63 protein-coding genes (2 of these 63 cut by a window edge) are annotated in these 115,343 nt (G+C 50.7%); 37 read left to right on the forward strand and 26 right to left on the reverse strand.

Annotated features, from left to right (window positions below):
• The 11 genes from EL628_RS27010 to EL628_RS27060 all read right to left on the reverse strand — a co-directional run.
• Positions 1 to 101 carry the 5' portion of a LysR family transcriptional regulator gene (locus EL628_RS27010; RefSeq protein ID WP_161975802.1) on the reverse strand. 817 nt of this gene lie to the left of the window's left edge, so the window shows 101 of its 918 coding nt (coding positions 1-101); it begins with the start codon at positions 99 to 101; the stop codon falls past the left edge of the window.
• 192 nt (positions 102 to 293) lie between these two features.
• A complete protein-coding gene (locus EL628_RS27015; protein WP_218029009.1) occupies positions 294 to 1,079 on the reverse strand; it encodes an ABC transporter permease in 786 nt (261 codons plus the stop codon).
• Positions 1,076 to 2,071: an ABC transporter ATP-binding protein gene (locus tag EL628_RS27020; RefSeq protein WP_126583083.1), complete on the reverse strand. Its 996-nt coding sequence runs from the start codon at positions 2,069 to 2,071 to the stop codon at positions 1,076 to 1,078. The genes EL628_RS27015 and EL628_RS27020 overlap by 4 nt, the downstream gene beginning before the upstream one ends.
• Positions 2,072 to 2,248: 177 nt before the next feature.
• Positions 2,249 to 4,564, reverse strand: a complete 2,316-nt coding sequence (locus EL628_RS27025) for an MMPL family transporter (RefSeq protein ID WP_126583084.1) — start codon at positions 4,562 to 4,564, stop codon at positions 2,249 to 2,251.
• 70 nt (positions 4,565 to 4,634) lie between these two features.
• Positions 4,635 to 6,380, reverse strand: a complete 1,746-nt coding sequence (locus EL628_RS27030) for a condensation domain-containing protein (protein WP_126583085.1) — start codon at positions 6,378 to 6,380, stop codon at positions 4,635 to 4,637.
• Positions 6,381 to 6,403: 23 nt separating this feature from the next.
• A complete protein-coding gene (locus EL628_RS27035) occupies positions 6,404 to 7,474 on the reverse strand; it encodes an HAD-IIIC family phosphatase (protein ID WP_126583086.1) in 1,071 nt (356 codons plus the stop codon).
• Positions 7,475 to 7,508: 34 nt separating this feature from the next.
• On the reverse strand, positions 7,509 to 8,651 hold the full coding sequence (locus tag EL628_RS27040) for an acyl-CoA dehydrogenase family protein (RefSeq protein ID WP_126583087.1): 1,143 nt from the start codon (positions 8,649 to 8,651) through the stop codon (positions 7,509 to 7,511).
• Positions 8,652 to 8,696: 45 nt separating this feature from the next.
• Entirely contained in the window at positions 8,697 to 8,942 is a 246-nt protein-coding gene (locus tag EL628_RS27045) for an acyl carrier protein (protein WP_126583088.1), read from the reverse strand.
• A 75-nt stretch (positions 8,943 to 9,017) separates the two neighbouring features.
• Positions 9,018 to 9,872, reverse strand: coding sequence for a 3-hydroxyacyl-CoA dehydrogenase family protein (locus EL628_RS27050; protein WP_126583089.1), 855 nt, complete (start codon positions 9,870 to 9,872; stop codon positions 9,018 to 9,020).
• A gap of 40 nt (positions 9,873 to 9,912) precedes the next feature.
• Complete coding sequence (locus EL628_RS27055; RefSeq protein WP_126583090.1) at positions 9,913 to 10,608, reverse strand: response regulator transcription factor; 696 nt, start codon at positions 10,606 to 10,608, stop codon at positions 9,913 to 9,915.
• A gap of 144 nt (positions 10,609 to 10,752) precedes the next feature.
• Positions 10,753 to 11,865: a D-alanine--D-alanine ligase family protein gene (locus EL628_RS27060; RefSeq protein ID WP_126583091.1), complete on the reverse strand. Its 1,113-nt coding sequence runs from the start codon at positions 11,863 to 11,865 to the stop codon at positions 10,753 to 10,755.
• 398 nt (positions 11,866 to 12,263) lie between these two features.
• Between EL628_RS27060 and EL628_RS27065 the strand changes: the two genes are divergently transcribed.
• From EL628_RS27065 to EL628_RS27085, 5 genes are all read left to right on the forward strand, one after another.
• A complete protein-coding gene (locus tag EL628_RS27065; RefSeq protein ID WP_126583092.1) occupies positions 12,264 to 13,070 on the forward strand; it encodes a helix-turn-helix transcriptional regulator in 807 nt (268 codons plus the stop codon).
• Between the two features lie 247 nt (positions 13,071 to 13,317).
• A complete protein-coding gene (locus EL628_RS27070) occupies positions 13,318 to 19,953 on the forward strand; it encodes a non-ribosomal peptide synthetase (protein WP_161975803.1) in 6,636 nt (2,211 codons plus the stop codon).
• Positions 19,946 to 30,565, forward strand: coding sequence for a non-ribosomal peptide synthetase (locus EL628_RS27075; protein ID WP_161975804.1), 10,620 nt, complete (start codon positions 19,946 to 19,948; stop codon positions 30,563 to 30,565). Before EL628_RS27070 ends, EL628_RS27075 begins: the two co-directional genes overlap by 8 nt.
• A gap of 109 nt (positions 30,566 to 30,674) precedes the next feature.
• On the forward strand, positions 30,675 to 31,421 hold the full coding sequence (locus EL628_RS27080; protein ID WP_126583095.1) for a thioesterase II family protein: 747 nt from the start codon (positions 30,675 to 30,677) through the stop codon (positions 31,419 to 31,421).
• Between the two features lie 91 nt (positions 31,422 to 31,512).
• Entirely contained in the window at positions 31,513 to 32,271 is a 759-nt protein-coding gene (locus tag EL628_RS27085; RefSeq protein WP_126583096.1) for a 4'-phosphopantetheinyl transferase family protein, read from the forward strand.
• 170 nt (positions 32,272 to 32,441) lie between these two features.
• Here EL628_RS27085 and EL628_RS27090 read toward each other — a convergent pair whose 3' ends face one another.
• The 4 genes from EL628_RS27090 to EL628_RS27105 form a co-directional block, all read right to left on the reverse strand.
• The gene (locus EL628_RS27090) at positions 32,442 to 34,202 is read right to left on the reverse strand and encodes an ABC transporter ATP-binding protein (RefSeq protein WP_126583097.1); all 1,761 of its coding nucleotides are present in this window, start codon (positions 34,200 to 34,202) and stop codon (positions 32,442 to 32,444) included.
• Complete coding sequence (locus EL628_RS27095; protein ID WP_126583098.1) at positions 34,199 to 35,944, reverse strand: ABC transporter ATP-binding protein; 1,746 nt, start codon at positions 35,942 to 35,944, stop codon at positions 34,199 to 34,201. The genes EL628_RS27090 and EL628_RS27095 overlap by 4 nt, the downstream gene beginning before the upstream one ends.
• A 405-nt stretch (positions 35,945 to 36,349) precedes the next feature.
• Positions 36,350 to 36,799: a hypothetical protein gene (locus EL628_RS27100; RefSeq protein WP_126583099.1), complete on the reverse strand. Its 450-nt coding sequence runs from the start codon at positions 36,797 to 36,799 to the stop codon at positions 36,350 to 36,352.
• 191 nt (positions 36,800 to 36,990) lie between these two features.
• Positions 36,991 to 37,956 (reverse strand): toll/interleukin-1 receptor domain-containing protein, encoded by a 966-nt coding sequence (locus tag EL628_RS27105; protein ID WP_161975805.1) that lies wholly within the window; start codon positions 37,954 to 37,956, stop codon positions 36,991 to 36,993.
• A gap of 237 nt (positions 37,957 to 38,193) precedes the next feature.
• Here EL628_RS27105 and EL628_RS31180 point away from each other — a divergent pair, with 237 nt between their 5' ends.
• On the forward strand, positions 38,194 to 38,349 hold the full coding sequence (locus EL628_RS31180; RefSeq protein WP_371859709.1) for a hypothetical protein: 156 nt from the start codon (positions 38,194 to 38,196) through the stop codon (positions 38,347 to 38,349).
• 29 nt (positions 38,350 to 38,378) lie between these two features.
• Here the strand turns inward: EL628_RS31180 and EL628_RS31185 are convergent, their stop codons facing one another.
• On the reverse strand, positions 38,379 to 38,606 hold the full coding sequence (locus EL628_RS31185; protein WP_126583102.1) for a laccase domain-containing protein: 228 nt from the start codon (positions 38,604 to 38,606) through the stop codon (positions 38,379 to 38,381).
• A 410-nt stretch (positions 38,607 to 39,016) separates the two neighbouring features.
• Between EL628_RS31185 and EL628_RS27120 the strand changes: the two genes are divergently transcribed.
• From EL628_RS27120 to EL628_RS27145, 6 genes are all read left to right on the forward strand, one after another.
• The gene (locus EL628_RS27120; RefSeq protein WP_126583103.1) at positions 39,017 to 39,550 is read left to right on the forward strand and encodes a hypothetical protein; all 534 of its coding nucleotides are present in this window, start codon (positions 39,017 to 39,019) and stop codon (positions 39,548 to 39,550) included.
• A 29-nt stretch (positions 39,551 to 39,579) separates the two neighbouring features.
• Positions 39,580 to 40,236: an HAD family hydrolase gene (locus EL628_RS27125; protein WP_161975806.1), complete on the forward strand. Its 657-nt coding sequence runs from the start codon at positions 39,580 to 39,582 to the stop codon at positions 40,234 to 40,236.
• A 108-nt stretch (positions 40,237 to 40,344) separates the two neighbouring features.
• Positions 40,345 to 40,773: a hypothetical protein gene (locus tag EL628_RS27130; protein WP_126583105.1), complete on the forward strand. Its 429-nt coding sequence runs from the start codon at positions 40,345 to 40,347 to the stop codon at positions 40,771 to 40,773.
• A 31-nt stretch (positions 40,774 to 40,804) separates the two neighbouring features.
• Positions 40,805 to 42,046: an MFS transporter gene (locus EL628_RS27135; protein WP_126583106.1), complete on the forward strand. Its 1,242-nt coding sequence runs from the start codon at positions 40,805 to 40,807 to the stop codon at positions 42,044 to 42,046.
• A 505-nt stretch (positions 42,047 to 42,551) separates the two neighbouring features.
• Positions 42,552 to 43,091 carry a cysteine hydrolase family protein gene (locus tag EL628_RS27140; protein ID WP_126583107.1) on the forward strand — a complete coding sequence of 180 codons (540 nt, stop codon included), beginning with the start codon at positions 42,552 to 42,554 and terminating at the stop codon, positions 43,089 to 43,091.
• A gap of 171 nt (positions 43,092 to 43,262) precedes the next feature.
• Positions 43,263 to 43,637 (forward strand): iron chaperone, encoded by a 375-nt coding sequence (locus EL628_RS27145; protein WP_126583108.1) that lies wholly within the window; start codon positions 43,263 to 43,265, stop codon positions 43,635 to 43,637.
• A gap of 141 nt (positions 43,638 to 43,778) precedes the next feature.
• Here EL628_RS27145 and EL628_RS27150 read toward each other — a convergent pair whose 3' ends face one another.
• Positions 43,779 to 44,426 carry a hypothetical protein gene (locus EL628_RS27150; protein WP_126583109.1) on the reverse strand — a complete coding sequence of 216 codons (648 nt, stop codon included), beginning with the start codon at positions 44,424 to 44,426 and terminating at the stop codon, positions 43,779 to 43,781.
• A 325-nt stretch (positions 44,427 to 44,751) separates the two neighbouring features.
• On the opposite strand from EL628_RS27150, the gene EL628_RS27155 reads away from it, so the two are divergent.
• Entirely contained in the window at positions 44,752 to 45,123 is a 372-nt protein-coding gene (locus EL628_RS27155) for a VOC family protein (RefSeq protein WP_126583110.1), read from the forward strand.
• Between the two features lie 142 nt (positions 45,124 to 45,265).
• Positions 45,266 to 45,787, forward strand: a complete 522-nt coding sequence (locus tag EL628_RS27160) for a DinB family protein (protein WP_126583111.1) — start codon at positions 45,266 to 45,268, stop codon at positions 45,785 to 45,787.
• A 154-nt stretch (positions 45,788 to 45,941) separates the two neighbouring features.
• On the opposite strand, the gene EL628_RS27165 is transcribed toward EL628_RS27160, so the two are convergent.
• Entirely contained in the window at positions 45,942 to 46,427 is a 486-nt protein-coding gene (locus tag EL628_RS27165) for a DUF6194 family protein (protein WP_126583112.1), read from the reverse strand.
• Positions 46,428 to 46,706: 279 nt separating this feature from the next.
• On the opposite strand from EL628_RS27165, the gene EL628_RS27170 reads away from it, so the two are divergent.
• The gene (locus EL628_RS27170; RefSeq protein WP_126583113.1) at positions 46,707 to 47,453 is read left to right on the forward strand and encodes a MerR family transcriptional regulator; all 747 of its coding nucleotides are present in this window, start codon (positions 46,707 to 46,709) and stop codon (positions 47,451 to 47,453) included.
• A 193-nt stretch (positions 47,454 to 47,646) separates the two neighbouring features.
• On the opposite strand, the gene EL628_RS27175 is transcribed toward EL628_RS27170, so the two are convergent.
• Together EL628_RS27175 and cutA are read right to left on the reverse strand one after the other, a co-directional pair.
• The gene (locus EL628_RS27175) at positions 47,647 to 48,198 is read right to left on the reverse strand and encodes an NUDIX domain-containing protein (RefSeq protein WP_161975807.1); all 552 of its coding nucleotides are present in this window, start codon (positions 48,196 to 48,198) and stop codon (positions 47,647 to 47,649) included.
• Positions 48,199 to 48,284: 86 nt separating this feature from the next.
• Positions 48,285 to 48,611 (reverse strand): divalent-cation tolerance protein CutA, encoded by a 327-nt coding sequence (cutA, locus tag EL628_RS27180; protein WP_126583115.1) that lies wholly within the window; start codon positions 48,609 to 48,611, stop codon positions 48,285 to 48,287.
• Positions 48,612 to 49,142: 531 nt separating this feature from the next.
• Between cutA and EL628_RS27185 the strand changes: the two genes are divergently transcribed.
• The 3 genes from EL628_RS27185 (at position 49,143) to EL628_RS27195 (ending at position 51,132) form a co-directional block, all read left to right on the forward strand.
• Positions 49,143 to 49,733: a lytic transglycosylase domain-containing protein gene (locus EL628_RS27185; protein ID WP_126583116.1), complete on the forward strand. Its 591-nt coding sequence runs from the start codon at positions 49,143 to 49,145 to the stop codon at positions 49,731 to 49,733.
• A gap of 199 nt (positions 49,734 to 49,932) precedes the next feature.
• Positions 49,933 to 50,565, forward strand: a complete 633-nt coding sequence (locus tag EL628_RS27190; RefSeq protein ID WP_161975808.1) for a class I SAM-dependent methyltransferase — start codon at positions 49,933 to 49,935, stop codon at positions 50,563 to 50,565.
• A gap of 228 nt (positions 50,566 to 50,793) precedes the next feature.
• Positions 50,794 to 51,132 carry an MbtH domain protein gene (locus EL628_RS27195; RefSeq protein WP_126583118.1) on the forward strand — a complete coding sequence of 113 codons (339 nt, stop codon included), beginning with the start codon at positions 50,794 to 50,796 and terminating at the stop codon, positions 51,130 to 51,132.
• Between the two features lie 103 nt (positions 51,133 to 51,235).
• On the opposite strand, the gene EL628_RS27200 is transcribed toward EL628_RS27195, so the two are convergent.
• The 4 genes from EL628_RS27200 to EL628_RS27215 all read right to left on the reverse strand — a co-directional run bounded on the left by EL628_RS27200 (position 51,236) and on the right by EL628_RS27215 (position 54,776).
• Positions 51,236 to 51,484: a hypothetical protein gene (locus EL628_RS27200; protein ID WP_218029010.1), complete on the reverse strand. Its 249-nt coding sequence runs from the start codon at positions 51,482 to 51,484 to the stop codon at positions 51,236 to 51,238.
• Positions 51,485 to 51,559: 75 nt separating this feature from the next.
• Positions 51,560 to 52,633 carry an aminopeptidase gene (locus tag EL628_RS27205; RefSeq protein WP_126583120.1) on the reverse strand — a complete coding sequence of 358 codons (1,074 nt, stop codon included), beginning with the start codon at positions 52,631 to 52,633 and terminating at the stop codon, positions 51,560 to 51,562.
• 63 nt (positions 52,634 to 52,696) lie between these two features.
• Entirely contained in the window at positions 52,697 to 53,983 is a 1,287-nt protein-coding gene (locus tag EL628_RS27210) for an MFS transporter (RefSeq protein WP_126583121.1), read from the reverse strand.
• Between the two features lie 148 nt (positions 53,984 to 54,131).
• Positions 54,132 to 54,776 (reverse strand): response regulator transcription factor, encoded by a 645-nt coding sequence (locus tag EL628_RS27215; RefSeq protein ID WP_126583122.1) that lies wholly within the window; start codon positions 54,774 to 54,776, stop codon positions 54,132 to 54,134.
• Between the two features lie 320 nt (positions 54,777 to 55,096).
• Between EL628_RS27215 and EL628_RS27220 the strand changes: the two genes are divergently transcribed.
• From EL628_RS27220 to EL628_RS27270, 11 genes are all read left to right on the forward strand, one after another.
• The gene (locus tag EL628_RS27220; RefSeq protein ID WP_126583123.1) at positions 55,097 to 56,674 is read left to right on the forward strand and encodes a helix-turn-helix domain-containing protein; all 1,578 of its coding nucleotides are present in this window, start codon (positions 55,097 to 55,099) and stop codon (positions 56,672 to 56,674) included.
• A gap of 222 nt (positions 56,675 to 56,896) precedes the next feature.
• Positions 56,897 to 65,911, forward strand: a complete 9,015-nt coding sequence (locus EL628_RS27225; protein ID WP_126583124.1) for a non-ribosomal peptide synthetase — start codon at positions 56,897 to 56,899, stop codon at positions 65,909 to 65,911.
• 30 nt (positions 65,912 to 65,941) lie between these two features.
• Positions 65,942 to 77,131 (forward strand): non-ribosomal peptide synthetase, encoded by an 11,190-nt coding sequence (locus tag EL628_RS27230; RefSeq protein WP_126583125.1) that lies wholly within the window; start codon positions 65,942 to 65,944, stop codon positions 77,129 to 77,131.
• Positions 77,115 to 81,836 (forward strand): type I polyketide synthase, encoded by a 4,722-nt coding sequence (locus EL628_RS27235; protein ID WP_161975809.1) that lies wholly within the window; start codon positions 77,115 to 77,117, stop codon positions 81,834 to 81,836. Before EL628_RS27230 ends, EL628_RS27235 begins: the two co-directional genes overlap by 17 nt.
• Complete coding sequence (locus tag EL628_RS27240) at positions 81,833 to 89,599, forward strand: non-ribosomal peptide synthetase/type I polyketide synthase (RefSeq protein ID WP_126583127.1); 7,767 nt, start codon at positions 81,833 to 81,835, stop codon at positions 89,597 to 89,599. The genes EL628_RS27235 and EL628_RS27240 overlap by 4 nt, the downstream gene beginning before the upstream one ends.
• Positions 89,600 to 89,632: 33 nt before the next feature.
• Complete coding sequence (locus tag EL628_RS27245) at positions 89,633 to 94,234, forward strand: non-ribosomal peptide synthetase (RefSeq protein ID WP_126583128.1); 4,602 nt, start codon at positions 89,633 to 89,635, stop codon at positions 94,232 to 94,234.
• A gap of 19 nt (positions 94,235 to 94,253) precedes the next feature.
• On the forward strand, positions 94,254 to 97,295 hold the full coding sequence (locus EL628_RS27250; protein ID WP_126583129.1) for a type I polyketide synthase: 3,042 nt from the start codon (positions 94,254 to 94,256) through the stop codon (positions 97,293 to 97,295).
• A 46-nt stretch (positions 97,296 to 97,341) separates the two neighbouring features.
• The gene (locus EL628_RS27255) at positions 97,342 to 103,425 is read left to right on the forward strand and encodes a non-ribosomal peptide synthetase (protein WP_161975810.1); all 6,084 of its coding nucleotides are present in this window, start codon (positions 97,342 to 97,344) and stop codon (positions 103,423 to 103,425) included.
• Positions 103,412 to 104,452: a class I SAM-dependent methyltransferase gene (locus EL628_RS27260; protein WP_126583131.1), complete on the forward strand. Its 1,041-nt coding sequence runs from the start codon at positions 103,412 to 103,414 to the stop codon at positions 104,450 to 104,452. The genes EL628_RS27255 and EL628_RS27260 overlap by 14 nt, the downstream gene beginning before the upstream one ends.
• Before the next feature lie 511 nt (positions 104,453 to 104,963).
• The gene (locus tag EL628_RS27265; protein ID WP_126583132.1) at positions 104,964 to 105,590 is read left to right on the forward strand and encodes a transposase; all 627 of its coding nucleotides are present in this window, start codon (positions 104,964 to 104,966) and stop codon (positions 105,588 to 105,590) included.
• Positions 105,591 to 106,027: 437 nt separating this feature from the next.
• The gene (locus EL628_RS27270; RefSeq protein ID WP_126583133.1) at positions 106,028 to 107,356 is read left to right on the forward strand and encodes a transposase; all 1,329 of its coding nucleotides are present in this window, start codon (positions 106,028 to 106,030) and stop codon (positions 107,354 to 107,356) included.
• Between the two features lie 1,553 nt (positions 107,357 to 108,909).
• Here the strand turns inward: EL628_RS27270 and EL628_RS27275 are convergent.
• Both EL628_RS27275 and EL628_RS27280 read right to left on the reverse strand, forming a co-directional pair.
• Positions 108,910 to 109,275, reverse strand: a complete 366-nt coding sequence (locus EL628_RS27275) for a hypothetical protein (RefSeq protein WP_126583134.1) — start codon at positions 109,273 to 109,275, stop codon at positions 108,910 to 108,912.
• Complete coding sequence (locus tag EL628_RS27280) at positions 109,244 to 109,507, reverse strand: hypothetical protein (protein ID WP_126583135.1); 264 nt, start codon at positions 109,505 to 109,507, stop codon at positions 109,244 to 109,246. The genes EL628_RS27275 and EL628_RS27280 overlap by 32 nt, the downstream gene beginning before the upstream one ends.
• 154 nt (positions 109,508 to 109,661) lie before the next feature.
• Here EL628_RS27280 and EL628_RS27285 point away from each other — a divergent pair, with 154 nt between their 5' ends.
• The 8 genes from EL628_RS27285 to EL628_RS27310 form a co-directional block, all read left to right on the forward strand.
• Positions 109,662 to 110,012, forward strand: a complete 351-nt coding sequence (locus EL628_RS27285) for a helix-turn-helix domain-containing protein (protein WP_126583136.1) — start codon at positions 109,662 to 109,664, stop codon at positions 110,010 to 110,012.
• Positions 109,993 to 110,166 carry a hypothetical protein gene (locus EL628_RS30030; protein ID WP_161975811.1) on the forward strand — a complete coding sequence of 58 codons (174 nt, stop codon included), beginning with the start codon at positions 109,993 to 109,995 and terminating at the stop codon, positions 110,164 to 110,166. Before EL628_RS27285 ends, EL628_RS30030 begins: the two co-directional genes overlap by 20 nt.
• Positions 110,167 to 110,303: 137 nt before the next feature.
• Positions 110,304 to 110,465, forward strand: a complete 162-nt coding sequence (locus tag EL628_RS30035) for a hypothetical protein (RefSeq protein ID WP_161975812.1) — start codon at positions 110,304 to 110,306, stop codon at positions 110,463 to 110,465.
• A gap of 150 nt (positions 110,466 to 110,615) precedes the next feature.
• Positions 110,616 to 110,882 carry an acyl carrier protein gene (locus EL628_RS27290; protein WP_126583137.1) on the forward strand — a complete coding sequence of 89 codons (267 nt, stop codon included), beginning with the start codon at positions 110,616 to 110,618 and terminating at the stop codon, positions 110,880 to 110,882.
• A gap of 23 nt (positions 110,883 to 110,905) precedes the next feature.
• A complete protein-coding gene (locus EL628_RS27295) occupies positions 110,906 to 111,748 on the forward strand; it encodes a cupin-like domain-containing protein (RefSeq protein ID WP_126583138.1) in 843 nt (280 codons plus the stop codon).
• 74 nt (positions 111,749 to 111,822) lie between these two features.
• A complete protein-coding gene (locus EL628_RS27300; protein ID WP_126583139.1) occupies positions 111,823 to 113,022 on the forward strand; it encodes a cytochrome P450 in 1,200 nt (399 codons plus the stop codon).
• Positions 113,023 to 113,110: 88 nt separating this feature from the next.
• Entirely contained in the window at positions 113,111 to 114,115 is a 1,005-nt protein-coding gene (locus EL628_RS27305) for a hypothetical protein (protein ID WP_126583140.1), read from the forward strand.
• 129 nt (positions 114,116 to 114,244) lie between these two features.
• On the forward strand, positions 114,245 to 115,343 hold the 5' portion of the coding sequence (locus tag EL628_RS27310) for a condensation domain-containing protein (protein WP_126583141.1). Its footprint extends 356 nt past the window's final position; the window shows 1,099 of its 1,455 coding nt (coding positions 1-1,099); it begins with the start codon at positions 114,245 to 114,247; its stop codon lies off the right edge, out of view.

Genomic DNA, 115,343 nt, shown 5'->3' on the forward strand with positions numbered 1-115,343 from the left:
CGACTAAGAGCAGATTGGGCGACCAGACAGATATCGGCTGCTTTCCGAAAATTCTGTGTCTGGGCTGCTGCCAGAAAATAGGTGAGTTGTTGAAATTCCATACCAAATTGCATCTTTCAGTGATCTCATTTGAGCATCAATTATAGCATAATGAATGGCAACAGAGGAGAAAAGGAGGTACTCAGCTTGCCAAAACATATGCCAGAGAGAGGCGAGAGCAGAGATGTTGGTATCCTCTGCTCTCGCCTCTCTCTGGCATATGCCTTATACAGGCTCAGGGATGATCAATACCACTAGTATTGTCCTAGTGTTCCCTGACGCTTGGCAATTTTCTCACACCATTTAAAGATAATCAGGCCAGCGATGAGATACAGGCTTGAATGGATCACAAGCCAGAGGAGACTTCCACTCTGCCAGGCAGCTACCAGCGAATATTGCTGAATCACGACCTGGCGCAATACAATGATTCCCTGCGTGATCGGCAAGGTCTTCGCAATCGCGGCCAGCCAGACGGGAAAACGATCTACGGGCAAAAGGGAGCCTGTTAAGAAGAGCAGCATGTTCTGAATCAGATCGGCCAGAGAATCTATCTGCTTAAAGATGAGCCCTGCCCCACTTAGAATCAGAGTAAAGCCAAAGAGTCCGGACAATGTCAGCAGAAACACGGGAAGGAACTCCCAGCGTAGCGGAAAACGGATCCCTAACAACAGCATCAACAACCCCGTCACGAGAAAGACAATGATGGTCGTTGAAATCAACAACGCTAACATTCGCCCTAATAAGAGCAGAGATGCCGGAACCGGGCTCATATAGGTCTGTTCGAGGGTTCCTGCCTGTGCCTCCCCAACCAGATCGGCACTGGTACTCATGATGACGATACGGGCATAAAACCAGACAATATAGCCAATTAAGACTGGCGCAAGCTGGTGCGCATCAAAACTTCCCCCACCGAGAAAAAAGCTTGCCCCCAGGAAGATAAAGCCAACCGTCACCAGTTGGACAATCAGATTAAAACGATAATCCCAGGTCACTAATAAGCGTTTATAGGTTTCATTGTAGATCGCTAATACGGTATTCATGAAGAGGCTCCTTGCAGTTGAACAAGCGGTGTTTTCCGCTCTTCTACTAATTGAATAAACACTTCTTCCAGATCAGGTTCTATCTTCTCTACTGTAAGCAATGGCACATGCGCATGCTGCAAGAGCGCTAACAGTTCATATACATCTTCCTGGTTGGCGATCGCACCTTTGATGAGCGTTTCATCAGCATCAACGGCCAGTTCCAGCGTTTGAAATCGCCCAAGATCCTGTGCCCCCAGGGCCCCTCTGACACGCACTTGATAATATTCTTGTCGAAAGACATACAGGAGTTCGGAGAGTGGCTGATCTGCCAGCAACAAACCTTTGCGCATAATGGCAACGCGATCACACAGATCCTGGGCCATGTCCAGTTGATGGGTTGTTAATATGACCGTCTTTCCCTCTTCACGGGCGAGGCGCAACACCCATTCTTTGACGGTTCGCGAGGCCTGGGTATCCAGTCCCAATGTCGGTTCGTCAAGCAGAATAATGGGGGGATCGGCAATGACAGCACAGGCAATGGCAACTTTCTGTTGCATTCCTCTTGAGAAGAGACGAATCGGGTCATTGCGACGATCCCAGAGCTCTAAGTCACGCAACAACTCCTCGGCTCTGATCCGCAATGCCTGGCCCCATTTCTGTTTGATCTGCCCGAAGTACATCAGATTCTGCCAGGGCGTTAGCCGCCAGTAGACGTTACGGGTCCCCTCAAGGACCGCCCCTATCTGTCTCATGGCCTGTGGGTGCTGACGCGTCACATTATAGCCATTCACCGAGACCTGCCCGGCAGACGGGGTAATTAAGCCACAAATCATTTTAATGGTGGTTGTTTTTCCTGCCCCATTCGCACCTAAAAATCCCAGGATCTGCCCGGCTGGGACACTTAGACTCAGGTCTTGTACGGCATGGACGGTCTGTCCTTTGGCTATACGATAGCTTTTATACAGGTGGGTTATCTCAATGGCTGCTGAAGGATGTGTCTGCACTGCCATGATAAATCTCCTCTTCCCATCGGGAACTCATCACTCATTGCCCCTATGGGCTCTTGAAACGGACCAATTCCAGTGATCTTGATCCGCACGTCTGAGCAGGGGAAAGAGGCAAGGCAATCCATCCTACGTAGATGAAGATACCTCGAAGATTGAGATGCCTCTTTCCTGCCCTCTGCTTTACAGCGTCTGAATCTGTTTCTCTTCGCTATCCTGCAAAAAGAGTTCGGACGGTACTGGTCTCTGTTCGAGGGTACTCTGCTCACTTTCACGTAGACCAATGACAGACCAGAGCGCACGCAGTGGACGCGGAGCCCACCAGTTGGCCGAACCCAACAGGCTCATCATTGCCGGGACAAGCAGGCTACGGATTAAAGTTGCATCCATGAGCACTGCCAGAGCCACCCCGACGCCAATCTCCTGAATAAAGATGATCTTGGAGGTGGCAAAGGCTCCAATGACAACTGCCAGCAGGATGGCCGCGCTGGTGATTAAGCCACCAGTACGCTGTAGGCCTAAGGCCACAGCCTCACGGTTGCTATGCGTCAGGTCAAACTGCTCGCGAATACGGCTGAGCAGAAAGACCTCATAATCCATTGAGAGACCAAAGGCGAGCGCAAAGATGAGAATGGTCTGGGTGCTATCGAGGCTTCCAATTGATTGAAAGTGCAGCAGTTTTTGCAGGTTGCCATCCTGGAAACCCCAGACCAGAACGCCAAAGGTAGCCGAGAGCGACAGGGTGTTCAGAATAATGGCTTTAATTGGCATGATGATGGAGCCCGTTAAGAGGAAGAGCAGAATGAGAATCGCAATCGCCATCACGCTCAAAGCCCATGGAATCGTTGCCTCAATATTCTTAAACAGGTCCGCCTCAACCGCATTTGTCCCACCAATCAGACGGGTGATGCCAGATGGCACTGCCACATCGCGAATTGTTCCAACCAGTGCATGGGCTTGATCGGAATGGCCCACCGCATCTGTGGTGACAATGACTTCCGTGACGTTGCCATTCGCCAGTTGTTTCGCCACCTTCGCCAATTCAGGGCTGCTCTCAGGATGAGCATAAAGCTGCTGGTAATCTTTGAGGGTTAAGCGTGGATCAACTGAGGTCAGGCTGAGCACGCTCGTCACATGGGGCGTCGCCTGAAGCCGCGCAACATAGGTCTGGAGCAGGGCCAGATTATCAGCTGAGAGGACATCGCCCGATGTGGTGATCGCAATGTCCATCTCTGCAACGCCCTGACCAACAAAATTCTTTTTCAGATGCTCCTGGACAACACGAGCTGATCTGCCTTCAGGTAACGACCGCTCGTCTGGCGAAGAGAACGTTGCATGCAGAAAAGGTGTTCCCAGGAAGAGGACAAAGGCGACAATCACCAGAGTGACGGGAATGGAGAAACGCATGACAAATTTTGCTAAGGTATACCAGGCACCATGATCCTGAACGACGCTTTTCGGTCTGCGCCGGAGCACTTTATTTAATGAGAGAGCGTTAATACGCAGACCAAAGATTGCTAGCAGGGCCGGTAAGACCAGCAATGAGGCCAGCATGGCTACTAATGCTGACGAGATGGCGGCTAAACCAATGCTACGTAACAATACTTCAGGGAAGATCAGGAGACAGATCAGGCTTGTGCCAACGGTTAAGCCAGAGAAGAGGACTGTACGCCCGGCGCTTGCCAGTGTGAGATGCAAGGCGATTCGAACGTCGTTCTCGTTGAGCAGCAGCTCTTCACGAAAACGAGTAACAATAAAGAGGGAGTAGTCAATCGCCAGGCCCAGTCCCATAAAGGCAACGACATCCACAGCAAAGCTCGAGATCTCCATAAAGTTCGAGAGGAGACGCAGGATGGCAAACGAACCAATAATCGCAAAGATGCCAATGATGAGTGGCAATAGCGCCGCTATGACGCCTCCAAAGATCAAAAAGAGCAACAAGGCAATAATTGGCAGCGTTACCAGCTCTGCATACTGGAGGTCAGCTCCGGTCTGATCATTGAATTGAATATCGGAGACGATTGTGCCACCAGTATTAACGGTCAGGGTTGGCGAGGTGAAAAGAGGAGCAATATTTTTATAATTCCCCATCTTTCCGGCACCATCGCTCGAGAGGTTGACGAGCATCAAGATCTCATGCTGGTCGCGCGAGAGCATTCCTGCGCTCTTATCTGTATAGTACGATGTGACTGAGTCAACTTCTGAACGCGCCTGAAGCTTCTGTTGCAGATCATCCACAGCTTGCTTAAAGGCGTCGTCACTGGCTTGCAGTGTTGGACTACTGAGAAGAACGACGACATCCGTTGAACTTGAACTGAGCTTACTTCCAATCAATTTTCCCGCTTGAATGGCTTCGCTCCCCGGATCATTGATGCTTGCTCCCTTTAAGGTATCAAAGACGCCAATCCCGTAATAGGCTGCCAGGACCGTAATCACAATCGTCAGGGCCAGGACGCTCCAACGAAAGCGGTGTAACAGGCCGCCTAATCCCTTTAACATGTATTATTCCTTTCACTCCGGTTGATCGTTTATCTGAACAGTAAATAGTGTACTATAAAACTAGGCCCTTTCAATGCTGATCTGCTAACTCTTCTGCGAGTGCAGCAATTGTTCTGCCTTGAAAGAGAGTCATCAGGCGAATCCGATACCCAAGCCGGGTCTTTATACGTGAAATAAGCCGTAATGCGAGCAGAGAATGCCCACCTGATACAAAGAAATCATCATACAGACCAATGTGCGGCAAGTCGAGAACTTCGCACCAGATCTGCATGAGTCTCTCTTCTAATGCGGTTGCGGGTCTGGAGATCTGAGGGGGAGAAGCTACCTCTACTGAGGGTGTCGTCTGCTCAGTCCAGGGGCCATCTGGCAATGAAGCAAACAGCTCTCCGATGGTCAACGCTGTGGTTTCAAGCAGTACCGTCAGAATGTGAAACCATTGCTCAACAAGATGCTCTATGCTCATCGGGTTCCACAGCGAACCGTTATAATCCAGCCTCCCTTGCAATTCTTCTCCACGCGCTTCAAGTGAAAGAAATAGTTCGTATTTTGTCTGCTCAACGGTGCTGTCCAGCTGGCTAATCTGAAGATCCAGCAGTTGCGCTTGCGCTTGTGGCACGTTCTCCAGTGCCAGTACGGCTTGAAAGAGAGGGCTATGGCTAAGAGATCGGGGTGGCCGAAGCTCCTCAACCAGTTTCTCAAATGGCAGATCCTGGTGAGCGTAAGCGGCCAGGGCGGTGGTTCGCACAGTCTGAAGAAGGAGAGAGAGGGGCATAGTCTTGGTAAACTGTATGCGTAACGCAAGCATATTCACAAAGCGACCAATAATTGGTTCAAGCTCAATCTGTGTTCGACCTGCAATTGGCGAGCCAATCACGAGATCATCTTGATGGCTATAGCGCGCGAGAACCAGAGCAAACGCTGCCAACAAGATCATAAAGAGCGTCACATCATTCTGCTGAGCCAATGTCTGTAAGGCTTTTAGTAGCGTTAACGAGATGATCACAGGGTGAGACTGTCGACGTTGCTCCAGAAGCGGGAGACGTGGATGATCAGTTGGTAAGGTCAACAGCGATGGAGCAGCAGCCAGTTGATGACGCCAATAGGTCACTAAGCGCTCGAAATAGGGTCCTTGTAAGACTTCACGCTGCCAGAGGGTGAAGTCGGTGTAGCCGATGGGAAGATCTGGCAAGGGATTCGCGACTTTTTGCACAATAGCAGCGTAGAGTGTCGCCAATTCGCGGACAAAAAGATGTATCGACCATCCATCTGCAATGATATAGTGCATGACAAAAACGGCTATATGCTCTCCTGGCTGCACGTGCAGTAAGGAGCCACGCCAGGGTACATCCTGCGATAACTGAAAGGGCTGTGCAGCCAGATCATGCATCTGTTGCCGTACAGCCTGTTCACAATCGTGAGCGGAGAGATGCTGAAAATCATAGCGGGGCAGAGAGATCTGGGATGCGAAGAGAGGGGCTACCTGCTGGAAGATCTCTCCTTCACGATCAAAAAAACGGACCGAGAACATGGGATGACGGGAGATCAGAGTACGCGTTGCCTGCAACAATGCAGGCAACTGAAGTGTTCCACGCAACCTGACCGCGATGATCTCATTGTACGCAGCGCTTTCTGGCTCCAGTTGCTGGAGAAACCAGATCCGCTGTTGCGCAAAGGATAAAGGCGTTGGCCCTTCGTGAGCATAGCGCCGCAGCTCAGGTCCAGATGCCCCTGATTGCTTCAGCCGCTTTTGCAATAACGATTGTCTCCCTGCTGAAAGCTCCTCACGACGCTTGAGCAGGTCTTCTCTTATACTCATGAGCTCCCTCAATCCTTGTCCGCTTACTCTTTGATAATTACATCAACATAAGCTGGAAAAGGTGTTATGTGCGCCAGATCATGCTCGAAGAGGGTGAAATCGCCTTCTTTCATAATCTCACGGAAACCACCAAATTTATACGTGACTAACATCATGCGGTTACGGTTATTGGAGACAAATTCGGCACGAAGCGTGACACCAGCTGCACGCGCCTGTTGCATTAAGTAGTTCAGCATAATGGTGCCAACGCCACGCGACATCACGCGACAGGACATCAGCAGCAATTTGACCGTCCAGAACGTTGGCTCACACTCAACGAGCGCCAACCCGATGGTGCCATAGGTTCCATACTTATCATCCAGGCTGGAGACATAGAGCCGATGACGAGGTGAGGTGATAAAAGATTTCAGTTCCTCATAGGAGTAGGTGTAACCTGTTGTATTCAGTTGATGAGTTCGGATGGTGAGCTCTTCCGCACGCTGGAGCTCTGCTTCGGTACAGGGAGCAATCGTAAAGGCCATGTTAAGGGTCGCCAGAAACTCATCGCTGGGCCCGGTAAAGGTTTTTTCAGCCTCATCACGATTCATATCGCTGAGATACATATGACGTCGATTACGTGAGTCCTGTGTGATAAAGCGTGGCTGCATCGCCTCTAATGCGGGAATACTGGAGCTTTCGAGCGCGTCGATACAGAGCACTTCAGGCAGGGCAAAGGCCACCTCTTCCCGTTCAAAAGGCTGATCGTCAACAAACGCAAACGTATCAATGCCGATATTGAGCGCTTTAGCTATCTCTTTGATAGAGGAGGCCTTGGAGTTCCAGTTAATCTGCGGAAAAAGAAAATACTCTCGTATGCCAAATGCCTCGAGCCTGGCCAGAGCGGTCGCAGCATCGTTCTTGCTGGCAATCGAATGGAGAATGCCACGCTCGTCAAGCGTCTTGATGACCTCTACGACATCCTGGCGCAGATGAATTTCTCCATCTTCCAATAAAACGCCATCCCATAGGGTATGATCGAGATCCCAGACAACGCACTTAATGGACTTCTTTTTGGGAGGCTTCTCATTGATGATAACCCCTGACTCACTGACCATTACAGCTTCCTTTCTTGCTCAGCGCCGCTGCCACTCAGCGGCTCTGTTCCTGATATCCATACCGGGCAATGGTAATCTCCTGGATCTGGGTGCTCCCTTCAATGACCTCCATAACTTTGGCATCGCGAAGATAGCGCTGTACCGCGTAATACTCGCGACTAAAACCGTTTGCTCCATGGATCTGGAGAGCATCATTGGCTGCACGGACCGCAGCCGTTGAGGCAAAGTATTTCGCGACCCAGGTCTCCATGACAGTGCGTGGATCACCACCATCTTTTAAAAAGCCGGCTTGTAGACATAAAAGCCGCGCTGCTCTCGTGTCGGTCATCATGCGGGTGATAAGTTGCTGGATCAACTGGTGCTCTTTGAGTGGGACACCAAATTGTTGACGTGTGCTGGTATAGCGTAGACAGGACTCAAGGCAGGCCTGGAGAATACCCACTGATCCCCAGGCAACGGTATAGCGGCCACTATCAAGCGTGGCGGTTGCAACTGAGGCAAGCCCAAAGCCAATCCCACCCAGCAGCTGGGTACGTGGGATCAGGCAATCTTCCAGGGTAATCTCCGCTAACATCGAAGCGCTGGTTCCAAAGATACCATGGAGGGGACGGCGCGAAAAACCAGCGGCGGTGGCTTCGACCAGGAAGGCGGTGACGCTCCCTTTACACTGTGCAAAGATTAAGAAGAGATCCGCAATCTGGCCATAGGTGGTCCACTTTTTCTTGCCATTCAACAGATATCCCTTATCGGTTGGAACAGCGACGGTCTCAACACTTTTGGCATCGCTGCCAACATTGGGCTCACTCAGTCCAAAAGCACCGATGATCTCGCCGGTCGCTAATTTCGGCAGCCAGTGAGCCTTCTGATCTTTTGTTCCCCAACGTAAAATGGCAGATGCAACCATAGTGTGCACCGTCAACAGACTGCGTAGAGAGGAGCAACCACGACCAAATTCTTCACAGAGAAAGCCAAGCGTGATCGCGTCAAAGGCCGATCCACCATATTCGACAGGGATCGCCGCACCCAGGTAGCCAGCACGAGCCATCTTTTTAATCAGCTCTGGCGGCGTCTGCTCTTCTTGATCATACTGGTCTACAATCGGAATGACCTCTTCATCCACAAAAGCACGAAATCCTATCTGCCTCTGCTTCTGCTGGTCGGTTACCAGGTTATCCATCCTGTTCCTCATTCTTGAACGATCAAATCCGGCAGTGAGGGGAGCTTAAAGAGCGTTTACCGACTGCTTGCGCTCCACCAGGCTGACAATCGCGCGAATGGTGCGAAAATTGTCAATATCCAGATCATCATTATCAACGGTGATACCAAACTCTTTCTCGACAAAAAGAACCAGTTGCATGGCAAAGAGAGAGTTTACAAAACCCATGGCAAAAAAGTCTTGATCATCACCAAGCACAGCGCTATTAAAAAACTGCTGAAGAAAAGCTAATACTTTTGTACGAATCTCCATGGAAGGTTCCTCCTTGGCGAGAGTATTCAACGCTCTCGTATTTTTTTTCAGATGACAAACAATCAGAAGAATATATCAGGCGTATGTATAAAAACCTTTTCCGCTCTTACGGCCATAGAGGCCCGCGTCAACCATCTTTTGCAAGAGAGGGCAGCAACGGAATTTGGGGTCCTGATAACTCTGGTAGAGCACATCCAGCGTCTGCACAACAGTGTCTAATCCAATCAGGTCGGCAGTCTGGAGCGGGCCCATGGTATGTCCATAGCATTTGACAAAAATGTCGTCAACATCTTTCGGCGTTGCAACCTGGTCCTGCACCACAAAGGCAGCTTCGTTCATGAATAAGTGTGAGATACGGTTCGAGACAAAACCAGGATAATCATTGACAATGACCCACTGCTTATTCATCGCGGTCAATAGACGCTGGGTCACAGTAATGGTCTCCTCAGATGTATGAAAACCGCGAATCACCTCAACTACAGGCTTGAGGGGAACGGGATTCATAAAGTGGATCCCCAGAATCTGGGCTGGCCGTTTTGTGACCGCAGCCAGTCTGGTAATCGAGATGGCGGAAGTATTAATGGCAAAGACGGCATGCGATGGGCAGATCTCATCCAACAGGCTATGAATCTGTTTTTTGATCTCCCATTTTTCGGTTGCATTCTCAATCACAAAATCGGCATCCGTTAAGAGACCATAGTCTGTTGTGAAGGTGATACGATTGAGAATCGTATCGCTACTTTCCATGTCTTTCGTCTTACTCAGCATGCGCTGCATACGCAGATTCTTGCTAATCTCCGCTTTCGCATGTACTAAGATCGTCTGATCGATATCAACCAGAATCACTGAATGTCCAGTCTGAGCGAGATTATGGGCGACACCGATCCCCATAACACCGGCACCCACGACTCCTACAATCTGTTGAGACAAAGAGATACCTCCTTATAGACACTACAAATAGACGCTACAATTATGAACTATATCCCTCAATGAGCGAAAACAATCCCGTATGGTAAGCAGCAAAGAGCGCATCACGTTCGCAATGAACGCCTAGCTGATTATAAATATGCTGCCGATGTTTTCCCACAGTTGCAGGTGCAATACACAGAATATCTGCAATGGCTTGCTGATCATGGCCCTGACACATAAGGGTCAAGACCTCTCGCTCGCGTTTCGTGAGTGGCCCATTCACTTGATATTGAAGCTGACGGCATTGCCCTTGTACAAATGCCGCTTGCTCAAAGGTATAGAGCAGCCACCCACAGACGCGTATCAGGAGTTGGGCAATGGGAGTAGGGATCACCGGCTGATCAGGCTGCTGCGAATCACGAACAAGCGTGAGATAGCCATAGACGATATGATTGAACTGGACGGGAAAAGAGAGCAAGCTTGCAGCTCCCAATAATTGGTGTGGCGATCTTGTCTGGCGGCCCAGATGAAGGTGGGCATTCCCCTGCATCGTTTTCTCTACTTCCAGGCAGAGCCGTTGCGTGCATTCTTGCGTCTGCCCACAGATAGATTGCCCCAATTCTAATAGATGGGCAATCGAACGAATGCCATCCAGCGTTTTTATATCCCCAGGAGAGAGCTCTGGAAGCAGGTCTCTATTCAAAGCACCTGGTGCAAATCCAGAAAAGAGCGGGGCAGGTCTTGATACTGTTGTCATAAGTCACATCCCTTTCAGATGAACAGAGCAGCTCCATTTTCATATCTTTGTGTCTTTGTCTATGTTGCGCCTTGACGCACAGGATGGCCTCTGCTGATTCTCGGGCTTCTTCATATGTTGCTGGTTGAGCGGGAAAAATGAGTGCTAATTGCAATTATGTGCGCGTTTGAGACGGTGACGATGAGCATGTCGCTCTAGCGCAAGTTCGATGAGGCGATCAAGTAAATGGGTATAGGGTAATCCACTATATTCGCAGAGTTTAGAATACATGCACTGATTGGTCAGGCTCGGGAGGGTATTCACTTCATTGATGAATATTTTTTCGGTCTCTCGCTCGAGAAAAAAATCTACGCGGGCCATACCGCTTAAATCGAGTGCTTGAAAGGCCTGGATAGCAAGGAAGCGCATCTCTTCAACAAGGGCAGGTGAAATAGAGGCTGGCACAACGGTGTGGGAACGTTCATCCTGGTATTTTGCATAGTAGTCATAAAACTCGCCTGTATAGAAAACCTCTCCCACTGCGGAGACCATTGGTTCGTCGTTTCCTAATACTGAACACTCAAGCTCACGGCAATTAATCGCCTGCTCAACCAGAAACTTATGATCATATTCAACTGCGTTTTGAATGGCGCGGCGAAGACCTCCACGATCATACACTTTGCTGACGCCAATGCTCGAACCCAATGAGGCTGGTTTGACAAAATTTGGATATCCCAGGCGTTCCTCAACTGCATCCAGAATCCGTTCTGGCGAGATTTTCCAGATACTGCTCCGATAAGATAACGAATTGACGACAGGCAGGCCCAACGAGCGGAAGATCAATCGCGCTTTCTCTTTATCCATCCCCAACGCTGATCCCATAATTCCACATCCAACATAGGGGAGATCCGCCAATTCCAGGAGACCCTGAACCGTACCATCTTCACCATTCTGTCCATGCAAGACCGGAAAAACAACATCTAATCCCTCGCCTGGAGTAGACAGCTTGATTGATAAAGTTAATGCTTCGGGAAAGGTTTCAAAATTTTTCTGCCCAGACGTCTGACTACTATGCATATGATCTTCGGCTGCGATAAACTCTACTGGCTTTATACCCGGTAACCAGACGCCTTCTCTCGTGATACCAATTGGAAAAACGTCATATTTCTCGGCATCTAAGTGGCGTATCACTGATGCGGCAGAAAGAAGCGAAATATCATGTTCGCTCGAATTTCCGCCAAAAAGTAGCCCGACTCGTAATTTCCTTTGTGCTGGCACGAGGTGTCTCCTTTATTGATGCAATGATTCCTGCTATCCGTGCTTCTGCATCAGCATGCATAGAAAAACCCACCCCTGGATGCTCCAGTGCATCCATTTCCCTCATGAGTTGTCCAAACCCACCTCACCAGCTCTTCACCATCTTTGGTATTTACCCACATCTCATGTGCTTGTCGACAAGTTTCGCTGCCTCCAAAAGTTTCAAAAGTATATACTGTTCACTTTATACTATATATGTTTACACTTGTCAATACCAATACTACTTAGTTACAAAAATTACTCTAAATTCAGTAATATGCAAAGTTTACAAGATCACAACAATATGGTATAGTTTCAATAATCAGAAAAGAAAAAGGAGATGCTATTAGCAGAAACTGCTTTAATAGAAAAGACTGACAATGAATAATAATCAATCTTATTACACTGCCAGCGAGGCACAACAAAAACTTGGCCTCTCGAAGGCGATGTTTTTCCGCAAGGTCAATCAGGGCCTGATCCCCAAAGTGGTCCTTCCTGGTATGAAGCAAGGGATGTATCCCAAACGGGATATCAATGCTCTTGCTATGGCAATGAATATGGTGTTTGAACAATTTGATAAGATTGTCTTTTCTCGTTCAACGCCAGCCGATCAGGTTGAAGAGATGCAGATTGGGACGCGCTGCTTTGGCAACGATTTTATTACGCCGTTACCAGACCGCATCGCTTTTCAACAAAAATCGGAGTTTACGTTTCATTCGCTTAAGGTCAATGGGAATGTCGCTGGCTATATTTCTATGTTCTCTTTATCTGAACAGACGCTCGATGCGCTTCTAATAGGGCAAAAGATTGAGCGTGAGATTGTGGTCAAAGATATCCTCCCATTCTCTCGCTTTCATCCTTTTAGTGTCTATATTGATGTTATTGCTGTTGATCCAAATTTGCCACATCATGTTCGTAATCTCTATTCAGGGATCATCCTTTATCGTTTTATGGATGTTCTCATGCATCTTATCTCCAATGGCTATCAAATTACAACGCTCTATACTGTTACAACGACTGTTGAAGGCGATAATATGGTGCGCAAACTCGGCTTTGAACTGCTTGAGGGCAAGTCTTTAGCTCCCGGTCGCCTTGCATACCGCTTCGTGCTCGATGAAACAGGCATCAAAAAAATACGCGATCTAAGCCAGCGCGCCAGAGCAGCTTCTCGGAAAGCATTCAATTAAGCTGCTTGATGCTCTTTGCTTCTCCATCTTCTTGTCTTCAGCGCTTCGATGATGGAGAAATCTTTTTTTCTTGTCTCTTCTCTTTTTCTTTTCTCCTGAAAGAACACATTCCTGGCCTCATCTGCTTGAAAGAAGGTAGATAAAATACGCTCGCCTCTCCATGACAGTCCCCCTCTCTCACAGGTATGCTCAATGCAGATATCCAGATATCATAAATGTACCTCTTTCTGACGATTGGAAGTGCACTATGCCTGTACCAGATGATCTGGCAAAAAGACGGCAAGAGCTCTCTGCGAACAAACGCTCTTTGCTGGCAAAACGGTTGCAATCCCATGAGCCTCAGTCGCTCGTGCCTTCGTCCGTTGTGCAAAGACGGGCTGGTCTTGAGGCCCCTCTCTCCTTTGCACAGGAGCGGCTGTATTTTTTGCAACAGTTAGAGCCTCAGAGCGCCGCCTATCATGAAAGCATCGCTGTTCGCATCACTGGTACGCTCCATCAAGAGATTTTAGAAGAAACAGTAGCGACTCTGACAGGGCGTCATGAGCTCTTTCAGACCGTGTTACGAGAAGATGATGGGGTGATCAAGCAAGTGATCGAACCCTCTCTTCTTGTCAATCATCGGCTCGCTTCTGTGTCGATCGATGAGACGGAACCACAGGCTCGAGAGCGGGCTCTTCAGTGGCAGATCCAGCACCTGATCCAACGGCCTTTCCAGATGACAGAGCAGCTTCTGTGGCATGCGACGCTTCTTCACGTTGCACCAGATGATCGCGTCTTGCTGATTGTTCTCCATCATCTGCTCTGTGACGCATGGTCAATCGATGTTTTTATTCAGGAGCTTCATCAGCTCTATACTGCTCTGGTTGAGCAAAAGACGCTTCTTCTCCCGGCTCAAGCTCTGCGCTATGGCGATTATGCCTCGGCTCAACGAACCTGGCTGCAAGGCGCTCATTATGAACAGTTGCTCGCGTATTGGAAAAAGCAGCTGGCTGGCTGTCCGCCCTCTCTCAATCTGCCAACTGATTTCCTACGCGGCGCTCACACGGGTCAGAAAGCGGGCTATCTCCCACTCTCTTTTTCAGCTCAGGTGACCCGTCAGATCCATGCGCTGGCTCAGCAGATGGGGGTGACGACGTTTATGATCCTGCTGAGTAGCCTCGTTGTTCTGCTGACACGCTATTGTCAGCAGGATGAGGTGGTGATTGGGGTCCCCGTTTCTGGACGAGACCACCATGATCTGAAGCAGGTGTTTGGCCTCTTTTTGAATACGATTGCGCTCAGGATCTCTGTTGCAGATCGACCAACGCTGGCAAAGCTGATTCAAAACGTTCGCCAGGTGACTCTGGATGGCTATGCTCATCAAGAGATGCCGTTTGAAAAGCTGGTTGAAGAGCTCCATCCTCAGCGTCTCCTTACTCAGAGCCCGCTGTTTCAAGTCATGCTCGATCTCCAATACCGCTCAGAGATCGAACGGACACGCGCAGAGTATCAGTTGATTCCTCTCCAGCTCAATAATGACTATGCCAAGTTTGATCTTTCGTTTGGCTTGCGCGAGCAGGAGCAGACACTGAGTGGACAGCTTACGTATAATCGCGATCTCTGGGACCAGACGACGATGCAACAACTGCTCACCTACTGGTTGACAATTATTCAATCGATGGCAACCTATCTCGAGCAACCAGTTAGCAGTCTTCCTATCTGGATACCAGAGACTGGCTCGTCTCTCTCCTCTCGGTCTTTCTCTCCGCTGGTTGTACAGCAGGTCTTCGAACAGCAGGTTCATCGGTCAAGTACGAAGGTGGCGGTACTCGCTCACGAGCAATCTATCAGCTATGATGATTTAAACGCCTATGCCAATCAGCTTGCCCATTATCTTGTGCTTCATGGTTTACGGCCTGAGCAACGGGTGGCGCTCTGTCTCGAACGTTCTCTCGAGGCAGTTATTGCGCTGTTCGCTATTTTGAAAGCCGGGGGCACCTATGTCCCGCTTGATCCTCAGTCACCTGCTGAACGGATCGCGTTTCAGTTACAGGATTGTGCGGCAACCTATCTGCTTACCAGCCCTCAGCAGGTTCTGGATTTTGCTGGCTATGGTGGGAAGATCTTGCCTCTTGCATTGTCTAGCTGGATGTTCTCTGCTTATGACCAGACGAATCTTCAATGGTCTGGCTTTTCACAGCAGCTCGCTTATCTGGTGTATACCTCCGGCTCAACGGGGCAACCAAAGGCTGTGGGGGTCTCACATGAGGCTGTTATGGATCATCTTTCCAGTGTCCAATCGGTCTTTGGGATTCACTCGGAGGATCGCGTCTGGCAATTTGCGTCGCTGGCCTTTGATGTGTCGTTGGAGCAGATCTTTACGACTTTAGTGAGTGGGGCCACACTGATTCTGCGATCGGCTCTCTGGGATGCTCATGACCTGACAGACTATGTGAAAAGATCAGGGCTCTCTGTGCTCAATATTCCGCCTTCTTATTGGTATGAGTGGATCACTGATGAGCAGGTTCAGAACAGTCTGGTGGCTCCCAGTTCTTTACGGCTGGTTATTCTGGGTGGTGAAAAGGTACGACCTGAGGCTGTACAGCTCTGGCATACAACGGCCTTACGCACCGTCCAACTCGTGAATGCCTATGGACCAACCGAGGCGATTATTACCTCTTCTGTCTTTGATCTGACACATTGGTATGCCACCCTGCACACAGACCATCTTCCAGTCAGGACACCGATTGGCCATGCGCTGCCCGCAAGAAGGTATCTGGTGTTAGATGAAGAAGGGGCACCTGTTCCTCCTGGTCTCGTTGGTGAGCTGGCTATTGGTGGTCCATTGCTTGCTCGAGGCTATTTTCAGCGACCTGATCTTACGGCGGAACGTTTTCTTCCCGATCCTTTTACTACTGAGCCAGGGGCCCGGCTCTACCGTACTGGCGATCGCGTGCGCATGCTTCCTACAGGGGCGCTAGAGTTTCTGGATCGCTGTGATGCTCAGGTAAAGATACGGGGCTTCCGCGTTGAATTGGGGGAGATTGAAGCGCTGTTGCGCTCTCATCCTCTGGTCAAGGAGGCGGTGGTCATTGCTCAGGCATTGGATCAGGAGGCGCTCTGTGCATATGTGACGACCCTGGGAGAGGCAACACAGGAAGAGCTGTATCAATTTTTGGCTGGTCTGCTCCCAGGCTATATGCTTCCAGGTCGGATCATATTTCTACCGACCATGCCGCTCACGATTCAGGGAAAAGTGGATCGTGCGGCCCTGCCACTGCCTCGTGAGGTTGTTGCAGTTGTTGCTACAAATGGCTTTCAAGCCCCTGAGACGGCGCTACAACAGGCGCTGGCCGAACTGTGGAAGGAACTTCTTGCGGTGCCTCAGGTAGGTGTCGCTGACCATTTTTTCAAACTGGGTGGACATTCTCTGCTTGCTATCCGCCTTATCTCACGTATCAGACGCGATCTCCAGGTGGAGCTCCCTCTTCTGACGATCTTTGATGCGCCTACACTGGGCGCAATGGCGCGGGAGATTGAGCTGTTGCTACCTGCGCGACTTCATGATCTTTCCCCAGTTCTTTCCCATCCTTCCACACAGGTTGAGCATAACCAGGCACACAGGCTCTCATTTTCACAAGAGCACCTCTGGTTTCTGGAGCAGCTCCACCCGAACACGGGTCAGTATCATCTCTCATTTGCTTATCAGGTTGAGGGAGATTTCCGCTTTTCGCTCTTTACACGCGCTCTCGCTGAGATTGTACGTCGACAAGAATGTTTGCGAACGGTTTTTCGCCTTGAGGCAGATGGGCCTCGTCAGATCGTTCTTCCTGCTCTGACGATTCCAATACGACAGCTATCTGGTCTGGCGACGCAAGAACTTGAACCGTATCTTACTCAGGAGGCATCGCAACCATTTGATCTGGAGCAGGGGCCGCTGTTCCGCGTGCTCTGGCTCGAACTGGCTCCTGACAGGGTTCTGCTTCAATGTACGACGCACCATAGTCTCTTCGATGGCTGGTCGATCAGCGTTTTCTTGCAAGAGCTGCTTTCACTCTATAGTGCCTTTTCTCAGGAGCGGCCCAGCCCACTGCCAGAGCTTCCCTGCCAATACCGACAGTTTGCCGCCTGGCAACGCTCTCTCGCCACTGGTGAGTCCTATGGACATCAGCTTCGCTACTGGCAAGAACATCTGGCTGGCGCTCCTCCGCTTCTGGCTTTGCCGCTCGATCATGCCAGGCCAGCTGTCCTCAGTGTATGTGGCGAGCGGGTGACCTACAATCTTCCGGTTTCTCTTGCTCGACAGATCCGTGATCGCAGCCAGCAAGAAGGTGTGACACTCTTTGTGATGCTGTTGGCCGCGTTTGAGATCCTGCTGGCCCGCCTTAGTGGTCAGACGGATATTGTCGTTGGGACCATTGTGGCACATCGTCCACGGCTGGAATTTGAGGCTCTGATCGGTTTGTTTGCCAATACACTGGTCTTACGGACGACTCTGACGGGAGAGCCTACGTTTCGCGAGGTGCTCGCTCGTGTTCGTCAGACGGTATTAGATGCCCAGGCCCATCAAGAGGTTCCTTTTGCACATCTGGTGCAGGCTCTTCAGCCGGAGCGTAGTTCAGGCTATCATCCTTTGTTTCAGGTTGAATTTGGTCTGCTTGAAGATCTGATCGAGCAGCGGCGATTAATGTCTTCAACACGCCAGCTTCTGGATCTGACTATCAGCCCGGTCCCTATTGCCATTGAGACGGTAAAATTTGATCTCAGCCTATTTGTTGAGGTTCATGCAGAAGAGATGGAGCTCGTGGTTGAATACGCGACTGCTCTCTTTGAACGCTCAACAATTCTCCGTCTCATGGGATATTTCCAGACACTTCTCGAACAGATTGTGCAGGCGCCTGAGCAAAAAATCACGAACTATACACTCCTTACTGCCAATCAGCCCCTTACGTCTCCCCTGCCGGAGGAGACGTTTCTCCAGGCCTTTTCTCGGCAGGTGGATCGGACACCCGGCGCGATTGCAGTCCTGGCAGATGGGCAATCGCTAACATATCAGGAGGTACAGTCGCACAGTGATCGGGTAGCTCAGGTTCTCTTGCAAGCAGGGATACAACCAGAGGAGCCGGTCGCCTTGCTGGCAGAGCGCAACATTGCGTTTCTGATCATGTTGCTCGCTATTTTCAAGGCTGGCGGGGTCTATCTGCCACTTGATCCCGGGCTGCCCGGCCAGAGATTACACCAGATCCTTGTGCAGAGTCAGACACGCTTTGTTGTAGCCGCCCATGCTCTCTGCGCTACAGTAAACGCTGCGTTCAAAGAGCTGCCGCTCATACCAACCCTGCTGGAACAGGAGACGTTGCTGCACGATGCTGCTTCACTGCTTCTATCTGCTCATGAGCAGATAGAGCTCCCTGCGCTCTCTTCTCGACAGTTGGCCTATATTATCTATACCTCGGGCTCGACTGGCGAGCCCAAAGGAGCGATGATTGAACACCTGGGCATGCTCAATCATCTCTATGCAAAAGTACAGGATCTTGCCCTGACAGCCGAAGATTGTGTGGCTCAGTCAGCATCTCAATGCTTCGATATCTCTCTCTGGCAGTTCCTTGCTGCCCTGCTTGTGGGGGGCCGTATTGCTATCTTGCCCGACATCATCACCTATGATCTGAGCCAATTACTTCAGACAATTGAGGTCGCACAGATAAGTATTTTCGAGACGGTCCCTTCACTCTTACAGAGTATGCTCCAGGAGTTAGCGCGTCAAGAAGAAGGGCGCTGGCCTTTGACGTCCTTACGCTGGCTGCTATTGACTGGAGAGGCTCTTGCGCCTCGGCTCTGCGCCGATTGGTTTGCATATTATCCTGCTATTCCGCTCCTCAATGCCTATGGACCAACAGAATGCTCCGACGATGTGACACATTGCCGTATCGAGCAGCCACTGCCCATTCAACAATTCTCTGTCCCATTAGGCCGACCAGTTCTTAATATGGAGCTCTATCTTCTGGATGCCTCGCTGCAACTTGTACCTCCTGGGGTGATTGGGGAGATCTATCTTGGAGGTGTGGGAGTCGGTCGTGGCTATCTTCATGCTGCCGATAAGACGTCAGCTGCCTTCCTCCCGCATCCTTTCTCTCATCAGGCTGGAGCACGCCTCTACAAAACGGGGGATCTGGCACGCTATACGGCGCAAGGAGAGCTAGAGTTTCTTGGTCGAAGCGATCAACAGGTGAAGATCCATGGTTTTCGCATCGAATTGGGGGAGATTGAGCACGTTCTTCGTCGCTATACAGTCATTCGCGATGCGGTGGTCCTCGTTCGGGAAAACAGACGTCGCGAACAACGACTGGTGGCTTTTTTCAGTGTCCAGCAGAGCATTGATCTTCAGGATCTACGCGAATTTTTACAGATGCACTTACCTGCCTATATGATTCCTGGCTCTTTTGTGCTTTTGGAGAAGCTGCCACTCAATGCAAATGGCAAGATTGATCGTCATGCACTGATGGAACTTCCGGTGCCAGAAGAGTCAGAGTACGAGCAGGTGATCCTGCCCCGTACTGCTCTAGAAGCGGTCCTGGCAGAGCTCTGGAGTGAGCTCTTAGAGCGTCCTCAGATCAGCGTTTACCACAATTTCTTTCTCCTGGGTGGCCATTCGTTGCTGGCTATTCAGTTGATTTCACGGCTGAATCAGATCTTCCAGATTACCTGTCCTGTCCGCCATATCTTTGAAGCCCCGACCATTGCAGAGCTTGCTCCTGTCATCCAGCGCTATGAAGCGAGACCGGGACAACTCGAAAAAATTGCGCTGGTCTTTCAGCAGATTACGCAGCTCTCGACAGATGATGTCGCGCGCTTACTGGACAAACGCAAGCGAGCAGAACAAGAAAGCGAGACGGCACATGGTTGATACGTCAAATAGAGCGTCTTTTACGCCCAATCCTCAGCAGCAAAAGAGCTCTCTCAGCGAGAAGCTTGCTCTTCTTGAGTACCTGCTTCAGGAACAGGAGATTGAGCGAACGCCTGCTGCCCCTGTCTTCGAGGCAAGGCCTGCCACAACGCCTCTCTGTGCCTCTTCAAGCCAACAACGTTTCTGGTTTCTGGACCAGTTGTACCCTGGGAGCGCTTTATATACAGTCATCTCTGCCCATCACTTACATGATCAGATAGAGAGCCGCTTTCTTCAACAGAGCATTGATTGCCTTGTCGAACGATATGAGATCCTTCGCACGCTCTTCATCAGTGCTCCTGATGGCCGCTGTCAGCCGCTTGTCCTCCCGACGCTCTCTGTTCCTCTGCTCTGTAAAGATCTCCGTCAGCTCTCGCCTTCGGTTCAGCAGTATCAATTCTCTACGTTCATGAAAGCCCAGACGCAGCACCCCTTTGAGCTGTCTCAGGGACCTCTACTCCGTTGTTCACTGCTACAGATTGCCGATGATGAATATGTTTTTATACTGGCTATGCACCATAGCATTACCGATGAGTGGTCGATCCAGCTTTTTTTGCGTGAACTTATGCTCTGTTATGAAGCCTATCGTACACAGCGTGCACCAGATTCTGTTGGACGCCAGATCTTTCAATACTCGGATTTTGCCTACTGGCAACAGCAATGGCTGGCAAGTCCGGCGCTGCAAGAGCTTCTCACGACATGGCGCAAGGAGTATCTTGGAGAGGCTTCGCAGCAGGATGCCTTCCCATATCTGGAGCTACCAACAGATTATCCACGCGCAACCACATCGTCGATCCATGGAGCCATACGCTCACGTCTCCTGCCTTCTGCGCTGGTCTCACAGCTAAAAACGGAGAGTCTCAACCAGAATATGACGCTTCCAACGTTCTTTCTGGCAGCATTTTTCCTGTTGCTTCAACGCTATACCCGGCAAGAAGATCTCGTCCTGGGTATGCCTATCACCGGACGCACACGTGTGGAGTTCGAAACAATGCCTGGATGCTTTGTCAATACACTGGTTGTGCGCTGTCGTCTGACACAGGATCTCTTCTGGCGGGAATGGCTTGAACAGGTGCAGCAGGCCATGCTCACTGCCTACAATTATCAGGAGCTTCCCTTTGAAAAGATCATCGAGAGTCTTTCTCTTGAACGCTCACTTCAACAGCATCCACTCTTTCAGGTGCTCTTCTCCTATCAGAATCCAGTCCCTATTCAGCAGGATATGCAGCATCGAGAAGTCCGATCATTGCCGGTGGATACAGGAACGGCCAAGTTTGATCTCTCTCTGTTTGTCTATGAGACCGCCAGCGAGCTCCGGGTAGCATTTGAATATAAGACAGATCTGTTTGCTTCGGCCACGATTGATCGTATGCTGACGGCCTTTTTGCATCTCTTACAGGAGTGTGTGAGCCAGCCAGGCTTACGCTGTCGCGAATTGTCGTTGCAACATGCACAGCAGGTGCAGCACTCCGCCCCTCCTCGGGAGGATCAATCCTGTACCAGTCTCAGCGAGCTCTTTGAACAACAGGTCAAACGCGATCCAGAAGCAATTGCGCTCCGTTATGTTAACCAGCAACTGAGCTACCGACAACTCAATCAGGCGGCAAATCAGCTAGCTCGTCAACTTCAAAAACTCAATGTGGGCCCTGAGATGCTGATTGCAGTCTACCTGGAACGTTCCTGTGAGTTTGTCATTGCACAGCTTGCGATCCTGAAAGTGGGAGCTGCCTATCTCCCACTCGATCCTGTGAATCCACCTGAACGTCTCATGTTTATGCTCAATGAGAGCCGTTCGCCTCTCCTTCTTACACAGTCCAGCCTGTATGAAACGATCGCTGAATATCACGGAACTATCGTTTCCATTGATCAGCTTGCCCGAGAACAGGATGAGTCTTCAGAGGCCAATGACAATCTGGCCCTCTCACTGAACCCTCAGCAATTGGCCTATGTCATCTATACCTCGGGTTCAACCGGTCAGCCCAAAGGAATTGAGGTAGAACACCAGCAAGTCATAGAGCTCTTAGCTGCGACACAGAGCTACTTTCAATTTACCAGCCAGGATGTCTGGACGCTCTTTCATTCGTTTGCCTTTGATTTTTCTGTCTGGGAGCTATGGGGAGCCCTCTCAACTGGAGGCAAGTGCGTTATTGTGCCACCATCGACCGGTCGCTCACCTACAGAATTTTGGACGCTGATCTGCAATGAACAAGTAAGCGTGCTTAATCAGACGCCAACAGCTTTCCAGCGGTTACTCCAATCAGAAGAAGTTACCAATGAGCTCGCGAAAAGCTCCTTGCGGTGGATCATTTTTGGTGGAGAACGGCTAGATTTTGCCAGCCTTCTTCCCTGGCTTACGCACAATCAAGGGCAACTTACACAGCTTGTGAACATGTATGGAATCACCGAAACAACCGTCCATGTGACGCTTCATCCCATTGATGAGCAAGAGATTCATCATCCAGTGGGGAGCATTCTGGGCTCAGAATTAGCGCACGAGCAGCTCTATCTTCTTGATGAGCAGCTGTGCCCTGTTCCAGATGGAGTGGCCGGTGAAATATATGTAGGCGGGCGAGGCGTTGCGCGTGGCTATCTCCATCAGCCAGCGCTTACGGCGACACGCTTCATACCACATCCTTTTTCGACGGAACCAGGGGCACGGCTCTACAAAAGTGGAGATCGCGCTCGCCGTCTGGCCTCAGGAGAGCTGATCTATCTTGGACGGACCGATCAACAAATAAAGCTGCGCGGATTTCGTATTGAATTAGCGGAGATCGCTCATACATTACAACTCCATCCGGAGATTCAAAAAGCGGTAGTGCTGCTGGATAGAACCCAAAAGACGAACGAGCAGATAGTTGCCTATCTCATTCCCAGACAGGAGGAGGCATCAGAACAACTGACCCATCATGCGTTGCGACAGTATATGCAGGAGAGACTTCCAGACTATATGAATCCAGTGCACTATTTCTGGGTGGAACATTTGCCGCTGACGGCCAATGGAAAGTTGGATGCTCAGGCCTTACTCCAGTTACCACAGACGCTGACCGCTTTGAAAAGTGGCACCGTGTATAGCCCGCCGCGTACGGCTGTAGAGCGGTTGCTCACTACGATCTGGGAACAGGGATTGGCGCGGTCTCCAATTGGTATCCATGATAATTTTTTTGCGCTTGGTGGGGATTCTATTCGGAGCCTTGACGTCATTGCGCGGATGAAGCGGCAGGGGCTTTATTGCTCGCTTCCTCAGCTCTTTCACTATCAAACGATTGCTGAACTTGCCGACCATATATCTCTCGCTGAACAGCCTGCCCCGGCTGTGGTGCTGCCTTTCAGCCTGCTTGAGGCAGACGATTATGTCGGGCTTCCTGTCACAAGTACAGATGCTTATCCCCTCACGCTCTTACAGCAGGGCATGCTCTACCATATGGATTGGACCCCTGAACGTCCACTGTATCAGAATGTGTTTAGCCTCCATCTCCAGGGCCCACTTCACTATCCAACCTTCCTGATAGCGATACAAACGATTGTTGATCATCATGCTATTCTACGTACTACCTTTGATCTCACAACCTATTCACGACCTTTACAGATTGTCCATGCGCAAGCCGTTCTGCCCTGTCCACTGACTGACCTTAGCCACCTGGCCTTTGAGGAGCAAGAAAAACAGCTTGCTACTTTTTTACGGGCTGAGGAGAGCAGGCCTTTCAATCTTACCGACCCTCCTCTCCTACGCTTTCATGTGCATGTGCGGTCTGACCAGACCTTTCAATTGACGATGACTGAGCATCATGCGCTATTGGATGGGTGGAGTCTCCATCTCCTGCTTGCAGAGCTCTTTTCAACGTATTTTCTGCTCTTACAGGGCAAGGCACTCCCACCCAGGAGCGCTGAGGTGCCTGCCTTCCGTGATTATGTTGCTCGAGAGCAGGCGATTCTCCTTGATCCTGCCTATCGTGATTACTGGTACCACAAACTTACACACACGCACACGCAGCCGCTCCTGCCAACCTCTATTCCAGGTTCCGATGGACGTTTCTATTATGCTACCCATCTCTTTACGCCTGAGGAGAAAGCAGGTCTGCGCCAGTCAGGCTTAACTGTTGGAGCGCCTCTGAAAAGTGTGCTGCTCGCAATCCACTGTAAGGTTATGAGCCTGCTGAGTGGATCAACGGAGATTATTACAGGGCTGACCTGTGAAGGGCGACCTGAGGAGATCGGGGGAACACAAACGTGCGGGCTCTTCTTGAATGTTGTTCCATTTTGCCTGTCATTGCGGCAAAGTACCTGGAAACAGCTTATTCAAACGACCTTTGCCGAGGAATGTGAACTCCTGCCCTTCCGTCAGTATCCTCTGGCAGCGATCCAGAAGGAGCATCCACTGGTCCTGGACACGCTGTTCACCTATCTCCATTTCCATGCTCTGACACCTCTCAAACAGGCTCATAACTTTACTATTCTGGAAACTCGGCGGCACGAACAGACTAATTTTGCCCTGAACGCCAGCTTTTCGCTCGATCCTTTTACTGATGAGCTCAGCCTGCTGCTCGATGTCGATACCACGCGGATCAGTCCAGCGTTAGCAGATACTCTTCTGACTTGCTATCAGCAGGTGATAACCAGTATGCTCCGCAATCCTGAAGCAGACACAAGGCAATGCTTTCTTCCTTCACAGGACTATCAAGATCTGCTCATTGATTGGAATATGACGGCACAAAGCTATCCTGCGGATGCCTGCCTGCATGAACTCTTTACCGCTCAGGCAAAACGTACGCCCGAGGCATGCGCAATCCATTCGGCGCAAGGGACGATAACGTATCGTGAACTTGATGAGCAATCTAACCAGCTTGCCCATCTGCTCCGACAGTACCATGATGTAGGACCAGAGACGCCAGTAGGGCTCTATCTCGCTCGTAAGCCTGCACTGGTAGTTGGGCTTCTGGGCATTCTAAAGGCCGGGGGAGCGTATGTCCCACTCGATCCTGCCTATCCACGCGAACGGTGTCGCTGGATCTTCCAGCATGCCCAGGTCAAGTTGATCATTACACAATCAGAGCTCACCAGTGAGCTTGCAGATAGCTCTTGCCCGTACCTCTGCATCGATAGCCAGCATTCCGAGCTTTCTCGCCAGAGCAGAGCTGCACTGGCAAGCAATACGACAGCCATGACAGGCCAGCATCTGGCCTATATTATCTTTACCTCTGGCTCAACTGGCGATCCAAAGGGAGTTATGATCTCTCATCAGTCACTCATAAACTATGTGTTCTGGAGCATCGAGGCTTATGGCGTCTCCCACAAAGCGGGGGCCCCGGTTCATACCTCACCTGGTTTTGATTTAACGGTGACGAGCCTTTTTCCGCCTCTAATCACAGGCAAGACGCTCTTTTTCCTCTCTGAACAAGAGAGCAGTACAGAGCTTCAACAGCTTCTGAGCACGACTGAGCTCTCTCCTATTAAAATGACGCCCGCACATCTTCAGCAGTGGCAGCACCTGCTGATAGAACAAGAAGAACTGCCGCCTATCGAAGCGCAGACCCTGGTTATCGGTGGTGAGGCTTTGTACGCCGAACAATTAGCATGGTGGCGTCACCTCGCGTCAGCAGCTCCTTTGCGCTGGATCAATGAATATGGTCCAACAGAGGCCACAGTCGGTTGCTGCGTCTATGAGCTGCCACTCTCTTTTCCCCAGGAGGGCTCTGTCCCCATCGGCAGACCCATCGCTAATACAAGACTGTATGTCCTGGATGCTTTTTTACACCCTGTTCCTCGAGGCTTCCCCGGTGAGCTCTATATTAGTGGAGCGGGACTGGCTCGTGGCTATCAGCAAGCTCCGGAATGGACGGCTGAACGGTTTCTCCCTGATCCATTTCAGCTCGAGCCAGGACAGCGAATGTATCAAACAGGTGATCGTGTACGTTTCCTGCCCGATGGAACGCTTGAATATCTGGGACGCCTTGATGAGCAGGTCAAGTGGCATGGTTTCCGGATTGAACTCCGTGAGATCCAGTTGGCCCTTACACAGGCGGCTATTGTACAGGAATGCTGCGTCTTAATGCGCAAGACGTCTAATGGAGAGCCTCAAATCGCTGCTTATCTTGTCCCTCAGCCAGATGCGGTCGTATCGGTCAATGGCTTGAGAGATTTTCTGGCTACCAGACTGCCCTATTTTATGGTACCGGGCCTCTTTTTTGTGGTCGAAGCATTACCTGTAACTGTCCATGGCAAAGTTGACCATGCGGCGCTCTTACAGATCTCAGAAGAGCACCTTTTACGCACTGAACAGACTATTCGTCCCCAGACATTTCTCCAGATAAAGCTGGCTGAGATCTGGCAGAGAACACTCTCAATTGAATCAATTGGTATCCATGATCATTTCTTTGCATTAGGTGGAGACTCGCTCCTTGCAACGCAGGTGATCGCCCGCATGCGAAGCGAGCTTCAGATCACTGTTCCACTACGAATACTCTTTGAACAGCCGACCATTACTCAGCTAGCAACGAGCATCGAGGCACGACAGGCAGCGACGGAAGAGGCTGACCCACTCACAGACTCACACATTCCCCGGCGCAGCAACGATGGCCCGGCACCCCTCTCTTTCTCGCAGCAGCGCTTATGGTTTCTCGATCAGCTTCAGCCCTTGAGCACGACGTATACGATCTTTGAAGCGCTTCGTCTTGAAGGTGCGCTCAATCCACGCCTTCTGATCCAGAGCTTTGAGGCAGTCATCCAGCGTCATGAAAGTTTGCGCACGCGGTTCCAGGTCCAGGATGAGCAACCCGTTCAGATAATCCTCCCTTCGCAATCGTTTGACCTGCAAGAGATCGATCTTTCTCTTCATGCATCAGCAGAGGAAGAGCTGCAACGGATCGCCAGGGAAGAGTCCCAGCAGCCCTTTCATCTGGCAACCGGTCCACTCTTACGAGGGCGTCTGCTTTATCTGCAACCACACACCGCCGTTCTGCTCGTAAGTATCCATCATTGTATTGCGGATGGATGGTCCCTCCAGATCCTTTGGAGAGAGGTAGCGCTGCATTATCAGGCCTTCTTGCAGCAAGAACAGCCTCAAATCGCTGCATTACCGCTTCAATATCGGGACTTTGCCATCTGGCAGCAACAATGGCAGCAGAGCGCTCACTTTGAGCGACAGCTCGCCTATTGGAGGCACCAACTGGCCGGGGCCCCTCCGCTTCTTGCTCTGCCAACGGACCATCCAAGGCCCCCCATTCAGACTACTGAGGGAGCTGAATTGAACCTGATCATCAATCCAGACGTAACGGCGCAGCTTAAAAAGCTCTGTCAGCAAGAGCATTGTACCCTTTTCATGCTCTTACTAAGCGCCTGGAACATTGTTCTTCATCGCTATAGTGGCCAGGATGATCTTCTCATTGGGACCACCATTGCAGGTCGCACACACAGCGAATTAGAGCCACTGATTGGCTATTTCGCCAATACAGTGGTTCTACGCACAGATCTGGGAGGAGATCCAACCTGCCAGGAGCTCCTACAACGGGTGAAAGAGGTCGCACTGGCCGCCTATGCACATCAGGAGATGCCATTTGAAAAAGTGGTTGAAGCGCTTCAACCAGTCCGTAATCTCAGCTATAATCCAATCTTTCAGGTACTCTTTGTATTCCAGAATCTGCCACCATATACGCAGCAATTCGCCGATATTACCGTCCATCCAACCACGCTGGCAGCGAAACAGACCGCTCGCTTTGATCTCGCACTGGCCTTAGAAGAGCAAGACAGTGTCCTTATAGGGACCCTCGAGTATCAAACGGCGCTCTTTGAAGAAGTCACTATGCGCCGCATGCTTGCGCATTTTCAGACGATACTCTCCGCTCTGGCAACCAATCTGACCCAATCCATTCATCAGCTTCCTATGCTAACGCCACCGGAACTCGCGCTCGCTCTTCAGCAGCAGGAACAGAGCGATGACATACGACCAGCAGAGTATCTTCCCCATCGCTTCATTGAACAGGCGAGGCGTACTCCTCATGCGCAAGCGCTGATCACAACGCAGGGGACCCTGACCTATCAGGAACTTGACCAACAATCCAATCAAGTGGCGCATCTGCTCCTGAACAAAGGTGTTGGTGCAGATGTACCTGTAGGGATCTGTCTTCCACGCGATTGCCGTCTCATAATCGGGCTTCTGGGAATCCTGAAAGCCGGAGGAGCCTACGTTCCCATCGATCCAGATTATCCAATCGAGCGTCAACAGTGGATCTTGCAGCATGCTCAGATCTCACTCCTCCTCACCCATACACAGCCTCCTTTCGCTCTGGAACAGAGAGTAGAGGTTCTTATCATAGACGATGATCATTCGGAGTATCAGCACCAGCCCCTCCTTCTGGTGCCTCCATCCCTTCATGGGCAGCAATTAGCATATAGTATCTATACCTCTGGCTCAACCGGGCGGCCTAAAGGCGTCATGATTACCCACGATGCCGTACGCAACATCCTGTCCTATATGCAGCATAAACATCAGATTTGCGAGCAAGACACGATCGCAGCATTGGCATCATTTGCCTTCGATATGTCGATCCCCGAACTCTTTCTTCCGCTTATCAGCGGAGCCAGGCTGCTATTGATTGAACAGACCATTGCCAGAGATGGCCAGAGATTGCACTCTGTCTTACAAGAACACCACGCCACCTTGATGCAGGCAACGCCTACCACCTGGCAGATGCTCTTACAGCTCGGTCTTCCCTTACCCTCGCTCCATACCATGATTAGTGGAGCCGAAGCCCTCCCTCAAGAAGTAGCCACGCAACTGCTCCATTCCAGGGGGGCAGAGGTCGCCTTCTATAATTATTATGGACCAACAGAGACAACCGTCTGGTCAGCAGCTCAGCAGATTACTGCCCACTATCCATCTGTACGGATTGGTCAGCCGATTGCTCATACCCGTCTCTACCTCCTTGATCGCTATCTTCAACCAGTCCCTATGGGGGTCATTGGAGAGATCTATCTCGGAGGCAGCGGACTGGCTCGTGGTTATCAGCACCAGCCAGAGCTTACAGCCGCAAGCTTCATCCCAGATCCATGGAGCTCCGAGGAGAGACCCGGGCTCTGCCTCTACAAAACGGGCGATCTGGCCCGCTATCATACGGATGGGTCGCTCGAATATCTTGGGCGCAGCGATCAACAGATCAAAGTCCATGGCTTCCGCATCGAACCCGCAGAGATTGAGGCTTTGCTCGAGCAACATCCAGCCATCGCTCAGGCGATCGTAGTCGCGCAAACCTATGCAGAGCATGAGAAGCGTTTAGTGGCCTATCTTATCGCCAGAGCAGGGTCCAGTTGCACCTCCACGCAATTGCGCTCATATCTGGCTAGATCACTGCCAGACTATATGCATCCAACAACATTTCTCTGGCTACAAGCCTTCCCTCTTACACCTAATGGCAAACTCGATCGTAAACAATTAAGTCAGCACAATGGCAAACAGTATGAGGAGGAAGGAAGGATTCCGGCACGCGATGCTCTGGAATGGCAGCTCGTTCAGATCTGGCAAGAGGTATTAGCCACCCGACCAATTGGCATCAATGAGAATTTCTTTGCTCGCGGTGGTAACTCTTTTTCCGCCGTTCGCTTGATGAACCGTATTCGCCAGCAATATAGCTATGAACTTCCGCTCTCGCTGCTCTTTCAGGAAGCAACTATCGAGCAGCTCGCCGCCATACTCCGTCAGGAAAAAGGGGAAACAGAGCTGACGCCGCTCGTTCCCATCCAGGCAGGGGGCAGCAAACGACCGTTCTTCTGTATCCACCCGGGCGGCGGTGGAGTGCTCTGCTACCGTGAGCTGGCTGAAGTTCTGGGAGAGGAGCAACCATTCTATGGTCTTGAAGATCTGCGTCAGTATCAAGAGACCATTGATGAAAGAGCAACCATTGAAGATCTTGCAACCACCTATGTGAGGGCAGTTCAGCTTCAACAGCCAGCGGGTCCCTATCTGCTCGGTGGCTGGTCCTTTGGAGGCATCGTGGCATTTGAAATGGCTCAACAGTTGCAGAAACAGGGAGAAAAAGTGGCCTTACTTGCTCTCTTTGATTCCCAGATACCAGACGCTCAACTCTTACCGCTGGATGAAAGTGGTGAGCTGCTCCACTTTGCCCACGAACAGGCTCGCTCCGAAGGGAAAGCGTTCTCGCTTACTGAGAGCGAGCTGAAGCAACTTGCTCCTGCTGAACGCATTCCAGCTATCCTTCACCAGATTGAGCAGGCTCGGCTCGACTTGCCAGAGATAAGCCTCCCCTGGCTTGAGCGCTTCTTAAGACTGGCAAAAGTGGGCAGAGCCATGCTTCAATCCTATCAGCCACAGCACTATGCAGGTCCACTTATTCTCTTCCTGGCACAGGAGCGGGCTCATCAAACAGCTGCTGATCGGATCGCTGCACAATGGCAAGCGCTCGCTATTGATCCCATCAAGATCTACAGCACACCTGGCACACACGATACAATGATCGTTCAGCCACATGTCGATTACCTGGGGCGCAATCTGGCAGAGGCAATAGCGCGATCGTTAGAGAGCGAGGAGGAAAAAGGCGATCCTGCAATGATGCATTTCAGCTAAATGATCAAAAAGAAAGAAGAAGTAAGACAGGACTTGAAATTCTTGCAGGTCCTCTCATAGAAAAGATACCGCCAATAACAGCGGATCGAGAAAAGGATGGTTATAGCATATGTCTCACTTTTTTTCTACACGAAGTTGGATTGTACGCTCAAACACTCAGACACAGGCACAAATGCGGCTCTTCTGCTTTCCCTTTGCGGGCGGAGGAGCTTCCACGTATCAGAGCTGGCAACGCTACCTGCCCGAAAAAGTTGAGATCTGTGCGGTGCAATTGCCTGGACGAGAGAATCGTATGCGGGAGAAGCCCTATCAGGAGATTACTCCTCTCGTTGAAGCGTTGAAACAGGAACTGAACCCTTATCTCGATCTCCCGTTTGCCTTTTTTGGGCATAGTCTGGGTGCGCTTATCAGCTTTGAATTAGCTCGTCATCTGCGCAGAGACCATCAGATAGAGCCACAACACCTGTTTTTATCTGCCTGTCGGGCCCCACAATTCTTCGCAGATATTGCACCATTACATGCTCTTCCACAACCAGCATTAATTGCAGAGCTCCGCCGCCTTGAGGGCACTCCAGAGGATGTGCTACAAAATCAGGATCTTATGCGCATGATCGTTCCTATGCTCCGAGCAGATTTTTCTGTGTTTGAAAACTATCTTTATTATCCTGAAGAACCGCTTTCTTGCCCCATTACGGCCTTTGCTGGCCAGCAGGATCAACGTGCTCCAGCAGAGATGGTTGCCTGGTGGAGAGAGCAAACAACCAGCAAATTTACGATGCATACGTTACCAGGAAAGCATTTTTTCATTAATGAAGCTCGAGAATCCTTGCTCGCATTAGTACGAGCAGACTTATAGACTCTGAAACAGGAAGACAGACAGATAGCTTATTGAGACGAGCAGCCTTACAGGCTCTGAAATAGGAAGACAGACATTGGGATAAAATAAGATGATTACAAATACACGAGTTGATCAGATTCTCAAGAGGCCTTATGCCAATCAGATCCACATCTGGTATGCCGAGCTTCAACAACCAGATGAATACTATGTTCAGCTAGAAAAGACCCTTTCTCATGATGAGCAGAAGCGGGCCTCGCTTTTTTACTTCGATCACGATCGGAGGCGTTTCGTCACAAGTCGAGCTATTTTGCGTACCATCCTGGGACACTATCTGGAGATAGCAGCCGAGGAGTGTCGGTTTGTCTATCAAAAATATGGGCGTCCTGAACTTGATCCTCTTCATCATAGCTCGCTTCGCTTTAACGTGTCTCATTCGTATGAACTGGCCATTTATGCTTTTAGCGATGCCTGGACGGTTGGCATTGATATTGAATATGTTCGTCTGCTGGCGGATATGGAGCAACTGGCGAAACGCTGTTTTTCGGCACGCGAATATAGCTTCTTTCTCACATTACCTGAGGAGCAGAGACAAGAAGCTTTTTTCCGTTACTGGACCTTCAAAGAAGCAACCGTCAAAGCTCTGGGCGATGGGCTGAGATATTCGCTCGAACGCATTGATGTTGGTGCACTCCCAGATGATCAAGAGAGCAGCATTCTGCTTGCGCTCCCTAACGAGACCGAGCTGCGTTCGCTCTGGCGGCTGCACCCTTTACGTCCATCACAGGGCTACAAAGCAACGATAGCGCTAGCCGAGCGTCGGGGCGTTCAGCCACAGGATCTGATTCGTGTCTGGAATGAACCCTTCTAAACTCAACCTATAAAGTGGATCTGGCCCGGTACACAAAGTTTCGGATGCCTACTAAACCATCTGCAATGAGACACTGCTGTCTCAGGAATTCATACAAGCTCAAAGAAGCTCATCCGGCAATCGATGCTTCGCAAATGCCGAATCAGCTTCTTTAGACCACATGTCTTCTATTACAGCACCTCACCTTGCCAGAGATGCTGCATCTCGCTGCACTTTCTCAAGAGCTCGTCCAATCTCCCTTCTGCCTCAATCTTTCCTTCTTTAAGCACAATAATATGGTCCGCATGGCGCAAGACCTCCTGATTATGAGAGACAGCCAAACACGTCTCTCCTCGAGCAAAGAGACGTTCCCAGAGGAGTTGCTCGGTCTGGCGATCCAGTGCGCTGGAGAGATCATCGAAAATCAACAGTTCAGGAGTACGTACAAACATACGAGCAGCCGCACTGCGCTGTACCTGCCCACCAGAGAGCCGGACGCCTCGGGCTCCAATCATGGTATCAACGCCCTCAGCCAGCGCATTAATATCTTGCTCCATCACGGCCTGAAAGAATGCCTGCTCCAGATCAACCTGTTCCGGCTTAAGACCCAAAAGAACATTCTCCTTAAGCGTCAGGCTAAAGAGTCGCGGAACCTGTGCTGTATAGGCACAGCGAGGAGGCACAAAAAAACTGGCGGGCTCAGTGATCTCTGTTCCATTCCAGAAGATGCGGCCTGTCTCCAGAGGTAAAAGTCCAAGGAGTGCTTTGATGGCCGTTGTCTTCCCTGAGCCAATGCGCCCGGTAATCACCGTAAACGAGCCCCGTTTCAGGTGCAAGCGAATATGTTCAATGCCACGGCCCGAAGAGGGGTAGCGATAGGTAAGATCATGAACGATAAGCTCGGTCAGATCCTCCCCTTTTTCATACCGTGGAACTTCAGGTAAAGCTCCCCGTGTATAAAGAGAGTGATGGGCGACCAGACTGGTTGCAGAGGTGGTTGGAAGTACTGCAAACAAACGCTGCGTTGAGAGAGGAGCAAGTTGCAAGGCTGTAAGAAGACGTCCAATCCGACGTGGGAGCTGCAGGAGCCAATCGAGATAGATCACAAACAGCGTAAAATCTCCAATGCTAAATGTATGAGCATGAATAGCCTGAGCCGTAAGGAGAATGACGATCCCCCTGCTAAGATTGGTGATATTTCCACTAAAAGAAACCAGCAGGTTGCTCACAATCTCCTCTTTGAGCATTGTTCGACGGCGTTGCTCATTCAGAGTTGCCAGGTGCTGAACCATCCGCTCCTCGGCTGATGCTACCTTTATGGCCTGTACGATGCTATATATTTCTCCTAGAAACCCCAGTGCCTCGCTAGAGGTTTCGCGCGTCTTCTGTCGATAAGGCTCCAGGTGCGCTCGCATGCGATGGATAATGGCAACTAGAGCAATCAGAGGGATAACAGTAGCCAGAGTTATCAGCAAATTAATCTTGATCATTATGATCACGGCAATCACGGCAAAGACGAGTTCACCAAAAAGCCGATACCACTCATTAATCACATCATCAGTGGCTTTCGTCACATCATCCTCAAAACGACTGATCAGATCGCCAGAAGCCTCTCCATTCTCTACAACGGGAGGATCTTTCAAAAGCGCAGAAAAGAAATTGCTGCGCACCAGATCCTTCATGGTCATCATCCAATACTCATGACTGAGGAACCAGGTCGTCGTTACCAGCTGAGCTCCGATCTCTGATGCGAGCAATAAAGCGCCCAGGCTCCAGATAGTAAGGCCAAGAAGAGTCGTTTTTGCGCTTAATTGGTCGAAGATAGCACGCGTTAATTGTCCTGATAGAAGCGGAATACAACTGGTCAGGACCCATAAGAGCGCTGTCAATAGACCTGAACCTGGTCGATAACGAACCAGCTTACCTAAATCAAGGAAACGAGTAGTCATCATTCTTGCTCCTGACGTCCGGTTTGTAACAGACCATTCAATTGTGAGGTTGGGTCCTGTAGTAAGTTCTCACGCCGATCATATTCCACCATCTGCCCCTGCCTCAGGATGGCGATCTTATCAGCGCGATTGATGGTTGCAAGCCGATGCGCAATGATAATCCCAGTCCGTCCAACAAAGAGGTTCTTGATGGCAGTATCTAGAAAGAGTTCGGTTGCAGGGTCCAGGCGCGAAGAGGCTTCATCCAGGATGACGATAGAGGGATTTTGAAGGAAGACGCGAGCAAAGGCGAGCAGTTGTGCCTCACCTGCTGACAGCCCAATCCCAGTGCTGGTCGTAGTGGTCACAACAGTATCAAGCCCGTGTGGAAGCGCTTCATACCAGTCAGCCAGACCCACTTCAGACAGCACGTGCACAATCTGTTCATCTGGAATAGCGGTCTCAAAAAACGTTAGATTATCTCGCACACTTGCATGAAAGAGCTGTACATCCTGAGTGACCATACCAATACGTTGCCGAAGAGCTGCAAGCTGCAAGGTCTGGATAGGACGGCCACCAACACAAATCGTCCCACTATCAACCTCATAGAGGCGAAAAAGGAGACGAGCCAGGGTCGTTTTGCCGCTTCCGGTCTGTCCCAGAAGGCCCAATATTTCGCCTGGCTTAATATCTAACGTGATCTGTTGCAAAGTGGGAACATCTGGATGATAGGCAAAGGAGACATCTGTGAACTGAACACTTAATGCTCCACCTGGGAGATCGTGCTCCAGACCATCACCAATGGTTGGAGGGATGGCAAAAAGCTCCTGAATACGCTCGAGACTTGCCCTGGCCTGACGCAGATCATCAATCTGCTCCATAATCGTTTGCAGGGGTGTAGACAGGAGTTGGGTATATGTAACAACCAGGTAGACCACGCCAAGTGTAATTGTCCCCATCTGAAAAAGCGCAGCAGCGAGCAGAAACGCGCCAACGGAACCACCAATGAGTAAGAGATCTGTTCCACAAGACAGCCAGAGACTAAAACGGCGTGCAGACCAATCTTTCAGAAAAGCCATTCGTCGCAGATCATAAAAGAGGCGCATACTATACGCAATAGCGCCACTGGTACGCAGGTCAGCTACCCCTGATCCATATTCACCAATGAAACCATGGAGATTAGCCTTCGCCTGGCTTGCCTTCTTCCAGGCTAATGAGGTGGTATTCCGGGTACTCTGGATGACAAACAGACAGAGAGATGCATAGATGCTCATAGCCAGGCCCAGACGCCATTCCTCATGAAAAAGGACAGCCAGGACGCAGATTAAGACAAGCAAGCTCATAATAATTTGCAAGGTAAACAAAGAAAAGAGATTGGAGAGTGAGCTTACATCTTCGTCAGTCCGCTCAATGAGTTCTCCGGCTGCATGTGCAGCATGAAAAGAAAGGTCCAGGTGGATGCAATGGGAGGTCAGATCCAGGCGCATCTGATTTGTTGTCTGCCAGGCAAGATTACTACTGACATAGGCACTCACAACCGTCAGACCTTGATTTAATAGCCCCATTCCTAGAAATAGAGCGGCCATGATCCATAATGATGAAAGCGACCTCCCACTGGTTGCACTATCAATAAATGAACGTAAAATTTCTGGATTGCCAACCTGGATTCCCACGCTGCAAACCAACAACGCCGCCAGAAGAGCTACTGTTGGCCACTGTGGTCGTAGATACCGGACCACAAAAGAGAGAGTATGCATACGCACCATAGATGATTTTTTACTCCTTCTCACGTATTTCGGGATAAAAATCCTTTGGGGACAAGATGCATGGCATACGTCATTGCCATCATCACATGCCTGAAAAATGAAACGATACAGCGCAGTGCTATCTGAAGGAGGTAAAAGAAGAGAAGACGCACAGAAAAAACCCTCAGACAGCCAGATACGCTGTCATAAGGGTTTGCATGATGCAAAACAGAACACAAAGCTATGCAGAAACAAGTTTATCCAGTTATGGACTTCTTATGCACTTGTGACCTCTGCATAGCCCAAAGACAGCGGTACTAGTAACCTGCCTTTGGGCCATGTTGGCTGCGTCTTCCAATCATGATGCTTCTTATTCTTTCTGCATTTTGAGGTATTCAGGTATAAAAAAATTATAGCATATATTCTTTAAGACTCGCGCCAGGCATCAAGGTGCCAAAATGGCTGCCCAAACAACTTCCACGCTCCCGCAAAGAACACAAGGGCGAACACAAGCAAGCCTGGAACAAGCAGAAACGCTCCACGTACCAGATCATCCACTCCATCAATAAGTTGAATCAGGGCAATCAGTACCATGAAGCTGGCCAGTACCCGGCGAGATCTTATGAAGAGGAGAAAAAGCAACATAATGGCGAGCGCTAAACTTCGGGCAAACATATAGTCGGCGTAGACCCGCGCTGTCTCTGTCATAGTGCCCCCACTCGTGAGCAGGGTAGGATTGACCTTACTGATCACCGCACCAGTGATGCTCAAAAGAGCCCCAAGTATGACAACGATGAAGATCCAGAGAGGAAAGCGCGCAACGGATCGAGATGTTTTGAGATCAGCTGCCTGTGATGGTGCGGAGGAATTGGTCATGAGTGATGCTCCTTTTCGGTTATAAGAGGAAATCCATTTCTACCCGATTATACCAGATTCCAAAGCAAAGAGCATTATTTCAGGGCTTTCCAGTTCTGGGTTAGTTCTCTGGCAGACAAAGGGGTTCTTACCTGGCACATGTCCTTCTTCCAGGAGAAGTGGAACACCCTGGAATCAAGCGCCCATCAGCGCTAGAGATCATGGTGCGCGGACGGACCTGCAATAAACGCTGGATTTCTCCGCGCTCCAATAGCTGCTCCATCCAGTTGCCTTGCCTTTTGAAGAGCTTGAACTTTCAGTAGCTCATACAATTGAGCCTGAATAAGATACAGCGTACTATTATCAGGTTGCAGTAAAATAGCCTGCTCACAGGCGTGCAAGGCTAGCTGATAGTGCCCAAGGTTCCACAGGGCATAGCATCTGCTCACATGCGCAATACTATTCGTTGGCTCTAACTGAATCACTTGCTCATATGCTGTGAGCGCTTCCTCATATTGGCGAAGATGCCAGAAGAGCGTACCAGCATTTAAGTAAGCAGAACTGTTGCGAGGATTCAATTGAATCGCTTTTTGACAGGCACGGAGTGCATACTCATAATCCTTAGCATCTTGAAAATTGTTCGATGTCTCTAGCCACTTTTGAGAGAGCAACAGGGTAATTTCTGCATAAATATCCTGAACAATGGAGAAAAATGCCTGATCATGATCATGCCAGATGCTGACTGGCATCTCTCCTCTGGGAAGAACCTGGAGATCTCCCAAAAGCGTTTCCTGCCAATACGTAGGGCGAAGAAGGATAGCAATGGCTCGTGTCTCTTTTAACGCATTTCGCTCGAGAGCTCGAGCCATTTCCACGTGATAACAGAAATCTGAGTTCATAAAATCGGGGCTAACAAGGAACAGAATAATATCTGCCGTATTCAGGTGCGCATACACTTCTTCCGCCCACTCCGCTCCTGCATGAATATCTCCATCGTACCACTGCGTCACTAGCCCGGAACGCACAAAAGGCATCAGATGTTTGCCCAGCAACGATCGAAAGGCGTGATCTTCATGAGCATAGCTAAAGAAGATTTTGAGGGGCTCAGTCGATAAAAGTTGATCGGAGCTTGTGTTGATCGTATGCTCGCTTATTATCTCGTTCCGAAAATGCGTCATCTTTTTCCTACGGTCAATTCGTGAATACTCTTTTCGTATCTTGAAAAGGTAGCTGTAACTATATTGCATGATTTGAGATTCTTATTCTATAGTATTTCTCTCAAGGAGACAATAGAGATAAGTATCAGTGAATAGTGAATTATTTTATGGAAGATTACCTCTTTTTCCCTATAATTGCGGAACTCTCCCATCGAGGAGATGCAGTCAAGTGTTAAAGATGGTGTATACCTGGTCAATATGCTTCCTGACCGGGAAACAAAAAGTGGGAAAACATGGTTGGCGTCGCATCCCGAAATCGAGGGAGTTAGCCGAGATCGCGGTAGAGCATATGCCAGTGGAGCTGCTCAAGGAGCGTCTCAAGCGATCCAGTGTGCGGATCGATGGCATGTGTAAAAATCTTGGAGATGCCGTTGAAAGCTACCTCAAACGGCAATCACTGTCCATTCCGGTACCTTCTGCGCCAGTGCCGACCTCAGAGAGACAGCGTCTTCACTATCATGGATGATGATACGATACACAATACCCTTCCATCCAGCATGCACTAGACCAATAACATGCTTATCTGGATCAAAAAAAGCTACAGCAGCGCAGTCAGCCACTGGTATGAAAAGTGGTTGGGTGTTTCCAATGTTGCAAAGCATATACGTCATTTCTGTGCTCAACCTCAAAAATTTATTGAAGAGCTTTTTTTGAGAAGCTTTCACGATGAAGCGGGACTTTCAAGAAAACACTGTCAAATAATTCATATATTTGATTAATAGCGCTACATGTGATAAAATCCTATATAGCAATAGATGCTATTAATTACATTGTGTCTAATACGGCAGAATGTTTTTTACAGCTGGATAAAACCATGAAGGCATTACAAATAATCCTAAATTACTGTAGGAATTTATAGTGCCAGGTTTTATTCAGGCGCATAACCTCATCTTATACTTGCTGATTATTTATTTTTATCTGCATGAAAGATGGCTTAAATTAGTAAAGCGCCTATTGCAAATTATTGAATCACACAGGTCTACACTTGTTGTGACCGCAACACAAAAAGGAGAAAAACAAAATGCAAGTAGTTGAACCATCACGTGACATTATTTCAGTTAACGTGAACGTTTTTAAAGGAGACCTCCTTTTAACATGTACTTACTCACAGGATGTAAATCCAGAAGCATATAAAAGCCTGAGCGAAGGACGAAACGTCTTTTCATTTTGTCCCGAGTTACATCACTTAGATAAATTAGGCTTTAAGCTTTGTACAATTTTTCGCCTAAAGAGAGTGGAGACTCTCTATGTTCTCACGAAAGACGGCTCACCTCACTCTATGCAAATACCACTAATGGTTCAAGAAGCAGCCGAAGATGTCGGATTTGATAAAGCCAATATTCGATATTTTTGCTTAGAAGGCGGGGGAGTTCACGAAATTTCGGATTTGACTATTCGTAAGGCACGTCATTATTCAGAAATTGAGCAAGTACTGCCTTATGCAAAACTGGAAAAAGTAACCGAAATTCTAAGAAGTGAAAACGGTTGCCCAAGCAAAAGAAATTCTTGCTGTGCAAAGAAGATACAAACAAGCAAATGCAACACAATGTTCTGAAGCGACAAAGGCATTCTGAAGGAAAAACTATGCGTCATGATTTGCGTGTCATTATTTTTGATTTTGATTATACACTGGCCGACTCCTCCTATGGTGCAATGGAATGCATCAACTTCGCACTTCGTAGCTTAAAAATTCCTCCTGCTTCTTATGAGTCAGTGTGTCAAACCATAGGATTATCGCTGCCAGAAACTTTTCTGTACCTTACAGAATCAGAACATGAAGGAAAAAGTAGTGAGTTTGTGCGCCTTTTTAAAGAAAGAGCTGATGAAGCTATGGCAGAGAATACTGTAATCTATGATACAGTAAACTCCACTTTGGAAGCACTTAGTCTGGTGAATATAAAGATGGGAGTAGTCTCCACAAAATATCGCTACCGAATCGAAGAAATACTAAAGCGAGAAAAAATATTAAACTTCTTCGAAGTTATAGTGGGTAGCGAGGATGTACAAGCCCATAAACCTGACCCGGAAGGTTTATGGCTTGCTATTGAACATTTTCAAGAATCAAAGCAAAATTCTCTTTATACTGGTGATAGCACAATAGATGCGGAAACAGCATTAAGAGGCGGAGTCCCCTTTGTTGCTGTGTTAACTGGAGTTACACAAAGTCAAGCATTCGATTCATACAAGCCAGTGAATATTGTAAACAATTTGAAGGAACTAACTGACTGGATATTGGGATAAACATGAAAAGTGGTTCAGAACATGTACTTTATTGTTTGATAAGTTCATTTTATCTACAATCATCAAACAACCAAGTATATGCTACGACCTGTAATGAAAGGAAAACACATGTATTTGTTGAATGATAGGAAACAATTAACGCATGATCTTGAGGCTTTTTTTGCAAGCTACAACATCGAAATTCTGGGCATTCAAGAGCGCACGAGAGACAATTTTGAGCGTTTCCCTGCTCCTGGAGATGGAAAGATACGTTGTTTTACTGTATCTGTACTCTGTCACAACATTAGTATCTTTGGTCATACGGGACCATATTTGGAAGCTGTGTATCCGCGCCTGGCAATGTTACACCAGAAATTGGCTGCGTGGTTTCGAGATAGGGGCATAAATATATCAGGAACACAGGCGGAGGTGAGTTTTTCCATTATACCGTATGCTGACCCCAGTGGGACATTTGACAAGGAATTGGAAGCTTTAGAGAGATACAGCAAAGGTCAAACTGTTATAGCCGGAAATACGTTGTCGCCTGTGTATCCTTGATTGACAAGAAGAAAGTTCGCAGGATCTAGAAATGAATATTTTTTCTGATAATTTTTTGAATAAAAGTGATACAAGCAATCCAACCATACAACCGATACTTAATAAGCGACATATCTCTTTCCTTGCTGTAGCCTGCGCTTTAACTATCTCCAACCTTTATTATATGCAACCTCTTCTGGCAACTATAGCTCAGGATTTTGGAGTATCAGAAGAAAAAATCGGTTTTCTTTCAGTTTTAACACAAATAGGTTATGCCTGTGGTTTGTTATTGATTGCACCTTTAGGTGATAAATATAATCAGCGAAATATAGTATTATTCTTACTAGTAGCTGTAACATTATCTTTATCCAGTGTTGCTCTAGCTCCGACATTAGATATAGTAGCAGTTGCCAGTTTTTTTGTTGGTTTTACGACTGTCATTCCTCAAATTATCATCCCTTATACAACACGTTTGACCAAAGAGAACATAAGAGGAAAAGTAGTGGGTGTCATGCTGAGTGCTTTAGCAATTGGTATTTTATTATCACGAACAATAAGTGGAATTATTGCTTCGATCTATAGTTGGAAAATCATGTACTGGATTGCTGCTAGCTCTATGCTATTACTCGGAGTATTTGTGTTTTTTCTTCTTCCTTCAGATCGTGCTCCTAAAGATACTCCAAGTTATCCTGCGTTGATAGCATCACTATGGGAAACTGTACAAACAGAATCAATATTGCGTGAAGCCTGTCTTTTTGGAGCATTAATGTTTGCTGCGTTTAATTCTTTTTGGGTTACGTTATCTATTTACTTATTAACTTCATCTTATCATTATAGTAGTGAAATTACTGGATTGTTTGGTTTAACTGGCATCTTTGGAGCTATTGCAGCACCATCAATAGGGAGGTTTGCTGATCGTTATAATCCCCGGTATATAACAGGTTTGGCAATTATTATCTCTCTCATTTCATTAGTATTACTCTGGTTAATGAATTGGTCCTTGCTCTCTTTCATTTTTGGCATTATTTTACTAGAATTAGGAATACAAGCCTGCCAAGTTTCTAACCAATCGAGGATTCATAAATTATCACAAAGCAAGCGTAGCCGTTATAATACTATATATATGTTTACCTACTTTATAGGAGGAGCAGCCGGTTCCCTACTGGGGACATACGGATGGAGAGTAGCAAAATGGAATGGTGTATGTATGATAATTGCATCGTTATTACTCCTGGCGTTAGTGTGGTACTGGATAAGTAGTAAGAAAATAGGCCGGACACAATGGAGCATTTAGAATCAAAAAGATGTGATTTATGTATTCATGCAGAGTTATTTGCAACAGTGTAAATAAGAGCCAGTAGTACAATCGCTGTCTCTTATTTATATTTGTCTATATACAACCAGGAAAGCCATCTAGTCCAGGGCTTTTTGAAAGTCCCACTTTTGAATTTTCATACAATTCACCAAAAAGTTTCAAGAGCCTCAGGCTAACCTTCTTCTGGTTCCTCACGGTTGGGGACACCCTCAGTCTCAACCAAGCCGACTGTTTCAGTCAAAAGAGCAAGAGGTCAATCGGCGCATGAAGAAACGGGGAATGCGGTGGAAGCGCACCAATGCCACAGCAATGGTGGCGCTCCTCATTGATTGGCTGAATGACGATTGGCAACAACCCACTAGCAGCAGGGCGTATTACTGATTCGAGCTCGACCCCGCGTTTAGGGCACAACCACAACGCTTTATGTGGTAAACTCAAGAACAAATGAACCAATTCGTGAGATACCAAAAAGGAGTTGAACCGAATGAGCAAAGATACCGCCCTGCTTGTAATCGACGCACAGATAGGTGTGGTGGGTGAAGCCTATCACCGCGACGAAGTACTGGATGCAATCAATCTGTTACTGGACCGAGCCCGCACCAACAATACGCCAGTTATTTATGTTCAGCATAATGGGCGCAAAGGATACGATATGGAGCCAGGTCAGCCAGCATGGTTTATTCATCCAGCCATTGCGCCTCATGCTGGTGAACCTGTTGTGCAGAAAGAAGCGCCAGATTCCTTTTATAAAACACATTTACAGGCAGAGTTGGAGGCACGTGGAATCAAACACCTGATTATCACAGGAGGCCAGACACAATATTGTGTCGATACAACTGTCCGTAGTGCGGTTGCTCATGGCTATGACGTGCTGCTGGCCAGCGATGCTCACACAACTGATGATAGTGAGACGCTGCCAGCAGAAAAAATTATCGCCTTCTATAACGAGACGCTCAACGGCTTCTGGGCAGGCGAACATAGAGTGCAGGTCAAGCCTGCCAGCGAGATTGGGTTTACTGAATAGCTCTCGCACAAAAGATCAGTCACGTAACAGCTCAAGGGTTTTCAAAGTCTACTTCAGCTATTGCGTGACTGGCATTTGTATAAAAAAGTGGATAGATAAAACAGGAAGATATGACGATTTTACGTGTATGATCACGCTTATACAAACAGATCCAGAATAGACTTGACAGAGATGGTTCAGATACGCCATAATCATAGTATGACAGCAATAGATGATTATTTAACAACCGTTGAACCTTCGAAAAGAAAAGAGCTCGATCGTATTCGTGCTCTTGCGAAACAGACAGTGCCAGATGCAGAAGAGGCTATTGTCTATGGGATGCCGACCCTCAAATATCGGAACAAGCCTTTGCTTGGATTTGCCGCCCGTAAAAACCATATTGGCATCTACCCCTATAGCGGCCAGGTAATAGAGACGCTCCAGGACCAACTCCAAGACTATAGCTCCTCCAAAGGCGCAATTCGTATCCCTCTTGATCGTCCTATTTCGGAGGAGATGCTCCAGCAAATCATTCACCTCCGCCTCTTGCAGATTACTCATTCTTAAACAAAAGCCCGTATGTGATCAGCAAAACTGCATACGATGTCAGGAAATACTCCATTTCGCTGACATCGTATCTATAGTTTTAGAGCCTCAATAGGGAACGTTTCCCAGACGCCTGGCGCTATACATCTAGCACAGTCAGGGCTAGCGAGCTTCAATTACGATCGTGACAGGGCCAGCGCTCAGATGAGGATCAGTGCTCCAGGCGGCATGAAACGAGTGGACCGCATCATTAACGGTGTACATATGAAACGCCCCTTTATCTTTACGAGCCTGGGCGTCAGAGATGCCAGCCAGCACCTCAACGGTAATGCGATCGTTGCCATCGATTGCCACGACACCAGCAGCATGATAGGGATAGCTGATGCCACCCACAACGGCGGTGGTCACGACCATGACATAGGCCTGACCCAGGCCAGGATTGGCATTATCATTGGTCGCATTGACATGGTTAGCGCGTGCCGTATTCGCTGCGAGGATGTTGGCGGCATCGCTGGTGCCAAAGGCGGCCCCGGTTGGCGAAACCTTACTTTGATCTCCACCCAGCTCTAACTTCTTGTTTTTGAGCACCTCTTCAGCAGTATGCAGGCAGTCGGGATAGAACTGCCATGAAGAAGCATATTTATTATAGGTCGAGCCATTATATTTCACATCTTCACCTGCCAGGATACATACCCGTGGATCAGGGGTACCGTCTTTAACATAAAGGCCATAAGGGTCTGATTGTAGAATAAGGTAGAGGCCATTTTCAGAGAGAAGCGCAGATTTGTTTTTTACAGTGATTGTTTGCATAAGAAGTGCCTTTCTTCTTGCGATTTAAATTTTTATGTTCAAATCTCTATTTCAATTCTATGTTGATGATACCTTTCTTTTTAAAGAAGGACTATCTAACACAACACAATAGTAGTGTGATCTACCATACACCTCTCTATGCTCCAACCAGGCGTAATTACCCCCTAAAAAGTGCGAGTTTCTTGCAAAATGCAAACTCACGAACAGAATTTCCACTTTTTATATCCTCAAAAAGAATAAACAAAAGGCAGCTCAGAATTTTTTTCTGAGCCGGTCACGCACATCCATACTGTTGTTTGATTGTGATGATAAAAAGGAAATTTGTATGTTCACAAAAATTGGTACGATCAATGTGGGCGTCAGCGATCAAGACAAAGCCCTTGACTTCTATGTAAACAAGCTTGGTTTTGAGAAGGTCGATGACCAGCCGATGAGCGAGACTGAGCGCTGGCTGGAAGTAGCACCTCCCGGGGCTCAGACCCACATCATGCTCGGCCTGCGTGGCCAGAGTGGTGGTGACAGAACTGGCATGACTGGCTATGTCCTGCATGTAGATAATATAGAAAAAACCTGTGAGACACTCAAAGCTCGCGGAGTGACTATTTCTCACGGTCCAACAACTGAGCCATGGGGGAAATGGGCTCAGTTCATCGACCTCGATGGGAATGAATTTGGCATCTGGGCACCTGCCTGGTAGATTATCTCCAGGGGAGCTAGCCAGCAAATTTAACGTGCTCTCCATTTATTGATGGAGAGCACGAGTGTCCTTATGCTTAAACAACCAGCAGGGGCCTGCTCACTCATTCGCACACGTTATTAGAATTAAGGAGTAGACAGTCATGGCAGAGCAAACATCTCCCCACGTCGCATTCTATAAACAAGGTTGGGAAAACTATCAGCAGACACTTATCAAAACGATCTCATCGCTTTCTTCCGAACAACTAGCCCTCCCAATTGCAGCACATTCTCGTTCAATCGGCGAGCTTCTCAATCATATGATTGGTGCACGCTTCAACTGGTTCTACATGTGGATGGGTGAAGGAGATCCGAACCTCGATTGGAGCGATGGTGACGACGGCGACGAGGCAGCCTTATCCAGGGCCGATTCATTGGTCGCTCTGTTTGAGAAGAGCTGGCACGTAATCTCCTCTGCCCTGGACCGCTGGACTTCTGCTGATCTCGAAAAGCTTTTTTCGCCTCCAGCCTCTCATCAGTCATGGCTACGGAATCAAGGGCTGCCAGAAGAGGTACCACATACCCGCCAATGGATTATCTGGCATGTGCTTGAACATGAGATTCATCACGGCGGCGAGTTCTCCCTCGCTCTGGGCGCTCATGGATTAGAAAGTTTCTATTCCTAGTAAGGATCAAGCTAACCCCTGGCCCACCTGTGGGGAGCCATTGATCGGTTCAAGCACATGATCCTGCTCCATCTCATCACCGGGCTCAGAGTTTCACATGCAGGTTTTCATTCAATTTGAATACCTGCATGTTGGGACAGGCATATCAGCACATTTATCGCGCTGCTTTCTTCTTATACTTGCTCACCGCTATGTCATACGCCTCGAGAAGCATCGGCTGCACTGTGGTTTCAAACGTCTTGTCGCTGGGATTGAGCACACAAACCCAATACATGCGGCCATACTCAGGATGAGGCATCAACTGATCCAGGGCAGTGAAATCGTATCCACTCACATCCCCGTCACTGATCTCCACACTATCCCTGACGGAAGATCGCGCAACGTCACCGAAGAGTGAGCGAAACGTCTGCTTGCTAACACCAATATTCAAGCGAAAGACCGATGGACGGCTAAGCTGAGAGAACTGGTCATACAGATCGCTGGTCACAAGCGTGACAAACGGAAATCTATGATCTGGAGGGATGCTACTATCCGGGCCACTATCTGGATTATAGAAAAAGAAACTATTCCCAGCATCCATGACAACATCCACCCCCTCAAGAATCTCAGTAAGGTAGTGGCTAATCTGAACTTCATTCATGTATTTTGACCCTTTCTTCCTATTCATCGTATAACTACCATCTCATTATCTCGTGCCAGAATAATTGGTAGCCCTCCCATCCGCGCGTTTGAGGCCTGTATGAGCAGGCTTTTCGCGGGCTTCCTCTTCTTACTGTACAACACTTATGCCCAATTGGAGGGTTAAGAAATATCCAACGCCTGTCTGATAGGTCCTATTCAAGCTCAATATGGTGATTGGATGTGGTAAAAAGAAGAGTCGCCATTGAATGAAGTCTCTACAAGCAAGTGAGGGTTTTACATGACAGATCGTTCCTACCTGCGTACCCATGATCTCGCACAGGCGGTCAAGATCAGTGTCCAGCAAGTGCGCAATTACGAGGCAAGTGGTTTGATTCCGCAAGCCGCACGTAGTCCGAGCGGCTATCGCCTGTATACGCAACGACATCTTGCTGCACTCCAGACAGTGAAAAGCATGATCCATGGCTATGGCTGGCCACGAACATCAGCAATTATGCAGGCACTCCATCGAGGTGACCTTTCCGCTGCACTGACAACGATCAATGAGCGTCACGCCGAGCTTGCCAGCAAGCGTTTACAGATTGAACAGACACTCTCTGCTCTGCGTACATTAACCGACCCATCCACGCCCCTACACAGCGCCTCGTATCCTGAACGCTTCCGCATCGGAGAGGCGGCCAGACAGGTAGGCGTACGTGTCTCGGCCCTCCATTTTTGGGAACAGCAGGGCCTTTTGCACCCGCTGCGCGATCAGAGTAGCCACTATCGTCTCTATGACGAGCTCCAGATGCACCGTCTGCGCGTGGTCGTCTTGCTCAGAGAGGCTGGCTATACCTTCGATATCATCCAACCAGTGCTTGACGAGCTATCAGCAGGCAGGCCAGAAAAAGCTATTGTGGCAGTGGAGAAGAAGCGCGAAGAGTTGACGAGGACGAGCTGGACGTGCATTAACGGATTAGCCTTATTCCAGCACTATGTAAGCGAGTTTGGTCCACTGTACGGCTTTGGCCCAGATGATCATACCTAGTAGTGCCCTTTGCCAGAAAGGTTTGCCGCGATTCGACAGATTGAAGGGAAGATCAGCTCTTCTGTGCAAATGGAGCTGCTCGCTTACTGAGAGACTGCATTAGCTCATTTCGCTGACCTCGTTCAAAAGAAGATTGGCCACTCGTCGCGCTGCTTTTTGACCAGCATGCTGCCTGATCAGACCTTCTTTCGCCTCATTCTTCATTAATTTCTCGCCATTGTTCATCTGGCTGGGGCTCGCGACACCATACCTCCCAACTTGCATGGATCAACGATGCTGGTAGTGCTCCCTGGTCACGCAAGGCAAACACCTCTCGCGCTGATATCCAGTCTGCCGGCCAGCGAACGTCTTGTTGCCATACGGCGTTGTATCTTACACCAGCAATTGCGTCACGGATCGGTTGACGATGCCACCAGGGCAGGCGTTCAGGGAGCCTATCAACACGAAAATACCTCACATCATCGGCCTCTCCTTGTTGGGGCTGTAAGGTGCCACCAACTGGCCTGGCGGCAAATACGACGTTGTGTGTATCGCCGATCCAATGGGGCATGAAATAAATTCCTAACAGTCCGGTCAGGACAACCTCGATGCCAGTCTCCTCGGAAACCTCACGAACTGCGGCTTGAGCTACAGACTCGCCTTTCTCAACCTGCCCCTCAGGTAAAACCCACACTTTGAAATCTTCGCGCTGAACGAGCAAGATTTCCTCGTCTTTGATCACAACTGCATGCGCACTTAATGACACAGACCGCTCCCTCGCTTTCATTGAAGTAACATCTTCGTACAATATTAGCCTTCAAAATTAAAGAGTGATAAACTCTTTATACGCACTTATAAGGAAGGGTCCGCAGTGGTCTCGGTAATCCATTGGAGATATTTTTCACTGCCATCTACGATAGCAGTCGCTATAATCTCTGGCGTATCATACGTATGAATTGCTTTAACGGCCTTCTCCACTTCTGGATAGAGTTCTGCCCGTGTTTTCATCGTGCAGGACCATTCGTGATCCTGCTGCACCTTCCCTTCCCACCAGTACACGCTCGTTATAGGAACAATATGGACGCATGCAATAAGATGGCGTTTGACGAGCTCTTCTGCAATTTTCTTTGCAAGTGCTTCATCATCAATCGTCGTTACTACTTGAATATAACCCGTCATTTTAAACCTCCTTTATGATCACAATCTGTTCGCAATCGTTCGGAATGCAAGTGCCTTTCGCCAATATCCCTTCTCATTATGGCACAGAAGCATATGCAGTAATCTCATGTCAACAGGCCTGGATCAGCCAGCACTATCCATTATGAGCAAAACATTTTTACAGGCGATGGTACTTGAAGAGTCCCCATACAAACGTATTGAAAAACCTTTTCTTCCTCTGAGATGTAAAAGTACGCTTTCTGGTTCTTGATCTACGGTTGAAATCCGCCAAAGTTTCTTCTCTTGCCAGCCAAAGTTTCTTCTCTTTAAAGTACGCCGCGTCATTGTGAGGTTCCCGCTAGATTTTTTGTTGAGAATGTGAGGCCGTCGTGAGCCTGAGCTTCTATACTGTAGGTGTTGAAGAAAACAACACCTACTTGTTCAATACCACACGGTGTTGATACATCTTATAGAGAACCAGACAGTCATACATGCGAGAACACACGGTGTGCTCTCCTTACCATCACTGACACGAAAGGGAACGTACTGAACATGATCACTCCAACCACCCTCCACTCCAATCGTCCTGCAACCCAGAAGAAAGCTGCTGGCTGGAGTGCGGTGCTGGCTGGTTCCGTTGCTGGTCTTGCGCTGACCGGTTTCATGGGCTTCCAGACCTTCTTCGCGACACCACACACCGCTGCCACTGCGGCTTCTTCCTCACGAACCGTTCAGGTTCAGACGGCTTCGGTTGCGGCAAATAGCTCCTATGAGAGCGTGGCCCGCGCTGCGGCTCTTCGTCATGGTATCAGTCCAGATCTCTTTGTCCGTCAGATTCAGCAAGAGAGTGGCTTTAATCCCAATGCTCGCTCTTCGGTAGGTGCGATCGGGATTGCCCAGTTTATGCCCGGAACGGCTGCGGCCCTGGGTGTCAATCCGTACGATCCCAATTCGGCGCTGGATGGAGCCGCTCGCCATATGGCTGACCTCAGTCGCATGTATGGTGGTGATTATGCCAAGGCGTTGGCCGCCTATAATGCAGGCCCCGGCAATGTGAATGCTGCAGTTAATGCTGGTGGTGCCAACTGGCTCGCTTATACGCCTGCTGAGACACAGCACTATGTCCACACGATTATGGGCTAGTCTTACCTGCGAGCTGTAAACAGACACACTCCTGCCAGGAATGGATCAACTGATCTATTCCTGGCTTTTTGCTTGCTCGCTCCAAAGAGTCGGCTGGTTCTTCTCAATAAGCTAGCGACTAAATATGTATATACTATGCTATAGTGTATAGTGGTTTTTCTTGAGCTAAAAAATGATCACAGCGAAAGGTAATTACTTAATGGATCAACAAGCACTTTGGAACAATATCCATATGGAAGGGAAACATTCAGCTTTTTCACGAACGCCAAGTGAATTTGCTCAAGAAGTTGCACCCTCTTTCCCAGATCACGCAAAGATAATTGAGCTGGGTTGCGGTTTCGGTGCTGACGCAGCTTTCATTGCGCAGCAAGGCTGTGCAGTTATTGCAACGGATCTTTCTGAAGTAGCGATTGCAAGAAATAAACAAATGTATAGTGCTATTCCCGGCCTGACTTTCCAGGTGGTAGACATGAGTAACGGAACCCTTCCTTTTCAAACCGATGGGTTTGATGGAGTTTACGCAAGACTTTCGTTGCACTATTATTCCGATAAAGTAACCAAACAGTTGTTTCAAGATATACATCGCGTCCTAAAAATAGGTGGGCGACTTGCTTTTATGTGTAAAACAACTAATGATCCGCTCTATGGCAAGGGCACTCAACTTGAAGAAGACATGTTTGATAATGAAGGTCATATACGACACTTCTTTAGTGAAGACTACGCGAGAAGCTTATTGGTCGGATATCGTATTGAAAGGTTGGAAAGCCAGAGAAAAAATCTCTACGGTAAGCTATCATCTTTTATTGAAGTTATTGCCCAAAAGAACCAATAAGATGTGCTCTTTCCCAGTATACCTGACCGCTCAGCTTATTGTCAAAATTACCGCACAGAATTCCAATATGTACACTTGCATAGAGGATACCAATGAGTTTATTCTATATATATCTCTACCTCTCTACCTCTAACGGTAGGGTAGACCCCCAACCACGGATGAGGATAGTCTGGCGGACTAGAAAGCACACCGCTATTGACGAACTGCTACTTATGAAAGGAACCTATCATGGATGATTTAGTACAACGTCTATCCCAGGGAGACCAACCTGTAACCGTAGGTGGCCCCAAGCCCTCTCTTGAAGAGTTTCGCAAACGGGTGGAAGAAATGGGGTATGTCTTTATAAAATTTACCGCGACCCGTGGTGGTACTGATCTGGGTGTACGCATCGATCGAGCTGCAACTGATCTGAGTAAAGCCTTTTTTGACCAGGCAACGGGAGTAGCTCATATTGAAGGAACGCTGACACTAAACTATGTGCCCGTCCGTTGTGTGGCCGATATTCAATTAGAGAGCCTTGAGGGGACCGGGCATCTGGTCGTTCTAGCAGAGTCGACAGCCATTTAACCACCCAATTATTTTGTGAGATGGGCTATTTTCACAGGTAGTAGGCAGGTAGAAGCAAAGCCACTTTGCAACCACCTGCCTACCTGCGACCAGGCATCAGGAGTTAATAGGCATACCGCAAATCGTCTGGGATCTCAAACTTCAAGCTGGACTTGCAAAAATCTTGCCATTCTGGTGTGACGTGCTGCCAGATAATTCCTTTCTCAGGGACTATTGGACTTTTCACCACAGTAAAATCGTCCCAGAGGTAGACAACATCTTCATCTCCCAACGGTGACTCATCCTGTTGCTCAGACCAGTCGGGAAATTGACGCAGATCCTTCAGGAAATACGCTTTGCAATATTTTTTCATCTCAGCATCCTTTTCCATGATACAATCGATCGCTCCAACCTTCTTCTCAGTCAGAGACAACCGTCAAGAGCTGCATTATGCAATTGTGAACTTTCCATCTTGTTGAATGACCTCACCATCGATCTTGATGACACCACCCTTTCTGAGATCTTTAATGAGATCCCAGTGGATAGAGGAGGTATTCTTCCCGCCGCCAGCTGGATCAACGTTGGCTCCTAAGGCAAGATGAATGGTCCCGCCTATCTTCTCATCAAACAAGATGCTTTTACTATATTGCTTAATCCCATAGTTACAGCCAATACCAAATTCGCCGAGCGTTCTTGCCCCCTCATCTGTATCAAGTACCGACAGCAGAAACGCTTCCCCTTGCTCTGCCCTCGCTTGCACGACCTTCCCGGCAGCAAACGTGAGCTCTATTCCAGATACTTCGTGCTTATCATAGATGAGAGGAACATCAAAGTATATTGTTCCCTCCGTCAAGGTCTCCACAGGTGGCCAGAAGATCTCTCCATCGGGCATATTTTTTATTCCGGCCCCAATTGTACTGGAACGACCTTCCAACGAAAGAGTAAGCTGAGTATCAGGAGTTAGAATCTCTACAACGCTCGCCTTCCTCGTGTATTCCTGTAGCTTGGCCAGTTGCTGCTCAAGCTCCGTCCAGTCAATCAAACAGGCATCGAAGAAAAAACGTTCATAGTCCTCCATCGACATGCCAGCCTCTTTCGCTAAATCAGGTGTAGGATAGTTACAGAGCACCCAACGCATATCGGAGAGCACATGCTGGCGCAATGATTGCATAGCACGCCTGGCACGCTGCTTCCTCTCTAGTGGAATCTCAGCCTTTACGATCGCCTGCTCAGGTGCATAAATATTAGCCAGACAATGCGTATGACGATAGATATAGTCTACTATTTCGGGAATTTGATCTAAGCGATCTTCGGGCATTTCAGAGAGCAGAATATCGGGCATTTCAGAAAAAGTGATATCGAGGATGCCTTCAGCTCCTTTACGCGTAATTAAACGTAACATTTCCATGATGAGAGGCCGACCAAGAATACTGCTCGCCAGAATGACTTTCTCGTCGGGCTGAACTTTGAGTGAGTGATCGACCAGGATCTCAGCAAGCTTGAGTATACGAGCGTCTACCATAACACATGTTCCTTTTTCATACCTGACATCTTCCTAACCGCTATTGTAGCTACATAGCGTCTCTTACTCTAATTGGCGCACATCTTTGACAAAGAGCTCACTACAGGCAAAAACAGCACCAATGAGACCACTGCAGATAAATATGATAGCTGGACCAAATAGATCAACCAGATTACCAATCACGATAAAGCCAATAGGCATCAAGCATACACTCCCCAGTGCGTCAACGCTACTTACCCGGCCTAATTTATCAAGCGGTACGAGCTCTTGTAAGAGCGTGGGCCAGATCACTTGTGATGCTCCAGTGCCGAATCCAATTAGAAGGGCCGCGATCACAGCAATAAAGGGATGAATAAACGTTGGACCGGGAATGCCAAAGGCGGCACAGGCCAGACAGGAACAAGTGAGAATACCATAAAGGACGATACCGCGCCGACGGATAGTCTTTAATTGCCCTATCACAAAAATTGAGCTAATTGATCCCAACGCAAGCGCTGTACTAATAAGACCAAAGAGCCAGACCCCCGAGTGGTAAAAATCAGAGACTAACTTTGGCATGGCAATGGCCAGAGCACCAGTTACGACGACCCCAATACCAGCCGAGACCAGCACACCGCTCCACAGCCATGTTGAGCCAACAATATAGCTCAGACCTTCTCGCACATTTTCCATCAGGAAGAGAAACCCTTTTTTAGGGGACACTACACTTTTCACAGCTGCCTCTTTGTTGGCAGAAACCGGGGTAAATAATGAGGAACGAACGCCCAGAAGAAAGAGTACGGAGATAATAAATGTTAACCCATCAAAGCCAAATGCTCCCGATGGCCCAATAAACGCGACGAGGGTGGCTCCTATAATCGGTCCAAGCAGCTGATTCATCTGCTTACTTAAGCCAGTAAGCGCATTGGCCGACGATAATCGATCTTTCTCAACCAGCTCAGGGGAGATTGAGCGATACGCAGGCCGAAAAAAACTGTCCGCAATACCAAACAGAATGACTAAAAAAATAAGATGCCACAATTGCAATAAGTGAAGCCACCCTAAAACCGTAATCGTCAGTACAGCAATGGCTCTCCCAATATCTGACCAGATCATAATCAGCCGTCGTGGTAAACGATCAGCGGCCACCCCTCCAATTAACATGAAAAAAATAGCTGGCAATGTTTGCGCCGCAACCACAATACCCATGGCCGCACTGGAACCAGTGATCGCTAATACTTGCCAGGCCAGGGCCGTAAAAAATGCTCCATCTCCCATACTGGAGAGCGTTTGACCAATCCACAACAGCGCAAAGGGACGTGAACTTAAGGCTCGTGTAAAATGGGTTCGATCTACAAGTGGAACGCTCACTCTTCATTACCTTTCTTGTCGGAAAGACACAACAAATGGTTGTTCAGCCATCTATCCACTATCTATCCACTATCTATCCACTATCTATCCACTATCTATCCACTATCTATCTACCATCTCATTGGGCTCGCCGGGATGTGACCATACTTTATGCTCGAGAACATGCCCTCTCGTTAAAAGTCATGAGATCTTGAATAGGCGAAAATAACCCTGCACTATAAGCAGCATGCATAACGTCGTACTCATTGTGCACATCCAGTTTTGCATAGATCTGCTGACGATGCTTCTCTACCGTTGAAGGAGCGATGGCCAGGGTGTCCGCGATCATCTTTGGTGTATACCCACGACAGATCAATTTCAGTACTTCCTGTTGTCGCCGGGTTAAAGATGATGAAAGAGCCGGTTGACTATGGCTCTCTTTATTCACAATCATTGACAGCTCGATACTGTGCAATATCCAGGCGCAAATATTGGATAGCAGGCTTAAAACATATCTCTGCAAAGCTATATCAGAAAAACTGAGGCTCTGCGTCTCTACTTCCAATGATCCATAAACGACCTCTCTGAACTGAACGGGAATCAGGATGATCTGACTTGAACGTGGAGACAGCAGATCCGTCATCTTCTCTGAATCGGTGTATAACAATAACCGAACATGTTTATCCGTAATCTGCTCTATCTCTCGACACAGGCAGGAAATGTTATCATATGGCCGCTTTGAATGATTCTGTGCAATAGAAAGAATGTGAATGGATAAGCTGATATAATCTAATGCAATAGTATCTCTTTCCATGAAAACAAAACCTCCTTACGTTATCGCTATATATAGTATACATGCGAAAATACTCTCCTTGTTAGGCCATATATAAGGCTTTTATGAGGCTCCACTCAGGCTTTTTTATGTGTTGATAGAGTGCAAGAAAGAGGATTATTCAAAAGGGATTTAATAGAAGACCTGAGGGATTAATTCTTGCCGTTGAGCAATTTGTAGATATATAATTATAGTTATATTTCAGGACGATTAACAAAGATCAGAGGCAGTATCTGTGAGAATCGGCGAATGGTTGCTATCTCAATACGAGCTACTCCAGAAACGGAAAGAGGACAACTCCCATGGGCAGAGCTCCTTCTCAACCAAATGAACGCTTACGACAGGAACGGCTTATTCATGGTTGGACACAAAGTGATGTAGCTGGATATATCGGCACTGATGGATACACGATCAATCGTTGGGAACGGGGAAGGGCCAGGCCCAGTCCTCATTTTCGCCAGAAGCTCTGTGCGCTGTTTGGCAAAGGTGCACTTGAGTTGGGGCTGGTGCCAACAATAACGGGGCCTCGCCAGGAGTCTGATGTATCAGATGCTACCTTCAATCGCTATTGGAATGTCCCATATCAAAGAAATCGCTTTTTCAGTGGTCACGAAAAACTATTGAGTACTCTTCATCCCATTCACTCATCCACGGCTGCAGTGATCCCTACGGATTTTTATGCATTATATGGGATGCCCGGCAGTGGAAAAACTCAGCTGGCTGTTGAATTTGCTTACCGCTATGCTTCATCATACCAGGCCATCTTCTGGGTGGAGGCTGGAACGGAGGAGCAGATTCGACAGAGCTATCTTGCTATTGCTGAGATGTTGCAGCTTCCTGTTGCTCCAAAGAAAGGGAGCCAACACCTTGTTGCTTCCGTTCATCGCTGGTTGTCAATGCATAAACAATGGCTATTGATATGGGATAATCTCCGCACAAGAGAGCTGTTACAGCGTTTTCTCTCTCCTACTCTTCAGGGAACGATTCTGTTTACTACTCGTCTCCCTACCTTAGGGGCCCTGGCGGTTAATCTAGAAGTTGCTCCTCTCAAGCCTGAGGAAGGGGCACAGCTGCTCTTACGTTACTCAGGACTCTTGCATCCACAGAGCTCTCCTGTCCCAATAGATTACCTTCAATCATCTGTTCCTGCCGAGTATCAAGCTGCATATGAGATTGCTGAGCTCCTGGGGGGGCTACCATTAGCTCTGGCGCAAGTAGGCGCTTATCTTGAAGAGACCCCGTGTGATATTGTGGATTATCTGCATCTCTACCATACTGGCAGGGTCAATCCTTTTACACTCTGTGGACTCAACTTAACACACTATCCTCATTCTGTGGCCTCCATCTATTGCGCATCTTTTGCAGAGATAGCATCGAAAAGCACTGGGGCGATGGATCTCCTGCGCCTCTGCGCTTTTCTGGCTCCCAATGACATTCCGGAGGAAATTTTTATTGACGGGGCCGCTTTTCTTGGAGAGAGGCTGGCCAGTATGGCACAGGACCCCTTACTTCTCTATGAAAATATCAGTATTCTGTATAATTCTTCACTGCTTACACGCAATAAGAAAAAACGCACTCTTACTCTGTACGCTCTTGTACAGAGGATATTACAGGATACGCTTTCCGAAGAGCTAAAGCGCCTCTATCTGAAAAGAGTGATTCAAGCGCTCTCTACTGCTTTTGCCAAGAGTGATCCTATTGTAGCCTCTCCTTTTTTGTGTGAGCGCTATCTACCACATATCCAGGTCTGCGCTACACTGAGCGCCAGATACGATCTCCACCTCCCTGACATGGGCTTTCTTTTGCATCAGGTTGAAGCATATCAGGGTCATCATCATGGGTACTATGCAAAAGCAGCATGCATCCATCTGTTAAAATGATACCTATTTTATCTCTACCTCTTGCTTTCTCCCTGTTTTTCTTCAAGATAATTGACATCGAAAAGGCAAAGAATGCTTTTGAAGCTATTTTTCTAGCGTCTGGACGCTAGAAAAATAGCGTTATAAAGCCAGGAAAAATTACAGAATTTTGTTTATTCTTAACGAGAAGCAGAAAAATTCTGTTTTCTTTTCGTTTGACGTTCTGATACTATTGGAAAAAAAATGCGCAGAGAAGATTCTATCACTTATTGGCAGAAACAACTTGCTACTGCTCAGCTTGATCTTCCTACCGATACTCTTCGCTCGCAAGTACGTATGCATCATTCTTCCTATCTTCCATTGAGACTTCCCCCCGATATGATGCCAAAAATCACCTCTGCCTTCAGGCAAGTAGAGGTTCCGCTCTCTTCATATCTTATGACAACGCTTAGTATTCTCTTTGCTCGCTATAGTGAACAGGATGATTTCTTGCTCGGGATAGAGCTACTTCCAGTCACGCAGACTGCTCTCCCTCTACGGATCTCCTATCATAAAAGGCGTTCATTTCGTGATTTTTTGCAAGAGGTTCACTCTGTCATTGAAGAGGCCTCTCGTGCTTTTCCATCTGCCTCTTTACTTCATGAGCTTGCAGGAGAAGGGAGCACTGTTGAGCTACCGATTTTTCAAACGATCGTGAGCATCCGAGAAGAGCCCGATCTGGCTGGTGATAACTCTGTTGCTGGTCCACAAGATGGATCAAGATCTCATCAACAGCTTCATATTTATGTTGAAATACGGCGCGAAAATGTGCTTGGATGGGTGGAATATAATGGCTCGCTTTTCAAAGAAGAGACTATTACTCGTCTTATTCGCCATTTTTATTATCTGCTGGAGCAGGTAACAACACGGCCCGATGATGCGGTGGGAGAGTATACAATTCTGCTTCCAGAAGAATATACTCAGAGTATCGAACACTGGAATAAGACGGGGAACGCTGATTTTGAACGCTATTCGCCACTTTCTTTGCTCGCTTCCTCTGCTCACTACGCTCCTGATCGTCTGGCTGTTGTCTTCGACGATATGGCGCTCACATACGCAGAACTCCATAAACGGTCCAATCAATTTGCCCATTATCTGCAACGTTGCGGCGTTGGTCCTGAGGTCCAGGTTGGAATTTATGTTGAACGATCATTGGATATGCTGCTCTGCGTCTTAGGTGTGCTCAAAGCAGGGGGGGCTTATGTGCCATTAGACCCTGCCTATCCTCAAGATCGCTTAAATTTTATGGTCTCTGATGCGGGCCTGACGCTTTTATTGGCACATCGCTATCTTCCAGAGTATTTTTCCGCTACCTCTGCACAGATACTTTTTCTTGATACGCTCCATCAGTATGCATTAGATGAACCTGGTAGTCCCCCTGAGGTTCTAATCCATCCGCAACAGGCTTGCTATCTTATCTATACGTCTGGATCTACGGGAAGGCCAAAGGGAACGATCTTGCATCATCGTGGCCTGAGCAATCTTGTTTGTGCACAGGTTGAGGCATTCCATCTTCATGCAACAGATCATGTGCTACAATTCTCTTCGTTTAGTTTCGATGCTTCTGTCTGGGAGATGGTGATGTCATTGGACGTTGGAGCAACGCTCTATCTGGCTCAGCAGGAGAAACTTTTACCTGGACCTGATCTTATCCGATTTTTGCAAGAACATGCTATCTCGGTGATTACGTGTACCTCTTCGGTTCTGGCGGTTCTTCCAGAGGCTTCTTTTCCAGCTCTTCAGACGGTTATTACTGCTGGCGAAGCGTGTAATGCAGAGGTTGCTGCGCGTTGGAGCCTGCATTGTGCATTTTTTAATGCTTATGGTCCAACCGAATCAACTGTTTGTGCGACGATTGCTGTTTACGATTACAATGCATTCTCGCCTCCTCCTATCGGCAAGCCGATCACCAATACGCAGGTGTATGTACTCGATGGGCAGATGCAGCCGGTCCCGATTGGCGTGGCAGGCGAGCTCTATCTGGGTGGCGAAGGGCTGGCTCGCGGCTATCTGCATCGTTCCGATCTCACCGCTGAGCGCTTTGTGCCTCATCCATTCAGCACGCTGCCTTCGGCTCGCCTCTATCGTTCGGGGGATCGCGCACGCTGGCGAGCCGATGGCTCCCTGGAGTTTCTGGGCCGTCTCGATCAGCAGATCAAGGTGCGTGGCTTTCGCATCGAGCTCGGGGAGATTGAGGCAACCATTCAGCAGCATCCACAGGTCCTGGAGGCCGTTGCGCTCTTGCGACCTGCGGATGAGCAACAGACGGAGCCGCTGCTGCTCAGCTATGTCGTTCCCGGCGCAGGCCAGACGCTTGCGGAGGCGGAGCTGCGTTCCTATCTTCAGGAGCGTCTCCCCCACTATATGCTTCCGGCTCGCCTTCTGGTGCTGGAACGCTTCCCGCTGACGGCGACCGGCAAGATCGATCGTCTGGCCCTCGCCCGGCGTCCGCTGCCAGCGCTGGGCCAGCTGGACACACTTCACGAGGCTCCCCAGGGTCCGGTTGAAGAGCTGCTCGCACAGGTGTGGATGGAGCTGCTCCATCTTCCGGCGGTGGGTCGGCATGACAATTTCTTTGCCCTGGGCGGTCATTCGCTGCTGGGCACCCAGATTATCGCTCGACTGCATGCCCGGTTGCCTGTCTCGTTGCGTCTGCAGGATCTCTTTGCGGCTCCCACGATTGCACAGTTCGCGCAGGTGCTCCACCTGGCACAGCAACAGACCCTGGCTCTTCCTCCCTTGGTGGCGGGAGCTCGACCTGATCCACTTCCGCTCTCCTTCGCCCAGGAGCGGCTCTGGTTTCTGGAGCAGTGGCAGCCTGACAGTACCACCTATCTCATTCCCTGGGTGCTCCATCTCGAGGGACCCCTGGAGCTCTCCATCTGTCAGCAGAGCGTCCAGGCGCTGGTCGAGCGACATGAAAGTCTGCGCACCTGCTTTCCCGCAGTGTTGGGATTGCCTCAGCAGCGCATTGCTGCCACGCTCTCGTGCTGGCTTCCTCTCATCTCGCTTGAAGCGCTGTATCCTGCTGCGGTGGAGGAGCAACAGGCACTGGTCTTCCACGTTCTTCAGCAGCACCTTCTGCGTCCCTTTGATCTGACGCAGGCCCCGTTATGGCGCGGCTGCGTGCTGCGCGTGCGACCCCAGGAGCATCTGTTGCTGTTCGTTTTCCATCACATCATTCTGGATGGCTGGTCTCTTGAGGTGATGGAAGAGGAGCTGCGGGCACTCTATCAGGCGCTGCTGGAACGGCAGCCTCATCCCCTGGCTCCGCTGCCGCTTCAGCCTGCCGATGTAGCGCTCTGGCAGCGTTCCTGGCTTGAGGAGCAGGGACTCTCTCCGCTGCGAACGTTCTGGCTCGACTATCTGCGCGACGCTCCGCTGGTGCTGGATCTGCCTGCCGATCGACCCCGTCCACCTGTTCAACGCTTTCGAGGGGCCCATGCTCCCTTTACAATTCCGGCGGCGGTGCGCACCGGCCTGCTGCTGCGCTGTCAGCAGGAACAGGTAACATTGTTTGTGGGCCTGCTCTCGATCTTTGCGGTTCTTCTTGAGCGGATCAGTGGGCATAAGGATCTGCTGATCGGCACCCCCGTGGCACAACGATCCGATGCCGCAGTGGAGAAACTGGTCGGCTTCTTTGTCAATACGCTGGTCATTCGTCTGAGACTCTCGCCCTACATGACCTTTGCCGAGCTCTTTGCCCAGGCGCGTGAGCAGACCCTCTCAGCCTATGCTCATCAAGACTTTCCGTTTGAACAGCTGGTGAGTGAGCTGGAGACGGAGCGCGATCTGAGTCGCTCTGCGGTAATCCAGACGATGCTGGTCCTGCAACATGTCGCCGCAGAGCCTCCTGCCTGGCCTCACCTTCAGGTCGCTCGCTGGCAGGTCCCTGCAGAGAATAGCAAGTTCGATCTCACCCTCTTCTTCCAGGATTCTGGCCGCGAGCTGCGTGGTTTTTTTGAGTATGATAAAGATCTTTTTACCGAGGAACGCATCGAACGGATGACGGGCTGGCTCCAGCAGCTATTGGAGCAGGTTGCTGAGCAGGTCAATCATCCCCTGCACACCTACACGCTGCTTTCAGCATCCGAACGCAAGCGGCTCCTTCAGCAGTGGCAGCCCGCACTCCAGCCCTTGTCTGATGCTCTCACCCTTCCACTGCTCGTCGAGCATCAGGTAGAGCGCACCCCTGATGCCATCGCGCTGGCCGGAGAGGGCCATCTGCTGACCTATGCGGCCCTCAATCGCTACGCCAATCAGCTTGCTCAACAGTTGCACCAGCATGGCGTCGGGCCCGAAGTTCGGGTGGCGCTCTGCCTTCCTCGCTCGCCGTCGCTGCTCATTGCGCTGCTGGCTATCCTCAAGGCAGGGGGAGCCTATGTGCCGCTTGATCCAGAGTATCCTGCTCAGCGACTGGGCTTTCTCATTCGAGATTCACAGGCTCAGCTCCTCCTCACGACAACCGAGCTGATCGAACGTATCCCGACGCAAGAGACGCCGGTTCTACTCCTGAAGGACGACTGGCAGGACGCTGGCGCATCAGAGAGCAGAAATCCGGTGACTCAGCTCACACCTCAAAATCTGGCCTATATCATTTATACCTCAGGCTCTACGGGACAGGCCAAAGGGGTTGGCATCACGCATCGCTCAGCCTCTACGCTGATTGCATGGGCGCATCTGACCTATTCTCCTGAAGATCTCTCTGCGACACTGGCCTCTACCTCTATCTGCTTTGATCTCTCTGTCTTTGAGCTGTTTGCACCATTAACCTGTGGTGGCAAAGTGGTACTCGTTCAGCATCTTCCGAACAGTGCTCCGCTACAAAGACAACAAGGTGTTACGCTCATTAACACTGTCCCATCGGTGCTCCAGGCCTTTCTCGCTGAACAACCGTTTCTTACTGGAGTACGTATCATCAATCTTGCAGGCGAACCTCTTTCGAGTCAGCTTGTAGAGAGGTTGTATCAGATTGAGACGGTCGAACGCGTCTATAATCTCTATGGTCCGTCTGAGGATACAACCTATTCTACATACTGTCAGGTAGCAAACAATACGAGCCTATCCATCTCAATTGGCAGGCCGATCACCAATACGCAGGTATATGTACTCGATGGGCAGATGCAGCCGGTCCCGATTGGCGTGGCGGGCGAGCTCTATCTGGGTGGCGAAGGGCTGGCTCGCGGCTATCTGCATCGTCCCGATCTCACCGCTGAGCGCTTTGTGCCTCATCCATTCAGCACGCTGCCTTCGGCTCGCCTCTATCGTTCGGGGGATCGCGCACGCTGGCGAGCCGATGGCTCCCTGGAATTTCTGGGCCGTCTCGATCAGCAGATCAAGGTGCGCGGCTTTCGCATCGAGCTCGGGGAGATTGAGGCAACCATTCAGCAGCATCCACAGGTCCTGGAGGCCGTTGCGCTCTTGCGACCTGCGGATGAGCAACAGACGGAGCCGCTGCTCCTGAGCTATGTCGTTCCCGGCGCAGGCCAGACGCTTGCGGAGGCGGAGCTGCGTTCCTATCTTCAGGAGCGTCTCCCCCACTATATGCTTCCGGCTCGCCTTCTGGTGCTGGAACGCTTCCCGCTGACGTCGACCGGCAAGATCGATCGCCTGGCCCTCACCCGGCGTCCGCTGCCAGCGCTGGCCCAGCTGGACACACTTCACGAGGCTCCTCAGGGTCCGGTTGAAGAGCTGCTTGCACAGGTGTGGATGGAGCTGCTCCATCTTCCGGCGGTGGGTCGACATGACAATTTCTTTGCCCTGGGCGGCCATTCGCTGCTGGCCACCCAGATTATCGCTCGACTGCATGCCCGGCTCCCTGTCTCGCTGCGTCTGCAGGATCTCTTTGCCGCGCCCACGATTGCACAGTTCGCGCAGGTGCTCCATCTGGCACAGCAGCAGACCCTGGCTCTTCCTCCCTTGATGGCGGGAGCTCGACCTGATCCACTTCCGCTCTCCTTCGCCCAGGAGCGGCTCTGGTTTCTGGAGCAGTGGCAGCCTGACAGCACCACCTATCTTATTCCCTGGGTACTCCATCTCGAGGGACCCCTGCAGCTCTCCATCTGCCAGCAGAGCGTCCAGGCGCTGGTCGAGCGACATGAAAGTCTGCGCACCTGCTTTCCCGCAGTGTTGGGATTGCCTCAGCAGCGCATTGCTGCCACGCTCTCGTGCTGGCTGCCTCTGATCTCGCTTGAAGCGCTGTATCCTGCTGCGGTGGAGGAGCAACAGGCGCTGGTCTTCCACGTTCTCCAGCAGCACCTTCTGCGTCCCTTTGATCTGACGCAGGCCCCGTTATGGCGCGGCTGCGTGCTGCGCGTGCGACCTCAGGAGCATCTGCTGCTGTTCGTTTTCCATCACATCATTCTGGATGGCTGGTCTCTTGAGGTGATGGAAGAGGAGCTGCGAGCGCTCTATCAGGCGCTGCTGGAACGGCAGCCTCATCCTCTGGCTCCGCTGCCGCTTCAGCCTGCCGATGTGGCGCTCTGGCAGCGTTCCTGGCTTCAGGAACAGGGACTCTCTCCGCTGCGAACGTTCTGGCTCGACTATCTGCGCGACGCTCCGCTGGTGCTGGATCTGCCTGCCGATCGACCCCGTCCACCTGTTCAACGCTTTCGTGGAGCCCATGCTCCCTTTACAATTCCGGCGGCAGTGCGCACCGGCCTGCTGCTGCGCTGTCAGCAGGAACAGGTGACGTTGTTTGTGGGCCTGCTCTCGGTCTTTGCGGTTCTTCTCGAGCGCATCAGTGGGCAGGAGGATCTGCTGATCGGCACCCCCGTGGCACAACGATCCGATGCCGCAGTGGAGAAACTGGTCGGCTTCTTTGTCAATACGCTGGTCATTCGTCTGAGACTCTCGCCTCACATGACCTTTGCCGAGCTCTTTGCCCAGGCGCGTGAACAGACCCTCTCTGCCTATGCCCATCAAGATTTTCCGTTTGAACAGCTGGTGAGTGAGCTGGAGACGGAGCGCGATCTGAGTCGCTCTGCGGTGATCCAGACCATGCTGGTCCTGCAATATGTCGCCGCAGAGCCTCCTGCCTGGCCCCACCTTCAGGTCGCTCGATGGCAGGTCCCTGCAGAGAATAGCAAGTTCGATCTCACCCTCTTCTTCCAGGATTCTGGTCGTGAGCTCAGTGGCGTCATAAAATACAATGCTGAACTCTTTACCAGGGAGCGCATCGAGCGGATGACGGGCTGGCTCCAGCAGATATTGGAACAGGTTACTGGGCAGGTCAATCATCCCCTGCACACCTATACGCTGCTTTCAGCATCCGAACGTGAGCAGCTCCTTCAGCAGTGGCAACCCGCACTCCAGCCTTTGCCTGAGGCTCTTACCCTTCCACTGCTCGTCGAGCATCAAGTAGAGCGCACCCCTGATGCCATCGCGCTGGCCGCGGAGGACCATCTGCTGACCTATTCGGCCCTCAATCGCTACGCCAATCAGCTTGCTCAACAGTTGCACCAGCATGGCGTCGGGCCCGAAGTTCGGGTGGCGCTCTGCCTTCCTCGCTCGCCGTCGCTGCTCATTGCGCTGCTGGCGATCCTCAAGGCAGGAGGAGCCTATGTGCCGCTTGATCCAGAGTATCCTGCTCAGCGACTGGGCTTTCTCATTCGAGATTCACAGGCTCAGCTCCTACTCACGACAACCGAGCTGATCGAACGTATCCCGACGCAAGAGACACCGGTTCTACTCCTGAAGGACGACTGGCAGGACGCTGGCGCATCAGAGAGCAGAAATCCGGTGACTCAGCTCGCACCTCAAAATCTGGCCTATATTCTCTATACCTCAGGCTCTACCGGACAACCAAAGGGAGTGATGATCAGCCATAGAAGTATCTGTAACCGGCTCCTCTGGCAACCATCAGAGAAGCGTCTTACATCAACAGATAAGATTATTCACAAAACATCTCTCAATTTCGATGTGTCTGTGTGGGAGATATTCTGGCCACTGGTCAGCGGAGGGAGCGTGATTATTGCAGAACCAGGTGGGCAGCGTGACATTGCTTACTTGAGTCAGTTAATCACAACCCAGCAAGCAACCGCCCTGCATTTTGTGCCTTCTATGCTCCGACATTTTCTCGGTGAAGCGGATCTGGCGCAGAATACGTCTTTGCGCCATGTCTTTTGTGGCGGCGAAGCGCTTACACACGATCTCCTTGAACTATTCTTTGCCCATCCACATCTACATGCTACCTTATATAACTTCTATGGCCCAACTGAAGCAACCATTGAGGCAACTTCAGCAGTCTGTACCCTGGAAAATGAACAGACCATTGTTCCAATCGGCAGGCCGATCGCCAATATGCAGGTGTATGTACTCGATGGGCAGATGCAGCCGGTCCCGATTGGCGTGGCGGGCGAGCTCTATCTGGGCGGCGAAGGGCTGGCTCGCGGCTATCTGCATCGTCCCGATCTCACTGCTGAGCGCTTTGTGCCTCATCCATTCAGCACGCTACCTTCGGCTCGCCTCTATCGTTCGGGGGATCGCGCACGCTGGCGAGACGATGGCTCCCTGGAGTTTCTGGGCCGTCTCGATCAGCAGATCAAGGTGCGAGGCTTCCGCATCGAGCTCGGGGAGATTGAGGCAACCATTCAGGAACATCCACAGGTCCTGGAGGCCGTTGCGCTCTTGCGACCTGCGGATGAGCAACAGACGGAGCCGCTGCTCCTGAGCTATGTCGTTCCCGGCGCGGGCCAGACCCTCACGGAGGCGGAGCTGCGTTCCTATCTTCAAGAGCGCCTCCCCCACTATATGCTTCCATCTCGCCTTCTGGTGCTGGAACGCTTCCCGCTGACGGCAACCGGCAAGATCGATCGCCTGGCCCTCGCCCGGCGTCCGCTGCCAGCACTGACCCAGCTGGACACACTTCACGAGGCTCCCCAGGGTCCGGTTGAAGAGCTGCTCGCACAGGTGTGGATGGAGCTGCTCCATCTGCCCGAGGTGGGTCGGCATGAGAATTTCTTCGCGCTGGGTGGTCATTCGCTACTAAGCACGCAAATATGTGCCCGCCTGCGCGATGCTCTCCGCATCACTATTCCTTTATCCATGATCTTTGCATACCCTACTGTTGCCGAGCTTGCAGAAGCGCTACAGAAGATCCAGCAACAGGAAAAACAAGCGTCAGAACAGACGCCGGTAGGCGTACTTCAACCACAAGCCAGATCACGCGAGGCTTATCGCGTAAAACGTTCAGCGTCAGGTTCAAAAGGACAGGCATAAAGAGAAGCAATCAGAGAAAGGCAAGGATGCATGACTATTTTTTCAACAGGATCATCAAATAGAGAAGATCAAGAGACGCTTCTAGAGCATGATGTCTTTCTCTTTCCTACATCTTTTGCACAAGAACAGATCTGGTTCTTAGAACAGTGGATGTCTGAAGCACCTGCCTATCAGGTTCCCTGGATCATCAAGTTGCATGGAAAGCTCAACATTCAACACCTTCAACACAGCTTCTCTCTACTGATACAGCGCCATGAAAGCCTCCGCACCTGCTTTATCGAACAGCAAGGAGTCCCAATGCAGATGGTTTATCCCAAACTGCATATCACGCTCCCGCTTATCTCTCTTGAGCAGGTTGCAGCACATGACGAGCACATCACATCGTTCATGCAAAACTTTGTTCAATGCTACCTTATGCAGCGCTTTGATCTCTCGCTCGCTCCTTTGTTCAGGGCCTGTTTAATACAATTGGGTGCTCAGGATTATGCGCTGACGCTGGTGTTCCATCATAGTATTATTGATGGCTGGTCGCTTGATATTCTGACCCGCGAGCTCAGTGCGTGTTATCAAAGCCTATCCTCTGGGCAGGAGCTTACGTTACCAGAGGTACCGCTTCAATATGCGGATGTGGCCCTATGGCAGCGCGAGGTATTGCAAGGAGCGCACCTGGAAGCATTGCTTGCGTACTGGCGCGAGTCGTTACGTGAAGCACCCATTCACCAATCCTTCCCGACCGACTATCCTCGCACAAGTACAGCCTCCTTCCGAGGAGCTCATTTTACCTTCCATCTCCCTCTATCGCTTCTCACGCACCTGAAAAAAACCTGTCAGCAGAAACAGGCCAGCCTATTTATGGGGCTGCTTGCGGCCTTTCAGCTCTTACTTGCCCGTAGTAGCGGGCAATGGGATCTTATCGTTGGAACTCCACTGGCACAGCGGACAGAGAAGCTGCTGGCAGAGGTTGTGGGCCTTCTTGTTAATACCTTGCCAATCCGCACCAGATTACAGCCCACCATGACCTTTTTGCAGGTTATAGAGCAGGTTCGGCAGGCAGTTCTGGGAGCCTGGGACCATCAAGAGCTTCCCTTTGAAATGCTTGTCAGTGAGCTGCTCTCTGAAAGGCAGGCAGGTCTCTCTCCATTCTTCCAGACCCTCCTTGTCTTACAAAATCCGGCTTCAGCCATAGCTCAGCTCCCCGATCTTTCACTCGAAATAATAGAGATCACTACCAATACCACAAAGTTTGATCTCTCTCTCTTTTTTCAGGAAGAGGAGCTGGGCCTGAAAGGCGGCATCGAATATAATACTGATCTCTTTCAAGAGGCAACCATCAGGCAGATAGCTGAACGCTTCCAGATGCTCCTACAAGAGGCGCTTACTCACCCTCAAAAAACTGTCTCTACACTCTCATGGTTGAGCAAAGAAGAGAGCGAACTGCTTATCTCTACATGGAACACAACGACAACGGCCTATCCACGAGAGATGTGCATTCATCATCTTTTTGAGCAACAGGCCAAGCTCGCCCCGACTCAAAAGGCTGTGATCTTCGGCCAGGACTATCTCACCTATGGCGAGCTCAATGCAAGATCCGACCAATTGGCGCGGTATCTTGTCGCGTGTGGAGTCCTTCCTGATAGCTGTGTTGCCGTCTGCCTGGAACGCTCTCCAGAATTAATGATTGCCTTGCTGGGCATTTTAAAGGCTGGTGGAGCATATGTACCGCTGGATGTGACCTACCCTGAAGAGAGAATAGACTATATTCTTCGGCATACCCATGCAGCTATGCTGCTCACACAACAGAGTCTTGTCTCCATACTTCCGAAAGCAGAGCTACAGCTACTCTGTCTCGATACACAATGGGAGATCATTGCGCAAGAACAGGAGCTCTATTCCTTGCCAGTGACTTCTCCTCTAAATCTCGCCTATGTCATGTATACATCAGGATCAACGGGCAGACCTAAAGGTGTCAGTATTACACATCGAAACGTTCTACGGCTTGTCAAAGATACCAATTATATGATGTTTGATGCATCAGAAGTCTTTTTACAGTTAGCGCCCGTCTCGTTTGATGCTTCAACCCTGGAAATATGGGGAAGCCTCTTAAATGGGGCTTCACTTGTTCTCTACCCGCCTTCTCTCCCCACATTAGAAGAGATCGCGGCTCACATTGAACACTATGCGATTACGACTCTCTGGCTAACCGCCGGGCTCTTTCATCAGATGGTTGAGAGATACCCGCATACCTTGCGCTTACTCCATCAGTTGCTGGCAGGAGGAGATGTGCTCTCTCTTCCCCATACGCGACAGATGTTACAAGCCTTTGATGGTCAGGGCACGCTTATCAATGGATATGGACCAACCGAGAATACAACATTTACCTGCTGCTATCCGTTACCAGAACCCATTGAACTATCATCATCGGTACCGATCGGAAGGCCTATCGCAAATACGTCTCTTTATATACTGGATGAACAATTACAAATTGTCCCGGTGGGTCTCCCAGGTGAGCTCTATATTGGTGGAGATGGGCTGGCTCGCGGCTACTATGATCGGCCAGACTTAACGGCTGAGCGCTTCCTTCCCCATCCGTATAATACTTCGCCAGGCGAACGGCTGTATCGGACAGGTGATCTCGTCCGCTACTTACCAGATGGGCGGGTTGAATTTTTAGGACGCCTTGATCGGCAGATTAAGCTACGAGGCTTTCGTATCGAGTTAGAAGAGATTGAAGCTACGCTCCAGCAGCATCCAGCGATACAAGAGAGCTGTGTGCTCCTGCATGAAAATGACACTGGCGATAAGCAGCTGGTGGCCTTTATTGTGTCTTCCCACGAAGCACCTCTTTCAAAAGAGCTGCTCCGCACGTATATGCAGAGCCATGTTCCTCATTATATGGTTCCCAATATATTTCTTCTCTTAGAGACCTTCCCACTGACCGCCAATGGCAAGATCGATCGAAAAGCACTTCTCCTGTTACTCTCTGAAGAGAAACAGTCTGAGCTTGCTCCTGTGCTCCAGTCGCAGGCTCCGGAAGAGCTATTAGCCACGATCTGGATGAACGTGCTGGGGAGAAATGATGTGGGACGAGATGACAATTTCTTTGAACTGGGGGGACACTCTTTACTGGCGATTCAGATTATCTCACGTATCCGCGAAGTATTTCAGTGCGATATATCGCTCCAGTCCTTGTTCGAGCTGCCAACTATTGCAGCATTAGCAGAGCAATTGCAGCAGCGATCTCTGACCCATTCATCTATCCCTCTACAGACAACAGCGCAACGACCCAGGGAGTACCACTCTTCCCTGCCACTCTCTTTTGCACAGGAACAACTCTGGTTCCTCGAACAATGGGAGCCTGGACAGCTAACCTATCTTATCCCCTTTGCGCTTCACCTCCAGGGCCCCTTACAGCCAGAGGCCCTTCAACAAAGCTTGCAAGCACTTGTTGAACGTCATGAGAGCTTACGTACCTGCTTTATTGAGACGCAGGGAACGCCAATGCAGGCTATTCTGCCAGCCCTTTCGATAGAGATTACCAGACAGAAATGGGAAGAGGTTGTTCAGTCAGGGCAAGCAAGGGAGCTGCCAGACTATCTCAGCCAGCTCTGGCAATCTCCATTTCATCTCTCCGAGGCTCCATTGTTTAGAGCACATCTCTTGCAGGTGGCGGAGAATGAACATATCTTTACCATCGTTATTCATCATATTATTGCCGATGGCTGGTCTGTAAATCTGCTGCTTCAGGAATTATTTGTATGCTATCGTGCCTGCATCGAGCACACTACACCGGCTTTACCTCCACTATCAGTGCAATATGCGGATATCACTCTGTGGCAGCGAGAGTCCTTACAGGGCGCTCATTTAGAGACGCTTCTGACCTACTGGCGTGAATCGCTCCGAGATGCTCCTGCCTATCTGCCACTACCAACCAATCATCCTCGGCCTCCCACAGCATCTTTTCGCGGGAATCATATCTCTTTTCTGATGCCCATGCCGCTCCTCAGCCGCTTAAAAACATTCTGTCAGCAGCAGCAGGTCACGCTATTTATGGGGTTACTGGCAGCCTTTGATGTCCTACTCGCCCGTAGCAGTGGAGAATGGGACCTGGTAGTAGGCTCTCCACTGGCACAGCGAACGCAATCGCAGCTCGAAGGGGTCATCGGGATGCTCGTGAATACTCTGCCGCTGCGGACGCAGTTGCAGCCAGAGATGAGCTTTCTTCAGGCGCTGGATCGGGTTCGACAGACGGTTCTGGGAGCCTGGGCCCATCAAGAGATCCCTTTTGAGAAGATCGTCAGCGAGCTCTTAACCGAACGACATGCGGGGATTTCGCCATTCTTCCAGATCCTCCTTGTCCTCCAAAATCAGCCTCCATCTCTCGCCTCTGTACCAGAATTACATATCACAGAAGTTGAGCTTGAGAAGGGAACAACCAAGTTTGATCTGACGGTCTTTCTCCAGGAAAGCGCTGTCGGACTGAAAGGGGTGGCAGAATATAATAGCGACCTGTTTGAGGAAGCGGCTATTCAACGTCTGATGGAACGTTTCCAATCTCTACTTGAAGCGCTCCTGTCCTCGCCAGAGGCAGCACTGGGTCATATTCCTGTTCTGTTACAGGATGAGCAGGAGCTCATCCTCTCGCAATGGAATCAGACCGCGCAGAACTATGCATCTGAGAGCTGGGTGCATCAGGAATTTGAGAAACAGGCGGCTCTGCATCCTGACGCTCCGGCGGTAATTGCAGGGCCCCATCAGCTCAGTTACGCTGACCTAAATCTACGAGCCAACGAGCTGGCCCATACCTTACAAGCTTATGGAGTCAGACCTGAAGGAAAGGTTGGCGTTTTCATTGAACGCTCACTTGATCTCCCTGTTGCCTTACTTGCAATCCTAAAGGCGGGTGGAGCATATGTAGCGCTCGATCCAACACTGCCCGAGCAGAGACTTGCCTTTCTCTTAGCTGATGCTCAGGCTTCGCTGGTTTTAACACAAGAGCATCTACAGGCTCGTCTCACAGCCTATACCGGACGAATTCTTTGTCTCGATACCACGTCTACCAGCAGAATCACACAGGCCAATCCCACCAGTTCGGTAAGCTCACAGAACCTGGCCTATACTATTTATACCTCTGGCTCAACAGGTGTACCAAAAGGTGTTGAGGTCACACATGCCTCGCTGATGAATCTGATCACCTGGCATCAAAGGACCTATCAGATTCGCCAGGATGATAGGGCAACACAGATCGCAGGGCTGGGTTTTGATGCATCGGTCTGGGAGATCTGGCCTTACTTAACCGCAGGGGCCAGCCTGTATCTCGTTGATGATGCCATGGTGACATCTCCCGGCGAGCTCGTTGAATGGCTCTGCCAGCAGAAGATTACCATCAGTTTTATCCCCACTCCTCTACTGGAAACCATGTATGAGCTACCCTGGCCAGAGAAAGGTGCCTTAAGATTTCTTCTCACTGGTGGCGACAGGCTAAAACGGACGGAGGCTACCTTACCCTGCCCGCTCATCAATCATTATGGTCCAACTGAAAATACCGTCGTCACAACGAGTGGTGTCGTAGAGCCTGGTCAGACGATGGGCCTTCCTTCTATTGGTCGACCTATCGCCAATACACAGGTCTATCTTCTGGATACTAGATTAGAGCCGGTCCCTCCTGGCGTTGTCGGTGAGATCTATATTGGCGGGGATAGTCTTGCACGCGGCTACCTGCATCGGCCAGAGCAGACGGCAGAACGTTTTATCCCACACCCCTTTCATAAGAAGCCTGGTGAACGGCTCTATCGAACCGGCGATCTGGCGCGTTACCTTCCCGATGGACAGATTGATTTCATTGGCAGGCGTGATCATCAGGTGAAGATTCGTGGCTTTCGCATCGAATTGGGCGAGATTGAGACGGTGCTCCTTCAGCACCCTGCACTCCAGGAGGTGCTCGTTCAGGCGCTGGAAGAGCTTCCAGGCAGGATACGGCTGGTGGGCTATCTTGTTCCTCACAACAGACAGGACTGTTCAATCTCAGCTATACGCAGCTATCTTGAGTCACGACTTCCTGACTATATGATACCAGCTGCATTTGTGCTGCTAGAGGCCTTTCCGCTCACCAGCAACGGAAAGATCGATCGGAAGGCTCTCCCTCATCCTGAATGGACCATACAACGCGAGAACAGCGAGCTCTCACGTCCACTTACACCAACAGAACAACAGCTACTCACCATCTGGTCTCAGGTCCTTGGCATCCAGGGGCTCCAGATTCATGACAATTTCTTTGAGGTTGGAGGGGATTCGATCCTGGCCATTCAGATTGTAGCCAGAGCCCATCAATCTGGACTGCATCTTACGCCGAAAGAGCTTTTTAGCCATCAGAGTATCTTTGCTCTGGCAAATAGTATCGTTCCCAATCTCCCTCCAATTGCGGCTCTCCCTGAAACATTGGAGGAGTTCCCACTTACACCTATCCAGCACTATTTCTTTGAGCAAGAGCTTAGCGCCATGGATCAATGGGGACAGGGGATGCAGCTAGATGCCAGCCAGTCTCTCAGACCAGCCTTACTTGAGGCAAGCATCCATGCACTTATTGCCCATCATTCTGCTCTCCGCCTCCGTTTCTCAAAAGAGGCATCCGGGTGGAAACAGCGTATTTCAGAGCCTGAAGACGATGTCCTGACGTTTCGATGCATTGATCTCTCCGCTCTTCCCCCAACAGCCCAGGAACAGGTCATGGTGATGCATGCCAATCAGCTCCAGATGGCTCTTCATCTTTCATCCGGGCCGTTGCTCCAATCCGTGCTCTTTCTACGTGGCCAGGAACATGACGACCGTTTCTTCTTGTTTGTGCATCATATGGCTGTTGATACCATATCATGGCAGATCCTCCTACAGGATCTTCAGACTGCTTACTCACAACTCCTTACCAATGCCATGGTTCAGTTACCACCAACGATGACATCATTCGCCCACTGGGCAGAACAGCTTACTCGCTATGCTCGCTCTCCACGGGTTCTTCAGCAGAGTGCATACTGGTTACAACCAGCGTACTTCCAGGCATATCCTCTCCCAACCGATGGGCCGCTAGCGGGGAATAGCAGAGGATCAGTACGGTCGGTATATCTGGCATTAGCGCCGGAAGAGACGACGCTCCTTCTGACTGAAGCCAGACGGCATGCGCATATTCAGGTACAAGAGCTGGTGCTGACAGCACTCACTCAGACCCTCACCCACTGGAGCCAGAAGAGCCATCTGTTAATCGATGTGGAAGGGCATGGACGAGAAGATCTCTTTGAGGAGGTTGATCTTTCACGCACTGTTGGCTGGTTTACGACGATCACCCCGGTGCTGCTCAGCACTGGTTTAGCAGCAACGGATGGGGAGGCTCTTCGTGCTATCAAGCAGCAACTGCGATCGCTACCAGAGAAAGGGATTGGTTATGGATTGCTGCGTTATCTGAGCGAGGACGAAACACTCTCTTCACAGATACGCTCGCAACCAGGTGCGCAGATCAGTTTTAATTATCTAGGACAATTTGATCAGGTCCAGGCCGCCAGTGCCCTCTTTCATCACGTTCGAGAGTATAAAGGTCAGCCGCACAATGCGCAGGATCGGCGTCCCTATCTCTTTGAGATCAGTTGCTTCATTCTGGATGGACAGCTTCAGATGGGCTGGAGCTATAGTGAGCATGTCTATCGCCCAGATACGATTGAGATGCTGCTAAATACCTGTGTGGCTCATCTGCGACGGCTCCTTCAAGAGTGCCTCTCCTCACAGGAGAATCCCTATGTTCCGGCGGACTTTCCAGATGTGCTTCTGCGGCAGGAAGAGCTCGATCTCCTCTATAGTCTGTTTACACAAGCGCAAGGACATCATGAGACGGCTCAGGCAATAACTTTGGAAGCCATGTATCGCCTTACGCCCATGCAGGAGGGGATTCTCTTTCATAGTCTCTCCAATCCAGCCGAGGGAATGTATGTTGAACAGCTCGTCTGTGAGATCAATGGAGAGCTTAATCTGCCTCTTTTTGAACAAGCCTGGCAAGAAGTGATTGAGCGGCATGCGATTCTGCGCACATCTTTTCACTGGCAGCAGCTCGACAAGCCAGTGCAGGTGGTTCATCGCCATGTGCCATTCTCTCTACAGTCCTGGCACACGCCTTATTCGCCAGCAGAACTTACGCAGTTCCTCCAACAGGACCGCGTGGCTGGTTTCAGCTATGATCGAGCACCACTGATGCGTTTGACGCTTCTTCATGCTGGCACAAACCACTTCTATCTTGTCTGGAGCCATCATCATATTCTCCTCGATGGCTGGTCGGTGTCAATTGTTTTTCAAGAAGTTTTAACGCTCTATGAAGGCTTCTATCATGGCAGTTCCCTGGCTCTTCCACCGGTATTTCTTTATCAAGACTATGTGTTCTGGTTCTATCAACAAGATGCAGCCCAGGCCAGGACTTTCTGGCTGCAAACGCTGCAAGATGTGACGGCCTTTACAGCCTTCTCCTATGATCGCTCGCTCGCTCATGTCACAAGTGAGCAGACAAAAATAGACTATCAACAGCAACAGATTCATCTGTCAGCCGAGACACTGGGCGCGTTACAGGCGTTTGGGCAGCGTAGCCAGCTTACGTTCAATACTCTGGTTCAGGGCGCATGGGCGTTACTCCTCCATCATTATAGTAGGGAGCACGATGTCATCTTTGGCACTACGGTTGCAGGCAGACCAACAGAACTGCCTGGGGCTGACAGGATGGTCGGCCTTTTCATCAATACACTTCCGGTGCGTGTGCATATCCCTGTAGACAGCTCAGAGAGATCGCTCACCGCATGGCTTCAGGAGCTCCAGATCCAACAGGTCGAGGCGCGCGAGTTTGCTTATGCTTCTCTGGCCGATATTCAACGTTGGCTTGAGGTTCCAGCCGGGCAGGCACTCTTTGAGAGCTTATTAGTGATTGAGAACTATCCTGTTCAGGAGACGCTCAAACAACAGCTGGCTGATCTAAATATACGCGGACTCCCGGCTATAGAGCGCACAAATTATCCTCTTACGGCCGTTGTTGGCACAAGCGGACTGCTCTCACTCAATTATGATTGCCGATTTTTCAATGCTGAGACCATTACACGCCTCCTGGGCCAGCTGCACTATCTTCTCGAACAATTTCCTGCGCTGGGACAGAACCCTCCCACCTCCCTGTCTCTACTCCGACAGAGCGAACAGGCAGAGCTTTTACAGCGCTGGAATCAGACCGAGGTCGCGTATGATCTGCATCATGTCTGCCTTGCCTGTCTTTTGCGTCAGCAGGGAGAACGAACGCCTGATGCTGCAGCCCTGGTGTTTCATGACCAGATTCTCACATATGCGTCCCTTCTCAGACGCGTCGATCAGCTTGCAGCGCTCTTACGTCAATATGGGGCAGGGCCTGAGTGCATTATAGCGATCAGCCTTCCTCGCAGCCTGGAATTAGTGATTGCTATCTACGCAGTCGTACAAACAGGGGCTGCATACGTTCCTATCGACTACACATTGCCCGAAGAACGGCGGAACTTCCTCCTGCAACAGACACAGACGCCGCTCTTATTGACGCTTCAATCACTGGTAATCGATGGTCTACCGTCCTCGGTAACGGGTCTTTGCCTGGATAAGTTACCAGTGCAAGAGGCTCAAAGCGCGCTTCGTCAGCATTGCCCGATCTTACCGGAGACGCTCTGCTACGTCATCTATACCTCTGGCTCAACGGGTCGCCCCAAAGGGGTTATGGTCCCGCACCAGGGGATTGTCAATCGGCTCCTCTGGATGCAGCAGACCTACCAGCTCGAAATCGGAGAGCGCGTCCTACAGAAGACACCGGTGAGCTTTGACGTCTCCGTCTGGGAGCTGTTCTGGCCCACAATGGTCGGAGCCTGCCTGGTTATTGCCAGACCAGAGGGGCATCGAGATCCCCTCTATCTCCATCAATGTATGCTTGAGCAAGCCATCAGTACGGTCCACTTTGTGCCTACGATGTTACAAGAGTTTCTGTCAGTGCTAACCGCAACCGCCTCAGACGCTCTACCATTCGATCAGGTATCGTCACTCTTACCGATATTACGACGCGTGATTTGTAGTGGTGAGGAGTTCCCATATCCGCTTCACGTTCAGACGCAGCGCCTCTTCCCAGGAGCTGAGATCTCTAATCTCTATGGACCAACTGAAGCATCGGTAGATGTCAGTTTCTGGCAAGGTAGTGGGCATAAACAACGACAGCGCATTCCTATTGGCAGGCCCATTGCGAATGTAGCGCTTTATGTGGTTGATGCGCAATTAAAACCGGTGCCAATCGGTGTTCCTGGTGAGCTCTATATTGGAAGTACGGGAATTATTGGAAGTACGGGAGAGATGGGAGAAAAAGGGGAAATTGCGCTTGCACGCGGCTATCTGCATCAGCCAGACCTTACTGCCAGCAGTTTCCTGCCCGATCCCTGGAGTGGTAGAGCCGGTGCAAGAGTATATCGGACAGGCGATCTGGTTCGCCGTCTGGACGGAGGAGAGCTAGAATTCGTTGGCCGGCGCGATCAGCAGGTAAAAATTCGTGGATTACGGATCGAATTAGGGGAGATAGAGCATGTCTTACGCAGGGCTCCGCTCGTTACCGATACGGCAGTTATCGTCGATACAAGCTCAGCAGGTAATCCGAAAATCATTGCCTATCTCGTTCCTCAGGCTGGAAGTTCGCCAACGCCCCAGGCATTGCGAGCCCATGCCAGAGAATGGCTACCTGACTATATGCTCCCTTCTCATTTTATTCTGCTTGCTTCGCTCCCACTGACGACCAGTGGCAAGCTTGATCGCAAAGCGCTTCCTCGACCCGAGCCTGGAGAACGGCAGACGGAGATAGCGTATGCCCCTGCTGAAACTCCCATCGAAAAAGTTATTGCGGATGTCTGGAAAGAGGTTCTTCAAGTTGACAAAGTTGGCATCAATGACAACTTCTTTGAATTGGGCGGACATTCGTTACATCTTATTCGCGTCTTTGGCAAACTTCAACATCAAGTACCTGGCGAGTTGCTATTAACTGATCTCTTTCAGTTTGCAACGATTCATGATCTCTCCGCACATCTTCAACAGTCAGAGGGACAAACACAGCTTCTTACGGAGGCACAGCAAAAGGCTATTCATCAAAGAGAGGCGATCAATAGGCGCAAGAACACGATGCAGAAAGGAAGAAATCGACTTGAGCGAACTCAATGAAAGCGATGCTCTTGAATATATAGCAATTGTTGGCATGGCTGGCCGCTTTCCTGGGGCGAAGAACCTCGAGGAGTTCTGGCATAATTTATGTGAGGGGATCGAGAGTATCTCGTTTTTTAGTGATGAAGAGCTCCTCGAGTATCTCTCTCCCGCGATGGTCAATCGTCCAGGCTATGTACGGGCACGAGGAATTTTAGACGATGTGGAGGGGTTTGATGCGACCTTCTTTGGCTATACTCCTCGTGAAGCTGAGGTGATGGACCCACAACATCGGATTTTCCTCGAATTAGCCTATCATGCACTTGAACATGCAGGCTATGATTCTCATTACTATTCTGGCCGGATTGGATTATTTGCTAGCTCAACTATGAATACGTACCTGTCAATGATTCAGGATCAGGCGGCAGGTGTCAATAACTTCCAGATGATGCTTGGCAACGATAAGGATTATCTGCCTACCCGCGTTTCTTATAAACTCAATCTGACTGGTCCAAGCATTACTGTGCAGACAGCCTGCTCCAGTTCGTTGGTTGCTGTCTCTCTTGCTTGCAATAGTCTCTTGAATTATCAGTGTGATCTTGTTCTGGCTGGCGGCATCTCTATTACCTTCCCTTATAAGGCCGGGTATCAGTATGAGGAGGGTGGGATTACTTCGCCCGATGGGCATTGCCGCCCGTTCTCTGCTGACGCTCAGGGGGCTGTGTTTGGGCATGGGGGTGGCGTGGTGGTGCTCAAACGCCTGGACGAGGCCCTGGCTGATCACGATACGATCTATGCACTGATCTGCTCCTCTGCCATCAATAACGATGGCTCCCAGAAGGTCAGCTATGCCGCTCCCAGCGTCTCAGGACAGGCCAGCGTCATTACGGAAGCCCTGACCCTCGCCAATCTCCCCGCGCACTCCATCTCCTATGTCGAGACCCATGGCACTGGCACCCCGCTGGGCGATCCCATCGAGGTCGCTGCCCTCTCTCAGGCCTTCCGCTCTCAGACCCAGCAGCACGCCTTCTGTGCGCTGGGGTCGGTCAAGGCCAATATCGGTCATCTCGATGCCGCCGCGGGCATTGCTGGCCTCATCAAGACGGCTCTGGCCCTCCATCATCGCTATCTTCCCGCCTCGCTCCATGCCGATCCTCCCAATCCCCTTCTCAAGCTGGCGGAGAGCCCGTTCTTCCTCAATACGATCTCGCGCCCCTGGAACCCTGCCGCACTCCCTCGTCGCGCTGGCGTCAGCTCCTTTGGAGTGGGCGGAACCAATGCCCATCTGATCTTGCAGGAGGCTCCAACGCCTTCTCCGCTCGCTCCTCCTGCCTCTCCGCTTGCCCTGCTCCCACTCTCGGCTGCCACGCCTCAGGCGCTGGAACACCAGATGCGCCAGATGGCCACGTTCCTCCAGCAGGCCCCCGCCGCCTCGCTGGCCGATATCGCCTTTACGTTACAGGTGGGACGCCGCGCCCTCCCCGTTCGCAGCTTCCTGGTGGCCTCCTCTCCCCAACAGGCATCAGCCCAGTGGAGCCAGCCGATACTTCCTGCTGGTCGGCTGCTCTCCTCTGAGGAGGCCACGCCTTCCCTCATCTTTCTCTTCCCTGGCGGTGGAGCTCAGCACGCCGGAATGGGGGGGCTGCTCGCCTCTCAGGACCCGATCATTGCAGAGCATCTGGAGCGCTGTCTGCAGCTCTTTGCCCAGGCCCTCGAGCTGGATCTGCGTCCACTGCTCTTCAACCAGCTTCCAGTTGAGCAGGCCAGTCTGCTGCTGCGCCAGAGCCGCTGGGGCTTGCCTGCCCTCTTCAGTCTGGAATATGCCCTGGCTCAACGCTGGTTGGCCTGGGGGATCGAGCCAGCGGCGCTGCTGGGCCATAGTCTGGGCGAATACACGGCGGCCTGTCTGGCGGGGGTCTTCTCCTTGCCGGATGCGGTGGCCCTGGTGGCGGAACGTGCCCGGCTCTTTGCCCAACTGCCTGCCGGGACGATGCTGAGTGTCCCCCTCTCCGAGGCCACGCTGCTGGAGCTCCTGCCACCTGAGCTCTCAATTGCCGCCGTTAATGGAGCGCGCAGCTGTGTGGTGGCGGGTCCGCATCAGCCTTTGCAGACCTTTGCCGATCAGGTGCAGCAGCAGGGGATCACGGTGCAGCCGCTACATATCGAGGTGGCGGCCCATTCGCAGCAGGTGGAGGCTATTGTGGGGCCGTTTGTCCGCTTTGTCCGGGGGCTGACTCTGCATCCTCCTCAACGACGGGTCCTCTCCAATGTGACGGGGACCTGGCTGACCAGCCAGCAGGCCTGCGATCCCGCCTATTGGGGACAGCATCTCCGCCAGACGGTCCGCTTTGGGCAGGCGCTGACGACGGCGCAGCAGCTTCCGCATCCCGTGTTTCTGGAGGTGGGACCTGGACGCAGCTTGAGTGGGCTGGTACGTCAGCAGGAGCTCGGCGCGGGAGCTGCGCCTCTGCGCTCGATCACCTCGCTCCCCCATCCAGCTCAGCGGGGACAGAATCTCTGGGGAGAGCAGGAGGAGACAGCCAGTCTGCTGCTGGCGCTGGGCCAGCTCTGGCAGGAGGGAGTAGAGATCTCCTGGTCTCGGGTGCATGAAGGCCAGCCGCGCCAGCGTCTCCCCCTACCTCTCTATCCCTTTGAACATCAGCGCTATTGGATTGCCCCTCGCCAGCAATCTCACTCAAAGAGGAGCGATACATTTCGTTCTAAGAATGAGCAAACGATGCTCCATAAACAAGACGAGATCAGCCACTGGTTCTATCTCCCGGGATGGCGGCGCAGTATCCTGACGCCCACCGAACCCATTCCTTCAGCCACCGGCCCCTGGCTCCTCTTGCTCGATGAGACTGGCTCTGGCTCCGAGCTCATCCAGGCCCTGCGCCAGGCAGGCGAGACGGTCTGTGTCGTCCAGCTCTCCTCGCAGTCGGCTCCTCTCACGACGGATGGCGACACGTTCACCCTGTCGGCTCCAACACAATTTGCGTCTCTCATCCCCATCCTTCAGCAGCGCGGGCTCCTGCCACGACGCCTGGTCCATCTGGCTCATCTTCAGACACCATCCCTGCCCTCCAACCGGGAGCGCTTTACCGCTCAACAGCAGGGCATCCTCTCCTTGCTCGCGCTCATCCAGGCGCTCATCAACACGGCTAATGCCTTCGCCCAGCTCTCTCATCTGCTCATCGTCACCCGGGCGGCTCAACCAGTGTTTGAGACCGAGGCTGGTATTCCCGAACTGGCCCCCTTGCTCGCGCTGGCGATGGTCCTGCAACAGGAACATCTCCACCTCACCTGCCGCTGTCTCGATCTGCCTCCGCTTGCCTCGTCGCGTGCGCTTCCCTGGACGCAGATCCTGCTCCAGGAGAGCGGGGCCGCTTCTTCTGAGCTCCTCATCGCCTATCGTGGTCGCGACCGCTGGCGGCGTACCTATGAGCCCTGTTTTCCGGAGCCGCATCCCCGCACGCATAGTCGCCTGCGCTCGGGCGGCATCTATCTCATCACCGGGGCGCTGGGGCGCGTCGGCATGCTCCTGGCTGATCACCTGGCCCGCCACTATCAGGCTCGTCTGGTCCTGCTCAGTCACCAGCCCTTCCCGCCTCGGGAGCAGTGGCCACTTCTCGCCACCGATCCAACCAGCGCTCTCGCCCTCACCATCCAGCGGGTACAGGCGCTCGAAGCAGCAGGGAGTGAGCTCCTCTTGCTGCACGCCGATGTCGCCGACCGCAGCGCCATGCAGCAGGTGCTCCAGCAGACCCTGGAGCAGTTTGGAACGCTCCATGGGGTCCTTCACACCGCCGGAGTAACCCGAGGACCATCAATCTCTCTTCCTTTTGAGTCACTGAGTCCTGCCGAGTTAGAGACGCAGTTCGGCCCCAAGGTGCTGGGAACCTATGTGCTGGAGGAGGTCCTGGCGGACCTCTCCCTCGACTTCTGCCTTCTCTTCTCCTCCAATGCCTCTATTCTAGGAGGGCTGGGCTTTGGAGCTTATGCGGCGGCCAATGCCTTTCTCGATGCCTTCGTGGCCCATCGCCGTCAGCAGAGCCCCTTCCCCTGGATCGTCGCCAACTGGGATGGCTGGCCGCTCAAAGAGGAGGAGATCGGGCAGGTGAAGGTCCTGGCCAGTATGGAGCGCTTTGCCATGGACGCTCAGGAGGCCGTTGAAGCCTTCGAACGGGTGCTCTTGCTTCAGGAGGCCGGTCAGATCGTCGTCTCAACGGGGGCCTTTGAACAGCGCTGGCTGCAATGGATTGAACGCGATTCGCTCCAGGCAACTCAAGAGGAAGCCATCCAGGACGAACACCACTATCCGCGTCCAGGTCTGAGCAGTCCTTATGAAAAGGCTCAGTCAGAGGTCCAGGAGCGCCTCGTCGCCATCTGGCAGGAGATTCTGGGGATTACCCCCATTGGCATTCACGACAATTTCTTTGAAATGGGAGGACATTCTGTGTCAGGTCTACAGGTTATAACCAGAGCACACCAAAAAGACATTCATCTGACAATTAGCCAGCTCTTCAGTCATCAAACTATTGCAGAGCTTGCGCAGGTCGCACGCTTAAACACGGATAGCTCGCGTCAGGAGCTCAACGATCAGACAGAAGCCTCCTCTCCATCTGACAGCTATTCCCCAGAGGATTTTCCACAGGCCCTCCTTGATCAGGATGAACTGGCTTCGTTGATTGCAGAATTCGATAACTCAATGGGAGAAAAAAAGTGAATACAAAAAATATTGAAGATATTTATAATCTCTCCCCAATGCAAGAAGGTATGCTTTTTCATACCCTTTATACCCCCGATGCAAATATTTATTTAAAACAATTAAATATGCAGTTAAAAGTGCAGGGCTTGTTTGACCTGGCTGCCTTTAATAGGGCAGCCCAACGGTTAGGGGAGCGACATCCTGTGCTCCGAAGCGCGTTCTCGTGGGAGGATCGTGCCAATCCCTTACAGGTGGTGCTCAAACAGGCTCAACTACCCGTCAGCTACTTTGACTGGCGAGAGCTTCCAGAAGATGAACAGACGCTCCAGTTAGCGGCCCTGCTCGAAGCAGATCGCAAGATCAGCTTTGATCTTGCAAAGGCACCATTGCTACGTATAACCCTCATTGCCCTCAAGGAGGAGATTCTTCAGTGTCTGTTTAGCTATCACCATCTCCTGTTCGATGGCTGGTCACTCCCCATTTTGCTTCACGAGCTGTTTGCCTTCTACGATGCAGAGTGCGATGGCACGGTTCTTCACCTTCCTCGTCCACGCGCTTATCGAGATTATATTGGCTGGCTACAAAAACAGGATAAAAGACAGGCCGAACTATTTTGGAGAGAAAACTTACGTGGCTTTCCATCCGCCAACAGGCTTCCAGGATCTTTTATTCAGAGTCAGCACCCAGACAGCCCTGCTGGATATGCGACGACGCAGCGCACTCTTTCTTCAGCAGGAACTCTGGCGATCCATTCGTTTGCTCGCGAGAGACAGCTTACTTTAAGCACGCTCATTCAAGGAGCCTGGGCCCTTCTGCTCCACAAATATACAGGCGACCAGGAGGTGGTTTTTGGGATCACTGTCTCGGGGCGTCCGGCTGAATTAGAGGGTATGGAGTCCATGGTCGGGCTTTTTATCAATACGCTCCCTCTCCGCATCTCGCTCACAGAAGAGCCTCGCCTCCTTCCCTGGCTACGATCGCTACAGATCAAACAGGCAGAAATATTACAATATGAATACAGTTCGCTCGCTCAGATTCAAACGTGGAGCGAGATCCCGCGTGGACAGGTCTTATTTGAGAGCCTGGTCACGCTCGAGAATCTTCCTGGGGAACAGATTCTCGAGCAGAGTCAGAGCCGTCTCCGTATCCATGGGGCCCGGCCAGAGGTCAGGACAAATTATCCACTTACGCTGATGGTTGGATCTGGGGAGCGCTTAGTGCTGCTGCTCGGATATGAAACTCCTCGCTTCTCACAATCGGTGGTAGAGCAGTTCCTGTTACACCTTGAGCGGCTACTCATTGACATGACGATGTATCCACACCGGAAACTGGCTGACTTCAACCTGCTTACCAATCAGGAAAAACTTCAGCAGCTTACGGTCTGGAACAATACAGCTCAAGACTATCCATTAGATCAGTGTCTGCATCAATTATTTGAAGCTCAGGTCGGACGCACACCAGATGCTCTGGCAGTTGTTTTTGCGCACGCTTCCCTCACCTACCAATGCCTGAATGAGCAGGCAAATCAGCTTGCTCGCATTCTTCAGACACATGGTGCTGGACCAGATGTACGGGTCGGGCTACTGATTGAACACTCGCTTGAAGCGATGATTGCCATTCTTGGTATCTTGAAAGCTGGCGGGGCGTATGTTCCGCTTGATCCATCTTTTCCTTCTGAACGGCTGCTCTTTCTGCTTGCGGATGCAGCGGTTCCCTTGTTGGTGACTCAGGAGAAGCTTCTGCACCTGGTTCCTGAACGGGCCATACCCATTATTACATGTGAAGCTATTCGCGATCTCATGCGAGAGGTTTCAACAGAAAATGTAGAGGCTGCGGTCACTCCTGCGAATCTGGCCTATATCATCTATACGTCTGGCTCTACTGGATCACCAAAGGGGGCGATGATCCCGCATGCAAGTCTGGTCAATTATGCTCTCTGGGCCAGTGAGACACTGATCGGCACAGAGGTCGCCTGTCAGCCCGCAACGTCGCGCTTTTCTTTTGATGCCTGTATCAAACAGCTCTTCCCTCCACTTCTGCGGGGGGACTCTATCTGGATGGTCCCTGACAATCTGATTGCGAATCCACCTGAGCTGGCTCGGGAACTGAGTGTGAGGAGCCAGATTGGACTGAGCTGTGTTCCCTCGCTCTGGAAGCTTATTCTGGATGCGATTGAGATGCAAAGCATCCAGTTCCCAACTCAGGCGTTGGCAGCGCTGTATTTTGGAGGCGAAAAGCTCAGCCCGGAGTTAGTGCACAGAACCTATCTGCTCTGTCCAGGCGTAACTATCTGGAATGTCTATGGTCCGACTGAAACGACGGCCAATTCTGTCGTGGCCCGGATCGCCGATGAGGAGCCCATACATATCGGTCGCCCGATCGCCAATACGCGCGTTTATGTGCTGGATCGCCATCTTCAGCTGATCCCACCAGGATTGCCAGGGGAGCTTTATATCGGAGGAGCTGGTCTCTCACGAGGGTATCTGAATGCCTCTGATGTGACGGCAGAGAAATTTCTTCCTGACCCCTTTAGTCTGCTTCCGGGCAGTCGCCTCTATAAAACAGGCGATTTCGTCCAGTACCGTCCGGATGGCACGCTTGAATATATCTCCAGGCGTGATAGCCAGCTCAAGCTGCGTGGTTTCCGGGTTGAGCCGGGAGAGATTGAGGCGGTTCTGCGCCATCACGCTGATATCGATGAAGCTGTCGTCATAGCCAATGGACCTTCTTCAGATCAGATCCAGCTCGTAGCCTATGTTGTTCCTACTCCAGGTGCCACCATTACCGCTATACAGTTGCGACGTTACCTGGAAGGCAGGCTGCCACAGTATATGATACCGGCCCAATTTCTGAGCCTGGAGAAGCTGCCACTTTCTCATAATGGCAAGGTCGATCGCCAGGCTCTGCTTGCTATGAGAAGCCTGCAACCGCAACCAGAGGAGATCTATCGAGAGCCTCAAAGTACATTGGAGCAACAGATTGCTCAGATCTGGCGCGAGGTATTACAGGTTGACAAAGTTGGCCTCACCGATAATTTTTTTGATCTGGGTGGGCATTCTCTGCATATGATTCGTGTGTACGGGAAAATCAAAAAGCTCGCCACAAAAGAGCTCTCGATGGTCGATCTGTTCCAGTATACAACAGTTCGCGACATTGCTCTGTTTCTGGCTCAGGAAGACCCTGTTCCGCCACAGCAGCCTGAGCAGAAGGAGATGCAGGAGATTGGGACAACCATTGCTATCGTCGGCATGGCTGGACGTTTCCCAGGTGCCAATACGATTGATGAGTTCTGGCAGAATCTCTGCGAGGGGACTGAGAGCATCTCTTTTTTCACCGAAGAAGAGCTGATGGAGGAGGTCCCTGCTGAGGTCTTTCGCAATCCTCACTATGTTCCAGCGCGAGGTGCCTTAACGGATGTTGAAGGCTTTGACGCGGCGTTTTTCGGGTATACGCCTCGTGAAGCTGAGACAATGGACCCCCAGCATCGCATTTTCCTGGAGATCGCGTATCATGCGCTTGAACATGCCGGCTATGATTCTCGGCAATATCCCGGTCGCATTGGTGTGTATGGAGGGGCCGGGACCAGCAATTATCTACTCTTCAATCTGATGTCAAATCTAGAGTTTGTGGCATCGATTGGCGGCTTCCAACTTATGGTTGGCAATGGCAATGATGCATTGACCACGCGGATCTCCTATAAGCTTGATCTTACTGGACCGGCTGTCTCTATTCAGACAGCTTGCTCTACATCGCTGGTGGCAACGCATATGGCCTGCCAGGCTCTCTTACGGAGAGAGTGTGATATGGCCCTGGCTGGCGGTATCTCTGTCAGCTCTGTGCGTAAGGCCGGGTATCAGTATGAGGAGGGTGGGATTACTTCGCCCGATGGACATTGCCGCCCGTTCTCTGCTGAGGCTCAAGGCACTGTGACTGGTCATGGGGGTGGCGTGGTGGTGCTCAAACGCCTGGAGGAGGCCCTGGCTGATCACGATACGATCTATGCCCTGATCTGCTCCTCTGCCATCAATAACGATGGCTCCCAGAAGGTCAGCTATGCTGCTCCCAGCGTCTCGGGACAGGCCAGTGTCATTACGGAAGCCCTGACCCTCGCCAATCTCCCCGCGCACTCCATCTCCTATGTCGAGACCCATGGCACTGGTACCCCGCTGGGCGATCCCATCGAGGTCGCTGCCCTCTCTCAGGCCTTCCGCTCTCAGACCAAGCAGCACGCCTTCTGTGCGCTCGGATCGGTCAAGGCCAATATCGGTCATCTCGATGCTGCCGCGGGCATTGCTGGCCTCATCAAGACGGCTCTGGCCCTCCATCATCGCTATCTTCCTGCCTCGCTCCATGCCGATCCTCCCAATCCCCTTCTCAAGCTTGCGGAGAGCCCATTCTTCCTCAATACGATCTCGCGCCCCTGGAACCCTGCCGCGCTCCCTCGTCGAGCCGGTGTCAGTTCCTTTGGAGTGGGCGGGACCAATGCCCATCTGATCTTGCAGGAGGCTCCAACGCCTTCTCCGCTCGCTCCACCTGCCTCTCCACTTGCCCTGCTCCCGCTCTCGGCTGCCACACCTCAGGCGCTGGAACGCCAGATGCGCCAGATGGCCACGTTTCTTCAGCAGGCACCCGCCGCCTCGCTGGCCGATATCGCCTTTACGTTACAGGTGGGACGCCGCGCTCTGCCCGTTCGCAGCTTCCTGGTGGCCACCTCTCCGCAGCAGGCATCAGCCCAATGGAGCCAGCCGATACTTCCTGCTGGTCGGCTGCTCTCCTCTGAGGAGGCCACGCCTTCCCTCATCTTTCTCTTCCCCGGCGGCGGAGCCCAGCACGCCGGGATGGGGGGGCTGCTCGCCTCTCAGGACCCGATCATTGCAGAGCATCTGGAGCGCTGTCTGCAGCTCTTTGCCCAGGCCCTCGAGCTGGATCTGCGTCCGCTGCTCTTCAATCAGCTTCCAGCTGAGCAGGCCAGTCTGCTGCTGCGCCAGAGCCGCTGGGGCTTACCTGCCCTCTTCAGCCTAGAATATGCCCTGGCTCAACGCTGGTTGGCCTGGGGGATCGAGCCAGCGGCGCTGCTGGGCCATAGTCTGGGCGAATACACGGCGGCCTGTCTGGCGGGGGTCTTCTCCTTGCCGGATGCGGTGGCCCTGGTGGCGGAACGTGCCCGGCTCTTTGCCCAACTGCCTGCCGGGACGATGCTGAGTGTCCCCCTCTCCGAGGCCACGCTGCTGGAGCTCCTGCCACCTGAGCTCTCAATTGCCGCCGTTAATGGAGCGCACAGTTGTGTGGTGGCGGGTCCACATCAGCCGTTGCAGACCTTTGCCGATCAGCTCCAGCAGCAGGGGATCACGGTGCAGCCGCTACATATCGAGGTGGCGGCCCATTCGCAGCAGGTGGAGGCTATTGTGGGGCCGTTTGTCCGCTTTGTCCGGGGGCTGACTCTGCATCCTCCCCAACGACGGGTCCTCTCCAATGTGACGGGGACCTGGCTGACCAGCCAGCAGGCCTGCGATCCCGCCTATTGGGGACAGCATCTCCGCCAGACGGTCCGCTTTGGGCAGGCGCTGACGACGGCGCAGCAGCTTCCGCATCCCGTGTTTCTGGAGGTGGGACCCGGACGCAGCTTGAGTGGGCTGGTACGCCAGCAGGAGCTCGGCGCGGGGGCAGCGCCTCTGCGCTCGATCACCTCGCTCCCCCATCCAGCTCAGCGGGGACAGAATCTCTGGGGAGAGCAGGAGGAGGCGGCCAGTCTGCTGCTGGCGCTGGGCCAACTCTGGCAGGAGGGAGTGGAGATCTCCTGGTCTCGGGTGCATGCAGGCCAGCCGCGCCAGCGTCTCCCCCTGCCTCTCTATCCCTTTGAACATCAGCGCTATTGGATTGCCCCTCGCCAGCAATCGCAAGTTCCACAGCTTGCTATCCACAAGCAGAAGGAGATCAGCCACTGGTTCTATCTCCCGGGATGGCGGCGCAGTATCCTGACGCCCACCGAACCCATTCCTTCAGCCACCGGTCCCTGGCTCCTCTTGCTCGATGAGGCTGGCTCTGGCTCCGAGCTCATCCAGGCTCTGCGCCAGGCAGGCGAGACGGTCTGTGTCGTCCAGCTCTCATCGCAGCCAGCTCCTCTCACGATGGATGGCGACACGTTTACCCTGTCCTCTCCATCACAATTTGCGTCTCTCATGCCCATCCTTCAGCAGCGCGAACTCCTGCCACGACGCCTGGTCCATCTGGCTCATCTTCAGACACCGTCCCTGCCCTCCAACCGGGAGCGCTTCGCCGCTCAACAGCAGGGCATCCTCTCCTTGCTCGCGCTCATCCAGGCACTCATCAACACGGCTGATGCCTTCGCCCAGCTCTCTCATCTGCTCATCGTCACCCGGGCAGCTTATCCAGTGCTCGAGGCTGAGGCTGGTATTCCCGAACTGGCCCCCTTGCTCGCGCTGGCCATGGTCCTGCAACAGGAACATCTCCACCTCACCTGCCGCTGTCTCGACCTGCCTCCACTCTCCTCGTCGCGTGCGCTTCCCTGGACGCAGATCCTGCTCCAGGAGAGCGGGGCCGCTTCTTCTGAGCTCCTCATCGCCTATCGTGGTCGCGACCGCTGGCGGCGTACCTATGAGCCCTGTTTTCCGGAGCCGCATCCCCGCACGCATAGTCGCCTGCGCTCGGGCGGCGTCTATCTCATCACCGGGGCGCTGGGGCGCGTCGGCATGCTCCTGGCTGATCACCTGGCCCGCCACTATCAGGCTCGTCTGGTCCTGCTCAGTCACCAGCCCTTCCCGTCTCGGGAGCAGTGGCCGCTTCTCGCCACCGATCCAACCAGTACTCTCGCCCTCACCATCCAGCGGGTGCAGGCGCTCGAAGCAGCAGGGAGTGAGCTCCTCTTGCTGCACGCCGATGTCGCCGACCGCAGCGCCATGCAACAGGTGCTCCAGCAGACCCTGGAGCAGTTTGGAACGCTCCATGGGGTCCTTCACACTGCCGGAGTAACCCGAGGACCTTCGGTCTCCATACCTTTTGAGTCACTGAGCCCTGCCGAGCTGGAGACGCAGTTCGGCCCCAAGGTGCTGGGAACCTATGTGCTGGAGGAGATCCTGGCGGACCTCTCCCTCGACTTCTGCCTCCTCTTCTCCTCCAATGCCTCTATTCTAGGAGGGCTGGGCTTTGGAGCTTATGCGGCGGCCAATGCCTTTCTCGATGCCTTCGTGGCCCATCGCCGTCAGCAGAGCCCCTTCCCCTGGATCGTTGCCAACTGGGATGGCTGGCCGCTCAAAGAGGAGGAGATCGAGCAGGTGAAGATACAGACCAGCATGGAACGCCTGGCGATGGATGCTCAGGAGGCCGTTGAAGCCTTCGAACGGGTGCTCTTGCTTCAGGAGGCCGGTCAGATCGTCGTCTCAACGAGTGCCCTTGAACAGCGCTGGCTGCAATGGATTGCACGAAAAATCCCACAACATGAGGACTCCGATGGAACACAGCACTATCCTCGTCCATGGCTCAGCAGTTCTTATGAAGCGGCTGAATCAGGGATTCAAGAGCTTCTGGTCGCCATCTGGCAAGATATCCTGGGGATTACCCCCATTGGCATTCACGACAATTTCTTTGAAATGGGCGGACATTCACTTCTGGCGACACAACTTATCTCACGATCCAAAAGTGCTTTTCAGATCGATATTCCGCTAGCCAGTCTGTTTGAGGGGCCAACCATTGTCGATCAGGAAAAAATCATTGTCCAAACATTGGCAACATTGATAGATGGCGAGATGCTGGAACAGTTATAAACGCAACCCGGCGCCTTGCAGAGGAGCATACATATGAGTGACGATCTTTCAAAACGTATCAGCTCTCTTTCACCCGAGAAGATTGCGCTACTGGCACGCCAGATTAGTAGCCAGAAAAAAGAGCTGCGACCAGAACCATTGCCACGGGACACAAATAGATTCCCTGTATCCTTCGCGCAACAACGTCTCTGGTTTCTTGATCGACTGGTTCCTAATAATTCAGTCTATAATGTTCCCGCAGCGCTTCACATGACTGGAGAGCTGCATATTCAGGCGCTTACAGATAGTATCACGACGATCATTCGTAGACATGAGGTATTACGCACAACCTTCACTTCTATAAAAGGGGAGCCACAGCAGGTTATTGCCTCTAAAGAGACGGTTCCTGCTGTGCCATTAATCGTCGTCTCGCTTGAACATTTTTCCCCGCCAGAACGCAAAACCGTCTCTCGTCAATTCATCGATGCTTTTCTCGAACTCCCTTTTGATCTTTCTTCGGGACCATTGCTCCGCATTGCCCTGCTGAAGTTGCAGCCAGAAGAGCATATCTTATTGCTCAGCATGCATCACATTGTCTCCGATGGCTGGTCGATTGGGATCTTCATTCGTGAATTAACCACATGTTATGAACATTTTGCACGCGGGACCACTCCACACTTGCCTGCTCTACCGCTGCAATATGCCGATTTTGCTGTCTGGCAGCGCTCCTGGCTTCAGGACAATGTATTGGAAAGGCAGCTTGCCTATTGGCGCAAGGAGCTTGCAGGGGCTCCAACGATCCTTCATCTTCCCACGGATCACCCTCGGCCCGCGATACAGACATTCAAGGGCACGAAATATTTTTTCTCAGTAGAGCTGCCGATACTTGAACAGCTGAAGCAGATCAGTCGTCTAGAAAATACGACTCTTTTTATGACGCTCCTCGCTCTCTTTGCAGTTCTGCTTGCTCGCTATACCGATCAGGAGACTATTCTCCTGGGTTCAGGGGTCGCCAATCGCAATCGCGAAGAGATCGAAGGATTGATTGGTTTCTTTGTGAATACACTTCTGGTGCGCGTAGATCTCACTGGGAATCCAGGCACCAGGCAGCTCCTCCAGCGCGTCCGAACTGCAACTTTAGGTGCCTATGCCAATCAGGATCTCCCCTTTGAAAAAATCGTTGCAGAGCTTCACCCTGCACGTGATATGAGCCGCATGCCTCTCTGCCAGGTTGCATTTATTCTCCAAAATGCGCCACGAGCGGCCATCTCATTGGCAGGGCTAGAGCTCAGCCCGGTCGAAATATCCAGTAACACCACAAAATTTGACCTCACCCTTGATACGGTAGAGACGCCATCAGGCTTAAAATGCTGCTTTGAATATAGTACTGATCTGTTTGAAGCGACCACAATCGAGCGTTTATCCCAACACTGGCTGCTTCTCCTTAAGGCAGCCGTTGCCGTCCCAGATCAGCCCATTCATTATCTGGAGCTCTTATCTCCTCAGGAGCGCTCGCTCCTCATTGATACCTGGAATCGGCCAGGGGCTGAACTGTTGCCCGAGGCCCTCTGCGCAGCACACACACGTTTCGAGGAGCAGGTGCAACAGCAGCCAGATGCCATTGCTGCTGTCTATCTGGATCAACACATTTCCTATCAGGCATTCAATAAACGCGCCAATCAGCTTGCCCATTATCTTGAGCAGCGAGGGGTCGGGCCCGAAGTCTTTGTCGGCGTCTATATGGAAAAATCTTTAGAGATGCTGATCTCTATTCTGGCGATCCTCAAAGCTAATGGAGTGTATGTTCCGATTGATCCTTCCTATCCCCCGGCTCGTCTTCAGTACATTCTTGCAGATGCACAGTTACACATTGTACTGACCAATAGTAGCCTGTCAGCGACTATTGCTGACCATGAAAGAGCCATCATCTGTCTCGATACAGAAAAGGAGCGCATTGAGGGTGAGGAGAGCGACAATATTCGGAGAAGAACCTCTCCTCAAAGTAGTTGTTACGTTATTTATACGTCTGGCTCAACAGGCCTGCCAAAGGCGGTACTACTCCACCATGCCGGACTATGTCATCTTGTTGCAGGCCAGATCCAGGCCCTTGGCCTCTCGACCAGCGATCATATCATCCAGCTCGCATCCTTCAGCTTTGATGCCTCTGTCTCCGAAATATTTATCACCCTGGGGGCTGGCGCAACCCTCTATCTTGCACATCAGGAACAGCTTCTGCTGGAATCAGCAATGGCAACCTTTGTCCAGACGCGGGGCATCACTACGTTAACAATCTCGCCATCGGTGCTCGCCACGTTCTCGCAGGAGGCATTTCAATCGCTCAGAGCCCTGATATCTGCGGGTGAGCCCTGTCCCCCTGCACTGGCTGCATACTGGTCGCGCCATTGTGCCTTCTTCAATGCCTATGGTCCAACGGAGGGCACCGTCTGTGCCACTATGACGCAATATCATCCTGCGATGGGGAAGCCAGCCATTGGAAGACCACTGCCCCATGTCACAACCTATGTGCTTGATGCATATATGCAACCAGTTCCCGTCGGTGTTCCTGGTGAACTTTACATTGGAGGTGCGGGGCTGGCTCATGGCTATCTTCATCGCCCTGACTCGACTGCTGCACGCTTCAGGCCTCATCCCTTTAGCCACCTGCCCGGTGAGCGATTATACAAAACAGGTGATCTCGTACGATATCTGCCCGATGGCAACCTGGAGTATCTGGAGCGGATGGATCAACAGGTAAAGATTCGTGGCATCCGTATTGAGCCGGGCGAGATCGAATATATCCTTAATCAACACCCCGCTGTTCAGCAGGCGGTTGTGATGAGCAAGGGCGAGACGGCAGAAGACAAACACATTGTTGCGTATCTGATTGCCTCGCCCGAGAACCATTCTCTCTCGGCAGCAGCGCAGGATCAGCAGCGCATCACAGATGCTGCTCAGGAGCAGGTGAGCCAATGGCAGCATGTCTTTGATCAGATCTTCCAGCGCCCCCATGAGGCCCTTGATCCAACATTCAATATTGGTGGCTGGAATAGTAGTTATACAGGTCAACCATTTTCGCCGGATGAAATGCATACATGGGTCGATACAACTGTACAACGGATCAAAGAGCTCCAACCCGAGCAGATCTATGAGATCGGTTGTGGAAGTGGCTTACTTCTCTTTCCACTATTGGAGAGCTGCGAGCGTTATGTCGGCTGCGATATTTCAGCCAACGCCCTCAACGTCTTGCGCCAGGGGCTACAGCATCAGGAGAGAGCCGATCGCGTTACGCTGCTCCAGCACGCCGCCGACGATTTCTCTGGTCGCGAGCCTGAAGAGTTTGATCTGGTCCTGTTAAACTCAGTGATCCAATACTTCCCCGATGTCTCATACCTGCTACAGATCTTACAGGGAGCCATTCAACTTGTCAGGCCAGGTGGACATATCTTTATCGGAGATGTTCGCTCGCTCTCACTCCTTGAAGCATTTCATACGTCGGTAGAATTAGAACGCACGCCCACGACATTGCCCTTAGAGCAACTGACCAGAGCCATCCAGCGCCGTCTTGCCCAGGAGACCGAACTGGCGGTCGATCCTGCCTTCTTCTCCGCGCTGGCAAGGTATTCATCGGCCATTACCGGTGTCACCATCCAGATGAAACGCGGCTCTCATAACGAACTGACGACCTTTCGCTACGATGTGGTGCTCCATATTGGTCAACAACCACCCGATCATAGGATAGCTATTCGCTGGCATGATTGGCCCGGTTCCTGGGCAGATCTGCAACAACGCATCAGAGAAAATTCAGAGCCTCTGATTGCCTGGCGTGGGATACCAAATAAACGCACACTTCAGGCCTCACAGTCCGTCCATCTGCTTCATACTGAGCCAGATCGCTTTCCAACCATTCTGGATTTACGCCGCGCATTGGCCGATCAACAACAAGCCGCAATTGATCCTGAAGAGATCTGGCAATTCGCTGATCGCCTGGGCTATCAGGCCCATATCCAATGGTCAGCAGGGAGAGATGATGGAAGCTTTGATGTCCTTTTATCGAAAACATCGTCAGCACCACATGTGTCTGCCCCATATATCCAATGGTTTCGCACACAGGATGGTGAAGAACCTGACTGGAGATCCTATACCAATGTGCCATTACAGGAGCAGCAGAAGCAGCAATTGATCTCGCACGTGACGGCATTTGTGCAGGAACGTCTCCCCAGACATATGGTGCCAGCGACGTACATCGTGCTCAAACATCTCCCCCTCACCCCTCATGGCAAAGTTGATCGTCATGCGCTCCTCGCGCTGGGCCAGACACGCATGACGCCAATCATACCCTATATCGCTCCACGCACAGAGATAGAGCAGACCATTGCTGACATCTGGCGCGAGATCCTCCAGATTGAAAAAGTTGGCGTGGATGACAATTTCTTCGATCTGGGCGGACATTCGTTGCGCATGGCTCAATTGCACAATCGACTCCTGACCGCATTTGAGAAAAAGATTACACTCATAGATCTCTTTCAATACCCTACCTTACGCACACAGGCTCAATACTTTGCGCACAAACAGCCTCAGAACGCGGCTCAACAACGTGGGCAGATACGAGCGCAAAATCGGCGGGGTCTTCAGCAACGCAGAACAGACAAGCGATAAGACGCAAGAGAGGATTGTGATGAACAGAACAACGCTACCAGAAAATGCAATTGCTATTATTGGCATGTCGGGTCGTTTTCCAGGTGCACGAACAATTGAAGAGTTTTGGGACAACTTGCAGGCTGGCCGTGAATCGATTACCTTTTTTAGTGAAGAAGAGCTACGAGCCTCTGGCATCAGCCCAACTCTGATTGCTCATCCAGATTATGTTCCTGCCAAGGGAACTATGGATGATATAGACCTCTTTGACGCTGATTTCTTCGGCTTTACCCCCAAAGAAGCCGAAATTACCGATCCTCAGCAACGGATCTTTCTGGAAAGCTGCTGGAATGCGCTAGAAAATGCTGGCTATGATCCCTACACCTTCCAGGACTCGATTGGCGTGTATGCTGGCAGTGGCGGCAGCACCTATCTCCTGGTCAATATTGCCTCGCGGCCTGACCTTCTTACTGCGGTCAACGGCTTTCAACTGATGATTGGCAATGATAAAGATTTTTTGGCGACGCGTGTCTCCTATAAACTCAATCTGAGAGGCCCCAGTATTACCATCCAGACGGCCTGCTCAACCTCACTGGTCGCTGTGCATCTGGCCTGCGAGAGCCTGCTGAGGGGAGAATGCGATATGGCGCTCGCGGGTGGGGTCAGTATTAGTATCCCCAATCAAGCGGGCTATCTCTACCAGGAGGGGGCATTCAATTCTCCCGATGGTCATTGCAGGGCCTTTGATAGCGAGGGAAAGGGCTTTGTCAGTGGCAGCGGCGTTGGCGTAGTCGTATTAAAACGTCTGGAACAGGCCATTGAGGATGGTGATCATATCTATGCGCTTCTGCGAGGAACGGCGGTCAACAATGATGGAGCATTGAAGGTTGGGTATACCGCTCCCAGTATTGAGGGCCAGACGCAGGTTATCTCTGAAGCACTGAGTATCGCTTCGGTGCCGCCCGAATCCATTGGTTATGTCGAGGCTCATGGGACGGGGACGGTGCTGGGTGATCCGATTGAAATTTCCGCTCTCACCCAGGCCTTTCATAGCGAGGATGAAATACGCAATTACTGTGCCATCGGGTCAGTGAAAACCAATGTTGGGCATTTAGGAGCCGCCGCTGGCGTAACCGGTCTGATCAAAACAGTCCTGTCTTTGACGCATAAACAGATACCACCAAGTCTCCATTTCAACCAGCCAAATCCTCAGATCAACTTTGCGCAGAGCCCATTTTATGTGAATACGACCCTTAAACGATGGGAGCAACCTGCTGGCCCGCTACGCGCAGGAGTCAGTTCTTTAGGCATTGGTGGCACCAATGCCCATGCGATCCTCGAAGAAGCTCCACAGGATCTCCCTGAAGCTCCTGATCTCGATCGACCATACCATCTTTTGGCGCTTTCCGCCAGAACTCCTGAAGCATTAGAACGCCTCTCATTGAATCTTGCTACCTATTGCACAGGAAAATCTGCTGCCCCTCTCTCTTCAATAGCCTATACATTGCACGCGGGTCGCCACGCCTTCCCTTATCGCCGAACGATTGTCTGCCGGGACGTTCAGGAAGCAATCCAGAGGCTTGCGCCTTCCTCCTCACAAGCTGCGATTGCCCCTGCACAGAATGCGTACAGCCGGATTGTATTTCTTTTTCCCGGAGGGGGGGCCCAATATACACATATGGCTCGCAATCTTTACCAGCATGAGCCATTCTTCAGAGAACTTGTCGATCTCTGTTCAAGTTTGCTTGCACAGAGTCTCCAGCTTGATATCCGTCGTATTCTTTTTCCCACCACTGAACAACACGACTCTGCCACCCAACAATTGATGTCATCCATCATTGGACAGCCCGCCCTGTTTATCATCGAATATGCTCTGGCACGCCTGTTAATGGAGTGGGGGATTCAGCCGGAAGCTCTGTTCGGCTATAGCCTTGGAGAGTATGTCGCCGCCTGCCTGGCAGGCGTCTTGACGCTGAAGGAGGCTCTGGCTCTGGTTGGGATGAGGGGAAAACTGATCCAACAGCTTCCTCATGGGAATATGCTCGCCGTTGCACTGCCGGAAGCAGAGGTTTATGCGCTGGTGGATGCGGAACTTTCACTGGCGGCGGTCAATGGTCCTTCTCTCTGTGTTCTGGCGGGCACACCAGAGCGCATTGAACGGCTCAATAAAGAGCTTTCAACAAGAGGCGTGCAGACGCGGCTTCTTCATGTTTCACATGCTTACCACTCTTCTCTGTTAGAGCCTATTCTACAACCGTTTCACGACTATGTGGCACGCCTGCCCCTGAAGTCTCCCTCTATTCCCTACCTCTCAAGTCTTACAGGCAGGTGGATTACGAGTGAGCAAGCAACGGACCCCACCTACTGGACAAATCATCTCCGCTATACGGTGCGCTTCCCGGAGGCAATTCAAGAGCTTTTCCAACAGGATGGGCAGGTTCTCTTTGAAGTAGGGCCTGGCAATACCTTAAGCATCCTTGCTCGCCAGTATCAGAACGCGGAGAGCGCACAACAGACCATCCTCTCGACGCTCCGTTCGCCGCGCCAGGAGCTCCTCAATGACGAAGAGATCTTGCTTTCGGCCCTGGGAAAGTTCTGGGCAGGGGGTGGAGTCATCGATTGGAAGGCCTTTTATAAGGGTCGGACGGTACGCCGTACTCCGCTTCCAACCTATCCATTTGACTATCAATCTTATTGGGTGAATTATGCAGCAATGGTGGAGGATCTGCGACTACCAAAAGAGCCAGCCGTTGCGCCTATTGCACCGCAGAGCCTGCTCTTACAGGAGGATGAGGAGGGCGATACGCGCTCACAGCTCGAGGATGATGATCTGATCCGAACAATCTGCGCGGTCTGGCAGGAGGTTCTGGGTATCCCGAATATACAACCGACGAACGACTTCTTTTCCCTTGGCGGGAACTCCGTCATCGCCACGCAACTCATCGCCCGGCTGCGGGATCTCTTTCCAATTGAACTTCCGTTAAGTGTGCTCTTTGATGCTTCAACAGTCACCGCCCTGGCCGGTGTGATTGAGGACAAACTGATTGAAAGCCTGGAGACGGCCCCGGAAGAACGCGTCTAACCGTTCTTGAGATCATCACGACTTGAAGAAGAAGAGGAGACCTATCTTGTCACCATCAGAACATCGTTTACAACGAAGAACGGAACTCTCAGCAGAGAAACAGGCACAGCTTGCACGTTTAAAACAGGGCATACGACGTGCTCCCACTGAGGGAGAGCGCATTATTCCCCGCCATCAGCGCGTTGCAGAGCTCTCCTTTGCCCAGCAACGGCTCTGGTTCCTCAATGAACTCCTTACTGATAGCTCAGCTTACACGGTCTCAATCGCCCTTCGCGCCACTGGATATCTCCACGCTGCGGCGTTTGAGAGAAGCCTGGCTGAATTGATACGTCGTCATGAGAGCTTACGTACGACCTTTCCGCTGGAGAATGGTACGCCGGTACAACACATTGCGCCCACCCAGCCCACGCCTTTGCGCTTTCTTGATCTACGAGCTCTGCCTTTATCGCCACGAGAAGAAACGTTACAGCAGATCATCCAGACAGAGACTGCACGTCCGTTTCAGCTAGCACAGGGCCCTCTCTTCAGGGCTTTGCTTATCTATCTCAGCGCAAATGAATATGCCATCCATATCACTATGCATCACATTATCTCTGATACATGGTCTATTAGTATCTTCATTCGTGAGTTAACCTTGCTCTATGAGGCGTTTATTCATGATCAGCCTTCACCCCTTCTGGATCTCCCCATTCACTATGCTGATTTCGCCTTCTGGCAGCGAGAGCGCTTACATGATCAGGCACATAATCAGCAGTTGATCTACTGGAAGAAGCAGCTCTCTGGAATACCAGCCTCGCTCGAGCTTCCCTTCGATTACGCTCGCCCAACGCAGCAATTAACGCGGGGAGCTCGCGAGATCTCGTATCTCCCCAAAGAGTTGGTAGATCAGGTCCGTCAATTGAGTCAACAAGAAAATGTCACCGTCTTTATGACCCTGCTCAGTGCCTTTGCCCTTCTTCTTGCACGTCACTCCCAACAAGATGAGATCGTTATTGGCACGCCGATTGCTGGCCGAACCCAGAAAGAGCTCGAAGGAATTATCGGGTGCTTTATCAACACGTTGGTTCTGCGCGTTGATCTCACTGGCGATCCCACGTTCCAACAGCTTCTTGCTCGTGTCCGCACGACCACGCTTGATGCCTATCAGAATCAGGATATCCCCTTCGAACTTCTGGTTGAAGCACTTCAGCCAGAGCGTGCAACCAATCGAACCCCTCTTTTCCAGGTGATGATGACGTTCCAGAATGTCCCTTCCACGACCTTACAGATGACCGATATTGCATTCAAGCCGCTTCTGGGTGCCTACACTCAGACTGCAAAATTTGATCTCTGGCTCTCGCTCTCAGAGGGTGCAGAAGGCATTCAGGCCACCTTCGAATATAGTACAGACCTGTTTCGGGCCGAAACCATTCAAGCCTTCATTCAACGCTTCCACTTTCTGCTGGCGACGCTGGTGGCGCGACCAGAGCAGCGCATCAGTCAGTACCGGGTGTTACAGGACGCCGAAAGAGAGCGCGTCCTCACACAATGGAATCAGACGAACTATGACTATCAGCTCAACCACCTCTGCCTGGCCTGCCTGTTACGTGAACAGGCCTTACAAACTCCCGATGCTCCAGCGGTGAGCTTTCAAAATCAGACATTGACCTATCAGTGTCTGCTCGATAGGATTGATCAACTGGTAGATCGCTTACACCAGTTGGGGGTGGGAGCGGAAGATGTTGTGGCCGTCTATCTCCCTCGTAGCCTGGAGCTCATCCTGGCCCTGCACGCCATTATTCATGCAGGTGCGGCCTATCTACCGCTTGATCCAGGTCTTCCATCTGAACGTTTACGCTTCCTGGTGCAGCAGAGCCGCCCTTCGCTTCTCTTGACCACAAGTGCACTCACCAGGACGTTACAGACCCATCTCGCGGCGGATTTGCTCCCCTCTCTCTGTCTGGACACCCTTCCCAGAACAAGCTCAACACCATCACGGGGACCCTGCACTATTCAACCAGCCTCGCTCTGCTATGTGCTCTACACCTCTGGTTCGACTGGTCGGCCTAAAGGCGTTATGATCCCCCATCAGGGGATTGTCAATCGCCTCCTCTGGATGCAACAAACCTATGCGTTAAGCCAGAGTGATCGGGTGCTCCAAAAGACGCCTGCAACCTTTGATGTCTCTGTCTGGGAGCTCTTCTGGCCTTTGCTTGTTGGGGCATGCCTGGTCATTGCTGAACCAGAGGGTCATCGCGATCCAGAGTATCTCCTCCATATCCTGGCAGAACAGGCTATCAGTACGACTCATTTTGTGCCCACAATGCTTCAAGAATGGCTCACCCTGTTGAACGCTTCTGGCAGGGCACAGGTGCAATTACCAGCGCTCCAACGCATCATCTGTAGCGGTGAGGAGCTCCCCTATACGATGTTGATCCAGGCGCAGCAACGGTTCCCATCTGTACAGATTGCCAATCTGTATGGTCCTACCGAGGCGTCGGTCGATGTCAGCTACTGGCATGCTGGCGGCCATGCAGATCGACAACGCGTCCCTATCGGCAGACCGATTGCCAATCTCCAACTCTATGTTGTGGATGGAAACCTTGAACCAGTTCCCATCGGCGTGGTGGGAGAGCTCTACATCTCAGGCATTGGTCTGGGGCGAGGCTATCTCAACAGGCCCGATCTCACCGCCGATCGCTTTATCCCCGATAGTTGGAGCAAGCAACCAGGATCACGTACGTATCGCACAGGAGATCTGGTCAGACGACTGGCGGGAGGAGAGCTTGAATATGTCGGTCGCGTCGATCAGCAGATCAAAATACGAGGCGTTCGCATTGAATTAGGAGAGATTGAGAATGTCCTCCGGCAGGCACCTCTGATTATGGATGCGGTCGCGGTTGTCGCCAGTGACCCGGATGAATATAAGCAACTCTATGGATATCTTGTGCCAGCCCCGGCGCTAGAGACGCTCTCTGATCTCACGAAGGTCATCTCTACTCATCAACAATCTGGTGAGTGGACAGAAGAGATGAGTGCCTTGTGGTCTGAGCAGCGAGCGGATACAGCGACAAGCTGGCACGAGAGTGAAGAGCATCGTGCGTTACCGGGTGAAGAGCTACAGGCCTGGATCGCTATGACGGTGGCCCATATTCGCGCCTTCCATCCTCAGAAGATCCTTGAAATTGGATGCGGCAACGGCTCGCTCCTCCTTCCTTTGCTTGCACACTGTCAGCACTATGTGGGAAGCGATAGCTCTCCGCAAACGCTCCATCTCTTACAACAGGAGATCCAACACCAGGGTCGCGAGGCTCAGGTGCAGCTCCTGGCGCGTCCAGCCGATGATTTCTCCGGGCTCATTCCGGGCGAGTTTGATACTGTTGTGCTGAATTCAGTGCTCCAATATTTTCCGGATCTGGCTTATCTGCTCACTGTTTTAGAGCATGCCATCAGCCTTGTACAGCCGGGCGGACAGATCTTCCTGGGTGATATTCGCTCACTTCCTTTGCTCGAGGCGTTCTACGCTGCACGAGAATTGGAGCAGAGCCCTGCAGGTACTACGGCGCACCAATTTCAGCTCCAGATTCAACAATGGGTGAAGCAGGAAAAAGAGCTCGTCTTCGATCCGCTCTTCTTTTATGCCTTAACCCGGCATTTCGCTGCTATTCGCAAAGTGGATATCCATGTCAAGCGAGGCTATCTCAACACTATTACAGCCTTCCGCTATGACGTTGTCCTGCACATTGGAGCCGAGTCTCTCCCCGCCAGTTCTCAGGAGATCACCTGGCTTGATTGGCAAACGATTGGCATGTCGTTAACACGGCTACAGGCGCTTGTCACAGAAAGTCGGCCCAACCTGCTGGCATTTACAGGCATTCCCAACGCACGGGTCCTCTCGGCGACACGTCTTGTGACACAGCTCGAGGCTGAACCAGCACGCCCATTGACCTCTATCCGTCATGAACTTCTCTGTCAGGCCTTCCATCTGGAAGGGATAGAGCCAGAGGACCTGTGGATTCTCGCGCGCCGAAATGGCTACCAGATGGATCTTCGCTGGACTCCTCAGAGAAAGGATGGCAGCTTTGATCTGCTCCTCTGGAGAGAGCAGGCTCTGGATCAATCGCGCCCACTTCCCCTTTCCAAACAGTATCAATCCTTTGCTCCTCTGGAAAGCTATGTCAACAATCCAATCAAGATACGACGAGAGCAGCTGTTACTTGCCATGGTGCGTACCTATGCTCGCCAATATCTTACTGACTATATGGTGCCTTCAGCCCTCTTTCTCATTGAGAAGATACCAACAACTGCTAGCGGCAAAGTCGATCGGAAAGCGCTTCCAGTACCATCATCGCTCCCTCTCGCCAGAGCAGAAAATATTGTCAAGCCGCGCACTCCCCTGGAAAGAACGCTGGCTCAGCTCTGGGCACAGGTGCTTAAGCTTGAACAGGTGGGGATTCATAATAACTTCTTTGAGATTGGGGGCGACTCCATTCGCTGCATCCAGATCGTCTCGCGCTTACGCGATCTAGGCGTGGAGATACCCATATCCTATATGTTCCAATACCAGACTATTAGCGAGCTGGCAACCATGATTGAACCGGTGCAGCCGCTTATCCCAGCCGCTGAAGAGAACCCATCACAAACCCCTCAATCGCTCACTCAGATCACATTGGAACACACAGCCACAGCCACAGCCAGCCAGCCACTCACTCAGATCACATTGGAGCCCACAGCCACAGCTACAGACGACCAGACGCTTACGCTGCACCAGTATGAGCAGATTGCGCAGGCTTACCCTGATGCCGAGATGATCTATCCATTGACACCGATGCAGCGCAACATGTTGCATTGGCGACTGAACTATTCTCGACCGGGCCTGTATGTCACCGATCTCTGTCTGCCTCTCAAAGATAGCTATCTCAACCTTCCAGCACTTGAACAAGCCTGGCAACAAACAATTGCAGATATCCCCGTCTTGCGTACAACGTTTGTCTGGGAAGAGCTACAGGAGCCCCTTCAGATTGTTCATACGCAGGCTCAATTCGCTATCGAAGTGAAAGATTGGCAACATCTGCCAGAGCAAGAACAGAAGGAGCAGCTCGAAACGCTCATCCAGTCCGTACGAGCGGAAAACTTTACGCTAACGCACACCCCACAGATGAGAGTGATCTTGATACGCACTGATTCCCAGACCTATCAATGGTACTGGTGCTTCAACTATATGCTTCAGGATGGCTGGAGTTATTCATTGATCATGAAAAAGTTCTTCGCTTACTATCATGATCTGTGCGAGGGAAAAGCGATCGTGCCCAGCAAAGAGCAGCAGAAGCCCTATCGCGACTTTATTGCCTGGCTTCAACACCAGGATCATCAGAAGATACGCGAGTTCTGGTGCTCCATGCTGGCCAATGTACAAGAGCCATTCACTTTTGCTGACAAAATCAGCTATCGTCCCTCGACACTGACAGGCTACACAAAACAGGAACGACTCCTTACCGTGGCAACGACAAATGCCCTCTACCTGTTAACGCGCCAGAATCATCTGACGCTAAATACCCTGGTACAAGGAGCATGGGGGCTCTTATTAAGCGTTTATAGTCAGCAGGAGCAGGTTCTGTTCGGCTCGATTGTCTCAGGGAGGCCAGCAGAGATAGCCGGAGTAGAATACATGATTGGTTTTTTCAATCATCTCTCTCCCGTATGGCTACAGATAGAGCGCGATCAATCGTTACTGACCTGGTTAAAGAGTCATCAAGACAGGCAGTTTGCGGCACACCAGTTTGAGCATGTCGCATTAATCGACCTGCAACGATGGCTCCAGCTCCCTGAACATATTCCCCTGTTTGATAGCTATGTTGTCTTTGAAAATTTCCCGCGAGATGAATCGGTTGCCAGACACATGACGCAGTGGAGTACCGGTCTTGCAAAAGCACTGGCTCAGACAGAACAGGCGTTAAGAATTGAGGTCTTGCCAATTCCTACCATGTACCTGTCTATGTCCTATTCACGCAGCATCTTTAATGATGAATGTATTGCCCACTTATTACAGCAACTTCAGAGAGTATTAGAGCTCATGATCTCTCATATCGAGTTGCCCATTTCCACCGTCCTATCCCATCTGGAAAAGGAGCGAACCTATGTCAATGAATAACCTTCCGATCTTCGCCACATTCTCAGAAAGATTATCGCAGCAACGTATTCTACACCTTGAACACTTACAGAGCATCTCTCCAACGCTCTACAACTGCATTGATCTTGAAAAAATACCGGCAGCTGATGCGCTTTATGAGGCAACGGAAACGGTTGATTTCCGTCCGGAGGCACAGGGAGGTCGGGGAGAGTCCTATCGACTGGCACAGAAAAATCCCCATGTGCGTCTGGTAGGGATTCATCAACTCTTTCAGCTGGCAAGTCCAGACAACTCTATTCACAGTTTCCCCCCCAACTATACCATCCTTGATGTCCTTGGTGGTGATGGGACATTATTTCGCGCACTTGCCAGCCTTCTACCCTCGCACCAGATGCCAGCTATCCTTACAAGCGATATAGATGAAGGGATGGTTCAATCCTCCTGTCAGTACGGACTGGCCAGTATCAGACAATCAGCACAACATCTGGTCATTAAAGATGACAGCTTTGACGCTGTGATCATTGCCTATGGCAGCCATCATATTCCACAAGAACAACGCCTACAGGTCTGCAAAGAAGCCTGGCGTATCTTAAAGCCTGGAGGAAAATTTATCCTCCATGATTTTGAGCAGGCGTCTCCCGTTGCGCAATGGTTCGAGCAGGTTGTCCATCCCTATTCAGTCATGGGGCACGACTATGCCCATTTCACCAGAGCCGAGATCACTGGCTATCTGCAACAGGCTGGCTTTCACACGTTTGACGTTCATTATATGTATGACCCTTTTATTTTAAAGGGAGATTCTGCGGCACAGGTGAAGGATATCCTGGGGCAGCATCTCTTCAATATGTATGGGCTGGTTGGCATTGAACAACCATTTCAAGAGACGGCGTATCATCTCGCCAGACACTATTTCCAGTATGACTATACGGCTCTTGCTCTCCCCTCTACCTTTGGGAGATCAGAGGTATCGATCTATGAAACGGAGCAGGGCTGGCAGATCGAAATGCCTCGAGTTGCGCTGGTGGGATTGGCACAAAAAGCGTTCTGACAAGAGATTACATCATACCGCAAATGACCTCTGACTGATGGCACTTTGACATCACAGGTTCACACAGTATTTTTCAATGATGACAAACGTGCCCATCGGTTTCCTCATACCCTCAGTTGAGATCTCAACTGGGTATGGTTTGTTGGGCACGCTTTCCTCCCTCTCGTTTCTGTCTCTCCTTGTCGCCGGGTGGGAGGTGTGATCGGCTTCAGTCTCCCACGGCCACACGTGACCTCCTTCTGTACGTTCGTCCTTCTTCTCCTGCTGTTCTACTCTCGGCCTGATCCTCTCCGTCCTGGCCCTGCTCGACTCCATCAATCAGGGCAAAGAAAAACACCCTTGAGAACAGATCTCCTGGGTGTCTTTGTTCAAACCCGCCTGGGCCCCGCTGATCATTTCGCTTCATGCAAAGTGGAATTGCGAAGTGTTGCAAAACTACCAAAATGTCTCAATCCCGACCAGACTCCTTAGCGCTTTCCACAAAAAGAAGCGCAAGTAATTCAGCAGTTGAATGCCACCTCTTTTTCCTCAAATGTACTTCTTTGAACCACTCTATCGCAAAACCGTTGCTGCACTTGGAATATTCCCTACCAATAGTACTGCTGATGCTGCCTACGATGCCTGGTACGTCTACCAAAAAGCGGCACTGCACGGCGGTATTGCCGCTATTCCTAAGATGAAACACGGGAATACTGTCTTCGTTCCTGGGACTGATGGCGTACCCCTCTGCCCAAAAGGATTGCAGATGCATCCAACATACCAATATGCACATACCTATGGCTATCGAGCGCAATTGTATCGTTGTCCGCTCTCTTTTCCTTCTGTTGTAGAGGGAGCAACCTGCGATCATGCACAGTTTCCTGTTGCAAAAGGGTGTAAAAAAAGCGTCAATATCGAGCCTGGCTGGCTCATGCGCATCACACCCGATCGTACAACACCTCTGTATCGTGCTATTCACAACCAGCGGACCAGCTGCGAACGCATCAATAGTCAAGCGAAAGAGCTGGGAATTGAGCGACCAAAAGTGCGAAACGCACAATCCGTGAAAAATCTCAATACCCTGACCTATATCGTTATAAATGTACGTACTCTGAGTCGAGCGAAATCAACTAACAAGGGAATTCTACAAATGAATTAATTGCTCCCCTCGACTGGGCACCACAAGGTATTTAGCCCAACGCCATATTCAGCGTGGCCGTCGTGCCCGTTTCAAGCTCGATTGGGCTCCACAGGGTATTTAGCCCATATAGAAAAGGGTACTACAAAGCTGCAATATCAAGGTTTCAAGCTCGCCTGGGCTCCACAGGGTATTTAGCCGGAGTTTGCTAAGGCCCAAAAGGCTGAATTTGAAGCGTTTCAAGCCCGACTGGGAGGGGTGCAAGTAATTCATTTATCGAAATCTGGTTTGAAAACGATTCTCAGTTCCAAAGCGCTTTCCACAAAAAGAAGCGCAAGTAATTCAGCAGTTGAATGCTCACCTCTTTTTCCTCAAATGTCCTTTCTGATTGACAGAAAGGGAGATCCTTGTGCAAAGTATTCATAACCTAAAACAACTCGGCAAAGGAGTCTCTTTCTATGATACCCGCATCTTCGCACTTTGACCAGTCTACCATCACCGCTTTGCTTCATCATGATCCGCTTGTCCAGCGCTATCGAACCTTCTTTTCCTTCCTCGATTGGTCTGTGGTCGAGGAGTGGCAACAACGGCGCTCTTCTCGGGGAAGGCCTGTTGAACAACCTATCTCGGCTTCTCTCAAAATCTTCTTGTTACGCATTCAAGAAGGGTTGATCTACACCCAACAGCTACGCAAGTTTCTTCTTGAACATCCACTCTTGATGATCGATTTTGGTTTTGACCTCGTTCTTGACTCTCACGCTCCCTATGGATTTGATGCGGAAAAGACACTTCCCAGCCGCCAATGGATAGGAGAAAAGCTTCGTGCGCTTGATCGTTCGTTGTTGCAGGGCCTGTTAGCCTCCACCGTCACCGCTCTCGTTCAAGAAATTCCAGGATTGGGTGAGACGGTTGCCTTTAACGTGAAGCACATTTATGCATGGGTGAAAGAGAATAATCCACGTGTCTTCACCGAAAAGGGTCATGACAAGCATCATCGACCGACTGGCGATCCAGATTGCAGGCTGGGGGTGAAACGCAGTACCAACCAGGAGCAACCTGATGGATCAACCAAAGAGAAAAAAGAAGTCCTCTGGGGCTACGGCTCGGGCGTTGCGGCAGCCACGACTCCTACGTATGGCGATGTCGTTCTGGCTGAATATACTCTGCCCTTCAACGAAGGTGACGTGACCTATTTTGAGCCCCTCTATCGCCAAACCGTTGCTGCACTAGGAATATTCCCTACCAATATTACTGCTGATGCTGCCTACGATGCCTGGTACGTGTATCAAAAAGCGGCTCTGCATGGCGGTATTGCGGCTATTCCTCTCAATGCTCATACCACTCATGCCAGTTCACGTGCTACTGATGGCGTTCCTCTTTGTGAAAAAGGGCTTCGGATGGTGCCAACGTTTCAATTTGCTCATACCAATGGCTATCAAGCTCAACGCTTCCGTTGTCCGCTCTTACATCCTCAGCCCGATGGGCAAACCTGCGAGCATCCTCAGTTTGTCAAAGGAAAAGGGTGTGTCAAAGACCTCAACTGGGAACTGGGAGGGCTCCAACGCGTCCTGCTTGATCGCACAACCCCGCTGTATCGCGCTCTTGCCAACCAGCGAACCAGCTGCGAACGCATCAATAGTCAAGCAAAAGAATTGGGAATTGAACGACCCAAAGTACGCAATGCTCAATCAGTGAAAAACCTGAATACGCTCACCTATATAGTTATAAACGTACGTGCTCTCAATCGAGCCAAATCGATTAATAGGAGACTTCTACAAATGAATTAGTTGCACCCCTCGACTGGGCTCCACAAGGTATTTAGCCGAGGTGGCGGGGCACAATGATGAGGACGATTGGTAGTTTCAAGCCCGACTGGGCTCCACAAGGTATTTAGCCCGCGATCTTACTCTCGGCCTGCACGCTAACAGTGGCGTTTCAAGCCCGACTGGGCTCCACAAGGTATTTAGCCTTCCAAAGCCGGTTTGCTAAGTGCATGATAATCATGGGTTTCAAGCCCGACTGGGCTCCACAAGGTATTTAGCCGGCGATGGTGGGAGGAATTTATTCCTTCCTAATGGTGTTTCAAGCCCGACTGGGCTCCACAAGGTATTTAGCCCTCGAAACCGTGGTAGACACGGAAGATCCGGATGGGTTTCAAGCCCGACTGGGCTCCACAAGGTATTTAGCCTGCTCCTCTTCTAGAATAGCACAGGAAGCCGTTCGATGCAAGGGTTTCCGAGCATCTCATTTTTTGGGGGTATTTTGGGGGGAAACATGCGGTCATTTCCTGTCCTCATTGCCTTTCCAGCCGCCTGTGGAGTGCTCCGAGAGTCTCAGCTCAGCCATACCAGTTCCGAGATGCTCGGAAAATAGCTTGCTTTCCACCAGAAAGAACTCATCGTCGGCTGGTTGATGGCCCTCCAACTGTTTCTCCCTTGTCCACACGATGGCACACAGTGGATAGAAGAGGAGCGAACGCTATCTTCTTTAGGGAGCTGCTGTTCTGTCAATCGGAAATGCAGGAGAATTATCTGTTTCCTGGGCATGAATGAATTGCTCCCCTCGCCTGGGCTCCACAGGGTATTTAGCCCGTCCAATTAGTGACCTTCTACGTCAAACTATTTTTTGGGTTTCAAGCCCGACTGGACTCCACAAGGTATTTAGCCCTGGACTTCTGCGGCTACAACGACGTAACTATACCAGTATTCAAGCCCGACTGAATACACCTTAAATATACCATACTTCCGCTCATCATTCAACTGCTCTTTGACTGAAAGCAGGGCTTTCCAATTCTTGCAGATGAGGCATGAAGCGGGAAGAGGAAGCGAGGCAGGTGAGCAAGCTCAGCGGACGCGACTGCGGCCTGTCCGGGGGGGATAATGAACTGACGCCGCTTACGCATGCAATTCATTGCGGCTGACGACACGGACCAGAGCAGTCGCGTCCGTAAACGTACACAATACAGTATGTTTCTCTTCTTTCCTCATCTTCCTGATGGAGGAACCTTTTTGGCTGTCAGAGGACTCACTCAAAATTGGAAAGCCCTGGACTGAAAGTGCTCTTCAATCTCGACTGAGACCTACTTCTCCATCAACATCAAACATCTCTCCTCCTTGATTCAACACAACATTTTCTAGAAAATCTCGGGATATGAGCTTCCTGGCAGCATCCAATTGTTAGAGCTCCAAGCACCGCAACACGAACCTCTACCAGAAAGGATGATAGGCAGCTCATCCCTGGTCCATGTAGCTGTATCTAGAGCCCCTTTTTCAAGAGGCCTGGGACGTGGATTTGTCTTTGTCTTTCTTTACTGGTATATCTCGTAATCTTTTTCGTCGGCTTAACATAGACCCCCCTGAACCAAATTCAAAAATTGTTTGACAATAAAAGGCTTGAATAGAACATGTGCGTTGTGTATAAGGCGTATTTCATCAGCTAATTTTGCCTCTTTTTCATCCAACAGGACGATCACCCTGGTAGAAGGACAACAAGATTGAAGTCCCGTAACGATGCTCGTTAGATTCTTCACATCCAGGTCAATCACCATGAGGTCCGGTTTGATGACAAGTTGTGGTAGTTCACTCAAAGCGATCAAATGATTCTCATAGCTCTTGACAGCAAAGCATTCTAAGCGGAGCTGTAGTTCAATAATCGCATGAACCGAGTTCCAGGGTTTAATGATGACCGCTTTCTGCATCTGGTCCATCAAACAGCTCTCCTTTCACATCCCACAAGGCATCATCGAGAAGAATGGCTCTCACTTCTTCCTGCTTTCCTTCCTGGTGCAATTGCTGTAAACGGTCATACATGCGTTCCATGCGGGCGGTGATGAATTGATGTTTTATTGCACCATACTTCAAACCCGACAAGCCTGAGTGCGCTGCTACACGTTCGCTCTCTATACGCTCTCTGAGTTCTGCAACTTTACTCACAATCATAAAACTTTGCCCTTCTTTAAGTGTCCTTGTCAGTGAGACTGTTACCATACTATAATGAGTGGGATTGCTGTTACAATTGTGTCAGTAAACAAGATAGGAATGAAGGGCATATTTTGCCTATTATCATAAACAATAAGATGAAAAGAGGACAGATATGTCTGGGAAAGATGCAAAGCTACGACCACCTTCAGCGTTATCACGAGCACTAAAAAAGTATAGAGATATGCACAAATATACTCAAGAAGAACTTGCAAGGCTGCTAGATGAAGATACGCGACAGGTTCGTCGATGGGAAAATAATGAAACGCTCATTCATAGCGGCGATCTCCGAAATGGGGAACCTTTAGCCGTTGAGGCAGCTTTATACAGCAAGGAACACGGACATTTCAGACGATTAGAGCGCCTTTATGTTTTGAAAAGGTATGTTAATCGGCAAATGTTACGGTATGGTAAGACAGAGCTCGCGTTGAGCGAAGCATTAGAAGGTGCGATTGAAGACAGGTAAGATTCTTGTTAAAGAGCTAGAAGCGTTTGCCCTCTGGTGTTTCGATCATGAGCGTACAACATTCTGTGCGCGTTTTAGACCTTTTGCCAGGTATAACAATACCCTCTCGACGGAAGCTCTAGAAGATGTGATGCGCTGGACGCAACGGCGTTAAAAGGCAGTAGTAAAACTTCTTTGAACTGATTTTTAACGAGAGACCCTTATACTGATGTTTAGATGGAGTGTCGATTGCATGATCTATTGCGCTGGTAATGTCATGCACAGTAGTAAAAACACATAAGGTAAAGAACAATGCGATCAAAAAACACATGGCTTTATGCATGCGCTGGTGCCATTCTTGCATTCAGCGTCTTTGTGCTCCTGCACCAATTGCTCCCTCTACATCTCTCTCTCAGCACCTTGACAACAACGGCCATTGATCCCTGGCCGCTGATTGACCCCTGGCCTCTATAAGCTGACGATGAAGCATCTGTTCAGCACAAACATGATGTCTGAGCCCAAAACATGTAAGATGAGAGGCTGATACAGTCAGTCTATCGGAAGGAACAGTAGAAACACAGCCACGTTTCAGGGCACACCTCACATAGGAAAGTAGAGTTTGCCATGGCTAACGAAGTAGTCGATCAAGTGATCACGATATTACAGGGAGTATGCCAGAATGAACATCTGAAGCTACTCCCACAGCTCAATGGAGAGACGAATCTCCGTGAGTTGGGCATTGATTCGCTTCTGTTCATCAAGTTTGTGGTGAAGCTGGAAGTAGAGTTTGACGTTGATTTCGATGACGAAAATATGAATATCGATGCATTCTCGACAATACAGGATATTGTCAACTATATAGAACGCCAGGTGGCAGTCGAGAACCTTTAAGAGAAGAAGCAGGGAGGGCAACTATGCTGAAGGAACACGATGAGGTACAACAAACAGGCACCCGGCTAGAACGAATTCACCGCCCATCGTACAATGATTTTTACCAGAATTATTTCAAAAAAAGTCGGCCCGTTATTATTACCGGGGTCGCCGATCAGTGGGATGCACTTTCAAAATGGACCATTGAGTATTTACGTTCCAGCTCTGAAGATCAAAACATGGAGGTGGTGGCCTCCAAGGGTCAATCCACGATCGGGAATCAAGAAAAAGGCTGGAAGACCCATCGCAAACTAGATATGGGCTTCAAAGAGTTTTTGACCCGGATCGAAAATAAGGATGATTCAAATCGTTATTTTTATCTTCAATATCAGAGCTTTGATAAATTCCCCCATTTGCGGCAAGATTTCACGCCCCCTACCGAATATATTCGCAATTCAAATATAAATACGCGGATCTGGATCGGTTCAGGACAAAATATTACGCCCCTCCACCATGACACTCAGTCGAACCTGTTAACACAGATTACGGGCCGCAAGAAGTTTACCCTCTTCTCACCATCAGAGAGCCAGTCCCTCTATCCATTTCCATTCAATTCACCCAATCGCACGCTATCCCCTGTGAATTTACACGAACCCGATCTTCAGAAATACCCCCGCTTCAAAAATGCTCATCCCATCGAAGGCATCCTTGAGCCTGGTGAGATGATTTTTCAACCAGCGTTCTGGTGGCATCAAGTTGAAACATTGTCTACAGAAATGACCATTTCAATCACTTTTATGTGGCCCAGCCCCTTACATAGCTATTTTAGCTATCTAGGAATCAGAAATCTGGCCAGTCGCGTCCTGCAAGGTACCAACGCTGATTAAAAGCACGTACAACACCTCAACGAGGGTGCCATCAGGTGCAAGAAAGCATACAAGCCGTCACGTAAGGAAAGAGCATGTTGGAAACAAGTAAAGATTTTGGGCAAGACTTCGATCATATGACACCTGCCTTTAGTCATAACATGGCAACAGTTACAGCCGCGTTAAGACAGTCCTGTCCAATCGCTCATAGCGATAAATATGGAGGCTTCTGGATTCTTTCTTGTTATAACGACGTTCTCGAGGTACTTCGCGATGCTAAGATGTTTTCCTCTCAAAAAGGGACTGCCATTCCTGAACAAGAGAGGGAGATACCATCACTTCCCGTAGAGTCGGACCCACCCGACCATACACACTATCGCAGTCTGCTCAATTCATGGCTTGCTGCCCGTAGAATTACCACTTACGAAGACAGCATACGTCAATTTGTGACCGAGCATATCAACGATTTTATTGAACAGGGCACGTGCGATCTGGTTGAGTCGCTTGCTACACGCCTGCCAATCTCGATTACCCCTATCATTATGGGGATCGAGGCAAAGGATTGGCCCATCTATATCCAGTATATAAAACAGATCATGCTCACTGAAGAGGAGAGCCACACTGAAGAGAATAGCAAGATTCGGCAGTCGTTCCTGCACTACATGCTCAAAGAGATTGAACGACGCCGGATAAAACCACGCAACGACTTTCTTACCACTCTGGTGACCGCTCAATCGGAGGGGAAAATACTGAGTGGGAAAGAGATTGTAAGTATGATGCTTGCAATGCTTGCTGCTGGCCTTGAACCGACTAAAAATGCGCTTGGCAATCTCTTGCTTACGCTGTGTGAGTATCCTTCTCTTCGCCAATTCCTGCTGGCAGATCCGGCTGCAATTCCACTCTTTGTTGAAGAGTGCTTGCGCTACAATGCCCCTTTGCAGTATGTGGCACGCACACCTCACCAGTGTACGGCTATTCATGGACAGGCGATAGACGCTGATGAGAAGCTTTTTCTACTCCTCGGGTCTGCCAATCACGATGAAGGCCAGTTTCATGCTGCTGATCAGTTTCTACCCGATCGGCAACAGAATCGCCATCTGGCCTTTGGTCAGGGCATCCACTTTTGTGTTGGTGCCTCCCTGGCACGTCTGGAGATGCGCATTGTGACGGAAGAGATTCTCCGCCGCCTCCCAGATTTTCAGCTCTGTGCACCAGTCCAACGGGAGTTCTCGGTCGGACAGGTCTATGGGCCTCCAACGTTGCCAGTCGTCTTTACTCCAGGACAGGTAGAGTGATCATGAGTAAAGGATAACGACCTCTGCTTACTCACGGAAGAGATGAGTGGAACGACACACAACTGAATGAAAGGGGGCCTGGCTTACTATGTCTCAGCACACGTTAGCACTTGCTACGCCAGCCATCACTGGCTATCATCATAGAGCAATGCCGCTCTCGATCCTGGGTCTGCACGATGCCTGTCAGCCATGGATCTTTGAGCACTTTATACAGATGCGCTGTCAGACACAGATTGATGATAAACATAACGTGTTTGATTTCGCCGATCCCAATCTGCTCACGACGCCCACCCCCTGGCTCTCTATCCAATGCATTGAACGATCTCTCATCCAACGCTATCTCTCTGACTTTAGACTATTTGTCATTGACTGTCTGCTGCAAGAGTATTATGTCCATCTGTATGTCGATGAATATTTCATTCCTCAACGCGCTCCTTTTCAGACAGAGCACATCATACACGATATTCTGGTCACTGGCTTCGATGATGAGTCGGCTGTCTTTACGGTGGCAGGCTTTGATGAGCAGGGCCGCTATATCTCATCGCTGGTCACGTACCAACAATTTCAAGCTGCGACGGCAAGGGCGTCTGTGCAGCCAGATCATGACGATCCGGTGCGCCTTCTCCAAATGCGACCAGTGGCTGCCTATCATTTTTCGATCGCTCATGTCATTCAGCAACTGACCGAGTACTATACCAGTACGGCACCATCTGCTCTCCTATTTCAGTCATCAGCGCCAGCCGTCTATGGACTTCAGACATACGAAGCGCTCCAACAGTATATCAACAGCGGCATACAGCAACAGGTGGAGCTTGAAGCAAGGCCATTCCAGCTTCTCTTTGAGCAGAAGCACTTAATGCTCCACAGGCTTACCTATCTCCAGGACAGGGGGTATCTCCACAGCTCTGATGAGCTCATCCTGGCTTATACGGAGCTAAAAACTATGGCCCAGACCGTACGAAATGGGCTGATTAAGTATCAGCTCACACAGCATTCTCCACGCCTGCTAAAAGTGATAGACCAGCTGGCAATCATGCACGACAAAGAGCAGAGAGCGGTCAAAACATTCGTGGAAACAGTACAGACCTGCTAAGGATCAGACAGGATTCTGTTTTCTCATCAGTGCTACTTGCTTCATAAGGGCAATGGCTATTCTTATCAGTAAGGAGGTGTGCTTCTTTCCTGCGCATGGAACGCGTCAAGGAAAAGCACGAACTGATCGATGATACCAGATGAAAAGACCAGTAAAGCGCTCAGTAGCGCTCAACTTCAAGAGATTACCAGCCGTGTCTTACGTGATTTCGAGGCCACTGGAGAAGAGGCAATCGTCGGAAGTGTCCCTTATATGACCGTTGGCCAAAAAAAGGTTTTAAAGCAGTTCCTGTCAGAGCGCTGTGTATGGAAATTTTTTCAGCTCAATATGCCGCTGGAACCAGCTGTGCTGGCGAAAACATTAGCCTTTCTTTTTCTCCGATTTGATACCCTTCGCTTACGCGTCAGGAAAGATGAAACTGGATGGCACCAATTTATTGCGCCCATTACGGAGGAGATTCCATTAAAATACGTCAATCTGGCGGGAATGAACGAGGACGAAAAACGTACTGCAATCAACAAGGCGGCTCAGGCGGAATTTCGTGATCTGCATCAATGGAAAGGGCCTCTTATTCGCATTGTTCATTTTCTCGCTGGAGAAGGGCAACCTGATCTGCTGCTCATCCTCATTCATCATTTTACAACGGATATCACATCCGATTCTATTTTTTATGCAAACACACAGAAGATGTATTTTCACTTCTTAATGGACAAACCTTTTCCACGTGTGCGCCCTGCCCAGCATTCGTTTCAGCGCGCAATGCAGGATATTGTCAGCTATGTTCGAGAACAGTTGCAGGTCGAGCAAGAGATACAGTACTGGCTATCGCTACCAGATCTTCAGCCTTTAGCCGTAGATTTTCCAGAGGCGCTCACCAGTAGGAAAAAAGCCACGACGAACTGTGTATTGAGTATTCAGTTCAATCAGGAAGAGGCGGAGACGTTTCAAGCAATCCAAAAACACGTTCCTGTTCTCGATCTGCTTCTGGCTGCACTGGCCATTGCCTTTCAGAACTGGTCAGGCCGCTCACAATTGTTGATCTCAGTCCCTGATAATGGCCGAGCATTTTTGGGAGGAAAACCACTCACGGGAGTATTGGGGTACTTTACGATCCTTCGGAGCTTATTTCTCCAGATAGAGCCCTCCTGGTCGCTCGATATCACCTGGCAATCAATTCAAAAGCAGATCCAGGCCATTCCACATCAGGGCTTAGGACTGAGCCTGCTTG

The sequence above is a fragment of the Tengunoibacter tsumagoiensis genome, assembly GCF_003967535.1.
GTDB classification, from domain to species: Bacteria; Chloroflexota; Ktedonobacteria; order Ktedonobacterales; family Ktedonobacteraceae; genus Tengunoibacter; species Tengunoibacter tsumagoiensis.

Coding starts and splice junctions, on each gene's coding strand:
- EL628_RS27200 (WP_218029010.1), bottom strand. CDS start 51,484: ATGAAAAAATATTGCAAAGCGTATTTCCTGAAGGATCTGCGTCAATTT.
- EL628_RS27105 (WP_161975805.1), bottom strand. CDS start 37,956: ATGACGCATTTTCGGAACGAGATAATAAGCGAGCATACGATCAACACA.
- EL628_RS31180 (WP_371859709.1), top strand. CDS start 38,194: ATGCTTCCTGACCGGGAAACAAAAAGTGGGAAAACATGGTTGGCGTCG.
- EL628_RS27080 (WP_126583095.1), top strand. CDS start 30,675: ATGTCTCACTTTTTTTCTACACGAAGTTGGATTGTACGCTCAAACACT.
- EL628_RS27160 (WP_126583111.1), top strand. CDS start 45,266: ATGGCAGAGCAAACATCTCCCCACGTCGCATTCTATAAACAAGGTTGG.
- EL628_RS27290 (WP_126583137.1), top strand. CDS start 110,616: ATGGCTAACGAAGTAGTCGATCAAGTGATCACGATATTACAGGGAGTA.
- EL628_RS27100 (WP_126583099.1), bottom strand. CDS start 36,799: ATGACCAATTCCTCCGCACCATCACAGGCAGCTGATCTCAAAACATCT.
- EL628_RS27165 (WP_126583112.1), bottom strand. CDS start 46,427: ATGAATGAAGTTCAGATTAGCCACTACCTTACTGAGATTCTTGAGGGG.
- EL628_RS27040 (WP_126583087.1), bottom strand. CDS start 8,651: ATGGATAACCTGGTAACCGACCAGCAGAAGCAGAGGCAGATAGGATTT.
- EL628_RS31185 (WP_126583102.1), bottom strand. CDS start 38,606: ATGACGTATATGCTTTGCAACATTGGAAACACCCAACCACTTTTCATA.
- EL628_RS27125 (WP_161975806.1), top strand. CDS start 39,580: ATGCGTCATGATTTGCGTGTCATTATTTTTGATTTTGATTATACACTG.
- EL628_RS27030 (WP_126583085.1), bottom strand. CDS start 6,380: ATGAGTATAAGAGAAGACCTGCTCAAGCGTCGTGAGGAGCTTTCAGCA.
- EL628_RS27295 (WP_126583138.1), top strand. CDS start 110,906: ATGCTGAAGGAACACGATGAGGTACAACAAACAGGCACCCGGCTAGAA.
- EL628_RS27085 (WP_126583096.1), top strand. CDS start 31,513: ATGATTACAAATACACGAGTTGATCAGATTCTCAAGAGGCCTTATGCC.
- EL628_RS27265 (WP_126583132.1), top strand. CDS start 104,964: ATGCCACCTCTTTTTCCTCAAATGTACTTCTTTGAACCACTCTATCGC.
- EL628_RS27185 (WP_126583116.1), top strand. CDS start 49,143: ATGATCACTCCAACCACCCTCCACTCCAATCGTCCTGCAACCCAGAAG.
- EL628_RS27170 (WP_126583113.1), top strand. CDS start 46,707: ATGACAGATCGTTCCTACCTGCGTACCCATGATCTCGCACAGGCGGTC.
- EL628_RS27270 (WP_126583133.1), top strand. CDS start 106,028: ATGATACCCGCATCTTCGCACTTTGACCAGTCTACCATCACCGCTTTG.
- EL628_RS27300 (WP_126583139.1), top strand. CDS start 111,823: ATGTTGGAAACAAGTAAAGATTTTGGGCAAGACTTCGATCATATGACA.
- EL628_RS27155 (WP_126583110.1), top strand. CDS start 44,752: ATGTTCACAAAAATTGGTACGATCAATGTGGGCGTCAGCGATCAAGAC.
- EL628_RS27215 (WP_126583122.1), bottom strand. CDS start 54,776: ATGGAAAGAGATACTATTGCATTAGATTATATCAGCTTATCCATTCAC.
- EL628_RS27230 (WP_126583125.1), top strand. CDS start 65,942: ATGACTATTTTTTCAACAGGATCATCAAATAGAGAAGATCAAGAGACG.
- EL628_RS27225 (WP_126583124.1), top strand. CDS start 56,897: ATGCGCAGAGAAGATTCTATCACTTATTGGCAGAAACAACTTGCTACT.
- EL628_RS27035 (WP_126583086.1), bottom strand. CDS start 7,474: ATGGTCAGTGAGTCAGGGGTTATCATCAATGAGAAGCCTCCCAAAAAG.
- EL628_RS27075 (WP_161975804.1), top strand. CDS start 19,946: ATGGTTGATACGTCAAATAGAGCGTCTTTTACGCCCAATCCTCAGCAG.
- EL628_RS27150 (WP_126583109.1), bottom strand. CDS start 44,426: ATGCAAACAATCACTGTAAAAAACAAATCTGCGCTTCTCTCTGAAAAT.
- EL628_RS27025 (WP_126583084.1), bottom strand. CDS start 4,564: ATGTTAAAGGGATTAGGCGGCCTGTTACACCGCTTTCGTTGGAGCGTC.
- EL628_RS27190 (WP_161975808.1), top strand. CDS start 49,933: ATGGATCAACAAGCACTTTGGAACAATATCCATATGGAAGGGAAACAT.
- EL628_RS27140 (WP_126583107.1), top strand. CDS start 42,552: ATGAGCAAAGATACCGCCCTGCTTGTAATCGACGCACAGATAGGTGTG.
- EL628_RS27205 (WP_126583120.1), bottom strand. CDS start 52,633: ATGGTAGACGCTCGTATACTCAAGCTTGCTGAGATCCTGGTCGATCAC.
- EL628_RS27245 (WP_126583128.1), top strand. CDS start 89,633: ATGAGTGACGATCTTTCAAAACGTATCAGCTCTCTTTCACCCGAGAAG.
- EL628_RS30035 (WP_161975812.1), top strand. CDS start 110,304: ATGCGATCAAAAAACACATGGCTTTATGCATGCGCTGGTGCCATTCTT.
- EL628_RS27275 (WP_126583134.1), bottom strand. CDS start 109,275: ATGGACCAGATGCAGAAAGCGGTCATCATTAAACCCTGGAACTCGGTT.
- EL628_RS27055 (WP_126583090.1), bottom strand. CDS start 10,608: ATGACAACAGTATCAAGACCTGCCCCGCTCTTTTCTGGATTTGCACCA.
- EL628_RS27135 (WP_126583106.1), top strand. CDS start 40,805: ATGAATATTTTTTCTGATAATTTTTTGAATAAAAGTGATACAAGCAAT.
- EL628_RS27145 (WP_126583108.1), top strand. CDS start 43,263: ATGGTTCAGATACGCCATAATCATAGTATGACAGCAATAGATGATTAT.
- cutA (WP_126583115.1), bottom strand. CDS start 48,611: ATGACGGGTTATATTCAAGTAGTAACGACGATTGATGATGAAGCACTT.
- EL628_RS27305 (WP_126583140.1), top strand. CDS start 113,111: ATGTCTCAGCACACGTTAGCACTTGCTACGCCAGCCATCACTGGCTAT.
- EL628_RS27280 (WP_126583135.1), bottom strand. CDS start 109,507: ATGATTGTGAGTAAAGTTGCAGAACTCAGAGAGCGTATAGAGAGCGAA.
- EL628_RS27195 (WP_126583118.1), top strand. CDS start 50,794: ATGGATGATTTAGTACAACGTCTATCCCAGGGAGACCAACCTGTAACC.
- EL628_RS27095 (WP_126583098.1), bottom strand. CDS start 35,944: ATGGTGCGTATGCATACTCTCTCTTTTGTGGTCCGGTATCTACGACCA.
- EL628_RS27220 (WP_126583123.1), top strand. CDS start 55,097: ATGGGCAGAGCTCCTTCTCAACCAAATGAACGCTTACGACAGGAACGG.
- EL628_RS27065 (WP_126583092.1), top strand. CDS start 12,264: ATGAATAATAATCAATCTTATTACACTGCCAGCGAGGCACAACAAAAA.
- EL628_RS27090 (WP_126583097.1), bottom strand. CDS start 34,202: ATGATGACTACTCGTTTCCTTGATTTAGGTAAGCTGGTTCGTTATCGA.
- EL628_RS27120 (WP_126583103.1), top strand. CDS start 39,017: ATGCAAGTAGTTGAACCATCACGTGACATTATTTCAGTTAACGTGAAC.
- EL628_RS27070 (WP_161975803.1), top strand. CDS start 13,318: ATGCCTGTACCAGATGATCTGGCAAAAAGACGGCAAGAGCTCTCTGCG.
- EL628_RS27130 (WP_126583105.1), top strand. CDS start 40,345: ATGTATTTGTTGAATGATAGGAAACAATTAACGCATGATCTTGAGGCT.
- EL628_RS27285 (WP_126583136.1), top strand. CDS start 109,662: ATGTCTGGGAAAGATGCAAAGCTACGACCACCTTCAGCGTTATCACGA.
- EL628_RS27045 (WP_126583088.1), bottom strand. CDS start 8,942: ATGGAGATTCGTACAAAAGTATTAGCTTTTCTTCAGCAGTTTTTTAAT.
- EL628_RS27020 (WP_126583083.1), bottom strand. CDS start 2,071: ATGGCAGTGCAGACACATCCTTCAGCAGCCATTGAGATAACCCACCTG.
- EL628_RS27015 (WP_218029009.1), bottom strand. CDS start 1,079: ATGAATACCGTATTAGCGATCTACAATGAAACCTATAAACGCTTATTA.
- EL628_RS27250 (WP_126583129.1), top strand. CDS start 94,254: ATGAACAGAACAACGCTACCAGAAAATGCAATTGCTATTATTGGCATG.
- EL628_RS27260 (WP_126583131.1), top strand. CDS start 103,412: ATGTCAATGAATAACCTTCCGATCTTCGCCACATTCTCAGAAAGATTA.